Origin of the sequence: Pseudomonas sp. K8 (assembly GCF_014889455.1) — a bacterium.
In the GTDB taxonomy this organism is placed as follows: domain Bacteria; phylum Pseudomonadota; class Gammaproteobacteria; order Pseudomonadales; family Pseudomonadaceae; genus Aquipseudomonas; species Aquipseudomonas veronii.
The window spans coordinates 1-115,343 of record NZ_VJWO01000006.1 but is presented as its reverse complement, the minus strand read 5'-3'; the positions used below and the strand labels follow the sequence as shown (position 1 = coordinate 115,343).

97 protein-coding genes and 3 pseudogenes (1 of these 100 running past the window's edge) are annotated in these 115,343 nt (G+C 62.3%); 54 read left to right on the top strand and 46 right to left on the bottom strand.

Features of this window, described 5'->3' with window-relative positions:
• Positions 1-68 carry the end of a C17 cyclopropane fatty acid synthase CfaB gene (cfaB, locus tag INT12_RS06535; RefSeq protein WP_026140407.1) on the top strand. It extends 1,117 nt beyond the left edge of the window, so only the last 68 of its 1,185 coding nucleotides appear in the window; its start codon lies off the left edge, out of view; it ends in the stop codon at positions 66-68.
• 744 nt (positions 69-812) lie between these two features.
• Here the strand turns inward: cfaB and cls are convergent.
• Complete coding sequence (gene cls / locus INT12_RS06530; protein WP_046484309.1) at positions 813-2,252, bottom strand: cardiolipin synthase; 1,440 nt, start codon at positions 2,250-2,252, stop codon at positions 813-815.
• A 130-nt stretch (positions 2,253-2,382) separates the two neighbouring features.
• Between cls and INT12_RS06525 the strand changes: the two genes are divergently transcribed.
• Positions 2,383-2,904 carry a DUF3617 domain-containing protein gene (locus INT12_RS06525; protein WP_017850052.1) on the top strand — a complete coding sequence of 174 codons (522 nt, stop codon included), beginning with the start codon at positions 2,383-2,385 and terminating at the stop codon, positions 2,902-2,904.
• On the opposite strand, the gene INT12_RS06520 is transcribed toward INT12_RS06525, so the two are convergent.
• The 6 genes from INT12_RS06520 to folE2 are packed head-to-tail and all read right to left on the bottom strand — an operon-like array spanning position 2,901 to position 8,110.
• Positions 2,901-4,238, bottom strand: coding sequence for a dihydroorotase (locus tag INT12_RS06520; protein ID WP_079444962.1), 1,338 nt, complete (start codon positions 4,236-4,238; stop codon positions 2,901-2,903). The genes INT12_RS06525 and INT12_RS06520 overlap by 4 nt on opposite strands.
• Before the next feature lie 3 nt (positions 4,239-4,241).
• Positions 4,242-4,802, bottom strand: a complete 561-nt coding sequence (locus INT12_RS06515) for a DapH/DapD/GlmU-related protein (protein WP_017850050.1) — start codon at positions 4,800-4,802, stop codon at positions 4,242-4,244.
• Positions 4,799-5,677, bottom strand: a complete 879-nt coding sequence (locus tag INT12_RS06510; RefSeq protein WP_046381599.1) for a metal ABC transporter substrate-binding protein — start codon at positions 5,675-5,677, stop codon at positions 4,799-4,801. Before INT12_RS06510 ends, INT12_RS06515 begins: the two co-directional genes overlap by 4 nt.
• 11 nt (positions 5,678-5,688) lie before the next feature.
• Positions 5,689-6,555 (bottom strand): metal ABC transporter permease, encoded by an 867-nt coding sequence (locus INT12_RS06505; RefSeq protein ID WP_017850048.1) that lies wholly within the window; start codon positions 6,553-6,555, stop codon positions 5,689-5,691.
• Positions 6,555-7,223 (bottom strand): metal ABC transporter ATP-binding protein, encoded by a 669-nt coding sequence (locus INT12_RS06500; RefSeq protein ID WP_017850047.1) that lies wholly within the window; start codon positions 7,221-7,223, stop codon positions 6,555-6,557. The genes INT12_RS06505 and INT12_RS06500 overlap by 1 nt, the downstream gene beginning before the upstream one ends.
• Positions 7,220-8,110 carry a GTP cyclohydrolase FolE2 gene (gene folE2 / locus INT12_RS06495; protein ID WP_126586301.1) on the bottom strand — a complete coding sequence of 297 codons (891 nt, stop codon included), beginning with the start codon at positions 8,108-8,110 and terminating at the stop codon, positions 7,220-7,222. Before folE2 ends, INT12_RS06500 begins: the two co-directional genes overlap by 4 nt.
• 129 nt (positions 8,111-8,239) lie before the next feature.
• Between folE2 and INT12_RS06490 the strand changes: the two genes are divergently transcribed.
• Complete coding sequence (locus INT12_RS06490; protein ID WP_017850045.1) at positions 8,240-9,442, top strand: N-acetylmuramoyl-L-alanine amidase; 1,203 nt, start codon at positions 8,240-8,242, stop codon at positions 9,440-9,442.
• On the opposite strand, the gene INT12_RS06485 is transcribed toward INT12_RS06490, so the two are convergent.
• Entirely contained in the window at positions 9,439-9,807 is a 369-nt protein-coding gene (locus INT12_RS06485; protein ID WP_017850044.1) for a hypothetical protein, read from the bottom strand. The genes INT12_RS06490 and INT12_RS06485 overlap by 4 nt on opposite strands.
• Before the next feature lie 139 nt (positions 9,808-9,946).
• On the opposite strand from INT12_RS06485, the gene zigA reads away from it, so the two are divergent.
• From zigA to INT12_RS06470, 3 genes are read left to right on the top strand one after another with little or no spacing between them, the layout of a single operon-like run.
• Entirely contained in the window at positions 9,947-11,155 is a 1,209-nt protein-coding gene (gene zigA / locus INT12_RS06480) for a zinc metallochaperone GTPase ZigA (RefSeq protein ID WP_017850043.1), read from the top strand.
• On the top strand, positions 11,155-11,799 hold the full coding sequence (locus tag INT12_RS06475) for a DUF1826 domain-containing protein (protein ID WP_057005203.1): 645 nt from the start codon (positions 11,155-11,157) through the stop codon (positions 11,797-11,799). Before zigA ends, INT12_RS06475 begins: the two co-directional genes overlap by 1 nt.
• A 44-nt stretch (positions 11,800-11,843) precedes the next feature.
• Entirely contained in the window at positions 11,844-12,806 is a 963-nt protein-coding gene (locus tag INT12_RS06470) for a CobW-like GTP-binding protein (RefSeq protein WP_193040757.1), read from the top strand.
• On the opposite strand, the gene INT12_RS06465 is transcribed toward INT12_RS06470, so the two are convergent.
• Positions 12,800-13,192, bottom strand: coding sequence for a DUF3301 domain-containing protein (locus INT12_RS06465; RefSeq protein WP_017850040.1), 393 nt, complete (start codon positions 13,190-13,192; stop codon positions 12,800-12,802). The genes INT12_RS06470 and INT12_RS06465 overlap by 7 nt on opposite strands.
• Positions 13,193-13,311: 119 nt before the next feature.
• Between INT12_RS06465 and pdxY the strand changes: the two genes are divergently transcribed.
• Positions 13,312-14,184 carry a pyridoxal kinase PdxY gene (pdxY, locus tag INT12_RS06460; RefSeq protein WP_017850039.1) on the top strand — a complete coding sequence of 291 codons (873 nt, stop codon included), beginning with the start codon at positions 13,312-13,314 and terminating at the stop codon, positions 14,182-14,184.
• A gap of 69 nt (positions 14,185-14,253) precedes the next feature.
• Here pdxY and INT12_RS06455 read toward each other — a convergent pair whose 3' ends face one another.
• Positions 14,254-14,739: an acyl-CoA thioesterase gene (locus INT12_RS06455; protein WP_017850038.1), complete on the bottom strand. Its 486-nt coding sequence runs from the start codon at positions 14,737-14,739 to the stop codon at positions 14,254-14,256.
• Positions 14,740-15,027: 288 nt separating this feature from the next.
• On the opposite strand from INT12_RS06455, the gene INT12_RS06450 reads away from it, so the two are divergent.
• On the top strand, positions 15,028-16,791 hold the full coding sequence (locus INT12_RS06450) for a cation:proton antiporter (protein ID WP_017850037.1): 1,764 nt from the start codon (positions 15,028-15,030) through the stop codon (positions 16,789-16,791).
• A gap of 35 nt (positions 16,792-16,826) precedes the next feature.
• On the opposite strand, the gene INT12_RS06445 is transcribed toward INT12_RS06450, so the two are convergent.
• From INT12_RS06445 to uvrD, 3 genes and pseudogenes are all read right to left on the bottom strand, one after another.
• Positions 16,827-17,234: an SMI1/KNR4 family protein gene (locus INT12_RS06445; RefSeq protein WP_017850036.1), complete on the bottom strand. Its 408-nt coding sequence runs from the start codon at positions 17,232-17,234 to the stop codon at positions 16,827-16,829.
• 135 nt (positions 17,235-17,369) lie between these two features.
• Entirely contained in the window at positions 17,370-18,239 is an 870-nt protein-coding gene (locus INT12_RS06440; protein WP_017850035.1) for a Tim44 domain-containing protein, read from the bottom strand.
• 315 nt (positions 18,240-18,554) lie between these two features.
• Positions 18,555-20,738, bottom strand: a pseudogene (gene uvrD, locus INT12_RS06435) (DNA helicase II).
• 279 nt (positions 20,739-21,017) lie between these two features.
• On the opposite strand from uvrD, the gene INT12_RS06430 reads away from it, so the two are divergent.
• The 3 genes from INT12_RS06430 (at position 21,018) to INT12_RS31150 (ending at position 25,339) form a co-directional block, all read left to right on the top strand.
• The gene (locus tag INT12_RS06430; protein WP_193040756.1) at positions 21,018-23,891 is read left to right on the top strand and encodes an EAL domain-containing protein; all 2,874 of its coding nucleotides are present in this window, start codon (positions 21,018-21,020) and stop codon (positions 23,889-23,891) included.
• 162 nt (positions 23,892-24,053) lie between these two features.
• Positions 24,054-24,920, top strand: a complete 867-nt coding sequence (gene hexR / locus INT12_RS06425) for a transcriptional regulator HexR (protein ID WP_017850032.1) — start codon at positions 24,054-24,056, stop codon at positions 24,918-24,920.
• Positions 24,921-25,141: 221 nt separating this feature from the next.
• On the top strand, positions 25,142-25,339 hold the full coding sequence (locus INT12_RS31150; protein WP_079444958.1) for a PA3496 family putative envelope integrity protein: 198 nt from the start codon (positions 25,142-25,144) through the stop codon (positions 25,337-25,339).
• Here the strand turns inward: INT12_RS31150 and INT12_RS06420 are convergent.
• On the bottom strand, positions 25,269-26,243 hold the full coding sequence (locus INT12_RS06420) for a LysR family transcriptional regulator (protein WP_193058792.1): 975 nt from the start codon (positions 26,241-26,243) through the stop codon (positions 25,269-25,271). The genes INT12_RS31150 and INT12_RS06420 overlap by 71 nt on opposite strands.
• A 196-nt stretch (positions 26,244-26,439) precedes the next feature.
• Here INT12_RS06420 and INT12_RS06415 point away from each other — a divergent pair, with 196 nt between their 5' ends.
• Positions 26,440-27,855 carry an acetyl-CoA carboxylase biotin carboxylase subunit gene (locus INT12_RS06415; RefSeq protein ID WP_003213442.1) on the top strand — a complete coding sequence of 472 codons (1,416 nt, stop codon included), beginning with the start codon at positions 26,440-26,442 and terminating at the stop codon, positions 27,853-27,855.
• Positions 27,856-27,866: 11 nt separating this feature from the next.
• On the top strand, positions 27,867-29,675 hold the full coding sequence (gene oadA, locus INT12_RS06410) for a sodium-extruding oxaloacetate decarboxylase subunit alpha (protein WP_017850030.1): 1,809 nt from the start codon (positions 27,867-27,869) through the stop codon (positions 29,673-29,675).
• An 89-nt stretch (positions 29,676-29,764) separates the two neighbouring features.
• On the opposite strand, the gene INT12_RS06405 is transcribed toward oadA, so the two are convergent.
• Positions 29,765-31,057, bottom strand: a complete 1,293-nt coding sequence (locus INT12_RS06405; RefSeq protein ID WP_193040236.1) for an autotransporter domain-containing protein — start codon at positions 31,055-31,057, stop codon at positions 29,765-29,767.
• A 410-nt stretch (positions 31,058-31,467) separates the two neighbouring features.
• On the opposite strand from INT12_RS06405, the pseudogene INT12_RS06400 reads away from it, so the two are divergent.
• Positions 31,468-31,680: pseudogene (locus INT12_RS06400) on the top strand (type II toxin-antitoxin system HipA family toxin); the annotation flags it as partial.
• Positions 31,677-31,958 carry a helix-turn-helix domain-containing protein gene (locus INT12_RS06395; protein ID WP_017850027.1) on the top strand — a complete coding sequence of 94 codons (282 nt, stop codon included), beginning with the start codon at positions 31,677-31,679 and terminating at the stop codon, positions 31,956-31,958. The pseudogene INT12_RS06400 and the gene INT12_RS06395, both read left to right, overlap by 4 nt.
• 4 nt (positions 31,959-31,962) lie before the next feature.
• Here INT12_RS06395 and INT12_RS06390 read toward each other — a convergent pair whose 3' ends face one another.
• Entirely contained in the window at positions 31,963-32,793 is an 831-nt protein-coding gene (locus INT12_RS06390) for an amino acid ABC transporter permease (RefSeq protein WP_017850026.1), read from the bottom strand.
• Positions 32,790-33,611, bottom strand: coding sequence for an ABC transporter substrate-binding protein (locus INT12_RS06385; RefSeq protein ID WP_017850025.1), 822 nt, complete (start codon positions 33,609-33,611; stop codon positions 32,790-32,792). Before INT12_RS06385 ends, INT12_RS06390 begins: the two co-directional genes overlap by 4 nt.
• A 113-nt stretch (positions 33,612-33,724) precedes the next feature.
• Here INT12_RS06385 and INT12_RS06380 point away from each other — a divergent pair, with 113 nt between their 5' ends.
• On the top strand, positions 33,725-34,627 hold the full coding sequence (locus INT12_RS06380; RefSeq protein WP_193058791.1) for a homocysteine S-methyltransferase family protein: 903 nt from the start codon (positions 33,725-33,727) through the stop codon (positions 34,625-34,627).
• 215 nt (positions 34,628-34,842) lie between these two features.
• Here INT12_RS06380 and INT12_RS06375 read toward each other — a convergent pair whose 3' ends face one another.
• From INT12_RS06375 to INT12_RS06365, 3 genes are read right to left on the bottom strand one after another with little or no spacing between them, the layout of a single operon-like run.
• A complete protein-coding gene (locus INT12_RS06375) occupies positions 34,843-35,514 on the bottom strand; it encodes a GNAT family N-acetyltransferase (RefSeq protein WP_017850023.1) in 672 nt (223 codons plus the stop codon).
• A gap of 10 nt (positions 35,515-35,524) precedes the next feature.
• Entirely contained in the window at positions 35,525-35,971 is a 447-nt protein-coding gene (locus INT12_RS06370; RefSeq protein WP_017850022.1) for a GNAT family N-acetyltransferase, read from the bottom strand.
• Positions 35,968-36,606 (bottom strand): FMN-binding negative transcriptional regulator, encoded by a 639-nt coding sequence (locus INT12_RS06365; RefSeq protein WP_193040238.1) that lies wholly within the window; start codon positions 36,604-36,606, stop codon positions 35,968-35,970. The genes INT12_RS06370 and INT12_RS06365 overlap by 4 nt, the downstream gene beginning before the upstream one ends.
• A 102-nt stretch (positions 36,607-36,708) precedes the next feature.
• Here INT12_RS06365 and INT12_RS06360 point away from each other — a divergent pair, with 102 nt between their 5' ends.
• Complete coding sequence (locus INT12_RS06360) at positions 36,709-38,259, top strand: PLP-dependent aminotransferase family protein (protein ID WP_193040239.1); 1,551 nt, start codon at positions 36,709-36,711, stop codon at positions 38,257-38,259.
• Here the strand turns inward: INT12_RS06360 and INT12_RS06355 are convergent.
• From INT12_RS06355 to aspA, 8 genes are all read right to left on the bottom strand, one after another.
• Complete coding sequence (locus INT12_RS06355; RefSeq protein WP_193040240.1) at positions 38,244-42,812, bottom strand: dermonecrotic toxin domain-containing protein; 4,569 nt, start codon at positions 42,810-42,812, stop codon at positions 38,244-38,246. The two genes, INT12_RS06360 and INT12_RS06355, sit on opposite strands and share 16 nt — an antisense overlap.
• A 111-nt stretch (positions 42,813-42,923) precedes the next feature.
• A complete protein-coding gene (locus tag INT12_RS06350; protein WP_017850018.1) occupies positions 42,924-44,015 on the bottom strand; it encodes a polyamine ABC transporter substrate-binding protein in 1,092 nt (363 codons plus the stop codon).
• The gene (locus INT12_RS06345) at positions 44,012-45,046 is read right to left on the bottom strand and encodes a histone deacetylase family protein (protein ID WP_046485934.1); all 1,035 of its coding nucleotides are present in this window, start codon (positions 45,044-45,046) and stop codon (positions 44,012-44,014) included. The genes INT12_RS06350 and INT12_RS06345 overlap by 4 nt, the downstream gene beginning before the upstream one ends.
• A 133-nt stretch (positions 45,047-45,179) precedes the next feature.
• A complete protein-coding gene (locus INT12_RS06340; protein ID WP_104904227.1) occupies positions 45,180-46,172 on the bottom strand; it encodes an AraC family transcriptional regulator in 993 nt (330 codons plus the stop codon).
• Positions 46,173-46,231: 59 nt separating this feature from the next.
• Entirely contained in the window at positions 46,232-50,827 is a 4,596-nt protein-coding gene (locus INT12_RS06335) for a dermonecrotic toxin domain-containing protein (protein ID WP_193040242.1), read from the bottom strand.
• A 129-nt stretch (positions 50,828-50,956) separates the two neighbouring features.
• Positions 50,957-51,934, bottom strand: coding sequence for an asparaginase (locus INT12_RS06330; protein WP_193040243.1), 978 nt, complete (start codon positions 51,932-51,934; stop codon positions 50,957-50,959).
• Between the two features lie 72 nt (positions 51,935-52,006).
• Positions 52,007-53,458 carry an alanine/glycine:cation symporter family protein gene (locus tag INT12_RS06325; RefSeq protein WP_193040244.1) on the bottom strand — a complete coding sequence of 484 codons (1,452 nt, stop codon included), beginning with the start codon at positions 53,456-53,458 and terminating at the stop codon, positions 52,007-52,009.
• Positions 53,459-53,838: 380 nt separating this feature from the next.
• Positions 53,839-55,263, bottom strand: a complete 1,425-nt coding sequence (aspA, locus tag INT12_RS06320; protein ID WP_017850012.1) for an aspartate ammonia-lyase — start codon at positions 55,261-55,263, stop codon at positions 53,839-53,841.
• Positions 55,264-55,445: 182 nt separating this feature from the next.
• Here aspA and INT12_RS06315 point away from each other — a divergent pair, with 182 nt between their 5' ends.
• The 5 genes from INT12_RS06315 (at position 55,446) to INT12_RS06295 (ending at position 59,161) form a co-directional block, all read left to right on the top strand.
• Positions 55,446-56,354, top strand: coding sequence for a LysR substrate-binding domain-containing protein (locus INT12_RS06315; RefSeq protein ID WP_017850011.1), 909 nt, complete (start codon positions 55,446-55,448; stop codon positions 56,352-56,354).
• A 251-nt stretch (positions 56,355-56,605) separates the two neighbouring features.
• A complete protein-coding gene (purE, locus tag INT12_RS06310; protein WP_017850010.1) occupies positions 56,606-57,097 on the top strand; it encodes a 5-(carboxyamino)imidazole ribonucleotide mutase in 492 nt (163 codons plus the stop codon).
• Between the two features lie 11 nt (positions 57,098-57,108).
• On the top strand, positions 57,109-58,194 hold the full coding sequence (locus tag INT12_RS06305) for a 5-(carboxyamino)imidazole ribonucleotide synthase (protein ID WP_046381615.1): 1,086 nt from the start codon (positions 57,109-57,111) through the stop codon (positions 58,192-58,194).
• 106 nt (positions 58,195-58,300) lie between these two features.
• Positions 58,301-58,546: a GlsB/YeaQ/YmgE family stress response membrane protein gene (locus INT12_RS06300; protein ID WP_017850008.1), complete on the top strand. Its 246-nt coding sequence runs from the start codon at positions 58,301-58,303 to the stop codon at positions 58,544-58,546.
• Positions 58,547-58,624: 78 nt separating this feature from the next.
• Positions 58,625-59,161: a DUF3299 domain-containing protein gene (locus INT12_RS06295; RefSeq protein ID WP_126589093.1), complete on the top strand. Its 537-nt coding sequence runs from the start codon at positions 58,625-58,627 to the stop codon at positions 59,159-59,161.
• 58 nt (positions 59,162-59,219) lie between these two features.
• Here the strand turns inward: INT12_RS06295 and INT12_RS06290 are convergent, their stop codons facing one another.
• Both INT12_RS06290 and INT12_RS06285 read right to left on the bottom strand, forming a co-directional pair.
• Positions 59,220-60,119, bottom strand: coding sequence for a D-hexose-6-phosphate mutarotase (locus tag INT12_RS06290; RefSeq protein WP_046381618.1), 900 nt, complete (start codon positions 60,117-60,119; stop codon positions 59,220-59,222).
• 58 nt (positions 60,120-60,177) lie between these two features.
• Positions 60,178-60,582: an acyl-CoA thioesterase gene (locus INT12_RS06285; RefSeq protein ID WP_010566936.1), complete on the bottom strand. Its 405-nt coding sequence runs from the start codon at positions 60,580-60,582 to the stop codon at positions 60,178-60,180.
• Between the two features lie 468 nt (positions 60,583-61,050).
• On the opposite strand from INT12_RS06285, the gene INT12_RS06280 reads away from it, so the two are divergent.
• Positions 61,051-62,340: an MFS transporter gene (locus INT12_RS06280; RefSeq protein WP_017850005.1), complete on the top strand. Its 1,290-nt coding sequence runs from the start codon at positions 61,051-61,053 to the stop codon at positions 62,338-62,340.
• A 59-nt stretch (positions 62,341-62,399) separates the two neighbouring features.
• Here INT12_RS06280 and INT12_RS06275 read toward each other — a convergent pair whose 3' ends face one another.
• Both INT12_RS06275 and INT12_RS06270 read right to left on the bottom strand, forming a co-directional pair.
• Positions 62,400-62,891 carry a type II toxin-antitoxin system VapC family toxin gene (locus INT12_RS06275; RefSeq protein ID WP_193040730.1) on the bottom strand — a complete coding sequence of 164 codons (492 nt, stop codon included), beginning with the start codon at positions 62,889-62,891 and terminating at the stop codon, positions 62,400-62,402.
• Positions 62,888-63,946: a helix-turn-helix domain-containing protein gene (locus tag INT12_RS06270; protein WP_046485942.1), complete on the bottom strand. Its 1,059-nt coding sequence runs from the start codon at positions 63,944-63,946 to the stop codon at positions 62,888-62,890. The genes INT12_RS06275 and INT12_RS06270 overlap by 4 nt, the downstream gene beginning before the upstream one ends.
• A 305-nt stretch (positions 63,947-64,251) precedes the next feature.
• On the opposite strand from INT12_RS06270, the gene INT12_RS06265 reads away from it, so the two are divergent.
• From INT12_RS06265 to INT12_RS06235, 7 genes and pseudogenes are all read left to right on the top strand, one after another.
• The gene (locus tag INT12_RS06265; protein ID WP_017850004.1) at positions 64,252-65,238 is read left to right on the top strand and encodes a phosphate ABC transporter substrate-binding protein PstS; all 987 of its coding nucleotides are present in this window, start codon (positions 64,252-64,254) and stop codon (positions 65,236-65,238) included.
• A 484-nt stretch (positions 65,239-65,722) separates the two neighbouring features.
• Positions 65,723-67,756 (top strand): ABC transporter permease subunit, encoded by a 2,034-nt coding sequence (locus INT12_RS06260; RefSeq protein WP_169884756.1) that lies wholly within the window; start codon positions 65,723-65,725, stop codon positions 67,754-67,756.
• A 15-nt stretch (positions 67,757-67,771) separates the two neighbouring features.
• Positions 67,772-69,442 carry a phosphate ABC transporter permease PstA gene (pstA, locus tag INT12_RS06255; RefSeq protein ID WP_046485946.1) on the top strand — a complete coding sequence of 557 codons (1,671 nt, stop codon included), beginning with the start codon at positions 67,772-67,774 and terminating at the stop codon, positions 69,440-69,442.
• A gap of 191 nt (positions 69,443-69,633) precedes the next feature.
• Complete coding sequence (pstB, locus tag INT12_RS06250; RefSeq protein ID WP_017850001.1) at positions 69,634-70,467, top strand: phosphate ABC transporter ATP-binding protein PstB; 834 nt, start codon at positions 69,634-69,636, stop codon at positions 70,465-70,467.
• A 70-nt stretch (positions 70,468-70,537) separates the two neighbouring features.
• The gene (phoU, locus tag INT12_RS06245) at positions 70,538-71,299 is read left to right on the top strand and encodes a phosphate signaling complex protein PhoU (protein WP_017850000.1); all 762 of its coding nucleotides are present in this window, start codon (positions 70,538-70,540) and stop codon (positions 71,297-71,299) included.
• Between the two features lie 167 nt (positions 71,300-71,466).
• Positions 71,467-72,372, top strand: a complete 906-nt coding sequence (locus INT12_RS06240; RefSeq protein ID WP_046485961.1) for a response regulator — start codon at positions 71,467-71,469, stop codon at positions 72,370-72,372.
• A 207-nt stretch (positions 72,373-72,579) separates the two neighbouring features.
• A pseudogene (locus INT12_RS06235) lies at positions 72,580-73,248 on the top strand (M23 family metallopeptidase); the annotation flags it as partial.
• Between the two features lie 6 nt (positions 73,249-73,254).
• On the opposite strand, the gene INT12_RS06230 reads toward INT12_RS06235, so the two are convergent.
• The 3 genes from INT12_RS06230 to phoB form a co-directional block, all read right to left on the bottom strand.
• Positions 73,255-74,595: a hemolysin family protein gene (locus INT12_RS06230; RefSeq protein WP_017849997.1), complete on the bottom strand. Its 1,341-nt coding sequence runs from the start codon at positions 74,593-74,595 to the stop codon at positions 73,255-73,257.
• 204 nt (positions 74,596-74,799) lie between these two features.
• Positions 74,800-76,122 carry a phosphate regulon sensor histidine kinase PhoR gene (gene phoR / locus INT12_RS06225; protein ID WP_017849996.1) on the bottom strand — a complete coding sequence of 441 codons (1,323 nt, stop codon included), beginning with the start codon at positions 76,120-76,122 and terminating at the stop codon, positions 74,800-74,802.
• 59 nt (positions 76,123-76,181) lie between these two features.
• Positions 76,182-76,871, bottom strand: a complete 690-nt coding sequence (gene phoB, locus INT12_RS06220) for a phosphate regulon transcriptional regulator PhoB (RefSeq protein WP_003176964.1) — start codon at positions 76,869-76,871, stop codon at positions 76,182-76,184.
• A gap of 154 nt (positions 76,872-77,025) precedes the next feature.
• On the opposite strand from phoB, the gene INT12_RS06215 reads away from it, so the two are divergent.
• Positions 77,026-77,406: a hypothetical protein gene (locus INT12_RS06215; protein WP_126589091.1), complete on the top strand. Its 381-nt coding sequence runs from the start codon at positions 77,026-77,028 to the stop codon at positions 77,404-77,406.
• Between the two features lie 30 nt (positions 77,407-77,436).
• Here INT12_RS06215 and ubiA read toward each other — a convergent pair whose 3' ends face one another.
• Positions 77,437-78,327, bottom strand: a complete 891-nt coding sequence (gene ubiA, locus INT12_RS06210) for a 4-hydroxybenzoate octaprenyltransferase (RefSeq protein ID WP_017849994.1) — start codon at positions 78,325-78,327, stop codon at positions 77,437-77,439.
• A complete protein-coding gene (locus tag INT12_RS06205) occupies positions 78,327-78,890 on the bottom strand; it encodes a chorismate lyase (protein WP_193040731.1) in 564 nt (187 codons plus the stop codon). The genes ubiA and INT12_RS06205 overlap by 1 nt, the downstream gene beginning before the upstream one ends.
• Positions 78,891-79,087: 197 nt before the next feature.
• On the opposite strand from INT12_RS06205, the gene INT12_RS06200 reads away from it, so the two are divergent.
• The 10 genes from INT12_RS06200 to INT12_RS06155 all read left to right on the top strand — a co-directional run bounded on the left by INT12_RS06200 (position 79,088) and on the right by INT12_RS06155 (position 85,492).
• Positions 79,088-79,255 carry a rubredoxin gene (locus tag INT12_RS06200; protein ID WP_046381624.1) on the top strand — a complete coding sequence of 56 codons (168 nt, stop codon included), beginning with the start codon at positions 79,088-79,090 and terminating at the stop codon, positions 79,253-79,255.
• A 36-nt stretch (positions 79,256-79,291) separates the two neighbouring features.
• Complete coding sequence (locus tag INT12_RS06195; protein WP_017849991.1) at positions 79,292-80,440, top strand: NAD(P)/FAD-dependent oxidoreductase; 1,149 nt, start codon at positions 79,292-79,294, stop codon at positions 80,438-80,440.
• A 191-nt stretch (positions 80,441-80,631) separates the two neighbouring features.
• The gene (locus INT12_RS06190; RefSeq protein WP_003213368.1) at positions 80,632-80,907 is read left to right on the top strand and encodes an HU family DNA-binding protein; all 276 of its coding nucleotides are present in this window, start codon (positions 80,632-80,634) and stop codon (positions 80,905-80,907) included.
• A 975-nt stretch (positions 80,908-81,882) separates the two neighbouring features.
• Positions 81,883-82,347, top strand: a complete 465-nt coding sequence (locus INT12_RS06185) for a hypothetical protein (protein WP_017849989.1) — start codon at positions 81,883-81,885, stop codon at positions 82,345-82,347.
• A 254-nt stretch (positions 82,348-82,601) separates the two neighbouring features.
• Positions 82,602-83,036 (top strand): DUF1795 domain-containing protein, encoded by a 435-nt coding sequence (locus INT12_RS06180; protein ID WP_017849988.1) that lies wholly within the window; start codon positions 82,602-82,604, stop codon positions 83,034-83,036.
• Positions 83,037-83,079: 43 nt separating this feature from the next.
• Positions 83,080-84,333: a PAAR domain-containing protein gene (locus INT12_RS06175; protein WP_017849987.1), complete on the top strand. Its 1,254-nt coding sequence runs from the start codon at positions 83,080-83,082 to the stop codon at positions 84,331-84,333.
• A gap of 8 nt (positions 84,334-84,341) precedes the next feature.
• Positions 84,342-84,605 (top strand): hypothetical protein, encoded by a 264-nt coding sequence (locus INT12_RS06170; protein WP_046385147.1) that lies wholly within the window; start codon positions 84,342-84,344, stop codon positions 84,603-84,605.
• A gap of 38 nt (positions 84,606-84,643) precedes the next feature.
• Positions 84,644-84,850, top strand: coding sequence for a hypothetical protein (locus INT12_RS06165; RefSeq protein WP_017849985.1), 207 nt, complete (start codon positions 84,644-84,646; stop codon positions 84,848-84,850).
• Positions 84,840-85,070, top strand: a complete 231-nt coding sequence (locus INT12_RS06160) for a hypothetical protein (protein WP_193041135.1) — start codon at positions 84,840-84,842, stop codon at positions 85,068-85,070. The genes INT12_RS06165 and INT12_RS06160 overlap by 11 nt, the downstream gene beginning before the upstream one ends.
• Positions 85,067-85,492, top strand: a complete 426-nt coding sequence (locus INT12_RS06155; RefSeq protein ID WP_017849984.1) for a guanosine-3',5'-bis(diphosphate) 3'-pyrophosphohydrolase — start codon at positions 85,067-85,069, stop codon at positions 85,490-85,492. The genes INT12_RS06160 and INT12_RS06155 overlap by 4 nt, the downstream gene beginning before the upstream one ends.
• A 29-nt stretch (positions 85,493-85,521) precedes the next feature.
• Here the strand turns inward: INT12_RS06155 and INT12_RS06150 are convergent, their stop codons facing one another.
• From INT12_RS06150 to tssA, 9 genes are all read right to left on the bottom strand, one after another.
• Positions 85,522-87,453 carry a type VI secretion system Vgr family protein gene (locus INT12_RS06150; RefSeq protein ID WP_193058790.1) on the bottom strand — a complete coding sequence of 644 codons (1,932 nt, stop codon included), beginning with the start codon at positions 87,451-87,453 and terminating at the stop codon, positions 85,522-85,524.
• 159 nt (positions 87,454-87,612) lie between these two features.
• Complete coding sequence (tssH, locus tag INT12_RS06145) at positions 87,613-90,276, bottom strand: type VI secretion system ATPase TssH (RefSeq protein ID WP_193040520.1); 2,664 nt, start codon at positions 90,274-90,276, stop codon at positions 87,613-87,615.
• On the bottom strand, positions 90,269-91,312 hold the full coding sequence (tssG, locus tag INT12_RS06140; protein WP_046381629.1) for a type VI secretion system baseplate subunit TssG: 1,044 nt from the start codon (positions 91,310-91,312) through the stop codon (positions 90,269-90,271). The genes tssH and tssG overlap by 8 nt, the downstream gene beginning before the upstream one ends.
• Positions 91,276-93,135 carry a type VI secretion system baseplate subunit TssF gene (gene tssF, locus INT12_RS06135; RefSeq protein WP_046381630.1) on the bottom strand — a complete coding sequence of 620 codons (1,860 nt, stop codon included), beginning with the start codon at positions 93,133-93,135 and terminating at the stop codon, positions 91,276-91,278. Before tssF ends, tssG begins: the two co-directional genes overlap by 37 nt.
• Positions 93,132-93,647: a type VI secretion system baseplate subunit TssE gene (gene tssE, locus INT12_RS06130; RefSeq protein WP_005792513.1), complete on the bottom strand. Its 516-nt coding sequence runs from the start codon at positions 93,645-93,647 to the stop codon at positions 93,132-93,134. Before tssE ends, tssF begins: the two co-directional genes overlap by 4 nt.
• Before the next feature lie 78 nt (positions 93,648-93,725).
• Entirely contained in the window at positions 93,726-94,214 is a 489-nt protein-coding gene (locus INT12_RS06125) for an Hcp family type VI secretion system effector (protein ID WP_003195562.1), read from the bottom strand.
• A 175-nt stretch (positions 94,215-94,389) separates the two neighbouring features.
• On the bottom strand, positions 94,390-95,886 hold the full coding sequence (tssC, locus tag INT12_RS06120; protein ID WP_193058789.1) for a type VI secretion system contractile sheath large subunit: 1,497 nt from the start codon (positions 95,884-95,886) through the stop codon (positions 94,390-94,392).
• A gap of 2 nt (positions 95,887-95,888) precedes the next feature.
• Entirely contained in the window at positions 95,889-96,395 is a 507-nt protein-coding gene (gene tssB, locus INT12_RS06115; protein WP_017849978.1) for a type VI secretion system contractile sheath small subunit, read from the bottom strand.
• Between the two features lie 54 nt (positions 96,396-96,449).
• Positions 96,450-97,472, bottom strand: coding sequence for a type VI secretion system protein TssA (gene tssA, locus INT12_RS06110; protein ID WP_046488989.1), 1,023 nt, complete (start codon positions 97,470-97,472; stop codon positions 96,450-96,452).
• A gap of 394 nt (positions 97,473-97,866) precedes the next feature.
• Here tssA and tagH point away from each other — a divergent pair, with 394 nt between their 5' ends.
• The 13 genes from tagH (at position 97,867) to INT12_RS06045 (ending at position 115,330) form a co-directional block, all read left to right on the top strand.
• The gene (tagH, locus tag INT12_RS06105; protein WP_193040519.1) at positions 97,867-99,177 is read left to right on the top strand and encodes a type VI secretion system-associated FHA domain protein TagH; all 1,311 of its coding nucleotides are present in this window, start codon (positions 97,867-97,869) and stop codon (positions 99,175-99,177) included.
• A gap of 52 nt (positions 99,178-99,229) precedes the next feature.
• On the top strand, positions 99,230-99,742 hold the full coding sequence (gene tssJ / locus INT12_RS06100; RefSeq protein WP_193040518.1) for a type VI secretion system lipoprotein TssJ: 513 nt from the start codon (positions 99,230-99,232) through the stop codon (positions 99,740-99,742).
• 18 nt (positions 99,743-99,760) lie between these two features.
• Positions 99,761-101,095: a type VI secretion system baseplate subunit TssK gene (gene tssK, locus INT12_RS06095; protein WP_193040517.1), complete on the top strand. Its 1,335-nt coding sequence runs from the start codon at positions 99,761-99,763 to the stop codon at positions 101,093-101,095.
• A gap of 6 nt (positions 101,096-101,101) precedes the next feature.
• Positions 101,102-102,391 (top strand): DotU family type VI secretion system protein, encoded by a 1,290-nt coding sequence (locus INT12_RS06090; protein WP_017849973.1) that lies wholly within the window; start codon positions 101,102-101,104, stop codon positions 102,389-102,391.
• Positions 102,388-105,888: a type VI secretion system membrane subunit TssM gene (gene tssM, locus INT12_RS06085; protein ID WP_104904238.1), complete on the top strand. Its 3,501-nt coding sequence runs from the start codon at positions 102,388-102,390 to the stop codon at positions 105,886-105,888. The genes INT12_RS06090 and tssM overlap by 4 nt, the downstream gene beginning before the upstream one ends.
• The gene (gene tagF / locus INT12_RS06080; RefSeq protein ID WP_046488982.1) at positions 105,885-106,538 is read left to right on the top strand and encodes a type VI secretion system-associated protein TagF; all 654 of its coding nucleotides are present in this window, start codon (positions 105,885-105,887) and stop codon (positions 106,536-106,538) included. The genes tssM and tagF overlap by 4 nt, the downstream gene beginning before the upstream one ends.
• Positions 106,539-107,258, top strand: coding sequence for a PP2C family protein-serine/threonine phosphatase (locus INT12_RS06075; protein WP_017849970.1), 720 nt, complete (start codon positions 106,539-106,541; stop codon positions 107,256-107,258).
• Positions 107,255-110,224 (top strand): serine/threonine-protein kinase, encoded by a 2,970-nt coding sequence (locus INT12_RS06070; RefSeq protein WP_193040515.1) that lies wholly within the window; start codon positions 107,255-107,257, stop codon positions 110,222-110,224. The genes INT12_RS06075 and INT12_RS06070 overlap by 4 nt, the downstream gene beginning before the upstream one ends.
• Positions 110,224-110,928: an ABC transporter ATP-binding protein gene (locus INT12_RS06065; protein ID WP_104904241.1), complete on the top strand. Its 705-nt coding sequence runs from the start codon at positions 110,224-110,226 to the stop codon at positions 110,926-110,928. Before INT12_RS06070 ends, INT12_RS06065 begins: the two co-directional genes overlap by 1 nt.
• Positions 110,928-112,112, top strand: a complete 1,185-nt coding sequence (locus INT12_RS06060; protein WP_193040514.1) for an ABC transporter permease — start codon at positions 110,928-110,930, stop codon at positions 112,110-112,112. Before INT12_RS06065 ends, INT12_RS06060 begins: the two co-directional genes overlap by 1 nt.
• The gene (locus INT12_RS06055) at positions 112,105-113,817 is read left to right on the top strand and encodes a formylglycine-generating enzyme family protein (protein ID WP_017849966.1); all 1,713 of its coding nucleotides are present in this window, start codon (positions 112,105-112,107) and stop codon (positions 113,815-113,817) included. Before INT12_RS06060 ends, INT12_RS06055 begins: the two co-directional genes overlap by 8 nt.
• A gap of 84 nt (positions 113,818-113,901) precedes the next feature.
• Positions 113,902-114,831, top strand: a complete 930-nt coding sequence (gene tagQ, locus INT12_RS06050) for a type VI secretion system-associated lipoprotein TagQ (protein ID WP_193041215.1) — start codon at positions 113,902-113,904, stop codon at positions 114,829-114,831.
• 124 nt (positions 114,832-114,955) lie between these two features.
• Positions 114,956-115,330 carry a hypothetical protein gene (locus tag INT12_RS06045; protein ID WP_046385148.1) on the top strand — a complete coding sequence of 125 codons (375 nt, stop codon included), beginning with the start codon at positions 114,956-114,958 and terminating at the stop codon, positions 115,328-115,330.
• Positions 115,331-115,343 lie beyond the last annotated feature (13 nt).

The window sequence follows — 115,343 nt, the reverse complement described above, 5'->3', positions numbered from 1 at the left end:
TGGCGGTAAAACCCCACGCCGATGGCAGCCACGAACTGCCGTGGACGCGGGAAGATATCTACCGCTGAAGCATTTTCCCACAGCCCCGCAGATGTAAATGTGGGAGGGGGCAAGCCCCCTCCCACATTTTTACCGCAGCGTCTGTTAGTGAAGCGGTGAAACACGCCGTGCGATCCGCATACTGGCGGTAAAACCCTTCGCCGATGGCAGCCACGAACTGCCGTGGACGCGGGAAAATATCTACCGCTGAAGCATTTTCCCACAGCCCCGCAGATCCAAATGTGGGAGGGGGCTTGCCCCCTCCCACATTTTTACCGCAGCGTCTGTTAGTGAAGCGGTGAAACACGCCGTGCGATCCGCATACTGGCGGTAAAACCCTTCGCCGATGGCAGCCACGAACTGCCGTGGACGCGGGAAAATATCTACCGCTGAAGCATTTTCCCACAGCCCCGCAGATGCAAATGTGGGAGGGGGCTTGCCCCCGATTGCGGTGTGTCAGCTAGCGGATTGGGCACTGATTCACCGCTATCGGGGGCAAGCCCCCTCCCACATTTTTACCGCAGCGTCTGTTAGTGAAGCGGTGAAACACGCCGTGCGATCCGCATACTGGCGGTAAAACCCTTCGCCGATGGCAGCCACGAACTGCCGTGGACGCGGGAAGATATCTACCGCTGAAGCATTTCCCCACAGCCCCGCAGATGCAAATGTGGGAGGGGGCTTGCCCCCGATGGCGGTGTGTCAGCTAGCGGATTGGCCACTGATTCACCACTATCGGGGGCAAGCCCCCTCCCACATTTTTACCGCAGTGTCTGTTAGAGAATCGGTGAGATAAGCCGCGCGACCCGCATGCCCAGTTGTTGCAGGCGGCGGGTTTCGCGGCTTTCTTCCTGGCTGACTTCATGGGCCAGGGCGAAGTCATCGAGCAGCATGTGTTCCACTTGCTGGGCGAAGGCTTCATCGACGGTCAGCAACATCACCTCGAAATTCAGGCGGAACGAACGGTTGTCCATGTTCGCACTGCCGATGGCGCTGATTTCGCTGTCGACCAACACCACTTTCTGGTGCAGAAACCCCGGCGTATAGCGGAACACCCGCACCCCGGCGCGCACCGCTTCGATCGCGTAAAGGCTGGAGGCCGCATACACGATGCGGTGGTCGGGCCGCGACGGCAGCAGCAGGCGCACGTCGACCCCGCGCAGCACCGCCAGGCGCAGGGCGGCAAACACCGCTTCATCCGGGATGAAATACGGGCTGGTGATCCACACCCGCTCGGTCGCGGCGTGGATCGCTTCGACAAAAAACAGCGAGCAGGTTTCATAAGGGTCGGCCGGGCCGCTGGCGAGCAATTGGCAGAGCACGCCGTTTTCGGGGTAGGTGTCCGGCAGGATCAGCGGCGGCAGTTCCCGCGCCGCCCAGAACCAGTCTTCGGCAAACGATTCCTGCAGGCACGCCACCACCGGGCCGGTGACCTGCACATGGGTATCGCGCCACGGCGCCAGCGGCGGTTTTTTGCCCAAATACTCATCGCCGACGTTATGCCCGCCGACAAACCCGGTGATGCCATCCACCACCACGATCTTGCGGTGGTTGCGGAAGTTGACCTGGAAGCGATTGAGCCAGCCGCTGCGGGTGGCGAACGCCTTGACCTGCACCCCGGCGTCGCGCAGCGTTTGTGCATAGTGAGAGGGCAGGGCGTGGCTGCCGATGCGGTCGTAGAGCACGTAGACGGCGACGCCCTGGGCGGCTTTTTCCTTCAGCAAGGCATGCAACTGCCGACCGAGTTCGTCGTCATGAATGATGAAGAACTGGAACAGCACGGCGGTTTTGGCGCGGCGAATCGCCTCGAAGATCGCACTGAAGGTGGCGTCACCATTGATCAGCAAACGCACTTCATTATTCGCCAGGCACGGCATGCGGCCCAGCTTCGGCATCGCTCGCAGGGAGGCGTAGGCGCTGGAGTTGCGGGCGGCCAGGGCTTCCTCGACCCACGGGCGCCAGTTCAGCTCGTTGATCGCAGTGTGCATTTCCTGGTTGGCCTGGCGCCGCGCCTGGATGTACGCATCGAAGGTGCTGCGGCCGAAGATCAGGTACGGGATCAGCGTGAGGTAGGGTATGAACATCAGCGACAACGCCCAGGCAATCGAGCCTTGGGCGGTCCTGACGGTCAGCACTGCATGGATCGCGGCGAGCGTCCCGAGAAAATGCAGCGTGGCGATGAAGTAGGCGAGCAGGTGCGGGCCAAAAAAATCCATGGACGATGGTACTCCAGGCAATCCAGTGCCTAACAGACCATGTTCGGTCAGGAATGTCGCTATTTTATTTGCCGTGCAACACTGGCGCTTTTGTGGCGTCTAATGCCCACAATTATCCAGGAGTTACCCGATGAATGCTCGTCTGCTAGGTTTGGCCATGGTTATTGGTTTGTCGCTGCCCGTGGCGGCCCAGGCGCAGATGCTGGCGCCTGGTTTGTGGGAATTGACCACGAGCAACATGAAAGTGGATAACCAGGACCTGCCGGATTTGTCATTGATCCTCGGTCAGCTCAAGCAACAAATGACCCCCGAACAGCGCGCCATGCTGGAAAAACAAGGCATCACCATGGCCGGTAAAGGCGTGCAGGTGTGCCTCACCCCCGCCCAGGTCGCCTCCGACGCGATCCCGCTGACCGATCCGCAGTCGGGCTGCAAACAGCAAGTGACCGACAAGAGCGGCAACCAGTGGAAATTCCGTTTCAGCTGCCCGAAAGCCCAGGGCACCGGCGTGGCCACCTTCCAGAGCCAGAAGGAATTCACCACCACGGTCAACGGCACCTTCAATGCCACCGGCATTCAGCAGAAGGGCAGCCTGGACAGTCACGCCCAGTGGCTGGGGGAAAACTGCGGCAGCGTCAAACCGCGCGCTTAACGCTGAAAGTGCAGGGGCAGGCCCTGGCAGCTGTCGACCACCTGGCCGGTGTGCCAGGCCAACTGGCCCGACACCAGAGTGGTGCTGACGCTGTGGCGAAAGCGGCGCTCGGCGAACGGTGTCCAGCCGCAGCGCGCCAGGATCGGCTGGCTGCGGACCGGCTTGCCTTCGGGTTCGGGTTTGATCAGCACCAGGTCGGCCCAATAGCCTTCGCGCAGGTAGCCACGGTCCGGGATCGCGAACAGGTCGGCGACGCGATGACTGGTTTTCGCCACCAGGGTGGTCAGCGGCAGCAGCCCATCGGCCACCAACTCCAGTAACGCCGGCAACGCATGTTGCACCAGGGGCAAACCCGACGGCGCCTCACCATACGCCAACTGCTTTTGCGCCCAGGTATGCGGCGCATGGTCGGTGCCGATCACATCCAGCCGCTCGCCGAGCAGGGCCAGGCGCAAGGCGTCGCGGTCGGCGCGGGTCTTGATCGCCGGGTTGCATTTGATCTGGTGGCCCAGGCGGTGATAGTCGCGGTCGTCGAACAACAGGTGATGGACGCAGACCTCGGCGGTGATGCGTTTCTGCGCCAGCGGCTGGTCTTCGAACAACGCCAACTCGCGGGCGCTGCTCAGGTGCAACACATGCAGGCGCGTGCCGTGGCGCTTGGCCAGTTCTACCGCCAGTGAAGACGAGCGATAACAGGCTTCGGCATCGCGGATCAGCGGGTGGGCGGCGGCGGGGAGGTTGTCGCCGAAACGCTCGCGCAAGCGCTGTTCGTTGGCCTGGATACTCGGCGTATGTTCGCAGTGGGCCAGCAGGATCGTCGGCACATCGGCGAACAGGCGCTCCAGAATCCGTGGATCGTCCACCAGCATGTTGCCGGTGGACGCGCCCATGAACACTTTGACCCCGGCCACTTGCCGCGGGTCGAGCGCGGCGACGGTGTCGAGGTTGTCGTTGCTGACGCCGAAGTGAAAACCGTAGTTGGCCACCGAGTGCTGGACGGCGCGGCGTTTTTTGTCGGCTAGCGCTTCCAGGGTGAGGGTGGCCGGCCGGGTGTTGGGCATGTCCATGAAACTGGTGATGCCGCCGGCCACCGCTGCGCGGGATTCGCTGTAGAAACCACCTTTGTCCGGCGCGCCGGGTTCGCGAAAGTGAACCTGGTCATCGATCATCCCCGGCAGCAGCCATTGACCGTGGGCGTCGATTTCCACAGGCGCCGTGTGCCCCGTGATGCTGCTGGCGATCTTCTCGATACGGCCGTGGGCGACCAGCATATCGGCGTCGAATACCTGGCCTTCATTCACCAGTCGAGCGTTGCGGATCAACAGGCGGCTCATGGTTCAGAACTCGTTTTGCAGGGCTTTGTAACCCTGCACCAGATCGACGTTGGTACGCGCTACGTCCTCGGAAAACTCCGACGCGCTGACGCTCACCGGCGGGAATTGCGACAGGTCGGTGTTGGGTCCGATGCGGGTGGTCGAAGGCACGTAGAACGCGGCGGGCAAGTCGCGGCCGTCGACCACCGAGTTGTGGCGCACCACGCAGCCGTCGCCGACGGCGCAGTTGAACAACACGCTGTTGAAGCCGATGAACACGCGGTCGCCGACGCTGCAGGGTCCGTGGACGATGGAGCGGTGGGCGATGGAGGTGAACTCGCCGATGGTCACCGCCGCGCCGGATTTGGAGTGGATCACCACGCCGTCCTGGATATTGGAGTTGGCGCCGATGGTGATCGGGTCCATGTCGCCGCTGGCGTCGACTTCGTCCGCGCGGATCACGGCGTAGGGGCCGACGAATACGTTCTCACCGATGATGACCTTGCCGCAGATGATCGCGGTTTTATCGACGTAGGCCGATTCGGCAATCACCGGCAGATCACCGGATGGGTTCTTGCGGATCATGGTTTGCCCAACGCGGCGCACAGGGTGTTGAGGTTGTATTCGAACAGCCCGAGAAAGGTGCTGGCCGGGCCTTCTGCGGCGAGGGCGTCGGAATACAGCGTGCCGCCGATCTGCGCGCCGCTTTCGCTGGCGATCTGTTTGAGCAGGCGCGAGTCCTTGATGTTTTCAATGAACACGGCTTTGACCTTGTCCTTGCGGATCTGAGTGATCAGCGCGGCGACTTCGGCGGCGGAAGGCTCACGCTCGGTGGACAAACCCTGAGGCGCGAGGAACTGGATGCCATAGGCCTGGCCCAGGTAGCCGAACGCGTCATGGGAGGTGACGATGCGGCGGTTGCCCGCTGGCAGTGCGCCGAACTTGGCCTTGGCCTCGGCGAGCAAACGGTAGATGTCTTTCAGGTACGCCTGGCTGTTGCGCAGGTAGTCGGCCTGGTTGGCCGGGTCGGCGGCCACCAGCGCCTTGGTGATGTTGTTCACATAGATTTCGGCATTGGCCAGGTTATGCCAGGCGTGCGGGTCCGGGATGGTTTCGCCGTCTTCTTCCATGGTGTGGGAGATCACGCCTTTACTGGCGGTAACCACGGTGGCGCGGGTTTCGGTGCTGGTCACCAGGCGGTCCAGCCACGGCTCGAAGCCAAGGCCATTTTTGATGATCAGCTTGGCCTTGAGCAGCGCCTTGGCATCGTCCGGGGTCGGCTCGTAGGTATGAGCGTCGGCGTCGGGGCCGACCATGTTGCTGATCTGGATGTGTTCGCCACCGATCTGGTGGGTAATGTCATCGAGAATACTGAAGCTGGTCACCACTTGGAGTTTGTCGGCGGCCTGGGCCATGGACAACGGCAGTAGCAGACTGAACAACACGAGTAGAGCACGCATCGGGAGACACCTCATTGGGATGACAGCAAGGGCGGGCGGCGCAGCAAGCCATGCACCGGACCGAAGATCACGGACAGCAGGTACCCACCGCCAGCCACCAGCACAATCGCCGGGCCGCTGGGCAGTGAGTAGTAGAACGACAGCAACAAGCCAAGCCACACCGACAGGCATCCCAGCACTGCCGATACCGCAATCAGCACCGGCAAGCGCCGGCTCCAGAAGCGGGACGCGATGGCCGGCAACATCATCAAGCCCACCACCATCAGCGCGCCGATGGCCTGGAAACCGATCACCAGGTTCAGCACCACCAGGGTCAAAAACAGCCCGTGGGCCAATGGGCCGAGGCGGCTGACGGTTTGCAGGAACAGCGGGTCGAGGGTGTCCAGCAGCAGCGGTTTGTAGATCAGCACCATGGCGACCAGGCTGAAACCAGAGACCCAGAGCATGCCGGTCAAGGTGGTTTCGTCGACGGCCAGGGCCGAGCCGAATAGCAGGTGCAGCAGGTCCAGGCGCTTGCCGGCAAGGCCGAGGATCAGCACACCGGCGGCGAGGGAGATGGGGTAGATGGCGGCCAGGCTGGCGTCTTCGCGCAGGCCGGTGCGACGGGTGATCCACGCGGCCAACCCCGCCATGCTCAGGCCGGCGCCGAGGCCGCCGATGGTCAGCGCGGGCAGGCTCAGGCCGGCGAACCAGAAACCCAGGGCGGCACCGGGCAGGATGCCGTGGGCGACGGCGTCACCGATCAGGCTCATGCGCCGCAGGATCAGGAACACCCCCAGCGGCGCGGTGCTGCAAGCGAGTACCAGGCCGCCGATCAAGGCGCGGCGCATGAACACGAAGTCGAGAAACGGCATCCACAGGTGGGCGGTGAAGTGCATCAGGCCACCTGCATGTGCGGTTGCGGGCGGATCAGTTCTTTGCTCGGCCCGAACCGGCAGCCCGTGCTTTTGATCTGCACCACTTGCTGGGTGTGTTGACGCACGGAGGCCAAGTCATGACAGACCACGACCACCGTGCGGCCCTCGTCATGCCAGGCGTGGATATGTTTCCAGCACAGGGCCTGGCCGTCTTCGTCGAGGGCGGCGTGGGGTTCGTCGAGCAGCAACACCGGCGCTTCGGCCAGGCTCATGCGGGCGAGCAGGGCGCGTTGCAGTTCGCCGCCGGACAAGGCCATCAACGGGCGCTGTTCCAGGCCGCTGAGGCACCAGTCTTCCAACACGGCGTGCAGGCGTTCGCTGCGTTGTTGCGGGGTGAGTCGGGTGCCCCAGAAACCGGCGGCGACCAGCTCTTGCAAGCTGATGGGGAACTGCCGATCGAGGTGTTGTTGCTGGGGCAGGAAGGACACGCCGCCGCGACGCGGCACATCCACGCGAATTTTGCCCGCCAGCGGCTTTTGCAGGCCGGCGATGACTTTGAGCAGGCTGCTTTTACCGCAGCCGTTGGGGCCGATCACGCCGGTAAGGCTGCCGGTTTCCAGGGTGAAGTCCACGGCGGGTGTCAGGGGTTGGCCGGGGGCACCCCAGCGCAAAGCGGTGCAGGTGATCATGCTGAGTGTCTCGTCCAACGGCTTTCAGCCACGGCATCGTGCGCGTGCAGGCTTTCGGCGTGGATCACTTTGAGGTGGAAGGCTTGGACGGCATCCGAGCGTTTCAAGGCGAGGTTCAAGCGGCGGGCGGCGTCTTCGCAGAACATCAGGTTCTGCCCGTTGGCCAGGGCGAAGGCTTGTTCGTCCGCACGTTTCACCGCGGTTTGCACGGCGGTGCCGAGGGCGGCTTCGGCGGTGTTGATCAACTCGGTCAGCGCCAGCTGCTCGCCGCGCAACTGGACGCGCAGTTGCGCGCTGCTGCGCTGGCTGTGGGGCGTGGCGACGATGCCGTTGGCGCTACCGAGCCAGCTCAGCACATCGGCGTGCTGCAACGGCGTGTTGCCGAAATCTTCGAGAAATTGCTGCTGAATCAACTGCCTGGCGAGGGCCGCCGAGCACGGGCAGGTTGAGGAATAAGTCACCTCGATGTTTAGTTCCACGTGGAACATCTGGTTTTCCACGCGCGCTTCGATACTCACCGGGTAGCCCTTCCAGCCAGCCAGTGGGCTGACCAATGCCGGGCGCTTGAGCAGCAGATCGGTGTGGATACGCAGGTAGGCGTTATTAGATAAACCTTCATGACTGTCGAGAAAACGCTGCAGTACCTTACGCAGAAGTGCCGGAGTCAGTGGCTGCTGGTCGAGCATCTCCAGCGCCAGGTACAGGCGCGACATATGAATGCCACGGGCGGCACCGTCGTCCAGGCTGACGCCGGCATCGGCCGTGGCGGCGAGGCGTTGGTCGTCGATCAAAATAGGCAAGGCGATGCCGCACATGCCCACCCAGTCGAGCGGCAAGGCTTGGCGTGAAGCCTGCGCGGCGATATCCGGCAGAGTCAGCGCATTCATGAGCAGGTCCATCGTTGGCGATAAAAAAGACATGTTATATTATAACGATTGAGTCGACGATGAATTTTCTGCTCCGGCCTTTTTTCAGTCATGTCGAGTAAGGACGCTCCTTTATTTGCGGTATTTGTCATGCACAGACGTCAGCTCCTCAACCTGCTCCTGGTCAGCCCGCTGTTCACCTTGCCCTTCACCGCGTCGGCCACGCAGATTCGCAACGCCCGCCTGTGGCGCTCGGACGACAAGCTGCGGCTGGTGTTCGACCTCAGTGGCCCGGTGAACTACAAGACTTTTTCCCTGACCGCGCCGGAACGCCTGATCATCGACCTGAGCGGCGCCGGGCTCAGTGGCGACTTCTCTCAGTTGGTCTTGAAGAACAGCGGGATCACCTCGATTCGCTCCGGGCACTTCGGCAAGGCGGATACGCGCATCGTGCTGGACCTCGCCACGCCGATGCAGCTCACCAGCTTTTTGTTGCCGCCCCAGGATGGGCAAGGGCACCGCCTGGTGCTTGATCTCACCAGCGCCACCCAGGTGCCTCACCCGATAGCGGCCGCACCCAGACCGCTGGTCGACAGGGCGCACCCCAAGCGCGACATCATCGTGGTGGTCGACCCCGGCCACGGCGGCAAGGACCCCGGCGCCATTGGTTCCAAGGGCCAGCGCGAAAAAGACGTGGTGCTGTCCATTGCGCAATTGCTGGCCAAACGCTTGAAGCGCGAGAAAGGGTTCGATGTGAAGCTGGTGCGCAACGATGACTTCTTCGTGCCGCTGCGCAAGCGCGTGGAGATCGCCCACAAACACAACGCCGACATGTTTATCTCGGTGCATGCGGATGCGGCGCCACGGATCACCGCGTCGGGGGCTTCGGTGTATGCCTTGTCCGAAGGCGGTGCCACCTCGGCCACGGCGCGGTTCATGGCACAACGGGAAAACGGCGCCGACCTGCTGGGCGCCACCAGTCTGCTGAACCTCAAGGACAAGGACCCGATGCTGGCCGGGGTGATTCTCGACATGTCGATGAACGCCACCATCGCCTCCAGCCTGCAACTGGGCAGCTCGATCCTGGGCAGCCTGGAAGGCATCACCTCGTTGCATCAGAAGCGTGTGGAACAGGCCGGATTCGCGGTGCTCAAGTCACCGGATGTACCGTCGATCCTGGTGGAGACCGGGTTTATCTCCAATGCGCGGGACAGTGCGCGGCTGGTCACGGCGCGGCATCAACAGGCGGTGGCGGAGGGTTTGTTCCTCGGCCTGCAGCGCTATTTCCAGAAGAACCCGCCGGTGAACAGCTACATGGCTTGGGTCCAGGAACAGAAACACAACCAGGCCTAACAGCCGGTCACACGGCTGCAGGTGAACGTGGCGCTGGCGCCACCGGAGCTGGAAAACCGGTTGATTGTGGTCCAGCCCACACGCCGCGTGTAGCCGACCCACGCTTCACCGTCCGAGGCCAAGCCGGTGAAGAACGTCAGTTGCCCGTAGCGGCTGTTGGTTTGCGCCCAATAGCGCCTGCCGATCGCCTCGAAACCGCGCAGATACGTGGTGCTGCCAACCGTCGCCACGCTGTAGGCATTGCCCAGCGGATCGACGCAGGCCAGCAGGTTGGCGCTGCGCGTGCAATTGGCCGACAGGCGCGGCACTTGGGCGCAGGCCTGGGTCGTGATAAGCAACAGCAGGCTACAGAGTAGATATTTCATAGGGTTTCTCGACGTAGACAGGCGCCAGCATTGCTCCGTTGGTCATGATGAGCAAGCGGGGGATTGGCTTATTTGTGTTGTTATAATATAACATTAAGTACAGCCCGGCTTGAACGGGCGGCCTGATGAGAATGACCTGATGCCCAATCGTCTCCCCGTTACCGTGTTGTCCGGCTTTCTCGGCGCCGGTAAAAGTACGCTGCTCAACTATGTTCTGCGCAACCGCGATAACCTGCGGGTGGCGGTGATCGTCAACGACATGAGCGAAATCAACATCGACGGCGGCGAGGTGCAGCGCGACGTCACCCTCAACCGCGCCGAAGAAAAACTGGTAGAGATGAGCAACGGCTGCATCTGCTGCACCTTGCGTGAAGACCTGCTCGAAGAGGTCGGAAAACTCGCCAGGGACGGTCGCTTCGATTACCTGTTGATCGAATCCACCGGCATCTCCGAGCCGTTGCCTGTGGCCGAAACCTTCACCTTTCGCGATGAAAACGAGCAGAGCCTGGCCGATATCGCGCGCCTGGACACCATGGTCACCGTGGTCGACGGCATGAACTTCCTGCTCGACTACCAGGCCGCCGAAAGCCTCGCGTCGCGGGGCGAAACCCTTGGCGAAGAAGACGAACGCTCGATCACTGATCTGTTGATCGAACAGATCGAATTTGCCGACGTCATCCTGATCAGCAAAATCGACCTGATCGGCCGCCACGAGCGTGAGGAACTGATGGCCATCCTCGAACGCCTGAATGCCCAGGCCGAGATCATTCCGATGGTCATGGGCGAAGTGCCGCTGAACAAAATCCTCAACACCGGCCGCTTCGACTTCGAACGCGCCGCCCAGGCCCCCGGCTGGCTACAGGAATTGCGCGGCGAGCATGTGCCGGAAACCGAAGAGTACGGCATCGCCTCCACGGCTTACCGTGCGCGCCGTCCGTTCCATCCGCAGCGCTTTTTCGAGTTTATCGACCGCCCTTGGGTGAACGGCAAACTCCTGCGTTCCAAGGGCTTTTTCTGGCTGGCCAGCAAGCCGCAGGACGCCGGCAGTTGGTCCCAGGCCGGTGGCCTGATGCGCCATGGCTTTGCCGGACGTTGGTGGCGTTTTGTGCCGAAAAGCCAGTGGCCGCAGGACGAAGAAAGCGTCGCCGCGATCATGGGCCACTGGCAAGCAAGCACCGGCGATTGCCGTCAGGAACTGGTGTTCATCGGGCAGAACATCGACTTCGCGCAGATGCGTGCCGAACTGGACGCCTGCCTGCTGACCGATGAAGAAATGGCCCTGGGCGTCGACGCATGGCGCTTGCTGGCCGATCCTTTTGGCCCTTGGTATGAAGAGGCGGCCGCCTGATGCTGGCACCGCTCATCCCCCTGCGCCCGGTGATCCGCCAGACCTGCGGCGACACCCCGCTGGCGCTGTCCGAGATTCTCGAAGACGGCGTCAACCTGGCGCTGTGGCAGCGCCAATTGCCGTTGCACATCGCCGAGTTCGGCGCCTTGCTGGTGGCGCTCGACGAGCCGTTGGCCGAGTCGTTGGTCATCGAATTGGCCAGCGACGACGCGGTGCCGAACGTGCAGGGATTAGCCGCCTGCTGCCGCGATCTTGAGGGTTACGAAGGGTTTATCGCCGATGTGTCGTGGCTGATCGGCGCGTTTGCCTGCCTGCTCGGCGCCCGTCGGATCGGCGTGCGTTTGCGCCTGTTGGACAAAGCCATGTGCCCGCGCTTTCACGTCGACCATGTGCCCGTGCGCCTGATTACCACCTACGCCGGCATCGGCAGCCAATGGTTGCGCGAAGGCGTGATGGACCGCCGCCAGTTGGGCCAGGCGGATGCCGAGCCCAGCGAGCGTATCGAGCAGATTCACTGCGGCGAAGTGGCGTTGCTCAAAGGGACGAAGTGGCATGGCAACGAAGCTCACGGCCTGATTCACCGCTCGCCGCAGCTTAAAGCCGATGAGCGACGGTTAATTCTGACGCTGGATTGGCTGGCATAACCGCGTAGGATCAAACGCTCTACACGGCTTGAATGATGCCCTCTATGCTGCAGAACATTCCTACTCATGTGATTGCCGGGCCCCTGGGCGCCGGCAAGACCAGCCTGATCAAACACCTGCTCGCCCAACGCCCGGCCAACGAGCGCTGGGCGGTGTTGATCAACGAATTCGGGCAGATCGGTCTGGATGCGGCCTTGCTGACCCAGGCTGACGACGGCATTGCCCTGGGCGAAGTGGCGGGTGGCTGCTTGTGCTGTGTGAATGGTGCGCCGTTCCAGGTCGGACTGGGCCGCTTGCTGCGTAAGGCCAAGCCGGACCGCCTGTTTATCGAGCCTTCGGGGCTCGGGCACCCGGCGCAGGTGCTCAAGCAATTGCGCGAGGCGCCATGGCAGGATGTGCTCGCGGTTCAGCCTTGCGTGCTGGTGCTGGATGCGCAAGCCCTGGCGGCGGGCAAACCATTGCCGGAGGCGCAGCGCGAAGCACTCGCCAGCGCCGGCCTGTTGGTCCTGAACAAGGATGAGGCGCTGGACGCCGCACAGCGCGAGGCGATCGAACGGCAGTTAGCCAAGGTTCCGTTTTACTGGACGCGTCAGGCGCAATTGCCACTGCAGCTTTTGCCAGGCCTGAACGCACAGGCTGCAGCGGCTGTGGATAACTTCGTGGCGCCCAAAGGCGTGGCGCAAATGCCGGCGGTGTGGAGCGATCCTGCGTTGCCGATTTGCTTGAGCCAGGCCCAGGAGGGCGGCTGGAGCATCGGTTGGCGCTGGCATCCGAGCCAGTCATTCGATCACCAGCGCCTGGCGCAATGGCTGACACGCCTGGATTGGCGCCGCGCCAAACTGGTTATCCACAGCACCGACGGCTGGATCTCCGGCAACGCTGTGGATAACAGCCCACTCGTCTGGCAACCCAGCGAATGGCGGCGTGATTCGCGTATCGAACTGATTTTCAGCGCGCCACAGGACGTGGCCGCGCTACAGCAGGCGCTGGCGGCCTGCCGTCATTGACGGTGCTTGGCGTGGTCCTGGCGCCACTGGCTGAGTTCGATCACGTCGGCGCTGGGTAGCGGCGTCTTGATTTCGAACGGGTAGGGCGCCAGTTCGATCTGCGCGCTGTGGGCGCCGAACTGGGTGATGGTCCCGGGGTGGCGGGTTTCGCCGGTCACGGTGAATTCGAAATTGTAGATGCGCGCCAGGCGTCGCCGTCCTTTGGCATCCTTCACAAAACCGATGCGCTTCAAGGCCACGGCACCGTCGAGCAACTCGATATCGAGCTTGGCGCAATGCTGCTTGACCCGCTCCAACGCGCGCTCGCGCAGGCCGTGGTTGTGCCATACCCAGGCGGCGCCGGTCGCCAGCAGCATCAACACGAAGATGTTTCCCAGGGTCAGCATGCGAAAAAAACTCCAACGAAGTGAGAGCAGCTTAACTGTGTCGTCGGCCTGTCGTACAGGCTGTGTTTGGTCGCATACTGCGCGACCAGAATTTCAATGGTTTTACGGAAATCCCCTGCATGAAACGCACACCTCATCTGCTTGCGATCCAGTCTCATGTGGTCTTTGGCCACGCCGGAAACAGCGCCGCCGTGTTCCCCATGCAGCGGGTCGGGGTGAACGTGTGGCCGCTCAACACGGTGCAATTCTCCAACCACACCCAGTATGGCCAGTGGACGGGCGAAGTGTTAGCGCCGCAGCAGATTCCAGCGCTGGTGGAAGGCATTGCGGCCATCGGTGAATTGGGCAACTGCGACGCCATACTCTCCGGCTACCTGGGCAGCGCGGCCCAGGGCCGGGCGATCCTCACCGGCGTGGCGCGGATCAAGGCGATCAACCCCAAGGCCCTGTACCTGTGCGACCCGGTGATGGGCCACCCGGAAAAGGGCTGCATCGTGCCGCAGGAAGTCAGTGATTTTCTGTTGGACGAAGCCGCTGCCATGGCCGACTTCCTGTGCCCCAACCAGCTGGAACTGGACAGCTTTTCCGGGCGCAAGCCGCAATCGCTGTTCGACTGCCTGGGCATGGCCAAAGCCCTGCTGGCACGCGGGCCCAAGGCCGTGCTGGTCAAGCACCTGGATTACCCGGGCAAATTGCCGGAAGGCTTTGAGATGCTGCTGGTGACAGCCGAAGGCAGCTGGCACCTGCGTCGGCCGCTGCTGGCGTTTCCCCGCCAGCCGGTGGGCGTGGGCGACCTGACCTCGGGGTTGTTCCTGGCGCGGGTATTGTTGGGCGACAGCCTGGTGGCCGCTTTCGAGTTCACCGCGGCGGCGGTGCATGAAGTGCTGTTGGAAACCCAGGCCTGCGCCAGTTATGAACTGGAGCTGGTGCGTGCCCAGGATCGCATCGCCCATCCTCGCGTGCGTTTCGAGGCCACGCCGATTGGCCTGTAACTACACAAAACCCAATGTGGGAGGGAGCAAGCCCCCTCCCACATTTTGCTTGGGTATACAGCCTGGAGCTTACAGCGCGTCGGCTTTGATTTCCTGGTAGCGCTTTTCCAGCTCCTGGCGGATCTGCCGGCGTTGCTGCGCCTGCGCAAACCGGCGGCGGTCTTCGCTGTTGTGCGGTTGCAGTTGCGGCACGGCGGCGGGTTTGCGCTGGTCGTCCACGGCGACCATGGTGAAGAAGCAACTGTTGGTATGGCGCACAGAGCGCTCGCGGATGTTTTCGGTCACCACCTTGATGCCCACCTCCATCGAGGTGTGGCCGGTGTAGTTGACCGATGCGAGGAAGGTCACCAACTCGCCGACGTGGATCGGTTCACGAAAAATCACTTGGTCCACCGACAAGGTCACGACATAACGTCCGGCATAACGGCTCGCGCAGGCGTAGGCCACTTCGTCGAGGTACTTGAGCAGGGTGCCGCCATGGACATTGCCTGAGAAGTTGGCCATATCAGGGGTCATCAGTACCGTCATCGACAGCTGGGCGTTTCCGGGTTCCATAGCACACTCACGGGTTAGGCATTGGTGGGGAGGCACCTCTGTGGATGCTCGAGTCATTGCAGCGCCATCTCTTACGGGACGCCGGTAGGCGGCTTGCCGTCACGCCTGCAGCGATCTGTTTCCATATATTGCACCGGCTTTTCGGCGGAAGTCGCGGTGTTAACCTTCAAAAGCCTTTCTAAGGGCATTTCTTACGATCAAGGCAGACTTTTCCTTCCGCTCTTTACGAAGTTTCAAAGGTGCGGTGGACGTGGGAAAAGCGCCAGTACCCTCAAGGAGCCCCTCGCCATGCACGCCATCAGCTTTATCCAGGATCTGGCCGTGATCATGTTGGTGGCTGGGGTCGTGACTATCCTGTTTCATCGCCTCAAGCAGCCGGTGGTGCTCGGTTACATCGTCGCCGGGTTCATCATTGGCCCCCACACGCCGCCGTTCGGCCTGATCCACGATGAAGACACCATCAAGACCCTCGCCGAACTGGGGGTGATCTTCCTGATGTTCTGCCTGGGCCTGGAGTTCAGCCTGCGCAAGCTGTTCAAGGTGGGAGCCACGGCGTTTATCGCGGCCTTCCTGGAAATCGTGCTGATGATCTGGATCGGCTACGAGATCGGCCGCTGGTTCGACTGGAACACCATGGACTCGCTGTTCCTCGGCGCGATCCTGGCGATTTCCTCGACCACCATCATCGTCAAGGCGCTCAACGACCTGAAGATGAAAGACCAGCGCTTCGCCCAACTGATTTTTGGCGTGCTGATCGTCGAGGACATCCTCGGCATCGGCATCATCGCCTTGCTGTCGAGCATCGCCGTCAGTGGCACGGTCAGCTCCGGTGAAGTGTTTTCCACGGTCGGCAAGCTCTCGCTGTTCATGATCGTCGCGCTAGTCATCGGGATTTTGCTGGTGCCACGCTTGCTGGCCTACGTGGCCAGGTTCGACAGCAATGAAATGCTGCTGATCACCGTGCTGGGCCTGTGTTTCGGTTTTTGCCTGCTGGTGGTCAAGCTGGAATACAGCATGGTGCTGGGGGCGTTCCTGATCGGCGCGATCATGGCCGAATCCCGTCAGTTGATTAAGATCGAGCGCCTGATCGAGCCGGTTCGCGACATGTTCAGCGCAATCTTCTTTGTCGCCATTGGCTTGATGATCGACCCGCAGATCCTGCTGCAATATGCCTGGCCGATTGCCGTGATCAGCGTGGCCGTGGTGCTGGGCAAGATGTTGTCCTGCGGCATGGGCGCATTTATCGCCGGCAATGACGGCCGCACCTCGTTGCGCGTTGGGATGGGTCTGTCACAAATTGGTGAGTTTTCCTTCATCATCGCGGCGCTCGGCATGACCTTGCAGGTGACCAGTGACTTCCTCTACCCGGTGGCGGTCGCGGTGTCGGCGATCACCACATTGCTCACCCCGTACCTGATTCGCGGCGCCGACCCATTGTCGCTGAAGATTGCCGCCGTGATGCCCAAGCGCATGAGCCGGGTATTTGGCCTCTATGGCGAATGGCTGCGCAGCATTCAGCCCCACGGCGAGGGGGCGCTGCTGGCGTCGATGATCCGCAAAATCGTGCTGCAAGTGGGGGTGAACCTGGCGCTGGTGGTGGCGATCTTCTTTACCGGCAGTTATTTCGCGTTGCGTATCGGCGGGTATCTGGAGGGCTGGATCAGTGATCCAAGCTGGCAGAAGGCGTTGATCTGGGGCGCGGCGTTGCTGTTGTCGCTGCCGTTCCTGATTGCGGCGTACCGCAAGCTCAAGGCGCTGTCGATGCTGCTGGCGGAGATGAGCGTCAAGCCGGAAATGGCCGGGCGGCATACCCAGCGCGTGCGTCGGGTGATCGCCGAGGTGATCCCGATTTTGTCGTTGCTGGTGATCTTCCTGCTATTGGCGGCGTTGTCGGCGAGTATTCTGCCGACCAACAAGTTGCTGGTGCTGATCGCCGTGGTCGCGGCGGCGGTGGCGGCCGTGCTCTGGCGGTGGTTCATCCGCGTGCATACGCGGATGCAGGTCGCTTTGCTGGAGACTCTGGATAACCACAAGGATACGCCGGAACACTGAGGAGGCTGGGCCGCCCCGCGCGCGAGCCGCAGGTGTCAGCTTTCCAGCCAGACGTCCCGTGCCCAGTGCCACACCGACTCCCAGGTTTCTTCGGTGACGAGTTCTTCTTCGCCGCACCACAGCACCACGGTGCCGTCTTCTTCGACGCAGTAGTAGTCGTCGCCGTCCTGGCAGATCGGGATCATGCTGCGGTCAACACCGGCATCCCAGGCGTTGGCCGCCACATCCGGCAGGTAGGTGTGGGACTGCGGGTCGGTGACGGTCACCGGTTCCAGGCTGCCGTACACCACGTCGCTGACAGTTAGCAGGAATTCGCGGAAGACAAACGGGATGTCGATGAACAGCTGTTCCTCGATTTCCACCAGTTGGTCTTCATCAGGCAGTTCCAGAGGAACCGGAACCGGTTCGTTGGCTTCACGCAATTGTTCGATGACTTCTTCCACGGCCGGGATCCTCTTGCTAGATGGCGCGGTTTACAGGGGCGTTTTATACAGTAGCTCGCTATAAGTGCAACCGTGAAATAGAAAACCCCGGAACATGTCCGGGGTTTTGCTTACGGCTTGTTCAGCGTGTGGCTATCAGCCGTTCTGGCGGATACCGGCGACCAGCCAAGGCTGGTTGTCGCCTTGGGCGCGTTCCATGTTCCAGCTTTCGCTGAACACTTCGCCCTGGTCGAAACGCGAGGTCTTCGACACACCGCTGAACGTCAGGGTGGCGATGGTCTTGTCGGCGCGATCGTCCACACCTTCGAGCTGCACGCGCAGGTCGTCGATGTAGGTCGACTGGAAGCCGTCGCCCAGGTCGGCGCGTTCGCGCTTGAGGAACTCGAGCAGTTGCGGGGTCACGAACTCGGAGATTTTATCCATTTCGTTGGCGTCCCAGTGCTGCTGCAGGGACTGGAAGTGGCTGCGGGCCGCTTCGACGAAACGCTCTTCGTTGAACCAGGCTGGCGCATTGATCACCGGGCGGGCAGCAGCAGGCGCGGCCGAACCACCGAAGATCGAACCCATGGCTGGCTTCTGCTCGAACACTTCACGCTGCATCGGCGCGCCGGCTGGAGCCATGTGCTCCTGCTGCTTGCGACGACGGGCGGCGATGAAGCGGAAGATCAGGAAGGCGATGACCGCCATGATCAGGATGTCGAAGATCTGCATGCCCTGGAAGCCGCCGCCCATGAACATGGATGCGAGCAGGCCACCGGCGGCGATACCGGCCAGAGGGCCCAACCAGCGCGAAGCACCGCCGGCCTTGGCGGCTGCGCCTGCAGCACCGGCCGCGCCGGCAGTGGCGGCTGCACCGCCGACGCCGGCGGACGGAGCCATTTGGCTGGTCTGGTGAGTCGGTGCCGAGCCTATGCTTTTGCCGCCACCGAAGCGTTTGGCGTTGGCATCGAGGCTCATCGTCAGGCCAATGCACAGCGCCATGGCGATGCTAAGAAAACGTTTCATAAAGGGAATTCCCATTTGTGGATTGCACGCGCGCCATGTTGCACAGGTGTCGTGACAGTGGCTAGCGACATAATGTTTCGGGCTTTTGCGTAAGACAGAATCCGAAGGGTCTGTAGGACTAGTTACAGATATTGGCCCGCACGCATCAAAAACAAGGGTGGACGCGAAACCTTCATGTTGAACCGTCCTTCTGTCTGTAGGAGCGAGCTTGCTCGCGAAGATCGCCAACGATAACGCGGGCATCCTGGATGAGACGCGTTGTCTGAGGGTTTTTCGCGAGCAAGCTCGCTCCTACAGGGGGAAGGGGTCAGCGTGTCAGACCGCTTCGAGCTTCGCGTAACCCATCATCAGCCACTTGCTGCCCTCGGCGAAGTTCACCTGCACCCGTGCCTGGGCGCCGGCGCCTTCGAAGTTGAGGATCACCCCTTCGCCGAAGATCGCATGCTTGACCTGCTGGCCAAGGCTGAACGGGGTTTCCGGGATCTCGGAACCGGCAAACAGGCTACTGGAGTTCTGCTGCTGGCCGCCGCCGAACGGGCGACTGACGCTGTTGGACAGGCGCACTTCCTGGATCAGCCCCTTCGGCACTTCACGCACGAAGCGCGACACCTTGTTGTAGGTCTCGCTGCCATACAAGCGACGGGTCTCGGCGTAGGTCATCACCAGGTTCTGCATCGCCCGGGTAATGCCCACATAGGCCAGGCGGCGTTCTTCCTCAAGGCGGCCGGGCTCTTCCAGGCTCATCTTGTGGGGGAACAGGCCTTCTTCCATGCCCACCAGGAACACATATGGGAACTCCAGGCCCTTGGCGCTGTGCAAGGTCATCAGTTGGATGCTGTCTTCATGCTCATCGGCCTGGGTATCACCGGCTTCCAGCGACGCATGGCCGAGGAACGCGGCGAGCGGGGTCAGTTCTTCATCGGCCTCGGTGTTTTCAAACGCGCGGGCGGCGCTGACCAGTTCCTCAAGGTTTTCCACCCGGGCCTGGCCTTTCTCGCCTTTTTCCGCTTCGTGATAGGCAATCAGCCCGGACTGCTCGATCACGGTCTGGGTCATCAAATGCAGGGGCATGTCCGCGCACTTGGCCGTCAGGTTCTCGATCAGCTCGACAAACACACCCAACGCCCCGGCAGCACGGCCGGTCAGGCCTTTATTGGCGATCAGCAAGCGCATGGCTTCCCACATCGACACATCGGCGTGGCGCGCATGGTCGCGAATCGCTTCAACGGTTTTTTCGCCGATGCCGCGGGCCGGGATATTGATCACCCGCTCCAGCGCCGCGTCGTTGCCGCGACCTTCCAGCTAACGCAGGTAGGCCATGGCGTTCTTGATTTCGGCGCGCTCGAAGAAACGCTGGCCGCCGTAAATGCGGTACGGGATGCGCTCGCGCAGCACGGCTTCTTCCAGCACCCGCGATTGGGCGTTGGAGCGGTACAGAATCGCGATGTCGCTGCGCGCCAGGCCGGTTTTCAATGCGCTTTCGATGGTTTCCACCACGTAGCGCGCTTCGTCGTGCTCGTTGAACGCCGCGTACAGGTTGATCGCTTCGCCTTCGCCGCCGTCGGTCCACAGCTCTTTGCCCAGGCGCCCGGTGTTATTGGCGATCAAGGCGTTGGCGGCCTTGAGGATCCCGGCGGTGGAGCGGTAGTTCTGCTCCAGGCGGATGGTGACCGCGTCCGGGAAGTCTTCGGAATACTGGTAGATGTTCTCGATTTTCGCGCCGCGCCAGCCGTAGATCGACTGGTCGTCGTCGCCCACCACCATCAGGCTGTCGCCGCCCTTGGCCAGCAGGCGCAACCAGGCGTACTGCACGGCGTTGGTGTCCTGGAACTCGTCGACCAGGATGTGCCGGAAGCGTTTCTGGTAATGGGCCAGCAGGCCGGGGTTATCGCGCCACAGGTCGAGGGCGCGCAGCAGCAGCTCGGAGAAGTCGATCACGCCGGCGCGCACGCAGGCCGCCTCGTAGGCTTCATAAATGCTGCGCATGGTGGCCAGGAACAAATCGCCGCTGGCCTGGATATGTTGCGGGCGCAGGCCTTCGTCTTTCTGGCCGTTGATGAACCATTGGGCCTGGCGCGCCGGCCAACGCTGTTCGTCGAGGCCCAGCTCGCGGATCACGCGTTTGACCAGGCGTTGCTGGTCATCGCTGTCGAGGATCTGGAAGGTCTGGGCCAGGCCCGCCTCCTGCCAATGCGCCCGCAGCAGGCGGTGCGCCAGGCCGTGGAAGGTGCCCACCCACATGCCGGCCGGGCTGATGCCCATCAACTGCTCGATGCGGTGACGCATCTCGGCAGCGGCCTTGTTGGTGAAGGTCACCGACAGGATCGAATGCGGGGACGCGTTCTCGACCTGGATCAACCAGGCGATACGGTGTACCAGTACTCGGGTTTTACCGGAGCCAGCACCGGCCAGGACCAACTGACGGCCAACGGGGGCCGCTACGGCCTGGCGTTGGGCATCGTTGAGGGAATTCAGCAAAAGGGAGAGATCATCGCGCATCGGCGCATTCTATGGCCCGCGGGGGAGTGGGGCAAATCCCATTGGCGGGTGGCCGACGGAAAACCTGCGGCGCGTGCCGGGGCGAGCACGCGTTCCGACGGGGCTGATGACTGGTTGGTCATGGGCCACAGGCCGCGGCGCGTCTCGCTCAAGCCGTCTGGCCCCGAGGTTTGCGCGGCACGCCCCGCTGGTTTTTATGACGCGCAGCAGTTTGGCCCGAGCGCTTGCTTGTGTATGCTCCGTCGACGTTTCGGGCTCACCATTATAAGAACACTGCCTATGACCCTCAGCACCGACCTGTTTAGCCCCATGGCGGCGCCCGCGCAGGTTATCCGAAAACACTACGCTACGGAGATGGCGGTCGAACGCACGCGCCTGCTCTACCAGGGTTCGCTGCTGCCGACCTTATTGATGCTGGTCAACGGCCTGGTGTGCGCCTGGTTGATCTGGAACCCCAAACATTACCTGCTCGACAGCATCTGGCTGGTCTGGCTGCTGGCGCTGGTCGCGCTGCGCGTGATCCAGGTGGCCGCCTTCGACTCGGCGATGCCCAGCCGCCAGGCCCAACCGATCTGGCGGCGCATGTTCATGCTCGGCTCGGCGGTCAGCGGCCTGACCCTGGCCATCGCCGCCATCGCCCTGGTGCCGGCAGACAGCTTTACGCAGCAAGCCTGGGTGTTCGGCCTGATCGGTGCGGCGACGTTGTCCGCCAGCGTTGCCTATGCGGTGAGCCTGCCGGCGTTCCTGTCATTCGCGCTGCCGTGCCTGGTGCCGGCCATTGTCTATCTCTTCTGGAACGGCGCCGCGCAGCAACAGGGTTGGGGTGTACTCGGCCTGATTCTGCTGGCGTCCTTGAGTGTGGTGGCGTGGCAGGTCAACCGCCTGATCCAGCACGGGCTGTTGCGGCGCTTTCAGAACCAGGCGCTGATCGAGCATCTGCAACAGGCACAGCGGCGCAGTGAACAGTTGAATCAGGAGCTGGTGCGCGAAGTCGAGCAACGCCGCCAGGTCGAGCAGGAACTGCGCGAAGCGCAAATCGGCCTGCAGGACCGCGTGGCGCAACGCAGCCAGGAACTGGACGCCGCCAGCCTGGCCCTGAATAAAAGCGAAGCGCGCCTGGCGATGGCTCTGCAAGCCAGCGAACTGGGCCTGTGGGACTGGAATCTGCAAACCGACGAGGTCCACCACACCCAGCTCAAGGAACTGTTCGGCCTGGAGCCCGAGTTCGTCACGGCGATGCTCAGCCACCTCAAGCCGCGCCTGCACCCCGACGACTTGCCGCTGCTCAAGCGTGCCCTGGTGGAGCATCTCAAGGGCCGCAGCGAGGACTATCTGGTGGAATACCGGGTGCGCCATGGCGATGGCCACTGGGTGTGGATCGAAGACCGCGGCCGCGCCGTGGAGCGTGCGCCCAGCGGTCGCGTGACGCGCATGCTCGGCACGCGCCGCGACATCAGCGCAAGCAAGGCGCTGGAGGAACAGCAACGCCTGGCCTCGACCGTATTCGAAGCGGCCAGCGAAGGCATTGTGATCCTCGACCCGGACTACGCGCTGCTCGCCGTCAACCAGGCCTTCAGTCGCGTCACCGGCTTTGATATCGACGACATGCTCGGGCGCAATGTGGTGGAGTTGCCGTGCAGCCGCGACGCCCGGCGGCACTTTCCGCTGATCCGCCAGGCGCTGCTCAGTCACGGTACCTGGCAGGGCGAGCTGGTGGAAACGCGCAAGAACGGCGAACTGTACCCGCAGTGGCTGCAACTGAACGTGGTGCGCGATATTCGAGGAAACGTCAGCCATATCGTAGGCTTCTTCGCCGATCTCTCGGCGCGGCGTGAATCCGAGGAGCGCATGCGCTACCTCACGCACTATGACGAATTGACCGGCCTGGCCAACCGCTCGCTGTTTCGCGAGCGGCTGCGCGAAGCGCATCAGCGGGTGCGCCAGGGCGGGCGCAGCCTGGCGTTGCTGCATATCAACCTGGACCGTTTCAAGTTGCTCAACGACAGCCTGGGCCATGACGTTGCCGACCAATTGCTGCAAAAAATGGCGCGACGTTTGATCAATGCCCTGCCCGAGGCCGACACCATCGCGCGTTTGTCCGGGGATGAGTTCGCCGTGCTTTTCGATGCCTACGGCAACCTCTCAAGCCTGGCGCGGGTGGCCACGCGCCTGCTGGCCAAGTTGCGCGTGCCGGTGACGGTGGAAGGGCATGAATTGGTGGTCAGCGCCTCGATGGGCGTCAGCCTGCTTCCGGATAATGCGCGGGAAATTTCGGCGTTGGTCAGCCAGGCGAACATGGCCATGCAACACGCCAAACACCTGGGCGGGAATAATTTCCAGTTCTACACCGACAGCCTGCAAGCCAGCACCCTGGAGCGTTTGCAGCTGGAAAACCAGCTGCGCAAGGCCATCGACGAGCGCCAGCTGTCGGTGTTCTACCAACCGAAATTGTGCCTGGCCAGCGGCAAACTGAACGCCGCCGAGGCGTTGATTCGTTGGGAGCATCCGCAGTGGGGCACGGTGCCGCCAAGCGACTTCATCGGCCTGGCCGAAGAAACCGGCCTGATCGTACCGTTGGGCGAATTCGTCCTGCGCCAGGCCTGCTGGCAGGCCTGTGAGTGGCAGCGTCAGGGGCTGGCGGCGATACGCGTGTCGGTGAACCTGTCGGTGCATCAACTGCGTCAAGGCAAGCTGGTCAGCCTGGTGCGCCAGGTGCTGGAAGAAACCGGCCTGGACCCGCAATACCTGGAGCTGGAGCTGACCGAAAGCCAGCTGCTCGACAGTGTCGAGCACATCATCGCCACCTTCCAGCAACTGCGCGACTTGGGGGTGAAGTTGGCCATCGACGATTTCGGCACCGGCTATTCGTCCCTCAGTTACCTCAAGCGCATTCCCGTGGACTACGTGAAGATCGACCAGACCTTCATCCGCGGCCTCGGCCAGGGGCGGGAAGACGCGGCCATTACCCGTGCGATCATCGCCATGGCCCACGGTTTGGCGCTCAAGGTGGTGGCCGAAGGTGTGGAAGATCAGCAGCAGCTGGATTTCCTGCGCCGGGAGCGTTGCGATGAGGTGCAGGGCTACTTGATCAGCCGGCCGATGAAGGCCGAAGGGCTGGCAGATTTGTTACGGAAAAATGCAGATTTTTCCTAGGGACGTGCCTTCAGCCTTTGTGGCTACAACTTGGCTGCCCTTAGATTCAAAGGGCAGCAGGGCGATTTAGTGATGCATCGGACGGGCAAAACGGCAATTCTTGTAGTATAACTACAAGCTTGCTACATCCCTGGCGTCTGCCAATAACAAGAGTCCTGTCCTTTGAACCTGTTGCAACATATCGCCCAGTCGCGCCACCTGTTACGCAAATCGGAACTCAAGGTTGCCGACCACGTGCTGCTTGACCCTGCGGCCGTAATGCACAGTTCCATGGCCGACCTGGCCCACAGCGTGGGCATCAGTGAGCCGACCATCGTGCGCTTCTGCCGTGCCATCGGTTGTTCCGGCTTCCAGGACCTGAAACTCAAGCTGGCCCAAAGCCTGGCCGCCGGCGCGAGCTTCGGGCAGTTTGCGATTCACGAAGACGATTCCGTCGCCGACTACAGCCTCAAGATCTTCGACACCACGCTGCACACCCTGATGGAAGTGCGCGAGAAGCTCGACCCGGTGGCGCTGCAAAAGGCCGTGACGGCGATGTCCCAGGCCCAGCGTGTCGAGTTCTACGGGTTTGGCGCGTCGGGTGCGGTGGCGGCCGATGCCCAGCACAAATTCTTCAGACTGCTGCTTACGGCGGCGGCCTACAGCGACCCGCACATGCAGGCGATGTCGGCCGTGACGTTGAAGCCGACCGACGTGGCCATCTGTATTTCCCAGTCCGGCCGCTCCAAGGACTTGCTGATCACCGCCAACCTGGTGCGTGAAAGCGGCGCCACGCTGATCACCCTGTGCCCGAGCCAGACGCCGTTGGCGGAGCTGTCCACGGTCAACCTGGCGATCGATGTCCACGAAGACACCGAAATCTACACCCCGTTGACCTCGCGCATCGCCCACCTGGTGGTGATCGACGTGCTGGCGATGGGCGTGGCCATGGCGCGCGGGCCGAGCCTGGTCAACCACCTCAAGAGTGTCAAGCGCAGCCTGCGCAGCCTTCGTCTGTCGCCCAAGTCCGTCAAAGCCCTCGACGACTGAGCGCGATACAGCGATCCAAATGTGGGAGGGGGCTTGCTCCCGATGGCAGAGTGTCAGTCGATGCATGGGTGACTGACACTCTGCCATCGGGAGCAAGCCCCCTCTCATATGTGCATGTCTCACCTGTCCAGAAGATTCATCGTCCTGTCATCCCCGCGCCGCCAAACCGTCATCCCTCGCGCCCATCCTGAACTCCCCGCACTCGCATTGGGAGACTCCAAATGGCCCGGCCCTACGAAGATAGCAACAGCTCCGTCAAGACCCGTCGTCAGCAGGAAGACCAGCGCCGCATGGCGTTCCGTCGCGCAATCGAAGACCGCTGTGATCAACGCCAATTGCTGCAAAGCATCACGGACTACCCGGAACTGCACTGGCAGGCACCCGCGGCTGCCCAGCGAAGCGCTCAGCCAGCGCGCTGATTTGCACCCGCTCGCTGCGGATAAAGCCCAGGAACGCATGGGCCACCGGTGACAGGCGCTTGGCCTTGGCCTGCACCAGGCACCAACTGCGGTACAGCGGCAGTTCTTCCACCGGCAGCTCCTTGAGCCCGCCGGTGGCCAGTTCCAGGTTCAGGGCGTGGCGTGTCAACAAGGCCACGCCCAACCCGGCCAACACGCATTCACGCTGCGCCTCGGCCGAGGCGACTTCCACTGTCTGGCTGAAGTGAACGCGTTTTTCCTTGAAGTACTCCTCGCAAGCCAGCCGCGTGCCGGAACCCGGTTCGCGCAGTAACAGCGTGTAAGGCTCCAAGTCGCGCAGGCGCAGCACTCCTTGCTGGCTCAAGGGGTGGTCGGGCAGCGCCACGGCGACAATCGGGTTGTTGAGGAACGGCAGGAATTCGAGGCCCATGTCCTGGGGCACCATGGACATGATCACCAAGTCATCACGGTTGTCCGACAGTCGACGGATCACCTGGGCGCGGTTGACCACCGTCAGATGCAATTGCACCTCCGGATGCTGGCGCTTGAACGCGGCAAACAGGTGCGGCACGAAGTACTTGGCGCTGGACTCCACCGCCAGTTTCAGTTGGCCTTGAAGCGAGCCCTGCATGTCCGACAGCTGCATATCGAGGTTTTCCAGGCGTCCGAAAATATCGCGACTGGCCCGTTGCAGCGCTTCGGCCGCCTCGGTCATGTAAAGTTTCTTACCGACATAGTCGAACAACGGCTGGCCGATCAGCTCTTCCAGCTGACGAATTTGCAGGCTGACGGCCGGCTGGGTGAGGGACATTTCCTCGGCCGCCCGGCTGTAGGAGCGCAAATCACACACCTCATTGAAGATCTGCAGTTGACGTAATGTCAGCCTCATCAATGACTTACGCATTTTTTCAAGCCTCTTGGCGGCGTCCGGTCCGCCAACTATAAGTCTTTACTTATGCATGACCCAATAATTATTGATTTTTGTTAATCCCTCAGCAGGCTTAGTGTGTGCCTCGCGACTGGCTTGAAACATTTAGTCACGCGCCGACCCGAGTCTAGCGGGTCGAAGAACGCAGCAATCGGCTCAAGGGAATTTCCAAGTGATAAAAAAGATCCTGATCGCCAACCGTGGTGAAATTGCCGTGCGAATCGTGCGTGCCTGCGCCGAGATGGGCATTCGCTCGGTCGCGGTCTATTCCGACGCCGACCGCCACGCGTTGCACGTCAAACGTGCCGACGAGGCCCACAGCATCGGCGCCGAACCCCTGGCCGGTTACCTGAACCCGCGCAAGCTGGTGAACCTGGCCGTGGAAACCGGTTGCGATGCGTTGCATCCCGGTTACGGTTTCCTCTCGGAAAACGCGGAACTGGCGGACATTTGCGCCGAACGTGGGATTAAATTCATCGGTCCATCCGCGGAAGTGATCCGCCGCATGGGCGACAAGACCGAAGCGCGCCGCAGCATGATCAAGGCCGGCGTACCGGTCACCCCCGGCACCGAAGGCAACGTCGCCGACATCGCCGAAGCCCTCACCGAAGGCGACCGCATCGGTTACCCGGTGATGCTCAAGGCCACCTCCGGTGGCGGCGGTCGCGGCATTCGTCGTTGCAACAGCCGTGAAGAACTCGAACAAGCCTTCCCCCGCGTGATCTCCGAAGCCACCAAGGCCTTCGGTTCGGCGGAAGTGTTCCTGGAAAAATGCATCGTCAACCCCAAGCACATCGAAGCGCAGATCCTCGGTGACAGCTTCGGCAACGTGGTGCATCTGTTCGAGCGCGATTGCTCGATCCAGCGCCGTAACCAGAAGCTCATCGAAATCGCCCCGAGCCCGCAACTGACCCCTGAACAGCGCGCCTACATCGGCGACCTGTCGGTGCGCGCAGCCAAGGCCGTGGGTTACGAAAACGCCGGCACCGTGGAGTTCCTGCTCGCCGAGGGCGAGGTGTACTTCATGGAGATGAACACCCGGGTGCAGGTGGAACACACGATCACCGAAGAAATCACCGGGATCGACATCGTTCGCGAGCAGATCCGCATCGCCTCGGGCCTGCCGCTCTCGGTGAAGCAGGAAGACATCCAGCACCGTGGTTTTGCGTTGCAGTTCCGGATCAACGCCGAAGACCCGAAGAACAACTTCCTGCCCAGCTTCGGCAAGATCACCCGCTATTACGCACCCGGCGGCCCCGGCGTGCGTACCGACACGGCGATCTACACCGGCTACACCATCCCGCCGTTCTACGACTCCATGTGCCTGAAACTGGTGGTGTGGGCATTGACCTGGGAAGAAGCCATGGACCGCGGCCTGCGTGCCCTGGATGACATGCGCCTGCAAGGCGTGAAGACCACCGCCGCCTACTACCAGGAAATCCTGCGCAACCCGGAATTCCGCAGCGGCCAGTTCAACACCAGTTTTGTGGAAAGCCACCCTGAGCTGACCAACTACTCGATCAAGCGCAAACCCGAAGAGCTGGCCCTGGCCATCGCCGCCGCCATCGCCGCCCACGCAGGCCTGTGAGGAATATAACAATGAGCAAGAAGATCTTTGTCACCGACACCATCCTGCGCGACGCTCACCAATCGTTGCTGGCCACCCGCATGCGTACCGACGACATGCTGCCGATCTGCGACAAGCTCGACAAAGTCGGCTACTGGTCCCTGGAAGTCTGGGGCGGCGCGACCTTCGACGCCTGCGTGCGCTTTTTGAAAGAAGACCCGTGGGAGCGTCTGCGCAAATTGCGCGCCGCGTTGCCTAACACCCGCCTGCAAATGCTGCTGCGCGGCCAGAACCTGTTGGGCTATCGCCACTACAGCGACGACGTGGTCAAAGCCTTCGTCGCCAAGGCCGCCGTCAACGGTATCGACGTGTTCCGCATCTTCGACGCGATGAACGACGTGCGTAACCTGCGCGTGGCCATCGAAGCGGTCAAGGCCGCCGGCAAACACGCCCAGGGCACCATCGCCTACACCACCAGCCCGGTACACACCATCGACGCGTTTGTGGCCCAGGCCAAGCAAATGGAGTCCATGGGCTGCGACTCGGTGGCGATCAAGGACATGGCCGGCCTGCTCACGCCATACGCCACCGGCGAGCTGGTCAAGGCACTGAAAGCCGAGCAGAGCCTGCCGGTGTTCATCCACTCGCATGACACGGCGGGTTTGGCTGCGATGTGCCAGCTCAAGGCTATCGAAAACGGTGCCGAGCACATCGATACCGCGATCTCCAGCTTCGCCTGGGGCACCAGCCACCCGGGCACCGAGTCGATGGTCGCCGCCCTTAAAGGCAGCGAATTCGACACCGGCCTCGACCTGGAACTGCTGCAGGAAATCGGCCTGTACTTCTACGCCGTGCGTAAGAAGTATCACCAGTTCGAAAGCGAATTCACCGCGGTCGACACGCGCGTGCAAGTCAACCAAGTGCCGGGCGGGATGATTTCCAACCTGGCCAACCAGCTCAAAGAGCAGGGCGCACTCAACCGCATGGGCGAAGTGCTGGCTGAAATTCCGCGGGTGCGTGAAGACTTGGGCTTCCCGCCGCTGGTCACCCCGACCTCGCAGATCGTCGGCACCCAGGCGTTCTTCAACGTGCTGGCCGGCGAGCGCTACAAGACCATCACCAACGAAGTGAAGCTCTACCTGCAAGGCGGCTACGGCAAAGCGCCGGGCACGGTGAACGGGCAACTGCGTCGCCAGGCCATCGGCAGCGAAGACGTGATCGACGTGCGCCCGGCCGACCTGCTCAAGCCGGAAATGAACAAGCTGCGCGGCGAAATCGGTGCGTTGGCCAAATCTGAAGAAGACGTGCTGACCTACGCCATGTTCCCGGACATTGGCCGCAAGTTCCTCGAAGAACGCGACGCCGGCACCCTGACTCCGGAAGTGTTGCTGCCGATCCCGGAAGCCGGCGGCGTGGCGCGTGCGGGTGGCGAAGGCGTACCGACCGAGTTCGTCATCGACGTCCACGGCGAAAGCTACCGCGTTGACATCACCGGTGTTGGCGTGAAAGCTGAAGGCAAGCGTCACTTCTACCTGTCCATCGACGGCATGCCCGAAGAAGTGGTGTTCGAAGCGCTCAACGAGTTCGTCGGCGGGGGCGGCAGCAAGCGCAAGCAAGCCACCGAGCCAGGCCATGTGAGCACCACGATGCCGGGCAATATCGTCGACGTGCTGGTCAAGCCAGGCGACGTCGTCAAGGCCGGCCAGGCGGTGCTGATCACCGAAGCGATGAAGATGGAAACCGAAGTGCAGGCCGCGATTGCCGGCAAGGTGACCGCCGTTCATGTAGCCAAGGGCGACCGGGTGAACCCTGGCGAAATCCTGATTGAAATCGAAGGCTGATCCAGCCTTCGACACTACCGTTTAATCCTCGGGGGAGCAGGTGCTCCCCTTTTTTTTCGCCTGTAATTTGGCCGGCGCGCAGCGTGGGCTCAGAACCGCATTTGCCATTGGCCCATCAGGCCCTGGTTGCGGCTATGGTTGCCTGTTTCGCTGGCGTAGGTCAGGCCCACGGTGTGTTGCGGCGAGAGTGCGAGGTCCAGGCCGGCTCGGACGTTCAGGCTGTCGCGGTCCAGCGACGTGCCCTGGACAGTGAAGCTGTCAATCAGCCCCGGCGCAGCGCGAAAGGATTGGCTGACCCGGCTGTCGACGTCGCCGTACAGGTGTTTCCAACTGGCGCTGAGGTGAGGGGCCAGGCTCATCTGGTTATCGAACCGATACAGCGACGCCAGGCGAAGACCGAAGGTGCTGCTCAGGTTCTGTTGGTTTTGCGAGCCGACGTTCAGCGCGGTCAGGCCACCCCGCTCCTTGAAACCGTCGCGGTGATAGCGCTGGTAACCGAGGCCGGCGAAGGGTTCCACGCTCAAATCCGCAGTGCCCAATTGGTAGCCCATTTCGGAGAAGACGGTTTGGCTGTTGGCGTTGTAATTGGCCCTGAGCTGCTCGGTGTAATCGAGCAACTTGACGCTGCGCTTGTTCTGCCCGTCATGGCTGCTGTAGATCGCTCCCAGGCGCAGGGCCAACGGGCCGTCCTGCCGCACGGCATAGCTGCCCAGGTGCCAGCTGTCGAGGTCGGCGGAAAAACGCGCGGCGTCGAGGTGGCTGCTGGACTTGGCGCCCATCACGCCGACACGCCAGGCGTGGTCCAGCGCCCAGTCGGCCCCCAGCAACAGGCCTTGGGTGCCATGTTTCAGACCGGCGCTGCCGCCTTTTTTGTCGAGCGTGCCGTCGTTGCCCAGGCTTTGCACCCAGAAGTGGCCAGCGTCGTCGGCGGGCAGGGTGCGCAGGATCGACAACAGTTGGCTGCTCAGTTGCTGCGTGGTGTTCTGGGTCGCGGCGGCGAGGTTGGCGTTCTGGCTGGCGGCCAATTGCTCAAGGGCCGCGCCGATGCCGCCGGGCTGCTTGTCCAGCGCGTCGGCGAATTTTTCCAGGGCTTTGATCTGTTCGGAGGTCAGTTCGCCGGACTCCAGCAACTGAACCAGCGCAGGTTCCAGGGCCTTGGCGAGCTGCAGGCCATTGTGCGTGGTGGCGCGCTGAGTGAGGTAACCGTCGATGGGCTCGGCTTTTTCAGACGCTGCGTCGGCCCACTCATTATCAAGCGCCTCATAGGGTTGGAAATGGTACGGCCGGTATTCGATATCGCCCCGCGCCTGGGCGTATTGAAGGCTGGCGGCGCTGATCGCAAGCGCCATGACAAGTGCAAATCGTGGGGGTGTAAAGGGCATGTGATCCCAACCTCTGATGAATGAGGCCGGAAATTTAGCGAGATGGCGGGGCGATAACTGTCAGGCTATCGACCCCTGGTTTGCGGGAGTTGTCTGTAGTGCGGTGCGATTAAAAACGCATCGGGCTTTGTCCGCGACAGGATAAATCGCCATCTCATTTGCATTAAAATGCATTTTTAGAATAATTCTGGCGATACAAATGCATTTTAATGCGTAAATCTGGTCATCTGCTGAGCGGGAAATGCACTATATTGCAGTACGCGTCCCGAACATTGCTTGCCAGGTGCACTTAAATGCAGATGGAAACGACCTACTCTTTGATACTGCAGATTTTCACCGCTGGTCATTGGCGTGACGCTATGCGGTTGGAGTTCTCGGAGCCTGAAAAGGGTTTTGATGGACGTTGCAGGGCAGGTGATATCAATTGGCGAGGGGTCTGCGATGCACTGGCCGAGATTATTGACCCTGAGCAAAGTTTTGAGCGGCTGCGACAAGACGCCGAACACCTGCGAGCTCTGCCGGACATCTTGGCTGCAGGCGGTTTGCCAGCGGTCACCTTGAACCACCCCAGCGTCCCGTTGGGGAAACTGGACATGCGTCTGAAGCAATGGGGGCTGAAATGACCATTACCCTGGATGCCCGCGCCCTGTTAATCGAACGTGTCGAACAGGGGCTGGCTGATGGTTCCCTTGCAATTGGCGAAGCCGTGCGCCGCCTGCGCACCGAAGTCACTGGCCTGCACCAAAGCCAGTTCGCCAAAATGTGCAAGATTTCCGTGCGTACCCTGGTGCATATCGAACACGGCGAGGGCAATCAAACCCTGAAATCGCTGAACGCCGTGTTCCGCCCCTTTGGCTTACAGATGGGCGTGGTCAAGGTGCGTCGCGAGTGGGATGACTGAGTCCTCACCCCCGTCGCACATACCCCTTGCCGTAATGCCGCTCCATACGCGCCTGGATCAGTTCCAGGCCGAGGGACATTACCCAGTAGATGATCGCCGCCGTGGTGAGCATTTCGATATAGCGATAGCTGGAGCGGCCGTAGGATTGCGCGAGGAACATCACTTCCCACACGCCCATCACCGAGATCAGGGAGGAGTCCTTGAGCATCGAGATGAACTGGTTGGTGGCGGGCGGGACGATGGTACGCATGGCCTGGGGCAGGGTGACGTGCCAGAAGATCGCACTGTCGCGCATGCCCAGGGCCAGGGCGGCTTCCCGTTGGCCGTGGGGCACGCCGAGGATGCCGGCGCGGAAGATTTCGCTCAGGTAGGCGCCGTAGTTCAGCGACAGCGCGATGATCCCGGCGACGATGGCCCCCGGCACCAGGCCCAGTTGCGGCAGACCCAGGTAGATCAGCAGGATCTGGATCAGCAGCGGTGTGCCACGGAAGAATGAGGCATAGAAACTCGCGACGCCAAAGGCCACCGCGCTTTTCGACAGGCGCCCCAGGGCGGTGATAAAGCCCAGTATCGATGACGCCACGATCGAGCACAGGCACAGGAACACTGTCAGCGCCGCGCCTTGCAGAAACCCGTTGGGCGCCAGATGCACGCCGACCAGATTGGGCAGCTTGTCGAGGATGATCGAGAACTTCAGGTCAAAGCTCAGGAAGAAGCTGGCGAACAGGCAGAACAGCGCGGCCCAGGTCAGGTACAGGCGCGTGCGAAAACCGAAGAATCGTTGTAGCCGCGACGCGCTGACCGGTGGTTTGGGTGGGGTGGGGAACGCGGTCATTGGCTGATGTCGGCGCCGATCCATTTTTGCGACAGCTTGCTCAAGGTGCCGTCCTGCTTCAACTGCGCGAAGACTTCACGCACTTTGCTGTCCCACTGCGGGTCGCCTTTTTCGATGGCCACCGAGTTGGGCTCGGCGTACAGCGCTTCGCCGGCCAGCTTGAAGCGCTTGTCCTGGCTCAGGCGCGGTTGGGCGGTGACCAGGTTGGTGAGGATCGCATCCAGGCGCACGCCGGCGCCCAGGCCCAGGTCCTGGAAGGCCACGTTGTCGGTGTCGTAGGGGGCAATCTGCACGTTCTCGAACGGGTACTGCAGTTGGGTGTCTTCGGCGCCTTCGATCACCAGGTTTTTGTTCAGGTAGCTCTCATAGCTGGAGGCGCTGGTGAGGCCGACTTTCTTGCCGCTCAGGTCCTTGGCGCCGTGGATGCGCTCATCCTTGGCATTGACCACGATCACCGCGGGCGAAGCGTAGTACTCCACGGGGAAGTCGAACACTTCAGCGCGGGCCTTGCTTGGGGTCATCGAGCAGATGCAGATGTCGTAGCGCCCGCTCCAGCGGCCGGCGGCGATCACGTCCCAGGACGGGGTTTCCAGGCGCAGTTTGACCCCGAGTTTTTGCGCGACGGCCTTGGCCACGTCGACGTCGAAACCGTCGAGCTGGTTCTGCTCGTTGAGGAACGAGAAAGGCGGATAGCTTTCCATCAGCACGCCGACCAATTCGTGGTTTTGCTCAACCCGGTCCAGGGTTGCACCGCCGAAGGCTTGGGTGGAGGCAGCCAGCATGGTCAGGCCCAGGGCCAGTAGCGGTTTGAGTTTCAAGAGAGGCACCCGAATAAAAAAGAAGTTGTTATGAAGCGAATTTACCGTATTAAATAGTTATAAGAGCGACTCTCATAGTGAGTTATTTTCATAAGCTTATGAGTAAAAAGCATATGGCCGCAGTACGCACAGTAATTCTCGATGGTGGCATGGGCCGCGAACTGCAACGCCGCGGCGCGCCGTTCCGACAGCCGGAGTGGTCGGCGCTGGCGTTGAGCGAAGCGCCGCAGGAGGTGGAAGCGGTACACGCGGCTTACATCCAGGCCGGTGCCGACGTGATCACCAGTAACAGCTATGCTGTCGTACCGTTTCATATCGGCGAAGCGCGGTTTGCCGCCGAGGGCCAGGCCCTGGCGGCGTTGGCCGGTGAATTGGCGCGGCGCGCGGTGGTGGCGTCCGGCCAAGCAGTGCGCGTGGCCGGTTCCCTGCCGCCGCTGTTCGGCTCGTATCGGCCTGACCTGTTCGAGGCCGACCGGGTCAGCGAACTGCTGACGCCCCTGGTGAACGGCCTGGCGCCTTATGTCGACCTGTGGCTGGCGGAAACCCAGAGTTCGATCGTCGAGGCGCGGGCCATTCATGCCGGTCTGCCGGCGGACGGCAAACCGTTCTGGCTGTCGTTTACCTTGAAGGACGAGGACACCGACGAGGTGCCGCGCCTGCGTTCCGGCGAGCCGGTGGCCGAGGCGGCCGAAGCGGCTGCGCAACTGGGTGTGCAGGTGTTGTTGTTCAACTGCAGCCAGCCGGAGGTGATCGGCGCGGCGATTGATGCGGCCCGTCAGACCTTCGAGCGCCTGGGGGTGGCGATCCAGATCGGCGCCTATGCCAACGCCTTCCCGCCACAGCCCAAGGAGGCCACGGCCAACGACGGCCTCGACCCGTTGCGCGACGACCTTGACCCGCCGGGCTACCTGCAATGGGCTGCCGATTGGCAGAAGCGCGGCGCCAGCCATTTGGGCGGTTGCTGCGGGATCGGACCGGAGCATATTGCGGTGTTGGCCGAGCAGCTTGCCGACTGACACCCAGCGTGGTTAACGGGGCGCCTAAGATCAAAATCAAAAACAGAGCAACAGCAAAGCAACAGCTCGCGATACGACCGGGGTTTTCAGCGTCATCGGATGTGTAGATACCTACGCCGCGATAGCGGTAGACCAGTCGAAAATCAATCTCGACTGACCCACCGCTTCGCGGGCAAGCCCGCTCTCATATTCTGGTGCTGCGCTGTCTGTGGGATTTAGGCGCGGCACTCCGCCAGGCTTTTCAATTGGCCTGAACCTGCCTGATTGGCTTCCGACAGCCAGTGCTCAAACCCTGCCCCGATCGGCGGCCATTCCGAGTCCAGAATCGAATACCACGCCGTGTCCCGGTTCTGCCCCTTGACCACCATGTGCTGGCGGAACACCCCTTCAAAACTGAACCCCAGGCGCTCGGCGGCGTATTTGGAGCGGGCATTGCCGTTATTGCATTTCCACTCCAGGCGGCGGTAGCCCAGTTCGAAAGCATGCTTGGCCAACAGATACACGGCCTCGGTGCTTTTCGGCGAGCGCTGCATCGGCGCGCCGAAGGTGACGTGACCGATTTCGATGCGCCCGTGGGCCGGGACGATGGACATCAGGCTGAGGATGCCCTGCACATCGCCGCTGGCGCGGTCGATCACGCTGAAGAAATACGGCTCGTTGTGCTGGGCATGGTTATTCAGCCAGGCATCGAACGCGGTGCGGTCGCTGAACGGGCCATATGGCAAATAGTCCCACAGCTTGGGGTCGGCGCCGGGGCCTTCGAGGGCTTGCCACAGACCGTCGGCGTGGCGCGCCGGGTCGAGTTTTTCCAGGCGGATGAAACGCCCTTCGAGCAGTTGGACCGTGGGCGCCGGGGCACCTTGCCAGTCGGCGAGAGAGGTGGACATGCTGCGCTCCTTAAAGACCTTTGCGAAATTGGATGAAGCCAGGGCGTTCGGCGATGCGTTCGTACAGTTGGATCGCGGTGGCATTGGTCTCGTGGGTCAGCCAATGGACCTTGCAGCAGCCGTCGGCTTTGGCCGTGGCATAGACGTGTTCGATCAATTTGCGGCCCACGCCGCCGCCACGCTGGGCCGGCGCCACCAGCAGGTCTTGCAGGTAGCAGGAGTTTTCAATGCTCCAGTTGGAGCGATGGTAGATGAAGTTGACCATGCCCACCGCTTTGCCGTCCTGCCAGGCGAGCGCGGAGTGGGTCGGCTCACGGGCGTCGATCAGGCGTTGCCAGGTGCTCTGGCTGACGGCGTCTGGCAGTTCGGTGTTGTAGAACTGCAAGTACGCGTGCCACAGCGCCAGCCAGGCGGCGTGGTCGGCGGCGGTGACGGGGCGGATGTCGATCGGGCTCATTCTGGGGCTCCTTGGGGAATGAAACGGGCGAGGGTCTGGTCGCGCATGTCGAGGCTGGCGGCCAGCCCCTCGCGCACGCCCTGGATGTCGGCGGCACTGCGGTTCTGGCTGAGTTTGCGTTTGCCGATCAGACGTTCGATGGGCAAGGCGAAACCGACGATGGCCTTGAGCATGCCTTCAATGTAGTCGGCCGGGGCGTCGCTGACCTTCCAGGGCTGGGCGCGGCGGCCTTCGTGGCGGTCGGTGAGGGCGCTGACCACGCCGAGCAGGCGCTCGGCGTCGGTAAACACGTCGGCCGTGCCGTAGGCATGCACGGCCAGGTAATTCCAGGTGGGTACCACTTTGCCGTGCTCGGCCTTGCTCGGGTAAAACGCCGGGCTGACATAGGCGTCGGCCCCGGCAAAGATCACCAGCGCTTCGCCGCCGTTCTGCAGGTCGTGCCACTGCGGGTTGGCCTTGGCCATGTGGCCGTAGAGCGTACCGTTCGGGCCTTCGTTGGGGTTGAGCAGCAGTGGCAGGTGGCTGGCTAGCAGGCCGTGTTCACCCACGGTCACCACCTGCGCCAGGCGCGTGTGCTGGATCAGTTGCTGCAGTTCGGGCAAATCGTCGAGGGCAAAGGCGCGTGGTGTGTACATAAAAGTATTCCTTGGCGAATGCCTGCATCCTAGGCAGGCTAATGGTTCGTTGTAAGAGCCATCTATGACCCATTTCATGGGTCCAATTCCGGAGCCTGCCCAATGTCGTCCCTTGCGCCGCCGTTGTCGTTCAACCCTGCGGGAATCGAGCTGGATCGTCGTCAGGGGCTGACCCGCCAGCTGTACGAAGCCCTGCGCCAACGCGTGCTGGACGGGCGACTGGCCGGCGGCACGCGTTTGCCCGCCACGCGCGACCTAGCGGCGGCGTTGTCGATTTCGCGCAACAGCGTGGTGCGTGCCTACGATCAGCTGTATGCCGAGGGCTTTACGCAAAGCCGGGTCGGCGACGGGACGTATGTCGCCCAACTGCCCAGTTCAAAAAAACTATCCACAAAACTGTCCACAGGGTTTTCAACAGGCTTATCCCCAGCCTTATCCACAATCAAGCTGAAAAACGCCGATATTTCGAGCGAAAAAGTTATCCACAGCGCGGCGCTGGAGCGCCTCGAAAACAACCATTTGCCCTTGCCGCCCACGGGGCCTCCACGGGCATTTCGGGTGGGGGTTCCGGCCTTCGACCTGTTCCCTTTTGACGTCTGGGCCAAGCTGAATGCGGCTTTTTGGCGCAAGCCGGACCTCGATCAACTGTGCTATGGCAACCCGGCCGGGGACGAGCGCTTGCGCGGCCTGATCGCCGCCTACCTGCGCAGCTCGCGGGGCATGCAGTGTACGGCTGAGCAAATTGTGATCACCAGTGGCGCGCAGCAGGCAATCAGCCTTTGTGCACAGTTGCTGGTGAGCCCAGGTGATGGCGTGGCGATTGAAAATCCCGGCTACCGCGCCGCCGGTCATGCCTTCGCCCTGGCCGGTGCGCAGCTGCAAGGTGTGGCGGTGGACAGCGAGGGGATCGACTGCAGCGTGTTGAACGGCCTCGACAACTGCCGCCTGGCCTATGTCACGCCGTCCCATCAGTACCCATTGGGCGTGGTCATGAGCCTGGCCCGGCGCCTGGAGTTGCTGGCCTGGGCCGAACGCAGCGGTGGCTGGGTCGTCGAGGATGACTACGACGGCGAGTACCGTTACAGCGGCGCGCCGCTGGCCCCGCTGGCGGCCCTGGATCGCAGCGGGCGGGTGCTGTATGTGGGGACGTTCGGCAAAGTCGCGTTCCCGGCGCTGCGCCTGGGTTACCTGGTGTTGCCGCCGACGCTGGTCGACGCATTCGCCCAGCGCCGCGCCGTGGATGTGCGGCACTCGGAGGTCAGCACCCAGGCGGTGATGGCGGAGTTCATGGCGGCGGGGCACTTTCAGCGGCATATCCGGCGCATGCGCCGCGCTGCGCTCAGTCGGCGCAACGTCCTGTTGAACGGCTGGCCGGACGAGCTGCCGGGGGTCGGCAGCCTGCCGAACAGTGCGGCGGGCCTGCATCTTACCGTGCGGGTGGACAGCCTCGCCCGCGAACAACAACTGGTGGCGCAGGCCCGCGCGGTGGGCGTGGAGGTCAATGGCCTGAGCAGCTATTGGCTGGCGCAGGCCGGGCCACCGGACGATCAACGCGCCGGCCTGGTGCTGGGCTTTGCCGCAGTGCCCGAGGCGGCGATCCGTCAGGCGCTCGCGCGGTTGCGCCAGGCCTGGACCGGTCAGGCTGAGGGCTGAGGCTTGGCTTTCAGGAACAGCGAGCGGGCCAGATGCAGACCGATTTCACTGCGGTACACGGCGATGTCGCTCAAGGGTTCGAACCGGCCGCCCATCAGGCGCTGTTGGCGGTTTTTCAGGTGGGCGGCGGTGTAGGCTTCCTCCGGCCCGGTGAGGGTGGGGTAGTGAAAGTGTGCGTACCACAACGGACGGTTCGTGTTGACGTCCACCACCGCATACTCCTGCAGGAAACCCTTGTCGCGCCCCCTGAGTCGGGTGCGGGCGCCGACAGGCGGGTCTACCGTGACGGCGCCCTCGCGCAACAGCAATTCGACGTGCGCCGCCTCCGGTGGTCGGCGCTTGAGCACCTCGAGCTTGATCCGTTTGCCTTCCCGGTAAAGCTGGGTGATCGCCTCATCAAGGCGGCGGTTAGTCAACGCAGCTGACGGCGAGGCGCTTTCGGTCTGGTTGCTGGAGGTCAACGCCTCTTCGATATCCTGGTTGGCCCGTTGCAGTTTTTTGGCGTGCTGGTGGAAGCGCTCTTCGATTTCCACCGGCAGTTGCCGGGTTTCCTTCGCCCAGGCTTCCTTGTTGGCGATAAAGGCTTCGACCCCATCGACCAGCGCCTGACCGTCGCTGATGCTGTTTGCCAGGTTACGCGCCTGGCTGCGGGAAGCGGGCTTGGGCGTCAGCTCGCGTTCGACCCAAACCCCCGGCTCCTTCTCATGGAAGGTTGCAATCACTTTGCCGGTCAGGGGTTCCTTTACGTCGACCAGCGTCTTGCCGTCTTCGTCGGGGCTTTCACGCTCTTCGCCGACCACCATCCCCTTGAAACGCGTCTTGATGTATTTTTTCTTCGCCCTGGGGACGGTGCGCGACGGGCCCGCGGTGGGCTCCATGGCTCTGCGTTCGCGAAGCAGGGTTGTCAGTTGTTTCTCTGCGAGCCGAGCGAACTCGTCCACTTGCTTGCGCAGGTTTTCCAGGTCGGGCTTGTTGAGGTCATTGGGAAACTCGGCCGGCAGATCCACCAGGTTCTGGTCAACCCTGGAAAACTGATCCATCAGGCTGTCCAGGGTTTCGATCAACTGCTCCGGCGGCACCATGTTGCGCGGTTGTGCGGCCTCTCTGAAACTTTGGACCGCCAGCTCCGCCACATCGACGATACGGCGCAAGGCTTCCCTGGCGTCGGCGCGTGTGGCCGATGCGCCTTCGGCCACGCACAGGAAGTGGCCCAGGGTAATCTTGAACGCCTTGAGATCATCAAGGGCATAAGCGGGCAGGTGCGGCTCATGCTGCTGGATCAGCCTGACCCCGCGCGCACCCAGGGCACGAGCCTCCTTGAAGCGTGCCTGAAGGTAGCCCAGGCGCTCCGCCATGGCGTGTGTCGCGGTATACATGTTGCGGTAGTGAACGGTGGGCAAGGCTTCTTCTTCAACGCCCTCGATGTCGAGGTGGCCCTGTATGGCTTCCAGTCGTTCGCGAAACGGGATCTGTTGTTCGCTGATGGCGGAGCGCGCCAGAAACAGCTGATGTTCCAGGTAGCCGACCATGGCGTCCTGATAGTTGGGCACCGTGTCGAGAATATTCAGGGATTTGAGCTGGGAAATCGGTACGTCGAATTCTTTGAGACGCGTATCCACCTGTTCGAGAAAGGTGGTTCTGGCCGCGGCTTTGGCGTCACCCGCCGTGCGGTCGATGGCGCCTTGCAAGGCTTCAAGACCGTGCTGGCGCTGGGCTTGCTCGCTGTCGAAGGTTGCCAGTTGCCGGCGTAAATCGGTGATTTTCGGCGGCCTGAGGGCTTCGCCTTTTTTGCGCCGGCTGCGCAGGCCGCCTGCTCGTAGGCGCAAGCGCGTGTCGACGAACCATTGCCCCAGGCGATTGGCGATCAGCGGCGGGCCGCGCCGGCCTGGTTGGCGCGGATCGATGATCAACACGGTGTCGTTTTCGTCGACCATCACTTCAAACCATCGTGTACCCACCGGGGCGTACCAGTGTGAGGCTTTGGCATAGAGATGCTGATGGGGGCCTTCCACGGTCTGTTGCGTACCCAATTGATCGGGCTTGGCCTGCGCAAAACTGTCGAGGAACGTGCCCAGGTTCTGCGCGCTGCGGTTCAGGGCGCCACTGATGTGCAGGGTGTGTTCGTGGTCGACGGGCAGCTCTGCCGTCGTGATATCCGGCTTTTGGACGACCTCTACCTTGACCTCCGGCGGCGGCAATGCGCGCGGCTTGGCGGGCTTCCCGATGGACGACTCGGGCCGATGCGCCGTGGCGACATGCGTCGTTAACACCATGCCGAGCGTCAGCAAGATATCCACCAGCGCCGAGAGCCCGGCGGAACGGTCACCGACCTCATTGGCGTCGACCATCTGTTGCAGGTCGTCCATCAATTGCCAGATCCAGGTCGCGGCGCCCGCGGCGCGGCCCATGAACGGCAGCACGGTATTGAACATCAGCCACCCGGCGTGCTTGAAACTCTCCCAGCGCGCCTCGGCATTGGATACCGATTGGCGGTCGGCCAGGGTGACCAGCGCGTCGGCGTTGGCTCGGAACAGTGTGGCGAAGTCGTCGTTTGGCAGCACTTCCCGCCCCAGTTCGACGGGGCCGGTCATCACCAGTGCATTCAGCGGGTCGTTCAGCACACTGGTAAATACCCACGGCGAGGGCAGGCTGCCGGGAAACACAAATTGCGCGTAAGCCGTTCGCACCTTATCGGGCAGCCAAGCCAGGACCGATTGGCGCAATGGCGTGTCTTGTTTGATCGCGTACAGCAGGTTGGTCGGTGACGGGAACTGCATCAACGGTTGGTTGGACAGCGGGCGATAGAGCAGGCAAGGACCTTTTTTCGGGTCTTGAGGGCCAATGACGAACATGTTGCCGACGAGGTCGACGGCCGAGCCCAGACGGCGTTTGGGGAGCAGGGACAAGCGGCGGATGACCACCGCCGCGCCGTCGACCACACGGGCTGCGCTGTCTGGATGCATCGCCGCGCAGACATAGCGATAGCCCTGTTCGCTCAGGTCGTGGACACCTCGTACTTTGTACTGCAACGCCAGTAGCGGCAGTTGCAGGCGTAATTGAGCGGTGTAGAGACGTTGCCTTCGCAGGGACTCGGCAGCGTCGTCAAGCAGCGTGCGTTTGACCAGGGCCGGGTAGTGCATGCCGACGTTCGCCTGGGTAATCAAGTGCTCCAGGTAGGCTGCCGTCATCCAGGCGGGCGCCGCGCTGCCGTTTTCATAACCGACGGTTTTGTTGCCCAAGGGCAGGGCTATCAGGTTTTCCAGGGCCAACTCGGCCAGGGTAAAGGTTTGGGTCTGGGTGTTTCCCGGCACGATCAGGGTGCCCCAGGCTTGCACGCTGGTGACGCTGATCCGCACGCTGTCGAGCGTCGTGCGGGCCACGCCGGGGTGGTCCTTGACCATCAGGGTGTGGATCGCATCCAGGGCAAAATCGCCGATGTGCTTGATCCCGTCATCAAAGGCTTTACCCGCGTGCCGCAGGTGCAGGGCCGCGAGGTCCATCATGTAGCGCCCGTAGGTGGCCTGATCCGACGAGGACGCGGTGAGTATCCAGTCGGGCAAGGCACGATGTACCCAGCCGATTCGGTCTTGATTCAGCGGGGCGCGGGGGGCGATTTCGCTGCCTGGCTTGTCGTGCGCCATGGTCGGGATCAGCTCACCGCTGTTGAACGCGATTGCGCCGATTGCCTGAATCTGCAGGGAAATAAACGCACAGGCCTGCTGCTCGAAAAAGTCCCCTGAGGGTTGGAAGAGTCGCCAGTGGAGCTTGGTCGCCTGTGGAGTGGCCACTTGAATGCTCAGGGCGTCGCCAAGCGCTTGCAGGCTCTTGAAGGCGGCGTAACCGTCGGCGATCGAATAGCTGAGGATGATGTCGCGCTCGCCGAGGCGCCCGACCAGTACCGCCAATGCCGACAGGTTGAGGTGTTTGACCTGTGTGGCGTATTCCAGGTCGACGTCGATCAGATAAGCCTTGGTCGCGTATTTGTCCTGGGGCAAGCGCTGGGCGTAATCCGGCGTGTGAAAAACCGCCCTGGCAACGTTGCATTCATCCTCGTCCCAACCCTCCACGCTGTCGACATTCCAGATCGCGCGCAAGGCGTTGGCAAAGGTGCGCCAGCGTGGGCCGTTCGGGTGGTTGCCGGCATTCCAGAACGCGAGTTGCTGCTCTTGGTACGCGACGCACAGCAACGGTGCCAGCTCATTGATCAGGCGGCCGACGGAGTCCACCTTGACCGGCAGATGCACGTTCGGCCCGGTGGCGGATTGATAGATCAGGTAGTGCTCGCTGTCGAGCCAGGTGACAGGTGCGCCGGATGTTGCGCTGCGGCACAACGCGCCGGTCAGTGTTTGAAATCGCGGGGCTCCGGGCAGGATCGCCTCGGCGGTGATCTGCCAGTGCGGCGTCACCAGAAGGGTCAGATCGGGGTCGATGTCGAGATCCGGGTACAGCTCGCGCAAGCTCGAGCGCAGGGTGACGGCCGCGACTTCGCGCAAGGAGGGGCCGGTGGTCAGTTGAGTCAACAGGTCGTTGGCACTGGGAGGCGATGAGGGCAAGGGCGGGCTCCTGACGGGCGAGGTGAGGCGGGTTGCCGACGGCAACCCAGGACCTCGACCACGTTAGGGCGCGTGCCCGTCCGGAGGTGGTAGTTAGATAGCGGGCGGCCTCTATGTCCCCGACTTGATCTTGGTCCACGCCCGCGTCCGGGCGCGCTCGGCGTCGCGGCCCAGGGGTTTGAGGGTATACAGCGTGGCCATCGCCGCCTCGGTGGGGTACAGGTTGGGGTTGTGGCGGATCGCTGGGTCAACCAGTTCCGTCGCGTCTTTGTTCGGGTTGGGGTAACCGACGAAGTCGCTGATCGGCGCGATCACCTGCGGTTGCAGCAGGTAGTTGATGAAGGTGTAGGCGTCCTGCGGGTTTTTCGCGCCTTTGGGCAGGGCGAGCATGTCGAACCAGATCGGCGCGCCTTCCTTGGGCAGGCGCATGTCCACGATCACGCCGTTCTTGGCTTCCTTGGCGCGGTTGGCGGCCTGGGAGAAGCTGCCGGAATAACCGACGGCCACGCAGATGTCACCGTTGGCGATATCGGCCATGTACTTGGAGGAGTGGAAGTAGGTGATGTACGGGCGGACTTTCATCAGCAGCGCTTCGGCTTTTTCATAGTCCTTGGGGTTGCTGCTGTTGGGGTCCAGGCCCAGGTGCTGCAGGGCCAGCGGCAGGATCTCGGACGGCGAATCGAGCAGCGCGACGCCACACTGCTTGAGCTTGCTGATGTTTTCTTCCTTGAAGATCAGGTCCCAACTGTCCACCGGCGCATCGGCACCCAGCGCGGCCTTGACCTTGTCGGGGTTGAAGCCGATCAGGATGGTGCCGTACATGTAGGGCACGGCGAACTTGTTGCCGGGGTCGTTGGCCTCGAGCAGCTTCATCAGCTTGGGATCGAGGTGGTTCCAGTTCGGCAGTCGGCTGCGGTCCAGGGGCTGAAATACCCCGGCTTCGATCTGCTTGGCGAGGAACACGTTGGACGGCACCACCACGTCATACCCGGAGTTGCCGGTGAGCAGCTTGGCTTCCAGGGCTTCGTTGGTGTCGAAGATGTCGTACACCAGTTTGACGTCGGGGTTCTGCGCCTTGAAGTCTTCCAGCGCCTTGGGCGTGATGTAGTCGAACCAGTTGTAGACCCGCAGGGTTTTCTCTTCGGCATGGGCCGCGCCACCGAGAACGGCGGCGCAGAGGACGAGCGACTTGAGCATGTTCATTGGATGGACCCCTCAAAACCTTCTAGAACGTTGACGGCGTTGATGCCGATTTCTGCCACGGCGTAGCCGCCTTCCATCACAAACAGCGTGGGTTTGCCCAGGCGCGCGATGCGTGCGCCCATGGCCAGGTAGTCCGGGCTGTCGAGCTTGAACTGCGAGATCGGGTCGTCCTTGAACGTGTCCACACCCAGCGACACGACGATGATGTCGGCGTCATAGCGCTCGATCTCCCTGCACGCCTCGTCAAGCGCCGCGCTCCAGCGCGCCCACCCGGAACCGGCCGGCAACGGGTAGTTGAAGTTGAAGCCTTCCCCGGCGCCTTCTCCCTGCTCATCGGCGTAGCCCAGGAAAAACGGGAACTCCGCCTCCGGATGTCCATGGATCGAGGTAAAGAGCACGTCGTTGCGTGCGTAGAAGATCGATTGAGTGCCATTGCCGTGGTGGTAGTCCACGTCGAGGATCGCCACCTTGCGGTGGCCCTGGTCAAGAAACGCCTGGGCGGCGATGGCGGCGTTGTTGAGGTAGCAATAACCGCCCATCAAGTCGCTGGCGGCGTGGTGCCCCGGCGGGCGACACAGCGCGAACGCACAGTGGGCGCCGCGCTGGATCGCTTGCTGTGCGGTCAACGCGACCTGGGCGGCGCTGTAGGCCGCTTGCCAGGTGCCGGCGGTAATCGGCGCGCCGCCGTCGAAGCTGTAGTAACCGAGCTGGCCGTGCAGGCTGGTGGGCAGCACGCGGCGCAAGGTGCGGGCGGGCCAGGTGTAGGGCAACAGGTCGCCGTCCTCGCCGAATGCGGTCCAGCGTTGCCAGGCACCTTTGAAGAAGTCCAGGTAGTCGCGGCTATGGACACGTTGCAGCGGCGCCAGGCCAAAGTCCTGCGGGGCAAGGACCGGGCCCAGCCCACGGGCTTTGACCCGTTGCAGTACGTGGTCGGCGCGCGAGGGCATTTCGAAGCAGGGCATCAGTTGCCCGTCCATCAGTTCACAGCGGCCGTGGTGCAGGTGGTGATCGTCCGAGTAGATCGTCAGCATTTTGTTGTTCTCCGCAGGCGGTATCGGTGTCTGCAGTCTTGCGGGCGGGGCGCTTTATGAGAACGGCAGGAGCGGCCAAAAGGGGATAAATCGGGCCAAATTATGTGTCCGCAATTCGCCCATCAATGGGGCGTCATGCACGAAATTGGCTCGGCGCCACGCCGCTCCAGCGCACAAAGGCATGCCGGAAGCTGGCGGTTTCGCTGAAACCCAGTTGCTCGGCGATGCGGTAGATCGGCAGTTCATCCGCCGCCAGCCATTGCTTGGCGCGCTCGAAGCGCAGTTCGTCGAGCAGTTCCTGATAACTGCACCCCAGGTCGTGCAAGTGGCGGCGCAGGGTGCGCGGCGAGCAGTTCATCTGTGCGGCCAGGCCTTCGATCCCCGGCGCGGCGCCGAGTTGGCTGGTGAGCAACTGGCGGATTCTGCCCAGCCACGCCTGGCGGCCGGTGAACTCCAGGTTCTGTTTGCGGCACCGCTCGGCCATGGCCTGATGCGTGACGGCGTCGGCCAGGGGCAGGGGCTGGTCCAGCCAGCGCTTGTCGAAGGCGAAGGCGTTGGTGCCGGCGTCGAACTGCAGCGGGCAGGCGAAACACTCGCTGTAGCGCGCGCGATAATCCGGCGCGCTGTATTCAAAGCGTGCGCCAAGCAGCGCCAGCGGCTGGCCGAGCAGGTCGTCGCAGATCACCTTCAGCGAGGCCAGGCACAGTTCGACGTTGAACATCTGCATGGCCGGGGTTTCGCGATAGTCAGCGGCGGTAAACCAGATGCGCTCGCCGTCCGCCTCCAGGCTCAGCTTGAAAAGTGTTCCCAGCAGCGCCGGATAACGCAGCGCCAGGCGCAAAGCGTCACCGAAGGTGGCACTCGTCAGCAGCGCGTAACCGAGCATGCCGTAGGCCGACACATGCATCTGGCGGCCCAGCACCAGGCCGACATCCCGGCGCAGGGCCACGGCATTGGCGCATACGCGCATTTCCTGATTGGTGGTAATGCGCGTGTCGGCGCGGCTCAAGTCCGCCGCGCAGATGCCGCTGCCCGCGAGCAAGGCCTCGCTGGGCAGCCCTTGGGCCTTGAAGGTGTCGAGCACCAGCGACACCGCGTTGAGGGTAGTGAGATGAGCGTGCAGCATCGACGGCTCCAACGTGTCAGGTACGGTGAAAGAGCAAGTTGTGTGCCGTCGGCCGTGTGTCAGGCCAGGTTGAAAAACAGCGTACTGGCCTGACTCTCGTTGATCTCGCTGCGGTGGAATGCCACGCGTTGTGCGCTGCTCAGGTCTTTGGTGGTGTCGGCTGCCGCGCCCAGGCTGTGTTCCTGCGGTGTCTTGAGGCGCGCGTTGATAAACGCCCTGGGCGTGGTCCAGTCGGTCGAGTAGTGGAAGTGTGCATACCACAGCACCTTATGGGTGCTGCGGTCGGTGATGGTGTATTCGTCCAGGTAATCCGGCCGGGCGGATTTGATGCGTCGGCGGCTGATGGTTTTTTTGATGCTTATCGCGTTGCGGGCCTTCAACCATTGCACGCCGGAGGGTGTCGGCGGGTGCTGTTGGGTCATCCTCAGCACATTGTCTACGGATTGTTGATAGAGGGCTGTGGTGGCGTCGCTGAGGGTCTTTTTGACGGTGCTGGCCAGGGCCACGTCGCCTTGCGCGAGGTTCTTCTGGCTCAGGGCTTGCTCGATACTGCGCGTGGCTTGCTCCAGACGCTGGGCGTGTTGATGGTACAAGTATTCGATGCCGATGGGCGTGCGTTGGGCTTGGCTGGCCAGGCCGGTGATCCGTTGTTTGAAGTCCGGTAGGCCGTCGAGCAGGTTCTGGCCGGCGTCCACGCTGGTTTGCAGGTCGATGGGCGTGTTCACCGTTTGTTCGCTCCTGGCCCGTTGCACCCAAAAGCCGTCCGGTTTCTCGTGAAATGTGGCCACCACGGTGTTGGACAGGGGCGAGCGAACATCCACCAGCCCGGTGTCCAGGCCTGTGGCGGACACCTGCGGCTCACCGACGACCATGCCGTGGTAACGGGTGCGGATGAATTTTTTCTGCGGGTGTGGCGGGACGGGCGGCGGGCTGGGGGTGGCTCTCAGCGCGGTGCGTCGGTCGGCCATTTGCGCAAGATGGGTGCTGGCGCGTTTGGTGTACTCGCCGAGTTGGTCGCGCAGGCGGGTCAACGGTTCCGTCAGGGAGACGCTGGGGAATTCCGTGGGAAAGTCCTGCAGGCGCTCGCCCAGCACCGTGAACTGTTCGATCAGGCTGCTCAGGGTCTCGATCTGTTCGTCGATGCGCTTGTCACTGCGCTCGCGCAGGGTGTCGCGCAGGGCCTGGATGGCGATGTCGCAGGCGTCGACAATATGGTCGATGGCCGCCCATGCCAGTGGTGCGCTGAGGGTGGTGGTTTCGCGCAGGCACAGGTTGCGGGCCAAGGTGACTTGCAACGCCTTGAGGTCGCTGCTGCTGTAGGCAGGCAGCAGGCTTTTGGTGTTCTTGATCAGGCGCAGGCCTTCGCCGGGCAGGTCACGCAGTTCGTTGAACCGCGTTTCGAAGTAGTCCAGGCGCTCGATCATGCCGTGCAGTATTGCGTTCATTTGCAGTGCGTCGGGGATGTTGCGCACGCGTGCGTCGGCGGCCTGCTTCGCGATGTGGTCGAGGATTGTACGGAGTTTGGGTGTAAAGGCCTTGAGCACTTCGTTGAGCCCGGCCCAGCTCAGGCTCAACTGAGCCTTGAGATACCCCACGGCGCTGTGCAGGTAGTCCGGCGTTGGGGCAAGTACATTCAATTCTTTCAGGTTTTTCAGGGCGGTCTCGTAGTCTGTGCGTTGGGCCTCCAGTTGATCGAGGTAAGCCCTTTGCGCGGCCTGGGCCGAGGTGGGCGGTGCGTCAACCAGTGCCTGATAAGTCTTTTCCAGGGTGTCCTGGGCGGTTTTTTTCTGTTGCTCGAAGGCGGTGATCTGCCTGCGCAGTTGGCTGGCCTGACGTTCGGCTTGCGCCCGGGCTTTGCGCTCCCGGCTTCTTGAACCGCCGCCACGCAGGCGCAGCCGGGTGTCGATGAACCACTCGCCCTTGAGATTGCCGATCAGAAAGGGACCGTTGCGCGCGGGTTGTTGGGGATCGGTGATCTGCACTTCGTCATTCTCATCCACCGTCACTTCGAACCAGCGTTCGCCGACCTGTGCGTACCATTTATCGAGCAGCGGATAGAGGTGGCGATGAGGGCCGATGCGCGATGAGGCTTTGTTGCGCACCTTCGGCTTTTCGACCTTGAAACTGTCCAGCAGGCTGCCCAGGTCGCTGGGGCTGCGGTTGATCGCGGCCAGGGTGTGCAGTGCATGCGGGTGATTGCCTGGCAGCTCAACTGCCGAAAGGTTGGCCAATTGTTTGACTGTCACGGGCTTGGCGATCACCTCGGGCCTGGCGGCAGGTTTCGGTGCCGGCTCGTCCTTGCTCAAGGCGGGGGCTGACGGCGCATCGCGGCTGGCGATGTGCAGGGTCAACACCATGCCCAGGTTGAGCAACAGCCCGGCCAGGGCGGACCATTCGGCCGGTTTGTCCTTTTGCTGTTGCGCGTCGACGACCGTTTGCACCTGATCCAGGATCTGCCAGATCCAGGCGGCGGTGTTCACGGTGCGGCCCAGGAACGGCAGGGCCGCGTTGAATATCAGCCAGCCCGCCTGCTTGAGCGAGGCCCAGCGACTTTCGGCATTCGACGCCGACTGACGGTCGGCCAGCGTGATCAGCGCGTTGGCATTGGCCTTGAACAGTTCGTCGGGCAGCTCGCCGCTGAGCGCTTGCATGCCCAGGTCCATGGGCCCGCTCATCATCACGAGTTTGACCGGGTCCACCAGCAGCGTCACGACTGCCCAGGGCGACGGCAGTTCGCCAGGGAATGCGTAGCGTGCGTAGTCGTCGCGCACATTGTCCGGCAGCCAGGCCAGGACCGAGTCGCGCAGGTGGCGTGATTGGCGGATCGCATACAGCAGGTCGGCCGGTGACGGATATTGCAGCAGTGGTAATTCCGCCATCGGGCGATACAACAGGCAGGGCCCGGCGTTCGCGTCCTGGGGGCCAATCACAAACATGTTGCTCACCACGTCTTGCGTGTCGGCGCTGCGGTTTTTCGGCAGGAAGGCCAGGGGACGAAGAACGATGGCTTGCCCGTCGACCTGACGGTCCGCTGCCTCTGGCGCCAGCACGGCAGCGACATAGCGATACCCCAGTTCGTCGATCCCGGCGTGTCGGCTCATCTTGTATTGCAAGGCTTGCAGCGGCAGTTGGATGCGCAAATGGCTGCTGTACAGGGCGCGTCGGCGGCTGGATTCGAGCGGGTTGTCGAGCAACTTGCTTTTGGCCAGGGCCGGGTAGTGTTGGCCGACGTCCACCTTGCGGATCAGCGTTTCGATGTATGCCATGGTCAGCCACGCCGGCACGGTGCTGCTGTTGCGCAAGCGCACGCTTTTGTCGCCGAGGGGCAGGCCGATCAGGTTTTGCAGGGCCAGGTCGGCCAGGCTGAAGGTGGTGGTGTCGACCTTGCCCGGCAGGGTGAAACTGCCCCACACAATCGGGCTGCGTACCTGAATCTCGATGTTCTCCAGGCGCAGGTTCGCCGCGTCGGTGTGGTCCTTGAGCATTTCGGCGCGCAGTCTGTCGAGCGCGTAGGTCTGGATGTGCGGGATGTCATCGTCGTAGGACTTGCCCGCGTTGAGGCTGTGCAGCGCGGCGAGGTCTTTCAGGTAGCGTGCGTAGAGACTCAGGTCGCTGGTGGAGGCGGACGTCAGCCAGGACGGGAGTGCGTCGAGGTAGGGTTTGAGGTCGGGTTGCTTTTCGCCGACCAGCTCTTGGGTGGCCGGTGGTAGGTTGAGTGAGGATTCGCTGGGGGCGGTGCGCCGCAGTTGCTGAGTGTCGAGCTGCCCGATGAACGCAAGCTGTTGGGCAATCAGCGTGCAAGCCTGGTGATCGAAAAAATGCCCGGTGGGTTCGAACAGTCGCCATTGGATGTCAGTGGGTGCATGGCGACCTACGTAGCCGGGCAAGCTCTGGCCCAGTTGCTCCAGCGTGGCGAATTTCTCGTAGCCGTTGAACAGGGAGTACGTGAGGATAAGCGTCTCGCCGTCGTGGTTGCCGATCAGTACGGCAATCGACAGCAGGCCCAGGTGGGTGACGGTCGCGCCGTCGATCTGATCGACGTCCACCAGGTAGGCGCGGCAGGCGAATGCATCGTCGCTCTGGCGGCGTGTCAGTTCAGGCGCGGCGTACAGCGTGCGGGCCATGGCGCAGTCCTGTTCGTCCCAGCCTTCGACGCGGGTCACGTTCCACACCGAGCGCAGCGTGCTGGACAAGGCTTGCCAGTGGGGGCCGGAGGTGCCGTTGCTGGAGTTCCAGAACGCCACTTGTTGTTCCTGGTAGGCGGTGAGCATCACTGGCGCCAGCAGGTTGATCAGGGTGGCGATCTGCGTGATGCGTACCGGCAGGTGCGCGGTGGGTTGCTGGTTTTTTGGCTGGATAAGGTAGTGCGCGCCTTCGATGTAGAGCGCGGGTTCACCTGAGATGGCCTGATTGGTGAGGATGTCAGTGAGGGTTTGGTGCGCGGTGGGGCCGGCGACGATTTCATCGTCGACAATGCCCCATGTCGGCGTGCCGACCATGGCGATGTCCGGGTCGATGCCCAGGTCCGGGTAGAGTTCTTGCAACGAGCGGCGTAACAGCGCGCTGGCGGCTTCCCGGAAGGCGGGGCCGACGCAGAGTTGGGTGACCAGCGTATCGGAGGGGTTGTAACGAAGGGTGGAGGTTTGTTGGCTCATGGGTTCCTGCCTTGCCATTTCATGGACGCTGCCGGAAGAACAGCTTCGGCATGCTAGAAAGCGGCAAGGCAGGGAGGAGACTAACTATATAGTTGGCCGAGGGTTTTTACGCGGGTTCGGCTGTACGATTCAGGCCAGTTCACCGCACAGATCGAGTTCCACCAGGCGCCGGATGGTCTGGGTGTCGAGCCCGGCGCCGAGCAGCGCGTTGAGTTTGCCGAACGCCGCTTCACGGGTCATGCCGCCACCGGACAGCACGCCCACTGCACGCAAACGGCTGCCGGCTTCGTACACGTCCAGTTCCACGCCGCCCTCATGGCATTGGGTGATCGCGACCACGACCACGCCTTGCGCCTGCGCGCGCTGGAGGCTGGCGAGGAACTCGGGGTTATCGCTGGGCCCGGTGCCGCTGCCGAAGCATTCCAGGATCAGCGCCTGCAGGCCGCTGCCGATCAAACCGTCCAGTTGGGGCGCGCCGATACCCGGCACCAACGGCAGCACACCGACATTGGCCAGGGCCTTGGGCTGACGGTAGTCCAGCGCTGCAGGAATCGACGCGGCGCGGGCCACGCCGCCCTGGCGTTGCAACGCGGCGAACGGGTGACGCCCGAAGCTGCGGACTTTCGCGCAGCGTGTCGGCGCCATCAGCGTGCCGTGGAAGTACAACTGCACGCCCGGCGCCAGGCCTTGGCCCAGGGCCAGCAGCGCACCGCTGACGTTTTCCCAGGCATCGCTGTCGGGTACGCCGGCCGGGAGCATGGAGCCGGTGAACAGCACCGGCGCCGGCAGGCCCAACAGTTGGAAGCTCATGGCGGCTGCGCTGTAGGCCAAGGTGTCGGTGCCGTGCAGGATCAGCACCGCGTCGCAACCGTCGTCCACGGCTTCGACCACGGCAGTGCGCAGGCGCTGCCAGTAGGCCGGGGTCATGTTGGCGCTGTCGATCAGCGGCGACATTTCCCGGAAGCGCCATGTAGGCACTGGCTGGCTGGCGAGCTGTTCGCGCATGCGGGCTTCGAAACCGGATGCGGGGGTCAGGCCGTTGGCACTGGCTTGCATGCCGATGGTGCCGCCGGTGTAGAGCACCATGACGTTGTTAGCTGCTTGCATCGAAAATCTCCTGAACGAAAAACGCCGCCAAGCCCAGAGCATGCCCAAGGCCAGGCGGCGTGTCATCTGCGCTTAGCGTTGCGACAGTGCGATCGATTCAGCAGGCGCTTTAGCGGCAGGCTCCGGTTTCACCGGGTTGGCCGGCCAGGCCTTGCGGTCCAGGTCCAGGTCGGGGAACTGGCTGGAGTCGAACACCGGGGTCTTGATCCCCGCTGCACGCTGGTTGTCGTAGTCATTCAGGATACGCATGGCGATCTTGAACAGGAACGCCAGGGCGAACAGGTTGACGAACGCGAGCATCGTCATGGTGATGTCGGCGAAGGCGAACACGGTGCTCAGGTTCTCGATCGAACCCCAGAAAATCAGCACCAGCACCAACGCGCGGTAGCCCATCAGCACCTTGCGGTTGTTGCCGACCAGGAAGCGCAGGTTGCCCTCGCCGAGGTAGTAGTTGTACATGATCGAGGTGAACACGAACAACGCCAGGGCCACCGAGATGAACATCCGGCCCCAGTCGCCGACCACGGCCGCCAGGGAGTTCTGGGTCAGGGCAATGCCGTCGCCTTCAAAGCCCGGGGTGTAGAAACCGGAGAGCAGGATCAGCAAGGCGGTGCAGGTGCAGATCACGAAAGTATCGAGGAACACGCTGAACGCTTGCACCACGCCTTGGGCGATCGGATGTTCCACCGACGCGACCGCCGCCACGTTAGGCGCACTGCCCAAACCGGCTTCGTTGGCGAATACGCCGCGCTTCACACCCATGATGATCGCACTGCCCACCAGGCCGCCGAAGGCCTGGTCGAGGCCGAACGCGCTCTTGACGATGGTCGCGAGCATGGCCGGCACATGGTCGAATTGCAGCACGATCACGTAGAGGGTCACTGCGATGTAGACCAGGGTCTTGACCGGCACCAGCAGGTCGGCGATCGAGGCGATCCGCTTGATCCCGCCGATGAACACCAGGCCCAGCAATGCCGCCAGGGCCAGGCCGGTGTAGGTGGTGTCGAGGCCGAAGGCGTTGTTCAGCGAATGCGTCACGGCATGGGCTTGCAGGCCGTTGAAGGCAAAACCGAAAGTCACCAGCAGCAGGAACGCCATCACCATGCCCAGCCAGCGCTTGTGCAGGCCGTGCTGGATGTAATAAGCCGGGCCGCCGCGGAAGGTGCCTTCGGCGTCGGTGCGCTTGTACAACTGGCCCAGGGAGCACTCGATAAAGCTCGAGGACATGCCCACCAACGCGGTGACCCACATCCAGAACACGGCACCGGGGCCGCCCAGGGTCACGGCAATGCCGACACCGGCGATGTTCCCGGCACCGACGCGGCCGGCCAGGCTGAGCATCAGCGCCTGGAACGAACTGAGCTGGTCGGAGCTGTTTTTCAGGCTGTCGCGAAACACCGAAAACATGTGGAAAAAGTGACGCAACTGAACGAAACGCGAGCGGATCGTGAAATAACCGCCGAGCCCGACAATGAGCACGATCAGTACTTTCCCTGAGAGGAAGTCGTTGATGACTTCGAGCATGGAGTGTTCCTCGCTGATTTTTCTAATGGCAAACGCAGGACGGTTCGACGCTGTCACTTGGCACCAGGCAGTGCGCGACGGTTCGACCGGATCCTTTTGCGGGTGTTGTTATTCATGCGTTTTCGCGTGTGTCCGGGCCATCGTTACCGATGGCCGCTGGCGCGAAGAGGGGCGGCACTATACCTAGGCGAACGTGATCCGTCTGCCTGGGCTGATTAAAGGTTTCAGCCAGGGTGTGGCGGGCAGGGGCGATATTGGAATTTTTATGGGCGTCATTTCACAACCTTGAGACAAAAAAAGGGCCTGAAGAACGAGCCTTCAGGCCCTCAAAAGGTGAGAGGTGTCTAGTCCCTCAACCTGGTGAGCGGTGCAACAAACGCTTAGGCCTTCAGCGGGACCAAACGTGGAGCAATCATGTTTTCGGGGCGCAGGATGTCGTCGAGCATAGCGTCGTCGAGCAAGCCTTCTTCGCGCACCAGTTCCAGCACGCCGCGGCCGCTTTCGAGGGCGATACGCGCGATGCGGGTGGCGTTTTCATAGCCGATGTACGGGTTCAGCGCGGTGACCAGGCCGATGGAGTGCTCCACCAGCTCACGGCAGCGGGCTTCGTTGGCGGTGATGCCGACGATGCAGTGCTCGCGCAGCATGTCCATGGCCCGTTGCAGCAGGCGGATCGAGTCGAAGATCTTGAAGGCGATCAACGGTTCCATCACGTTCAACTGCAGTTGGCCGCCTTCGGCTGCCATGGTCAGGGCCAGGTCGTTGCCGATCACTTGGAAGGCCACTTGGTTGACGGCTTCCGGGATCACCGGGTTGACCTTGCCGGGCATGATCGAGCTGCCAGGCTGGCGGGCCGGCAGGTTGATCTCGTTGATGCCGGTACGTGGGCCGCTGGACAGCAGGCGCAGGTCGTTGCAGATCTTCGACAGCTTCACCGCGGTACGCTTGAGCATGCCGGAGAACAATACGAAGGCGCCCATGTCGGAGGTGGCTTCGATCAAGTCCGCCGCCGGCACCAGCGGCTGGCCGCTGATGGTGGCCAGGCGTTGTACGGCCAGGGCCTGGTAGCGCGGGTCGGCGTTGATGCCGGTGCCGATGGCGGTGCCGCCCAGGTTCACTTCGGTCAACAGCTCCGGCGCCAGGGTTTTCAGGCGGGCCAGGTCTTCGTTGAGGGTGGTGGCAAAGGCGCGGAATTCCTGGCCGAGGGTCATCGGCACGGCGTCTTGCAATTGGGTACGGCCCATTTTCAGTACATGGTTGAACTCGACACCTTTAGCGGCGAACGCCTGGATCAGGCTGTCGAGGCTGGCCAGCAGCGCGTCATGGCCCAACAGCAGACCCAGGCGGATCGCGGTCGGGTAGGCGTCGTTGGTCGACTGCGCCATGTTCACGTCGTTGTTCGGGTGCAGGTACTGGTACTCGCCCTTGTTGTGGCCCATGGCCTCCAACGCGATGTTGGCGATGACTTCGTTGGCATTCATGTTGGTTGAAGTGCCGGCGCCGCCTTGAATCATGTCCACCACGAATTCTTCGTGAAAGTCGCCGCGGATCAGGCGGGCACAGGCTTCGCTGATTGCAGCGTGCTTGGCTTCGCTGAGCTGGCCCAACTCGCGGTTGGCGTCAGCGGCGGCTTGCTTGACCATTGCCAGGCCGACCACCAATTTCGGGTAATGCGAAATCGGAACGCCCGAGAGGCGGAAGTTATTCACCGCTCGCAGGGTCTGGATGCCGTAATACGCTTGAGCAGGTACTTCGAGTACGCCAAGCAGGTCTTTTTCTGTGCGGAATGATGCAGCGGAGGACATGACGGAAATCATCTCGATATGGACCCGGAACTGGCCGGAACGCTGTGAATGCTAGGCTTGTGGAAGTTTTTGGGCCAATGCTGTTAAACACTGGCCTATGCACAAACGGCATAATAGGCGTGTGACCCGGCTATCATGGCGGGCGTGTGTGCCAAAATGGTGCATACCCGTGGGAGGAACTGATGAACCTTGAGAGCAAATGGCTGGAAGACTTCAGCGCCCTGGCGGCGACGCGCAGCTTTTCCCAGGCTGCTGAGCGGCGCTTTGTCACCCAGCCGGCGTTCAGTCGACGTATCCGCAGCCTCGAAGCCGCGCTGGGCCTGACCCTGGTCAACCGCTCGCGCACGCCGGTGGAATTGACGGCGGCGGGGCAGTTATTCCTGGTGACCGCGCGCACGGTGGTCGAGCAGCTCGGTGAAGTACTGCGCCATTTGCACCATCTGGAAGGCGGGCAGGGCGAAGTCATGCAAGTGGCGGCGGCCCACTCCCTGGCGCTGGGCTTCTTCCCGCGCTGGATCGCGCAGTTGCGCAACGAAGGCCTGAACATTGCCACCCGGCTGGTCGCCACCAACGTCGGTGATGCCGTGCATGCCCTGCGCGAAGGCGGCTGCGATTTGATGCTGGCGTTCTACGACCCCGACGCGGCAATGCAGATGGACCCGGAGATCTTCCCGTCACTGCACCTGGGCAATACCGAAATGCTCCCGGTGTGCGCCGCCGATGCCGAGGGCAAGCCACTGTTCGATCTGGAAGGTGAAGGCAGTGTGCCGCTGCTGGCCTACAGCGCCGGGGCATTTCTGGGGCGTTCGGTGAACCTGCTGTTGCGCCAACGTGCCCTGCGCTTCACCACGGTTTACGAAACCGCGATGGCCGACAGCCTCAAAAGCATGGCCCTGGAAGGCCTGGGCATCGCCTGGGTGCCGCAACTGAGCGTGCGTGCCGAGTTGGCCCGAGGTGAGCTGGTGGTCTGCGGCGGTCCGCAGTGGCATGTGCCATTGGAGATTCGTTTGTACCGCTGTGCCTTGGTGCGTAAGGCAAACGTGCGGTTGTTGTGGCGCAAGCTGGAAGGTGGAGCCGCGCAGAATACGTGAGTCCAACACCGCTTAACTGTGGGAGGGGTTTTGTGGGGTTTTCGCTGACTCTTAAGTCAATAAAACCGCCGGTTTGCGCCGCTAGACAGATGGTCATTCCAGGGGCTGTTTATCTGCGTTATTACGGTATACTGCGCGGCCTTCGGCCGGTCCAACCGGCCAAATTTCGTACACCAAGCCACGCCGGATTTCCCGCGTGGCTTGTTGTTTTTTGACGCGCCTGCGGGCGCCCAGAGAGAAGAGGCACGACGATGAGTGCATTGGTTGGCGTGATCATGGGCTCCAAGTCCGATTGGTCCACCCTTAGCCACACCGCCGATATGCTGGAAAAACTCGGCATTCCGTATGAAGTGAAAGTGGTCTCTGCCCACCGCACCCCGGATTTGCTGTTCCAGTATGCCGATGAAGCAGAATCCCGTGGCATCGAGGTGATCATCGCCGGTGCCGGCGGTGCAGCGCACCTGCCAGGCATGTGTGCGGCCAAGACCCACCTGCCGGTACTCGGCGTGCCGGTGCAGTCGTCGATGCTCTCGGGCGTGGATTCGCTGTTGTCCATCGTGCAGATGCCGGCCGGTATCCCGGTGGCGACCCTGGCGATCGGCAAGGCCGGCGCGATCAACGCCGCCTTGCTGTCCGCCAGCATCCTGGGCGCCAAGCACCCGCAGTTCCACGCGATGCTGAAAAAATTCCGTGCTGAGCAGACAGACAGCGTGCTGGACAATCCAGACCCACGTATCGCCTGAGGTTGTTGACGATGAAAATCGGTGTAATCGGTGGCGGCCAACTGGGTCGCATGCTGGCCCTGGCGGGAACGCCGCTGGGGATGAACTTCGCTTTCCTGGACCCGGCGCCGGATGCCTGTGCGGCCGCGTTGGGTGAACACCTGCGCGCTGACTACAGCGACCCGGACCACCTGCGCCAACTGGCCGAAGAAGTCGACCTGGTGACCTTCGAGTTCGAAAGCGTCCCGGCCGAAACCGTGGCCTTCCTCTCGCAGTTCGTGCCGGTCTACCCGAGCGCCGAAGCCTTGCGCATCGCCCGTGACCGCTGGTTCGAGAAGAGCATGTTCAAGGACCTGGGCATTCCGACCCCGGCCTTCGCCGATATCCAGTCCCAGGCGGACCTGGACGCCGCCGTCGCCAGCATCGGCCTGCCGGCCGTGCTGAAAACCCGTACCCTGGGTTACGACGGCAAGGGCCAGAAAGTCCTGCGCACCGCCGCCGATGTGGTCGGCACCTTCGCCGAACTGGGCAGCGTGGCCTGCCTGTTGGAAGGCTTCGTGCCGTTCACCGGCGAAGTTTCGCTGATCGCCGTGCGTGCCCGCGATGGCGAGACCCGCTTCTACCCGTTGGTCCACAACACCCACGACAACGGCATTCTCAAACTGTCCGTGGCCAGCACCGACCATCCATTGCAGGCCCTGGCCGAAGACTATTCCAGCCGTGTGCTCAAGCAGCTGGAATATGTCGGCGTGATGGCGTTCGAGTTCTTTGAAGTCGACGGTGGCCTGAAGGCCAACGAAATCGCCCCGCGCGTCCACAACTCCGGGCACTGGACCACCGAAGGCGCCGAGTGCAGCCAGTTCGAGAACCACCTGCGCGCGGTGGCGGGCTTACCGCTGGGCTCCACAGCCAAGGTGGGCGAGAGCGCCATGCTCAACTTCATCGGCGTGGTCCCGCCGGTTGAAAAAGTCATCGCCATCGACGACTGCCACCTGCATCACTACGGCAAGGCTTTCAAGACCGGGCGCAAGGTCGGCCACGCCAACCTGCGTTGCCAGGACCGCGCGACGCTGCAAGCGCAGATCCTCAAGGTCGAAGCGTTGATCGCCGAGCAATAATCCCGGGAACGGCGGGAACCATTGGCGGCCGCCGTCTCTCTGATTGCAGGATGATAAAGCCTGGCTAGGCTTTTTCATGACTCACATTCAATCAGAGGGAAATGCCATGGGTATCATCGGAACCATCTTTATCGGCCTGATCGTCGGCCTGCTGGCGCGTTTCCTCAAGCCCGGCGACGACAGCATGGGCTGGATCATGACCATCCTGCTGGGTATCGCTGGCTCCCTTGCCGCCACCTACGGCGGTCAGGCACTGGGTATCTACCAGGCAGGCCAGGGCGCTGGCTTCATCGGCGCATTGTTGGGCGCCATTGTGCTGCTGGTGATCTACGGCCTGATCAAAAAGAACTAATCGAGCGACAAAGTCCTCTGCGCTGCGCAGGCGCAGAGGGCTAGAATGCCGGCACTGTTTACCTTGTCGAGCTCCTCCATGCGCCGTCTCCTCTTGATGTTTCTCCTGCTGGGCCCAGGCCTGGCTCATGCTGGCGAACTGCCGGAAACCGACTGGCTCGACCTGATGCCGCTGTCGGACCAGAAAGCCCTCGAACAAATGCCGGAAATCGACCACAACTCTCCCGAAGCCCAGGGCACCTTTACCGACAAAGGTGGCTTGAAGCAGAGCAAAGGGTTGCCGGCGGTGATGTATTCCACCAAGACCGTGGCCGCCATGAACGGCAAGAACATCCGCATCGGCGGTTACCCGGTGCCTTTGGAAACCGACGCCAAGGGCCGCAGCACCCTGTTTTTCCTGGTGCCGTACCCAGGCGCGTGCATCCACGTGCCGCCACCGCCGCCGAACCAATTGGTGCTGGTGCGTTACCCCAAGGGGTTGAAGCTGGATGATATCTACACGCCGCTGTGGGTTACGGGCACGTTGAAGGTGGAGACGGTCAATAACGACCTGGCCAACGCGGCGTATGCGCTGGATGCGGGCAAGGTGCGGGTGGTGAAGGAGTCGGATCTCTAAACCACAACACCGACCAATGTGGGAGGGAGCAACACCCCCTCCCACATTTTGATTGGGTTTACAAAGCGCTACTGGTGATGCTCACGCCCAAGGTGTGGCTTTCGCCCGGCGCCAGCGTCACCACGTCATCCAGCACATTCGCCGTCTCGATGCACAGCATGCCCTGCCAGCCGTCGTCGGCCATGTCGTCGAAGGCTTTGGCACGTTCGGTCCAGGGGTTCCAGATCACGGTCGAGTGGGAGCCTTCGCTGCTGAGCCGGACGCGCCGCTGCCAGTCGTTATCGACGATGTGCAACTGCGCGGGGGTGTCGAGGTAGATGCGATCGGTCTCGGCGCCGAAGTGCAGCGGCCCAGCCTGTTGCCGGGTGGCCCAGCCGTCAGCGGTATCGATATACGCAAGCCCGTCCAGGCCCTCGACCTGCACGTTGCGCACATCGCTCACGGCGAAGTAGGTGTGCAGCGCCTGGCTGAGGGTCACGGTGTCGGTGCCACGGTTATGACTGGTCAGGCCGATGTGCAGGTGATCGTCCAGGCGCAGGCTCAGCTTCAGGTCGACCTGATGCGGCCAGCCGGGGAAGCCGCCCGCGGGCACGGGGAGCACCAGGTCGACGCGCAGGGTGTCACCTTCGAGTTCGGTGGCGGCCAATTCCCAGAGTGCAGTACGCACGAAACCGTGGGCGCCCGCGGGCTGGTCGCTCTGGCGCATGGCCTGCACGCTGTGCGGGTTTCGATCGAACACGCCGAACCACGGCCAGCACACCGGTACGCCGGTGCGGATGCCTTTGCCGGCCTTGAAGACGGCTGCCTTGTTCGGCCAGATCAGCGGCTGTTCGCCTGCGCGTTGGTAACTGAAGAGGTGCGCGCCCTGTTGGGCCACCATCAGCTCGGCGCCGTTGTGGCGGATGCGCCAGCAGTCCAGCTCGTCGATTTTCACGGATTCAACGTGGGGCGTCGGCATAACAAAGCACTCTTAATAGCAGGCAATGGGGCAATTGACCGTCAAAACCCGGCGAGGTTTAACGCGCTCGCGACGGTACCGAACGGGTGCGGCCGCTGCCATCGATGGCGACGAACACGAACACCGCCTCGGTGACCTTGCGCCATTCGCTGGACAGCGGGTCGTCGCTCCACACTTCGACCATCATCTGGATCGAGCTGCGGCCGATTTCCAGGGCCTGGGTATAGAAGGACAATTGCGCGCCCACGGCCACCGGCACCAGGAACGCCATGCGATCAATGGCCACGGTGGCGACACGCCCGCCTGCGACCTTGCTGGCCATGGCCGTACCGGCCAGGTCCATCTGCGAGACCAGCCAGCCGCCGAAGATATCGCCGAAACCGTTGGTTTCACGCGGAAGCGCGGTGATTTGCAGGGCGAGATCGCCTTGTGGGATGGGATCTTCTTGTTCGAGTTCGATCATGCCGAGGGTGCCTCTGAGCCGTGACGCTTCATGGGTGTTTCAAATGGATAGCCGTCTTGTAGAAAAACATTTCAGCACCAACGCACGACGCGAGCTGTGTTTCTCGTAAGGCGTACTAAAGGGAAACTCTGCCAAACCGGCTGGATGGCACCCAACGGCGTTTTGGCACAGCAGCCCCTCAAGACTGCGGGTCTGGCGCTTGCAAGGGCCGAGTATATCGAGACGCTGGCGTCGCGACGACCTCTCGGCGCTCATTTGGTCGGTAAATAGACGCTGTAACGGAGCTTTTTCCGGCAACTGTTCTCCTGCCCTGGTTGACCGACTCCCTGCGCCGTGAATAGTTCACCGCGCTGCGCTATCAACCGTTCGACGCTGTGCTTTTTCCGGCGATTTGCTATCTTGCCAGACCGCCGCAAGTCCAGGGCGTGCCGTCTTTATTACGCTGATTACTATAAGAGAAGCCTTGCCATGTCCTCCGTGCCCGCAAGCAGTGCGCAACCGTCGCGCCCGCTGACCCGCAACGACTACAAAACCCTGTCGCTGTCTGCCTTGGGCGGGGCGCTGGAGTTCTACGACTTCATCATCTTCGTGTTTTTCGCCACCGTGGTCGGAAAACTGTTCTTCCCCGCCGACATGCCCGAGTGGCTGCGCATGATGCAGACCTTCGGCATCTTCGCCGCCGGTTACCTGGCGCGGCCCCTGGGCGGCATCATCATGGCGCACTTCGGTGACCTGCTGGGGCGCAAGAAAATGTTCACCCTGAGCATCTTCATGATGGCCGTGCCGACCCTGATCATGGGCCTGCTGCCGACCTACGCGCAGATCGGCCTGTGGGCGCCGATCCTGTTGCTGTTGATGCGCGTGATCCAGGGCGCGGCGATCGGCGGCGAAGTCCCGGGCGCCTGGGTGTTCGTCTCCGAACACGTGCCGCCACGCCACATCGGCTACGCCTGCGGCACCCTGACCAGCGGCCTCACCGCCGGCATCCTGTTGGGTTCGCTGGTGGCCACCGCCATCAACACGCTCTACAGCCCGGAGCAGGTCTCCGATTACGCCTGGCGTATCCCGTTCCTGCTCGGCGGTGTGTTCGGCCTGCTGTCGGTGTACTTGCGCCGTTGGCTGCATGAAACGCCGATCTTCGCCGAGATGCAGCAACGCAAGGCTCTGGCCGCCGAACTGCCGCTGCGCGCGGTGCTGCGCGACCACCGTGGCGCCATCGTGCTGTCGATGCTGCTGACCTGGCTGCTGTCGGCCGGCGTGGTAGTCGTCATCCTGATGACCCCGACCGTGCTGCAGACCCTCTACCACTTCAGCCCGACCGTTGCGCTGCAAGCCAACAGCCTGGCCATCGTGACCCTGAGCCTGGGCTGCATTGCCTCCGGCGCCCTGGCCGACCGCTTCGGTGCCGGCCGCATACTGGTGGTCGGTTGCGCACTGTTGCTGGCGACCTCCTGGACGCTGTATCACAGCCTGCTGGACCACCCTGACTGGCTGTTCCCGCTGTACGCCCTGACCGGCCTGTTTGTCGGCACCATCGGCGTGGTGCCCTACGTGATGGTGAAAGCCTTCCCACCGGTGGTGCGCTTCAGCGGGTTGTCGTTCTCCTACAACGTGGCCTACGCCGTGTTCGGCGGGCTGACGCCGTTGGCGGTGTCGCTGCTGATGAAAGAAAGCCCGATGGGCCCGGCCTACTACGTTGCCGTCCTGTGCGTGATGGGGATGGGGGTGGGTGGGTATCTGTGGAAGCGCGGGCGGTAGATAGCTTTAGTCATGATGGGGTGTCGTTTCATTGGTTATCCAATGTCCATGCTGACTTTCTATATCACGCGCCAAGTCGAGAGTCTGGTTTGGCATTCTGATACGGGTAAGCGCGCGCCCCCGGTCAGCATATTTTCTAGTGCCGTTGCTGCAACGGCATTATTGATGACCTGATATTCGACCGTTAGGTCGAGTAACCAAAGCGCACCATGCACTTGCAGTCCGTCCCGAATGGCCTGGCGACGGAGCTTTCCATCTCCAGTGAGTAGCGGTCTTCCGGTTGCTTGTGCGAGCAAGTAGCAGGAAACGTCAGCCAAGGAACTGTTGTTGTGTTCGACTTTAAGCGTTAAGAGCTTCTGCACACCGCCTTCGTCAAATGCCTCGACAACCAGCCCCCGAGCGAGCAGTTCATCGTGGGGGAAGTCCTCAAGTTCGTGCATCACGAAATCGGTACAGCACAGAGTGAATGGCAGCCTGAACATATGCTCCAGCAATCCCGCATTTCTGAAGTCAATCCAGATATTGGTGTCGCTGATATAGATCAGGCTCATGCACTCTCCAGTGAGCCCAAAAAATTGGGGTCTAGAGCCTTTATTGGGCGCCGCAGTAACTCTGCCGCTCTTGATTTGGTGATAAGGCCCTCCGCCAATCCCCAGAACACCAGTGATTCGAAACGCTGGGGCGGCTTGCAAGGTAGCGGTTCGGGTTCCGCCTTGCGCCAACCGTTGCTACTGAATTGGATGGTTAGGGATTTGTAACCACCTTCCCCCAGTAGATTGAGGTCCTTCAATCGACGGAGTGCTGCATGCATTGAGAGCCCATATTGGCGTTTGGCTATCAAGAGTTCACGGGGGTGGACGCGTGAACGTTGATGGCTCCCAAAATCGCCGGTGACGCTTTTAGCTGGATATAGAAAAGCCCCCGCAAAGCGGTGACAGCAGTTTTCTTTATCTCGCTCGGGCATATCGTCGGGCAGTTTCATTACCCAGTGCCCCAATTCATGGGCTGCGGTGAAGCGGATACGCTCACCTGGCCGCTGGGCATTCAATGCGATCAGTACATGTTCTCCCTCATTAGTGGCTGCGCAGGCACCATCGAAATCATCGGGCCCCGCCAGCATTACTACCTTGATGCCATGCTCTTCCAATTGCTCAGTCAGATGGGCGATAGGATCTTCACCGATGCCCCAATATTTGCGGAGCTGATCTGCGGCTCGTTCAGCGTCGTCAATTGAGGACACCGACAGCATTTGTGCGGGAGTTTTGGCAGTCTGGATATCCAACGGATCGAAGCACTCTTCAAGGGCGATGTACCGCTCTAGATGCTCGCGGATCTGTTCCTCAACCTGTACTTGGCGGTATTTGGGCATTTTCGCCAGTTTGCGGAACTCCAGCGGCGCGAGTGGCAGTGCTTGGGGGCGGAAAAAATACTCAGGGCTCACCTCCAGCGCCTTTGCCAATTGTAGAAGGCGCCGCGAGTTCGGGGTACTCAACCCTTTTTCATATTTGCTCAGGCCTTGCTTGGTTATATCGCCGAGACTGAGCGCCAGTGCTTCCAGCGACATGCCACGCAATAGCCTTGCGCGGCGAATCCGGTCATTGATCATGTGCGATCTCCTTAGGTTGACAAGACTATGCTTTGGTTTTGTTTTGTCAACCTGGGACTCGCCGTTCGCTGGTCAGGCTGCAGGCAGCGTTGATGAAGCAACGATTACAAAGTGTTTCTAAATTCAAGCAACATGAGCGTTGCCGCCCCGCACACTCCAGTTGTTCCGCATATTTCTCGCGCTTAGCCTGGTTCCTTTCCAATACTGGCCTTTCATCTAATTGTCATATTCCAGACATAGAGTGTTCACACGGCCTATCAATACTTGGCCCCGATCCAACTATCCCTATCTGCTAGGAGTAAGGCATGAAACTGAAGCGTTTGATGGCGGCAATGACTTTTGTCGCTGCTGGCGTTGCGACTGCCCACGCGGTGGCCGCTGGTGTTGACCCGGCTATTCCGGCTTACACGAAGACCACTGGTGTGTCGGGCAACTTGTCCAGCGTCGGTTCCGATACCCTGGCTAACCTGATGACCCTGTGGGCCGAGGGTTACAAAAAGGAATACCCGAACGTCAACATCCAGATTCAAGCTGCTGGTTCTGCCACTGCGCCACCTGCGCTGACTGAAGGCACCTCCAACCTGGGCCCGATGAGCCGCAAGATGAAGGACACCGAACTGGCGGCCTTCGAGCAGAAGTACGGCTACAAGCCAACTGCTATCCCGGTTGCCGTGGATGCCCTGGCCGTGTTCGTGCACAAGGACAACCCGATCAAGCACCTGACCATGGAACAAGTCGACGCGATCTTCTCCTCGACTCGCCTGTGCGGTGCCAAAGCCGACGTCAAAACCTGGGGCGACCTGGGTGTGACCGGCGACCTGGCCAACAAGCCAGTGCAACTGTTCGGTCGTAACTCGGTATCCGGCACCTACGGCTACTTCAAGGAAGAAGCCCTGTGCAAAGGCGACTACAAGCCTAACGTGAACGAACAACCAGGCTCGGCTTCGGTCGTGCAGTCGATCAGCTCCTCGCTGAACGGCATCGGTTACTCGGGCATCGGCTACAAGACCGCCAGCGTGAAGACCGTGGCCCTGGCCAAGAAAGGCAGCACTGACTTCATCGAAGACAGCGAAGAAAACGCCCTGAACGGCAAATACCCGCTGTCGCGTTTCCTCTACGTTTACGTCAACAAAGCCCCGAACAAGCCGCTGGCGCCGCTGGAAGCCGAGTTCGTGAAGCTGGTTCTGTCCAAGCAGGGCCAGGAAGTTGTGGTCAAGGACGGCTACATCCCACTGCCAGCCAAAGTTGCCGCCAAGGCACTGGCTGACCTGGGTCTGAAAGAAGGCAACTAAGTTGCTGGGCCGGGTAAAACCGGCCGTTCTGTAGGAGCGGGCTTGCTCGCGAAAGATGATAGAGCACCGCGTTTATTCAGAAGCGGCGCGTTATCGTTAACGCTCTTCGCGAGCAAGCTCGCTCCTACAGAAACTCCTAATTTTTAGTCCGCTGCCGGCTCTGCCATGCGGCGGATTTCTTGCGTCACTGCATTGTCATCTTTCTGTCATACAGGACCGCTAGGGTGTGCGCATGAATGATCTGGCCAATTCCACTATGACGACGACTTCTCCCCCCAAGCGTATTGACTTCAATACGCCTGAGTTGCAACGCAAGCGCCGCATTCGCGCGCTCAAGGATCGCCTGACCCGTTGGTACGTGTTGATCGGCGGCCTCGCCGTCCTCGGCGCTATCACCCTGATCTTCTTCTTCCTGGCCTACGTGGTCGCGCCCTTGTTCCAGGGCGCCTCGCTGACCAAGGAAGCCGCGCTGACACCGGCGTGGATGCAAGACGCGGGCAAGCCGTTGATGATCTCGCTGGAAGAACAGAACCAAGTCGCCATGCGGGTTTCCGACAAAGGCCAGGCGCTGTTCTTCGACGTGAGCACCGGCGCCGAACTCAAGCGCATCGACCTGCCGCTGGCGGCCGGCGTCAGCGTCGTGTCGATTGGTAAAGACCAGCCGGGCAGCCCGCTGGTGATCCTCGGTTTGTCCAATGGCCAGTCCCTGGTGTTCCGCCACACCTACAAGGTGTCCTACCCGGACGGCAAGAAGACCATCAGCCCGGCCATCGAATACCCTTACGGCGAAACGCCGATCGTGCTGGATGACGCCGGTCGCCCGCTGGAACACGTCGCGCTGAACGTCACCGACACCTCGCTGGTGGTGGCCGGTTCGGCCGGTTCGCACTTGAACGTGCTGTCCCTGAGCCGTGAAGAAAACATGATGACCGGCGAAGTCACCAGCGAGCAGAAGCGTATCGAGCTGCCGCAGATGACCGAGCCGGTGAAGGCGATCTTCATCGACCCACGCCAGCAATGGCTGTACGTGATCAACGGCCGTGCCCTGGCGGATGTGTTCAGCCTGCGCGACAAGAGCCTCAACGGTCGCTATAAACTGCTGGAAGACGGCGACGCCGAAATCACCGCCAGCACCCAACTGGTGGGCGGTATCTCGCTGATCGTCGGTAACTCCAAGGGCGGCCTGGCCCAGTGGTTCATGGCCCGTGACCCGGATGGCGAACAGCGCCTGAAGCAGATCCGCACCTTCGAGATGGGCACTGCGCCCATCGTTGAAATCACCGCCGAAGAACGTCGCAAAGGCTTCACCGCCCTCGACGCTTCCGGCAAGTTCGGCGTGTTCCACAGCACCGCCCACCGCACCCTGCTGGTGGACCCGGTGGTCGATGGCCCGGGCGTGTTCGGCCTGTCGCCACGGGCCAACCGTGTGATCGTCGAAGCCGACGGCAAGCTGCAACCGTTGCTGCTGGACAACCCGCACCCGGAAGTGTCGTGGAGCGCGCTGTGGAGCAAGGTCTGGTACGAAAACTACGACGAGCCTAAATACGTCTGGCAATCGACCGCCGCCAACACCGATTTCGAACCCAAGATGAGCCTCGCGCCGCTGACCTTCGGTACGCTGAAGGCCGCGTTCTACGCCATGTTGCTGGCCGCGCCGCTGGCTGTTGCCGCAGCGATCTACACTGCGTACTTCATGGCGCCGGGCCTGCGCCGCAAGGTCAAGCCGGTGATCGAGCTGATGGAAGCGATGCCGACGGTGATCCTCGGCTTCTTCGCCGGCCTGTTCCTCGCGCCGTATGTCGAAGGGCATCTACCGGGGATTTTCAGCCTGCTGATGCTGGTGCCGATTGGCATCCTGGTGGCCGGTTTTATCTTCAGCCGCCTGCCTGAGTCCATTCGCCTGCGGGTTCCCGATGGCTGGGAAAGCGCGATCCTGATCCCGGTGATCCTGTTTGTGGGCTGGCTCTCGCTGTACATGAGCCCGTACCTGGAAACCTGGTTCTTCGGCGGCGACATGCGGATGTGGATCTCCCATGACCTGGGCATCACCTATGACCAGCGCAACGCCCTGGTCGTCGGCCTGGCGATGGGGTTCGCGGTGATCCCGAACATCTACTCCATCGCCGAAGACGCCGTGTTCAGCGTGCCGCGCGGCCTGACCCTGGGCTCTTTGGCCCTGGGCGCCACGCCGTGGCAGACCATGACCCGCGTGGTCATCCTGACCGCCAGCCCGGGGATTTTCTCGGCGCTGATGATCGGCATGGGCCGCGCCGTGGGCGAGACCATGATCGTGCTGATGGCCACCGGTAACACTCCGGTGATGGAGATGAACCTGTTCGAAGGCCTGCGCACCCTGGCGGCCAACGTCGCGGTGGAAATGCCCGAGTCGGAAGTGGGCGGCAGTCACTACCGCGTGCTGTTCCTCTCGGCGCTGGTGCTGCTGTTGTTCACCTTCATCATGAACACCCTCGCCGAGCTGATTCGTCAGCGTCTGCGCAAGAAATACTCGTCGCTTTAAGAAAGGTAGAAGTCTGTGAAACAGAACTCCCTGAATGGATGGTTCAAGAGCGGCGCCCCCGGCGTCTGGATCAGCGGTGGCGCGGTGTCCATCGCGGTCATCATGACCCTTGGTTTGCTGGCTGTGATTGCGGTGCGTGGTTTGGGCCACTTCTGGCCGGCTGACCTGATCCAGGCCAACTACGATGTCCCGGGCCAGGCCAACCATATCGTCATCGGCGAAGTGGTACAGAAAGAAGAAGTGCCGCGCGAGCGCCTGAAAAGCGCTGGCCTGCCCGTGCCCGACGTGGGCCCGGAATTCATGACCCGCGAGCTGATCAAAGTCGGTAACCGCGATCTGAATGGCAACGACTTCACATGGATCGTCGGCGAATGGCTGAAGAACCAGACCAAACCGCTGGAATTGATGACCATCGAGCGCCGTGAGTGGGGCAACTTCTACGGCACCCTGGTCAACGTCAAGCAGGATGGCAAGGTCATCGCCGAAGGCCAGGCTGCGTGGCCGGAGCTGCAGGCTCGGGTCGACCGCGTGAACAAGCTGGCGGCCCAGCTCAAGACCCTTGAGAAGTCCGACATCGGCGCGATCAACGCCGGTCTTGAACGTATCCGTCTGCACGGTCGCAAGCTGGAACTGGAAGGCAAGCTCGACGCCGCCGCCCAGGCCGACATGGACTCGGGCCGCGCCGAACTGAATGCCCGTTACCAGGACATCGAAGCGCGCCTGGCCGACCTGCACGCCCAATTCAACCGCGACGCCTTGACTGCCCGCGATGCGAACGGCAAGGAAGTCGAAATCGGCATCGGCAAAGTGGTCCACGCCTATCAGCCGAACGCCATGGGCACGATGACCAAGATCGGCTTCTACTTCAGTAAGGTCTGGGAGTTCCTCAGCGACGACCCACGGGAAGCCAACACCGAAGGCGGGATCTTCCCGGCGATCTTCGGCACCGTGATGATGACCCTGATCATGGCGATGATCGTGACCCCATTCGGCGTGCTGGCGGCGGTGTACCTGCGTGAATACGCCAAGCAGAACGCCCTGACGCGGATCATCCGCATCGCCGTGAACAACCTGGCGGGCGTACCGGCCATCGTTTACGGCGTGTTCGGCCTGGGCTTCTTCGTGTATGTATTGGGTGGCTCGGTTGACCGCCTGTTCTTCGCCGAAGCCCTGCCGGCCCCGACCTTCGGCACGCCGGGCCTGTTGTGGGCGTCGCTGACCCTGGCGCTGCTGGCGGTGCCGGTGGTGATCGTGGCTACCGAAGAAGGCCTGGCGCGGATTCCTCGCACTGTGCGCGAAGGCTCGCTGGCACTCGGCGCGACCAAGGCGGAAACGCTGTGGAAGATCGTGCTGCCGATGGCCAGCCCGGCGATGATGACCGGCATGATCCTCGCCGTGGCCCGTGCCGCCGGTGAAGTAGCGCCGCTGATGCTGGTGGGCGTGGTCAAGCTGGCCCCGTCGCTGCCGCTGGACGGCAACTACCCTTACTTGCACCTTGACCAGAAGATCATGCACCTGGGCTTCCATATTTATGACGTCGGCTTCCAGAGCCCCAACGTCGAGGCCGCAAGGCCGCTGGTATATGCCACCGCACTGTTGCTGGTGCTGGTGATCGCCACGCTCAACTTGTCGGCGGTGTGGATCCGTAACCACCTGCGCGAGAAGTACAAGGCGTTGGACAGTTAATTGAAGTAAACGCGGACTCAATGTGGGAGGGGGCTTGCCCCCGATAGCGGCGTATCAGAAACACATATGCTGGCTGACACACTGCTATCGGGGGCAAGCCCCCTCCCACACTAGACCACGATATACGCAGAATTTGAGTAAACCGTCCCCGGCGGTTCAACAACACGAATTGGTAGCACAGGGAGCATCCCATGCAACAAGAAACCCATTCCCATGGCATCAACATGTCTGCCCTGGGTCGTGACAAGCAGAGCCTGAGCCTGGCCCAGGAAACCGTGGCCATCGAAGTGCCGGGCCTGAGCCTGTACTACGGCGACAAACAGGCGCTGTTCGACGTCAGCATGAACATCCCCAAGCAGCGCGTGACCGCCTTCATCGGCCCGTCGGGCTGCGGCAAGTCCACGCTGCTGCGCACCTTCAACCGCATGAACGACCTGGTCGACGGTTGCCGCGTGGACGGTGCGATCAACCTCTACGGCAGCAACATCTACCGCAAGGGTGAAGACGTGGCCGAGCTGCGTCGCCGGGTGGGCATGGTGTTCCAGAAGCCCAACCCGTTCCCCAAGACCATCTACGAAAACGTGGTCTACGGCTTGCGCATCCAGGGCATCAACAAGAAGCGCATCCTCGATGAAGCGGTCGAATGGGCGCTTAAAGGCGCGGCGCTGTGGGACGAGGTCAAGGACCGCCTGCACGACTCCGCACTCGGCCTGTCCGGCGGCCAGCAACAACGCCTGGTGATCGCGCGTACCATCGCCGTGGAACCGGAAGTGCTGCTGCTCGACGAACCTTGCTCGGCACTCGACCCGATCTCGACGTTGAAAGTCGAAGAACTGATCTACGAGCTCAAGTCCAAGTTCACCATCGTCATCGTGACTCACAACATGCAACAGGCGGCGCGGGTTTCCGACTACACCGCGTTCATGTACATGGGCAAGCTGGTGGAGTTCGGCGATACCGATACCCTGTTCACCAATCCGGCGAAGAAACAGACCGAAGACTACATCACCGGTCGCTACGGCTAGGAAGCTGTGGTTCAGATTGCATTGACGCTGCGGTTCTCCGCACCTTTCCGGACGCTCCAAGGACGCCAACATGATTAGCAAAGAAGGCCTTACCCACCACATCTCCGCGCAGTTCAACGCCGAGCTTGAGGAAGTGCGCAGCCACCTCCTGGCGATGGGCGGGCTGGTGGAGAAGCAAGTCAACGATGCGGTCACCGCGCTGATCGAGGCCGACTCGGGCCTGGCCCAGCAAGTGCGCGAGATCGATGACCAGATCAACCAGATGGAACGCAATATCGACGAAGAATGCCTGCGCATTCTCGCCCGTCGCCAGCCGGCGGCTTCCGACCTGCGCTTGATCATCAGTATTTCCAAGTCGGTGATCGACCTTGAGCGTATCGGCGATGAATCCACCAAGATCGCCCGCCGCGCCATCCAACTGTGCGAAGAAGGTGAAGCGCCGCGCGGTTATGTGGAAGTGCGGCATATCGGTGACCAGGTGCGCAACATGGTGCGCGATGCCCTGGACGCGTTTGCCCGTTTCGACGCCGAACTGGCGTTGTCGGTGGCCCAGTACGACAAGATCATCGACCGTGAGTACAAGACCGCCCTGCGCGAGCTGGCCACCTACATGATGGAAGACCCGCGCTCTATCACACGGGTCTTGAGCATTATCTGGGTGCTGCGTTCGCTGGAGCGGATCGGCGACCACGCGCGCAATATCTCGGAGTTGGTGATCTATCTGGTGCGTGGCACCGACGTGCGGCACATGGGCCTCAAGCGCATGAAAGCCGAAGTTGAAGGATCTACCGATCAAATCCCTAATGTTCCGGGCGAATCTGACGATAAGTAAGGTTGCCCGAGATATTAACGCCCGGCCTTTGGTCGGGCGTTTTCGTTTGTGGGCGCTGATTTTTTTGTGCGTGGGGTGAAAGAAAGTCCCAACACGACTACAGAGTTTTGGCAAAATGCCACCAGTCAGGCGTTCTGCGTGCCGCGTTTTTATAGGATAAAGGGTCGATGAGTAAAGTCAGTGTATTGGTGGTGGATGACGCCTCGTTTATTCGCGACCTGGTGAAGAAGTGCCTGCGCAATTACTTCCCCGGGATCAAGATTGAAGATGCGGTGAACGGCAAAAAGGCCCAGGCCATCCTGATGCGCGAAACCTTCGATCTGGTGTTGTGCGACTGGGAAATGCCCGAGATGTCCGGCCTGGAGCTGTTGACCTGGTGCCGTGAGCAACCGCAGCTCAAAGCCATGCCGTTCGTGATGGTGACCAGCCGCGGCGACAAGGAGAACGTGGTGCAGGCGATCCAGGCCGGGGTTTCCGGCTACGTCAGCAAACCGTTCACCAACGAACAGCTGTTGACCAAGGTCAAGCACGCCCTGCACAAGGTCGGGCGCCTCGACGCCCTGGTCGCCAGCGCACCGACCAAGATGAACTCAGCGTTCGGCAACGACTCCCTGAGCGCCCTGACCGGTGGCAAGCCCGAAGCGGTCAAGGTCGCTCCTATCGCGGCGGCTGCACCGAGCAAAGGCCTGCTCAACAGCCCGCCCGTGAAGGCGGCTGCCGCCGCTGCGCCCGCCAGTGGTCGCGGGCAGGGTCAGTTGCGCCTGTCCAGCGGCACCCAGCAATGCGTGATCAAGGGCCTGAGCATCAAGGAAGCGCTGCTGGTGGTCCGTCGCAGTGAGGTCCTGCCTCAGGTACTGGAAAGCGCGGTGCTCGACCTTGAGCAAGGCGACAACGCCGAAGTCGCACGCCTCAACGGCTACCTGCACGCCGTCGTCGCCTTCGAGCCCAAGCCCGACAGCGACTGGCTGCAACTGACCTTCCGCTTTATCGACCAGGATGCGCAGAAACTGGACTACATCTCGCGGTTGATCGCGCGGGGTACGGCGCAGAAGCATTTTGTGCCGGGTGCCTGATTCACAGAACGCCACCTGTCCCCTGTGGAAGGGGGCGTGCTCCCGATGGTCTTTCATTCAACATCTTCGTTGGCTGAACTACCGCAATCGCGAGCAAGCCCGCTCCTACATGTGAAGTTCGTTGTTTTCAGTATCGGGTAAATCTCACACGGTCTTGTCATCAAGCCTTGCTAGCCTGCCATTCAGTCTCCCCGGCAGGTTCGCGCCATGCTCATTCGCCTACTGCTGCTCTGCGTATTGGCCACGGTTGCCACGTCGACCCCGGCCATGACCCTCTACAAATCCACCGACGCCAATGGCGAGGTGTTTTTCAGCGACCGGCAAACCCCCGGCGCCCAGGCGTTTGTGATCCGGGAGCGGGGGGCCGTGCGCGTGCAACGGCCGGTGCTCGACCGGCCAAGGCCCGGTTATCCCCAGCAGGCCTACCGCTACCCCTTGCCCTGGCGCGGCGGGCCGTTTCGCCTGAGCCAAGGCCCCAACGGCAGCTTCAGTCATACCGACGCCAAAAGCCGCTACGCCATGGACATTGCCATGCCCGAAGGCACGCCGATCATTGCGGCGCGCAGCGGCAGGGTGGTGAAGATCGAGAATGACCAGGCCGGGCGCGGCAACGATGCGTCAGGGAATTTCGTGCGGGTGCTGCACGATGACGGCACCCAGGGCGTGTACCTGCACCTCAAGCAAGGGTCGGTCAGCGTCAGGCCGGGGCAGCGGGTGGCGGTGGGCAGTGCGCTGGGGTTGTCGGGCAACACCGGCAACAGCAGCGGGCCGCACCTGCACTTTGTGGTGCAGCAGCGGACCGAGGCGGGGCTGGTATCGATCCCGTATGAGTTCAACCAGCCCGTGGGGGTATTGCCCAATTTTGCCTTGGGCAATTTACGGTCAGTCCAGCAGCAGGACCTTGGCCAGCACGATTTTCGGCCCTTTCATCTTCTTGATGATGATCCGCAGGCCTTCAACCTCGAGAACTTCTTCCTCTTCCGGCACCCGCTTGAGGGTGTCGTAGACCAGCCCGGCCAGGGTTTCCGCTTCGATGTGGTCGAGGTCGACGCCGAGCAGGCGTTCCACCTTGAACAGCGGCGTATCGCCGCGTACCAGCAGTTTGCCCGGCTGGTAGGCGAGGATGCCGCGCTCGGCCTTGCGGTGTTCGTCCTGGATATCGCCCACCAGCACTTCGAGCACGTCTTCCATGGTCAGGTAGCCGATGACCTTGCCGTCGGCTTCTTCCACCAGGGCGAAGTGCGCGCCGCCTTTGCGGAACTGCTCCAGCAACTGCGACAGCGGCATGTGCCGCGACACGCGCTCCAGCGGGCGGGTCAGTTCGGCCAGGTTGAACGACTCGGGGAGATGGTCCAGGTTCGCCAGTTCCAGCAGCAGGTCCTTGATGTGCAGCAGGCCGACAAACTCGTTGCGCTGGGCGTCATACACCGGGTAACGGCTGAATTTGTGGCGACGGAACAGCGCGAGGATTTCCTTGAGCGGAGCGTTGAAGTCCAGGGTCACCAGGTCTTCCCGCGAGTTGGCCCAGTCGACCACTTCCAGTTCGCCCATTTCCACGGCCGAGGCCAAGACGCGCATGCCTTGGTCGCTGGGGTCCTGGCCACGGCTGGAGTGCAGGATCAGCTTGAGTTCTTCGCGGCTGTACTGGTGCTCATGGTGCGGGCCGGGTTCGCCTTGCCCGGCGATCCGCAGGATGGCATTGGCGCTGGCGTTGAGCAGGTAGATTGCCGGGTACATGGCCCAGTAGAACAGGTACAGCGGCACCGCCGTCCACAGCGACAGCAGTTCCGGCTTGCGAATGGCCCAGGACTTGGGCGCCAGTTCACCGACCACGATGTGCAGGTAGGAAATCAGGAAGAAGGCGGAAAAGAACGACACGCCTTTGATCACTTCCGGCGACTCGACGCCAGCGGCGCCCAGCAGCGGCTCGAGGATATGCGCAAACGCCGGCTCGCCGACCCAGCCCAGGCCCAGGGAGGCGAGGGTGATACCCAACTGGCAGGCCGACAGGTAGGCGTCGAGCTGGCGGTGGACGGTGCGCAGGATCTGCCCGCGCCAACCGTTGGTGTGGGCGATGGCCTCGACCCGCGTGGAGCGCAGTTTGACCATGGCAAACTCCGCCGCAACGAAGAACGCGTTGAGCAGTACCAGGATCAGTGCAAAAAGAATCATGCCGAAATCGGCGAAGAGTGTGGCGAGGGTGATACTTGGGGAAGGGTCCATGATGGGGTTTTGCGGGTTCCGTATGTTCAATAGGGGTGACAGGAGCGCCTGAAAGGCGGACACAAGTCGGCCAATGTAGCGGCTGGCGCAGCGCTTGCCTAGTGGTTGCTGCCTGATGGAGCCAGGAATACCTGCGTCGCAACAATGCAATTCCAAATGTGGGAGGGGGCTTGCTCGCACATTTAGTGTTGTATTGTGCCCGGGTTATTCATCATTCACGACCATCCGCGAACGGGTTACCTGGGGCGGCGGAAAATGGCAGGTAAAGGTGCTGCCGTGGCCGAGCACACTGCTGATTTCCAGGCGTGCGCGGTGGCGCAGCAGCACGTGCTTGACGATCGCCAGGCCCAGCCCGGTGCCGCCGGTGTTGGAGTTGCGGCTGGAGTCGACGCGGTAGAAGCGCTCGGTCAGGCGCGGCAGGTGCTTGGCGTCGATGCCGATGCCGGAGTCTTGCACGCTCAGGTGCGCGCCCTGGGCGTCGGCCCACCAGCGGATGCGGATATTGCCCTTGTCCGGGGTGTACTTCACGGCGTTGAACACCAGGTTGGAAAACGCGCTGCGCAATTCGCCTTCGCTGCCTTTGAGCAGTACCGACGGGTCGGCTTCCAGGGTGATCTGTTGCCCGCGTTGGCCGGAGAGGGCCTGGGCGTCGTTCTTGATGGTCTGCAACAGGCTTTGCACCGCCACCGGGTGGTTATCCGACGGGTAATCGGTCGCCTCCAGCTTGGCCAGCAACAGCAGGTCATTGAGCAGGGTTTGCATGCGCGAGCCTTGCTGCTGCATCTGCTGCAGGGCGCGGCTCCAGCGCGGGTTGATCTCGTCGACGTTGTCCAGCAGCGTCTCCAGGTAGCCGCAGATCACCGTCAACGGGGTGCGCAGCTCGTGGGAGACGTTGGCAACGAAGTCCTTGCGCATCTGTTCCAGCTGGTGGATGCGGGTTACGTCGCGCACCAGCATCAAGTGTTCGTTGTTGCCGTAGCGCGTCAGGTACAGCTGGATGCGTACGCGGTCGTTGGTGGGCGAGGGAATTTCCAGGGCTTCTTCGTAGTTTTCCTGCTCGAAGTATTCCTTGAAGCGCGGGTGGCGGACCAGGTTGGTCACCGGTTGGCCGCTGTCCTGGGGCGTCTTGAGGCCCAGCAGGGTCTCGGCGGCGCGGTTCCACCATTCGAGGTTGCCGTCGCTGTCGAGCATGATCACTGCGTCTTTCAGCGCGGCGGTGGACTCCTGCACCCGGTCGATCACCGCTTGCAGGCGCCCGCGTACCCGTTGGTCGCGGCGTTGCAGGTGGTAGATGCTGTCGAACACCTCGCCCCACAGGCCGTAGCCGTCGGGTGGTGCTTCATCGGGTTTGTGTTGGCGCAGCCATTCATGCAGGCGCAGCAATTGCTTGAGGGTCCAGCCCAGGTACAGACCAATGCCGACGGCCAGGCTCCAGCCGTATTGGCCGCTGATCAGGCCTACCAGCAAGCAGCCGGTGATCAACAGCAGCAGGTGGCGGATCAGCGTGCCATGCCAGTTTTGGTTCACTTGAACATGCGTCCTTGTCAGCTGTTAAGTCAGGCTCTTGCGTTCAGAAACCGGCTGGCTCAGCCCTTGGTGGAAAACCGATAGCCGGTGCCGCGCACGGTTTGTACCAGATTCTCGTAGGCATCGCCCAGGGCTTTGCGCAGGCGACGGATATGCACGTCCACGGTGCGCTCTTCCACGTACACATTGCCGCCCCACACTTGGTCCAGCAACTGGCCGCGGGTGTAGGCGCGTTCCTGGTGGGTCATGAAGAACTGCAGCAGACGGTATTCGGTCGGGCCCATCTCGGCGGGCTTGCCGTCGATGGTCACGCGGTGGCTGATCGGGTCCAGCAACAGGCCGCCGACTTCGATCGGTGCTTCGCCATCGGTCGGGCCGGCGCGGCGCAGTACGGCTTTCAGGCGTGCGACCAGTTCCCGTGGGGAAAACGGCTTGGTGATGTAGTCATCGGCGCCGACTTCCAGGCCCTGGATCTTGTTGTCTTCTTCGCCCTTGGCCGTGAGCATGATGATCGGGATATCGCCGGTCAGCTCGTCACGCTTGAGGCGCCGCGCCAGTTCGATGCCGGAGGTGCCGGGCAGCATCCAGTCGAGCAGGATCAGGTCCGGTTTGCGGTCGACGATAATGGCATGGGCCTGCTGCGAGTTCTCCGCCTCCAGGCAGTCATAGCCGGCCATTTCCAACGCGACGGCGATCATCTCGCGAATGGGCGCTTCGTCGTCGACGATCAGAATGCTCCTGCCAACCATGCCTAAAGTCCTCTTGTCATTTAACTGTCTTGCGCCGCATTAGATAACGGAATTATTGCAGTCGTGTGACAGTAATTTAGCTGCTCGCGCAATTCCCGCCTGCGTGGACTACGCTTTGGGTCCGAATCCTGACAACCACAAAAGGAAGGTTCCGATGACTTACAGTACTTTTTCTTGGAAGGCCTTGCTGGTCACGGCGGCGTTGACGCTGCCGACCCTGGCATTCGCGGCGGACCCCGCGACGACCAAAGACGGGATACTGGTCGATCACAACGGCATGACGCTCTACACCTTTGCCAAGGACGCCGATGGCAAATCCCTGTGCAACGATAAGTGCGCCGCCAACTGGCCGCCATTGATGGCGGCGTCCACCGACAAGCCCATGGGCAAGTGGACCGTGATCACCCGTGACGACCAGAAGAGTCAGTGGGCCTACAGCGGCAAGCCGCTCTACACCTTCGTCATGGACAAGAAGGCCGGCGACATGACCGGTGACGGCAAGATGGACGGGGCCTGGAAAGTCGCCAAGCCTTAGTTGGGCCCTCGCGATGAGGGGCCTGGCCCCTCATCGAAAGCCGTAATCCGCGACAATCCCGACAAAGATCGCCAACCCGGCCCAGTGGTTGTGCAAAAACGCCTTGAAGCACTTCATCCGGTCCCTGTCCCGGGTGTACCAGAATTCCCAGGCAAAACAGCCCGCCGCCGCCAGCAACCCCAGGTGGAACCAGCCGCCCAGCTCGAACCGCGCGCCGGCCAGCAACAGGCACGCCAGCGCCAGGCCTTGCAGGGTCAGAATGATCGCCCGGTCGGCGTCGCCAAACAGGATGGCGGTGGATTTCACGCCGATCTTCAAATCGTCGTCGCGGTCGGTCATGGCGTAATAGGTGTCGTAGCCCACCGTCCACAGCACATTGGCGATGTACAGCAGCCACGCGGCGGCAGGCAGGTTGCCGGTTTCGGCGGTGAACGCCATCGGCATGCCCCAGGAAAACGCCGCGCCCAGCACCACTTGCGGGTAATAGGTGTAGCGCTTCATGAACGGATAGCTCGCCGCCAGCGCCAGGCCGCCGAGGGACAGCAGGATGGTCGTCGCGTTGGTCAGCAGCACCAGCAGGAAACTGACGCCCATCAGCAGCGCGAAAAACACCAGCGCCTCTTTCGAGCTGATCTTGCCGCTGACCAGTGGGCGTTGCTCGGTGCGCTTCACGTGGCCGTCGACCTTGCGGTCGGCCCAGTCGTTGATCACGCAGCCGCCGGCGCGAGTGAGCACCACGCCGAGCACGAAAATCAGGATATTGATCAAGGACGGCGAGCCCTTGCCGGCGATCCACAGCGCCCACAGCGTCGGCCACAGCAGCAGGTAGATGCCGATGGGTTTGTCCATGCGCGTCAACTGAATGAAATCCCAGGCCCTGGGGTTCAGACGGTTCAAGGATTTGAGCAGGCGTTGATACATCAGCGGTTCTCCGGGTGGTCATGCACCGCGTGCCACAGGCTCGGCAGGAAAATTTCGGCGACCAGCACGCTCAGCGCCCCGCGATCGAACCGCGAGCGGCGCGCCCACAGCCCGTCGAGCTGATCCGCGGGGGGCAGCCATGGGCGCGGGTAATGGCAGACCTCGATCGCCCGGCGCGTGAAGGCGCGGTCGCAGAACAGCAGCTCGCCCAGGGAGCGGCTCCCCAGCTCGTCCATATGCAACCCGTCGCCTTGCAACGCACTGCGCGACGCCACGCTGCGGGCAAACACCCACGGCTGGCCATGCCCGCGCAAATACACCTCGCGCACCCAACCGATGCTGGCCTGGGGCAGGTCCAGTGCCGCGCACTCATCGTTGCGCAACGGTTGCCAGCCTTCGCACAGCGGCGTCACGCTGAAACTGTCGCTGGACAGCCCCGTCAGGCGCCGCGTCAGCGAGCCCTCGTCGAACAGCCAGTCAAGGGTCAACGGCGCGGGCAGGGGGCTCAGAAGGCTCTGGGTCAGCCATTGGCAAGCATCGGGAAGGGCGATTGAGTGCGGCACGGTGCGTCAATATTGGCAGCAAAAGAGGCGGCGAGCTTACCATGGCGTCCGGCTCTTTTGCCGGGCTGAACCGGTGCCTTGTGTCGATCGTACTTGCATCTGCAGGTCCCGATCAGTACAAAACGCGCTGAGCCGCGCGGCAACGCGGGATCTATCGACCGTCGGCCAACCTGCCTGGACCCTGAGGAAGCAAGTAAATGAAGAAGTGGCAATGCATAGTCTGCGGCCTGATCTATGACGAGAAAGACGGCTGGCCGGACGACGGAATCGCTCCGGGTACCCTGTGGGAGGACGTTCCGGAAGACTGGCTGTGCCCGGACTGCGGCGTGGGCAAAGTGGATTTCGAAATGATTGAAATCGCGTAATCGCGAATTTAAGAAACGTACTACAAGGAGAAAGGAATGAACGCACCTGTCGTGATCATCGGCACAGGGCTCGCCGGTTACAACGTGGCCCGCGAGTTTCGCAAGCTCGACAGCGATACCCCGTTGTTGCTGATCACCGCGGATGATGGGCGCTCCTACTCCAAGCCCATGCTCTCCACCGGCTTTGCCAAGAACAAGGAAGCCGATGGCCTGAGCATGGCTGAACCCGGCGCCATGGCCGAGCAACTCAAGGCCGAGGTACGCACTCATACCCGTATCACCGGTATTGACCCGGGCCACAAGCGCTTGTGGATCGGCGAAGAAGCGGTGACTTACCGCGACCTGGTCCTGGCCTGGGGCGCGGAAACCGTGCGCGTGCCGGTCGAAGGCGACGCCGCGGAGCTGATTTTCCCGATCAACGATCTTGAAGACTACGCCCGCTTTCGCGCGGCAGCCGTCGGTAAACGCCGCGTGCTGCTGCTTGGCGCCGGCCTGATCGGCTGCGAATTCGCCAACGACCTGATCCTCGGCGGCTACGAAATCGACCTGGTGGCACCGTGCGAGCAAGTCATGCCGACCCTGCTGCACCCAGCGGCGGCCGCAGCGGTACAAGCCGGGCTGGAAGGCCTTGGGGCGCGCTTCCACCTGGGCCCGGTGCTCAACCGCCTGCAACGCAGCGCCGAAGGTCTGGAAGCGCACCTGTCGGACGGTGAAGTGATCCAGTGCGACCTGGTGGTCTCGGCCATCGGCCTGCGCCCGCGTGTCGACCTGGCCGCGGCTGCCGGCTTGCAGGTCAACCGTGGGATCGTGGTCGACCGCCACCTCAAGACCTCCCACGCCAACATCTATGCCCTGGGCGACTGCGCCGAGGTCGATGGCCTGAACCTGCTGTACGTCATGCCGCTGATGAGCTGCGCCCGCGCCTTGGCCCAGACGCTGGCGGGCAACGCCACGGCCGTCAGCTACGGGCCGATGCCGGTCACCGTGAAAACCCCGGTCTGCCCGCTGGTGGTTTCGCCACCGCCACGGGGCACCGAAGGCGTGTGGAGCGTCGAAGGGCAGGGCGCCGACATCAAGGCCCTGTGCCGCGATGCCAGCGGCCGCCTGCTGGGCTACGCGCTGACCGGCAGCGCCGTGATGGAAAAACTGGCGTTGAACAAAGAACTTCCGCCGCTGCTGGCGTAAATACCGGTCGTTCTGTCGGAATAACCCTATTTTTCACCCTAGAAAGGTCGCCACGAGACTGGCGCGGCGTCCGAGGGCATGCCATCCTCACTCCCGTCTGCCGCAGAGTAGAGCCTGCGGCGCCTTGGGCGCTGCTCCATTAGAGAGCAGCACGGACATAACAACAAAAAACCGTCAAAGAGGCTTCACTTATGCGTAAACCAGAACTCGCAGCCGCCATCGCTGAAAAAGCGGACCTCACCAAAGAACAGGCGAATCGCGTCCTCAACGCCGTTCTCGAAGAAATCACCGGCGCCCTGCACCGCAAGGACAGCGTCACCCTGGTTGGCTTCGGCACCTTCCTGCAACGCCACCGCGGCGCCCGCACCGGCAAAAACCCGCAAACCGGTGAGCCTGTGAAAATCAAGGCCAGCAATACCGTTGCGTTCAAGCCGGGCAAGTCGCTCAAAGACAGCGTCAACCCGTAATAGCGGTATCGTCTCGAAGGGGGCGGGGAGGTAGAAAAAGTGGGCACGCCGACTGGGTCGGGTGCCCATTTTTTGTGCGCGTGGAAAAGCAATCGAGGCGCAAGGAGGGGGCTCACGGCTTATACAGTTATTAGTATTAGCGGGGCAGAGTTTTTTATTGTTTGTAAAGGACGATTACTTACGCATTGGAACTTAATGGGTACGAGGCGCCACCTATTAGTCGAGATTGCAGGGACGCGCTCAAGACTATTTTAAAGAGGTGTCTCAATGAAACTCACTGATCTAACTTATATTCCTCCAAATACTCCATCACCTCAGCCAACTGTGCCAGGAAACTCAGTTCCGTTGACGTCGGGTAATGGGCAGCAAACGGCTGACTCCTCGAAGATTGTATATGGTTCGAATGCGGGTAACGGAGGGGGTATTGAATATCCCACGGCGAGTAATGAGAAAATAGGTGCTTCTGAGTTAAGTGGCGCTACTAAGGCTGGCGGAGGACGCAGGGGGGGAGGGTCAAGTGGACGTGGAGGTTCCGGAAGTGGATCGAATCCAGGTTCGAATCCAGGATCGAATCCAGGTTCGAATCCAGGTTCGAATCCAGGATCGAATCCAGGATCGAATCCAGGTTCGAATCCAGGATCGAATCCAGGATCGAATCCAGGATCGAATCCAGGATCGAATCCAGGTTCGAATCCTCTGCCAAATGGGCAAGGAGGTCCGAATCCTCAGGCAAATGGATCAGGGGGCTCCAATCCTCGGTCAAATAAACAAAGAGGCTCCCATCCTCTGCCAAACCCCAAAGCCGCGTCACCTGGTATTAAGGATTCTTTAAAGACCACGCAAAATATTAACGATCTACACGATAAAAATGGGTTCCCGCCGCTCTCTTCTGAACTGGCGTCCAGCGCGCGCAACTCACTTATCAGTGGGGGGGTAAATTCACTGGTGAATATCCCGTTGAGTGTGGGGGAACATATGGCTTCCAAAGCCATCATCGATAGAATCGAAGCGCAAGCTGCAATGCCAGGCGCGGCAAAAAAGAACGCGGACGGCACGACCACGACCGTAGACCCGGCTGCAACAGAAAAGCAAAAAATAGACGCGCGCCTCGAAGACAGTGAAATAAAAACAGAGTTGATGGTCAACCAGATCCTTTCCATTAACGAAGGATCTGAGGCTAATGCGGTTAGTAAAAAATCGGAGGCACCAAAAGACACAGCCGGGCGCTTGACCAATCAAGAAAAAACCATGGATGGCATAGAAGCCCAGTTGCAAGACCTGGGTACACGATACGACCTTGTTTATAAACCGTATGAAGCGCCGAAGTCGTCGGATGCACCGACTGACAAGTCTCGTATGGATGCGATTGAACTGCGCCACAAGCACATGAACAGAATGATTAAAAGATTGATAACGCTTGTAGAATCGGATGTAACGTAGTCTTGATAAACTCTTGATTCAAGAGTGGAGAGTGGCGGATTTGTTTAGGCAAGTCCGCCCTGTCCGTAAAATTTTAATAGCGGTGCGGTCTCGAAGGGCTGCGGGACGGTAGGAAAAATGGGCATGCCGACTGGGTTGGGTGCCCATTTTTGGTGGGACGGGACCAGGGAATCTCCCTCGGCTTGATTGTTGTGGCGCATTACCCGAGTATTTGCGCTTTCCCGAGTCACTCACATCCATGGAAAGCGATCACTGTGACCCTCTACAGAATTCAAGAAGCGGACCTCGACATCCCTGATGCCTGGCAGGACCAGAGTATCAATATCTTCAAGCTGCCGGCCGTTGGCGGCGCCAAGGAAGCCAGTTTTGTCATCAGTCGTGATGCCTCCCAAGGCGACGCGATCTTCGCGGATTACATCGACAAGCAAGTGAAGAGCGCAGAGCAGCAATTGCCTGAGTTCAAGTTGGTCCAACGATGGGACACGGTGCTGCATGAACATGCCGCCACATTGCTGGATTACACCTGGAAGCGTGAAGGGCGCGAACTGATGTTGCGCCAGATGTTTATCGAACGAAAACCGGCCGTGCTGATCACCACATTGACGACCACGCCGAGTGATCTGGCTCATCACGAGACTGCCTGGAAAATTGCCATGAGCAGCCTCAAACCCCTTGTGTCAGGCATCTGATTCATACACGGCAGCGGTTTAACCAATACGGCAGATAGACGCAATGGATGCGCAAGCAGCAGCACGCTTGGGTGATGAAATAGCCCACGGTTTTGGGGTCATGTCGATGATCGCCGGCGCTGTGGCGGGCGCATTGATTGGAGCTGCAGTCATCGCTGCCACCGTTGCCACAGGTGGAGTGGCGGTGGCGATCATGGCAGGCTCGGTCGCTGCGGGCGGTTTGTCGATGTTCCAAATCGTCAAAGGTCTAAATACGCTTTTCAACCTACCCGAACCTACCACGGGGAAGTTGTTGAAGGGCAGTTTCAATGTCTATATCAATGGCCTCAATGCGATGCGAGCGGGAGAGGACATCGCCTCGTCCTGTACCGGTTTTCCGATGAGTCACCCAATGTGGCCGTTTCCGGTATTGATCGCCGAAGGCAGTGCCACGGTCTTTATCAACGGCAAGCCGGCGGCCCGCTTGCATAGCAAAATGGTCTGCGGTGCACATATCAAGAGTGGCAGCCCCAATACGTTTATCGGTGGGCCGACAGTTTCGGTTGCGTTTGTTCTTGATATCGAAGGTTGGATGCATTCCGGGCTGGAGCTTATGGGGCTGCTGGCAGCCGGCGCTGCACTGGTAATGGCCGCCATGGTGGGTCTTGCGGTACTTGTCGAGTTTGTCGTGATCGGCGGCCTGGTTTTAGGCGGCATGACCCTACTGGGTGAATTGGGTGACCGGCTTGGGCCGGGCTATCGAGATCTGCTCCAAGGCGTGGCAGGTATGGCGATGCTAGGGCTGAGTCCGAAGATGGCAAGGTTGGCGACGCCTAAGTACAAACTTGGCGTGACTGAGGCTGATATCCTGGCAATGCCGAAGGGAAGCCGACCCAATGCCGATACCTACCTCTCACCTAAGTACGTAAGCGAACATCTAGCCCAGTTCGATAAAGGCGCCTCGCGCTTCATGACAAAGTCCAACCTCGACAAGTACGGAATTGCTCAGCGTGATGGCACCTCCTTCATTATGCCCAAGCACGAGGCGGATCAATTGCTGGCCAACGCCAAGGGTGACCCGAGAGCGTTGGAGCAGGCGCTTGGATTACCGAAAAACACGCTGGATAACAGCACTCTGGTTCGCATCGATATCCCCGCCCCGAAAGACTTGAATCTACGGATTCCCTCCGGGAATGAGGCCGGGGCGAATGAGTTATGGATTCCTGGCGGTAAACTGCCTACGGGCAGCAGTGAGGCAGTCATTGACGCAGGCAGTATTGCGCCCACTGACTTCAGTTGGACGCCATTAGGATTTTAGAGGTGATCATGAAATTTCAGGATGTTTTTGTAAGTCGGGAGCACATGTTTTCCGTTGGCATCGAAAAGGAGTCGGGTCGTTTTTACGTATCCATACCGGTCAGCAACGGTATGGTCGATTACGAGGAATATTATGAAATTGATCGGGCAACTTTTGAACTGTTCAAGCGTGACCCGAACGCTGCTCTACCGTTCGTCATGCGTTGTCGCAAGCGCGAGTTGGACGAGCTGTTGCTGATTCAGCCGGGAACGAACCGAGGCACGGCGATCTGACGTTTCAACATCGTCTACCCACACTTCTGAAAGGATCTATGGAAAGGAGTGCTGACGCGCTCGGTAGGTTGTTGGGTGATGGCACCTACAATGCGGTAGCGGCGAAAGCCAACGTCGAAGATGGGCTGGGCCACAAGTACTATGAGGCGTGGCGAGTGCTGGACCCGAACAGTGCCGAAGCAAAAGCCATTGCCAATAAGAGCAAAGCCTATTACGACGCGATAAGGGGGAGCAGTGGCAATTGATTTTGAAGCGCTTTTGCCCCGGGATGTGTTCATCGACTACAACTTCGAAGAAGTCATGTATCGCTGGGATCATCGAGAGAAAAAAATATACGTCAAGTTCTATGGCGCACAAGAGCGTACTGAGCCGGTTGCTCCTGACCATCGTCTGTATCGGGAAGCGTTGTGCTCGGGCCGGGAAATCACTCGTGAGCAATATGAAAAAGGATTTACACGTCAATGAGTATTCTCGACACCGTCATTGCGCTGGCCTGTCGTGTTCATGCTGGGCAGCTGGATAAGTCTGGCAAGCCTTACATTCTGCATCCGCTGCGCTTGATGTTGAAATTCGAGACATTGGATGAGCAGGTTGTCAGCGTTCTGCACGATGTTGTCGAAGACAGTGATGTCACCCTGGATGAATTAAGACAATTAGGCCTCAGCGAGCACGTGATACGTGCCATCGACTGTCTCTCAAAGCGTCCTGGCGAAGTCTACGAAGACTTTATCGCGCGGATTCGGCCTGACGAGTTGGCGCGCAAGGTGAAAATCGAAGATATCCGGGACAACCTCAACCTCACGCGATTGCCCACCCTAGAGGCCAAGGACCTGGAACGGATCGCCAAATATCACAAAGCGCTGCGCTATCTTTTGCTGTCGACCTGATCGACTCGGCAGGCGCTCTGTCTGCCTTGTCAGCGCTTGGGAAAGAAGGCTTTCACCGCTGCATCAATAACGCTTTTGATGCCTTTACCCTTGTTATCCACGGCACAAGCATTGCCCGCATTGAGGTCCAGCCGGCCGCCTGTATCGATATTGCCGTTACCACTGGCGTAAATATTGAACGCGGTACCCGAGATGTTGATCTCGCCATTGGCATTGAACTCCAGCACGCTCTTTCCACAGACCAGTCGAATTTGCGATCCTGCCTCGATCAGGTATTGGGTGTTGATACTGTCGCTCTTGGCCCCGCCGACATGCAAAGCATCGTTAGCCAACACCGCGCGCAGGCGGTCATTACCGATTCTGACCGTCTCGTTGTGATCCACAGTGCTGTGGCGGTCATGCCCCACCCAATGGCCTTCGTCATTTTCTACGGCAATATCCTGATTACGCTCCGCGTGGATATAGAGTTGCTCGGCGCCTTTTTTGTCCTCCATGCGGATTTCGTTGAAATTGGCGGGTGAGCCACCCTTGCTGGAGCGGCTTTTCATACCACTTTGTGTGGCATTCTCGGGCAGTTTGTACGGCACCGTCTGCTCCGCGTTGTACACCCGCCCAGTAATAATCGGCCGGTCCGGGTCGCCTTCCAGAAAGCTCACAATCACCTCCTGGCCGATTCGTGGGATCTGCATCGAGCCCCAGTTCTTGCCGGCCCAGGATTGCGATACGCGTATCCAGCACGAGCTGTTTTCGTTGGACTGGTCGTGGCGGTCCCAGTAGAAATGCACCTTCACGCGGCCGTACTGGTCGGTCCAGATTTCCTCGCCTTTGGGGCCGACCACCAGCGCGGTCTGCGGGCCTTTGACGATGGGGCGATAAGTGTTGGCCAGCGGGCGGAAGCTTTGTTGGGCGTCGATGCAGGTCAGGCTGCTGTCGAACTGCGCCGAGCTGGAGCCGCCGCCGCTTTCCAGGCTTTCCTGAACGATGTAATAGCGGCAGCCGACGATCAGGTATTCGCGGTTCTGGTCCTGGCGACTGAAGCCGGTGAGGCTGAACAGGTGCCCGGAACCGAGGCCGCGGGCGTTGCCGTTGAATTCGATTTGCTCATGCAGGGTTTGCAGGGCTTCGATGCGGGTGCGCGCGTAGTGTTCGCCGTCCGCGCTTTGCACGTAGGTGCCGGGGTAGTCGTACAGCGGGTAGTCGCCGGCGGCGTGCGGGCGCGGCATCGCCGAGCGCACGTCGATGCTCGCGCTGGGGCGCTGGAAGTCGTAGTCGTTGAGCTCCAGCGAGCCCGGCTGCACTTGCTGGGCCAGGTGCCAGTTGTACAGGTGGTCGCGTTCGCGTTGCTGCTCGTCCTTGGGGTAGTACGGAATCGACGCGTAGCCCGGCACCGTGGCGTGGGCGCCGTAGGCATCGGCCAGCACCAGCACGTGGCGGTCCTGTTCATGGCGGAAGAAGTAGTAGATGCCTTCCTGTTCCATCAAGCGGCTGACGAAATCGAAGCTGGTCTCGCGGTACTGCACGCAGTATTCCCACTCGCGGTACGGCCGGCTCAGGGCGTCTTCGAAGTCGGAAAAGCCGAGGTCGCGGAACACCTGCTTGATGATCTGCGGGATGCTCAGGTTCTGGAAAATCCGGCAGTCCGACGTGCGGCTCAGCAGCCACAGCCACGGGCGCAGCGTCACCTGGTAGCTGGCGAACTGGCCCTGGTCGATGTTCTGGCTGCACTGCGCGACGATGCCGTGAAAGTGCCGCTCGCCGCCGTCCGCCAATTGCACGCCGACGCTCATCGGCTTGCCCAGCAACTGGTTGAGGTCGATGTTGGCGTCCAGGGAGGTCAGTTGCAGCTCATAGGCGAACAGCCGGCCCAACTCTTCGCCGCCACCCATTTGATTGAGCAACAGCACGTCCGGCCCGAGGGGGCTGGTGATTTTGGCCAGGCGTGAGGTTTGGTTGAATAGCATCGGTTAACCCGTAAATTGCGTAATAGCTGAAGAAACCGGCTGCAAATGTGGGAGGGGGCTTGCCCCCGATAGCAGTGTGTCAGTTGATGTATCAGGTGACTGATTCACCGCCATCGGGGGCAAGCCCCCTCCCACATTTAAACCGCATTCCAACAGTCGTTATTCGGCGTCGCTGAAGTCGTAGTGCAATTCGTTATCCCGGCTACTAATCCGCACACCCGCCAGCGCCTTGCCTTCGAGCATGCGCGTGAGAAATTCACGGCTCATGTCCGGCAGCAGGCTGTTGGTGAGGATCGTGTCGATCATGCGCCCGCCGCTTTCGGTCTCGGTGCAGCGCGAGACGATCAAATCGACCACCGCGTCGTCGTAATCGAAGGCGACTTTGTGGGTGTTCCGCACACGCTTCTTGATGCGCTCGAGTTGCAGGCGGGTGATCGCCTTGAGCATCTCGTCGCTCAGCGGGTAATACGGGATGGTCACCAGTCGGCCGAGCAGTGCGGGCGGGAAAATTTCCAGCAGCGGCTGGCGCAGGGCTTTGGCAATGTCTTCCGGCGCGGGGATGTTCGCCGGGTCTTTGCAGACCTGGGAAATCAACTCGGTACCGGCGTTGGTGGTCAGCAGGATCAGCGTGTTCTTGAAGTCGATGACCCGGCCTTCGCCGTCTTCCATCACGCCCTTGTCGAACACCTGGAAGAAGATCTCGTGTACGTCCGGGTGGGCTTTTTCCACCTCGTCCAGCAGCACCACGCTGTAGGGTTTGCGCCGTACCGCTTCGGTCAGCACGCCGCCTTCGCCGTAGCCGATGTAGCCCGGTGGCGCGCCCTTGAGGGTCGACACGGTGTGGGCTTCCTGGAACTCGCTCATGTTGATGGTGATGACGTTCTGCTCGCCGCCGTACATGGCTTCGGCCAGGGCCAGGGCGGTTTCGGTCTTGCCCACGCCGGAGGTGCCGGCCAGCATGAACACGCCGATCGGCTTGCTCGGGTTGTCGAGGCCGGCGCGGGAGGTCTGGATGCGCTTGGCGATCATCTGCAAGGCGTGGTCCTGGCCGATGATGCGTTTCTTCAGGTGCTGGTCGAGGTTGAGCACGGTTTCCAGTTCGTTGCGCGCCATGCGGCCGACCGGGATGCCGGTCCAGTCGGCGACCACCGAGGCCACGGCCTGGTAATCCACGGTCGGCAGGATCAGCGGGGTTTCGCCTTGCAGCGCGGTGAGGCGCTGCTGCAGGTCGACCAATTGCGCACGCAACTCATCGTTGCCGCTGTCGACCACGCCGACTTTTTCACGCAACGTCGCGCGGGTGGCGAGCAACTCATCGACCAGGGTTTTCTCTTCGGCCCAGCGGCTTTCCAGGCTGGCCAGGCGCTCGCGCTCGGCACTCAGCAGGGCTTCGCTGTTGCTCTGGCGCGCCCCGATGGCGATGCCGATCGCATGCTCGCGGGCGATGATCTGCAGCTCGGTTTCCAGGGCTTCGATGCGGCGACGGCTGTCGTCGACTTCGGCCGGCACCGCGTGCAGGCTGATGGCGACGCGGGCGCAGGCGGTGTCCAGCAGGCTGACGGATTTATCCGGCAACTGGCGCGCCGGGATGTAGCGGTGGGACAGCTTCACCGAGGCTTCCAGTGCTTCGTCGAGGATCTGCACCTGATGGTGTTTCTCCATGGTCGAGGCCATGCCGCGCATCATCAGCAGCGCCTTGTCTTCCGACGGTTCGGCCACCTGCACTACCTGGAAACGGCGGGTCAGGGCCGGGTCTTTTTCGATGTGTTTCTTGTACTCGGCCCAGGTGGTCGCGGCCACGGTACGCAAGGTGCCGCGGGCCAGGGCCGGTTTGAGCAGGTTGGCTGCGTCACCGGTGCCGGCGGCACCACCGGCACCCACCAGGGTGTGGGCTTCGTCGATGAACAGGATGATCGGCTTCGGCGAGGCCTGGACGTCTTCGATGACCTGGCGCAGGCGCTGTTCGAACTCGCCTTTCATGCTGGCGCCGGCTTGCAGCAGGCCGACGTCGAGGCTGCGCAGTTCCACGTCTTTCAGCGCGGGCGGCACGTCGCCGGCGACGATGCGCAGGGCGAAGCCTTCGACCACGGCCGTCTTGCCCACGCCGGCTTCACCGGTGAGGATCGGGTTGTTCTGGCGTCGACGCATGAGGATATCCACCAACTGGCGGATCTCTTCGTCGCGGCCGACGATCGGGTCGAGCTTGCCGCTGCGTGCCTGTTCGGTCAGGTCGACCGTGAAACGCTTGAGCGCTTCCTGCTTGCCCATCGCACTCGGCGCCATCGCACCGCTGGCTTCGCCCGGAACGGCGCCGGCGTTGAAACCGTCGCTGGCCGTCAACGCATTCTCCGGCGAGTCGCCGACGTACTCGTCAAAGCGTTCGCTCAGGGCTTCGGCCTTGATCTTGTCGAACTCCGCCGACAAACCCAACAGCGCATGGCGCAGGCTCGGCGTCTTCAGAATGCCCAGCAGCAGATAACCGGTACGCACCTGGCTTTCGCCGAACATCAGGCTGCCGTAGACCCAGCCGCGCTCTACGGCTTCTTCCACATGGGAGGACAGGTCGGTGATCGAAGTCGAGCCCCGCGGCAGGCGGTCGAGGGCTTCGGTCAGGTCGCGGGCCAGGCGCGCCGGTTCCACGTTGAACTGACGGATGATGCGGTGCAGGTCCGAGTCCTGCAGTTGCAGCAACTGGTGAAACCAGTGGGCCAGTTCCACATACGGATTGCCCCGCAGCTTGCAGAACACCGTGGCGGCTTCGATGGCTTTGTAGGCCACGCTGTTGAGTTTGCCGAACAGTGCGGCGCGACTGATTTCACCCATGCTCTGGATTCCTTGAGGTGGTGGCGTGATCGGCGTAATGCCGGGCCAGGATTAGGTCGTTGGCATCAACCGCAGGGCGGCCGAGCCAGGTGTTGAAGCCCAGGCGGAACCGGCCGTTGAGTTGCAGCGCCGGGACTTCGGGTTGTTGCAGAACCAGGTTCAAGTCCCAGTCCAATTCATGGCCCAGGTACTCGGCCACCCAGGCCACCAGCTCGTTGAACGGCTGGCTGCCGGGCAGCATGCCCATGTAGTCGTCCAGCGCGAGCGGGCCCAGGCGGATGCGGAATTTGTGCTGGCGGTCCCACACATGGCTGCCCAGGCAGAAGTCCACGCCGAGCCGGTTGGCGCTGACCCCGACGCGACTGCGCTCGGGCAATTCGAGCCATTGGCCGATGTATTCTTCGATCTCTACCGGCAAGCCGAAGTACTCGCCAAGGATCGCCTTCAAGCCATCCGGGTAGCGGGTCTGCGCCGACAGGTGGCCGCTGTAATGCAGCTTTGCCGTGTCGGGGATCAGCCCCTGGTTGAGCAGGCTCGGCATGCCCCGACCGCTCAAGGCGGCGAGGCGCGCCGACCAGTAATCATCGTCCGGGCGGTCGTGGCTGACGGTCGGCCGCGCCTCGGCCCAGGCCCGGTAGAACAGGCTCAACAGGCGATGGTGGAAGATATCCAGGAACTGTTTGCTGGTGCTGTCGGCATTGTTGCGCTGGCGTTCGCGCACGTACTCGGTGATGTGCAGCGGCAGCGGGCCGTTGGGTCCGCCGAGGCCGAAAAAGTACTGCTGCAGCCGCGCTGGCTTGCCGTCGCCAGCGGGGTCGACCGAGGCCAGGGTGGCCGGGGCGAAGGTGCAGTCGGCCTGTTGCCCGAGGCGCAGCGGGTCGTCCGCCAGGCGCAGGGACTGGCCCAGGCGCGGCAGGTCCGGCGATTCGCACTCGATACGCCGCAGCGCCTGGAAGAAATCGTATTCCCAGGGCTCCTGGTGCATCGCATCCAGGGTACTCACAGGGTCGGACGACGTCCGGGCTTGGCTTTCCATCGCATGATCTCGCCGCGTTCGGTGGTACGGATCACCGTCTCGGTAAAACTGTTGATCGACACGTAGCGTGCCAGGAAACGTTCCAGTACCGCACCGAGCAGGAACACGCCGGTGCCGCGAAACGCGTTTTCATCGAATTCCAAGGTGATTTCCAGGCCGCGTCCAAACACGATCGGGCCGGGCATCGGCAGGCGCCGGGTCACCGCTTTGCTGCTGACTTCGCGCAGGCCTTCGATCTGCAATTGCAGGGCGGCGTCGTTGCTGTCGCCATACAGGCGCAGCAGTTCGCGCAAGGCGCCCGCGCCCTGGCCCTGTTCGCTCAGGGACAAGTAATTGAGCGACAGCTGGCTGATCAGGCGCCAGGCCTTGGCGTCATGGGCGTGGCTGGCACGCGGGCGGCTGGGCCCGGCGACGCAGCGCACGGCCAGCACCGGGGCGCTGTCGGCGAGGGTGAAGTCGGTCTTGCCATTGCCCACGCTCATGAACAGCGGCAAATCGCGGTTGGTACACAGCGCGCTTACGCCGAGTTGGCGCAGGTCGTGGCGATAGGGCGCTTGCTGGCTGTCCACCAGGCTGACGAAGGTTTCGCTGCCCACGTAGGTGGAGCGCGGGCCGTTGCGCCGCTGGTCGCTGGACAGCACCCGCGGCTCACGGCGCACGGTGTAGTACGCCTGGTCGCGACCATAACGCGAGGGGTCGCGCACCGCATAGAACGGCAGGAACGGCTGCTCCGGCCCGGTGCCGTGGCCGGTGATGCCGTCGAGGGAGTGAATCTCGAAATCCATCGGCCGCGTGCGGTCGGCGATCACATGGTGTTCGTTGACCCGGTCGGACAAGTGGATACGGTCCACGCGTTTCGGGAACAGGTTGATCGCCGGGGTGCAGAACGGCAGGAACTGCGCGGCACCGACGCTGCCTTCCAGGCTCGGTTCGTGGCGGTCGAACAGCACGATCAGTTCCAGTTCCTGGCCGTCGCAACGCTTGACCGCACGGCCCAGTTCGGCGAACTCGACGAACAGGAAGCGGTGGGGCAGGGCGAAGTATTCCTGCAGCAACCGATAGCCCTGGAACGCCCGCGCCACCACGGGCATGGCCGCGTCGGCGTCGTCGAAACCGCGCGAGCGCAGCGCGTCTGGTGGCAGGCGCTCGACCCAATCGCCCCCCGGCTTGCGCGCAAACACCGCGCAGGCATTGCCCAGCAATTGTTCGTAGAGGCGGAACGGTTGCTCATCGGCACCGCTGAGGTACAGCGGCAGGTTGTCCAGCGCGAGGCTGTTGAACGGCAACTCGGCGCCGGTGCGCAGGGTCAGGCGCAAACCGGCCTTGGCTTTCGGTTCGCTGGCCGCCAGGCGCCCGAGCACGGCGGCGGGGTTGCCGAAGTACTCGGCGTGGCTGACCTGCAACGGCCACAGCGTCACCGGGTGAGCGGTGCGGTACTCGCAGCAGGTCTGGGTTTCGCGGCCCAACGCGGCGCGCAATACGCTGTCGCGCGGCAACGGGAAACCGCTGGCCAGGGAGCCTTCATCCGGGTCGGTCTGCAGTTGCACCACGGTCATCGACGGGGTCGGCGCCAGGTAGTGCGGGTAGGCGATTTCCAGCAGGTTGTGGGTGAAGGTCGGGTACTCGGCGTCGAGCTTGAGCTGCACGCGGGCCGTGAGGTAGGCAAAGCCTTCGAGCAGACGTTCGACGTAGGGGTCGGCGCAGTCCATGCCGGACAGACTCAGCCGACTGGCGATCTTCGGGTATTCCTTGGCGAACTCGGCGGCGCTTTCGCGCACGTGGTGCAGTTCCTGGTTGTACAGCTCCAGCAGGCGCGGGTTCATGGGCGTCTCCGCTGGTCGGCGTTGACCACGCGTACATGGCCCGACTCCAGGTCCAAGTCGGTTTGCAGCAGCAGGCGCAACGGCACCGGCTGCGCCCACAGGTCGCCTTCGATCTCGAAGCTCAGGGCGTTGTGGTTCATCTCGCCATGGCCGACACGGGCTTTGACGCGCAGGGTGTGGCGCAGAATACGTGGCTCAAAGGTGGCGATCGCCTGGTAGATCAGGGCTTCCAGGGCCTTGATGTCGACGCTGGAAACACTGTTGCCCGCCAGCGCCGGCAGGCCGTAATTGACCACCGAGGTGCCGGCCGGGGTGTGCAGGGTGGCATCGGCGTCGAGCAACGACGTGGTGTTGAGCAGCCACGCCAGGTCACGCAGCACCGAGGCCTTCAATTGGGTAAGGGACAGCACGCGCTTGTCGGCGCTTTCCTTCGGGTTGGTTGGGTCGTCGTCGGTCAACCGGTCCAACAGGGACGGTTGCAGACGGTCGCGGGAAGCGATTTCAGTTACCACCAAAGCAGCTCCACGGACGGGTTGCGAGAGGGACAAAGTGCCTGGGGCCGTGGCGCTGGTCCACGGCCGCCAGGGCTATCAGCGCTTGGTGTTGGAACGGATGTTCCAGCCAAACTTGATCGCGCCGCCGTCTTTGGTGCCGTCGGCTTTCTGCGGTTGGTAGTCGACCATCACCTGGGCGAAGTTCAGGGTGACGTTTTCGGTCAGGCGATCATCGGAGCCCGAACCGCCGGTGCTCAGGGACGTGACCAGCACTTCTTCCAGGTTGATCACCATGTATTCGACCTGGCTTTCACCACCGGCCTTGCGCACGGTCAGCTTGACCTTGTCGATGTGCTTGCCGCTGGCGCAGTGCATCATCAGGTTCGGCGAGGCCTTGTCGACGTACTTGGTCAGCGACAGGTCCTGGATGTTCACCTTGCCCGCGCCGCCGCCACCGCCTACGTGCATGTTGCCGGACTGGGACATGCCCCAGCTCCAGTTCAGCACGTCGATTTCGTCCTTGTGGGCTTTGTCCATGGACTCGCCCTTGATGTCGCCGATCTTGATGAAAATATCAACAGCCATGTTTTCTCCCTGTGTGGACTCAGCCACTGTATTTGTTAACGCCGCCGACCCCTGTAGGAGCGAGCTTGCTCGCGAAGGTCGTCAACGGTGACGCGGGCATCCTGGATGAACGCAGCGCCTTCAAGTTTTTCGCGAGCAAGCTCGCTCCTACAGGGAGCGAGCCAGTCCCGATTTTTTATGCGCTTTTCGCCGAAGGCAGTTTCGATACCAGGCGCAGCGACACGGTCATCCCTTCGAGCTGGTAGTGCGGGCGCAGGTAGAACTTGGAGTTGTAGTAACCCGGGTTGCCCTCGACGTCTTCCACGATCACTTCGGCTGCCGCCAGTGGGTGCTGGGCCTTGGTGGTTTCGGTGGAGTGCGCCGGGTCGCCGTCGACGTAGTTGAGGATCCAGTCCTGCAACCAGCGCTGCATTTCGTCCTTCTCTTTGAAGGAACCGATCTTGTCGCGCACGATGCACTTCAAGTAGTGCGCGAAACGGCAGGTGGCGAACAGGTACGGCAGGCGTGCGGCCAGGTTGGCGTTGGCGGTGGCGTCCGGATCGTCGTACTCGGCCGGCTTCTGCAGCGACTGCGCGCCGATGAACGCGGCGAAGTCGGTGTTCTTCTTGTGCAGCAGCGGCATGAAACCGTTCTTCGCCAGCTCCGCTTCACGACGGTCGCTGATGGCGATTTCGGTCGGGCACTTCATGTCCACGCCACCGTCATCGGTAGGGAACGTGTGGGCCGGCAGGTTTTCCACTTCACCGCCGGACTCCACGCCACGGATGCGCGAGCACCAGCCGTAGTGTTTGAACGAACGGTTGATGTTCACCGCCATCGCGTAAGCGGCGTTGGCCCAGGTGTACTTGGAGCTGTCGGCGCCGTCGGTGTTTTCTTCGAAGGCGAAGGCTTCCACCGGGTCGGTCTTGGCGCCATACGGCAGGCGTGCGAGGAAGCGCGGCATGGTCAGGCCGATGTAGCGCGAGTCTTCCGATTCACGCAGCGAGCGCCAGCCGGCGTATTCCGGGGTGGTGAAGATCTTGGTCAGGTCGCGCGGGTTCGACAGTTCCTGCCACGAACCCATGCCCATCACGGTCGGCGAAGCGGCCGCGATGAACGGGGCGTGCATGGCGGCGCAGACTTTGGACAATTCGCCCAACAGCTCGACATCCGGTGGCGACTGGTCGAAGTAGTAGTCGCCGACCAGGCATCCGTAAGGTTCGCCGCCGAACTGGCCGTATTCTTCTTCGTACATCTTCTTGAAGATCGGGCTCTGGTCCCAGGCGGTGCCCTTGAATTTCTTCAGGGTCTTGTGCAGGTCCGGCTTGGAGATGTTGAGCACGCGGATCTTCAGTTGCTCATCGCTCTCGGTGTTGTTGACCAGGTAGTGCAGGCCACGCCAGGCGCTTTCCAGCTGCTGGAAATCCGGGTGGTGGATGACCTGGTTGACCTGGGCGGTGAGCTTGGCGTCGATGGCGGCGATGATCGATTCGATCGACTTGATCGCGTCGTTGGACACCAGGTCAGTCTGTGCCAGCGCCTGCTCGGCGAGTGTCCGCACGGCGGTTTCCACGGCTTCGCGGGCACGCTCGGTCTTCGGTTTGAACTCTTGCAGCAACAGCGAGGCGAACTCGCTGGTTTCTTCGGTGGCGCCCAGGTTCTGAGCGCTTTCGCGCACGGTATTCTCGGTCATGATTACTGCTCCCCTGCCGGCTTCGGCGCGCTCGCAAGGGCCTGCAGCAATGCCGGGTCCTTGATCGCTTTCATGATGATTTCTTCAGCGCCGGTCTTGCCGTCCATGTAGGTCAGCAGGTTGGCCAACTGGGTACGGGCTTCGAGCAGCTTGTTCAGCGCATCGACCTTGCGGGCCACGGCGGCCGGGCTGAAGTCGTCCATGCTTTCGAAAGTGATGTCCAGGCTCAGGTTGCCTTCGCCGGTCAGCTCGTTGGGTACGTGGAACGCTACGCGCGGTTGCATGGCCTTGAGGCGCGAGTCGAAGTTGTCGACGTCCACTTCAAGGAACTTGCGGTCGGCCACGGGCGCGAGGGGCTCGGCGGGTTTGCCGGCGAGGTCGGCCATCACACCCATCACGAAGGGCAGCTGGACCTTTTTCTCGGCGCCGTAGAGCTCGACGTCGTACTCGATCTGCACTCGAGGCGCGCGGTTGCGCGCGATGAATTTCTGAGAACTTTGCTTCGCCACGTTGCTGCTCCTGGTCGCTTGAGCGACGGTGTTGTTACTGCGCAGTCGGGCGGCTTACTCGCCGTCCGGGCCACGCAGGTTTTCAAATTGGGACATGCCGTCGGGAATCAGATTGCGCACGATGGCCGCGAAGTCGGCGTGCACCAGATGCTTTGCGCGGTTCAACAACACCGGCAGCGGGCTCGAAGGCTCGTGACGGGTGTAGTACGCAAGGATCTTGTCGAGGCTGCGCAGCACGTCATCGCGGTTGGCGATGTCGCCGCTGGGGCGCGGTGCGGTGGGGGCGGCGGCGAAGTCGGCCGAGGGGGCATTGTCGTCACTGACGGCCTCGGGTTCGCGGCTGCCGGTCTCACCGTTCGGTACAAATTGGCTGAGGATCTGCAGCGCCTGCTTGAGCGGTTGCTTCAACAGGCTGAGGTCGACGCCCTGGGCCGAGCCGACCTGGTCGCTGACCTGTTGTTCGATGGCTTCGCAGGCGGCACGCGCGGTGCTCAAGGCGTCGCGGGTGGCTTGCAGTTGCTCGGGGTCGCTGTCGAGGAACGCGGCGTTGAGCTGCTGGGCGCCGAGTTGTTCATCGGGAAAACTCATCAGGCCGCTGGCGTTCAGCGCGGCGCGCAGGCTCACGGCGCCGAAGGTGCGCGAGCGCGTGAGGATGCTTTCGCGCAGCAGGCGGATCGTCGCGTCGCCGGTCAAGCCGGACAGGGCGTTGATACGCACGGTGGGGTCGTTATCGTCGTCGGCATCCAGGCGCGGGTGCAGGTCGGCCCAGTATTCGCGCAGCAGCGCGTTGATCAGCGTGAGCGCGTCGGCCAACCCGGCCACACCCTGGAGGGCGAGGGCGCTTTGCAGCAGGAAATGGGTGATGCGCAGGTCTTTGCTGCGTTGCAACAGGTCGAGGCTTTGCTGCTGGATGCTGCGCCAGTCCGGCGGTTCGGCAGGCAGGATGGCGTCGCCCATGCTGCGCTCGGGCTGCCCCTTGGCATCACGCTCCAGTTGTAGAAATTGCGCGTCATATTCCATGTCTTCGCCACATGGCGAAGTCGCGGAAACGGCGGCGAGCAGCAACGGCACATCCACTGAAATCGATCTCCCTATCGGCCCGTTAGATGACGGGCAATTCATGCATTAGTTGCGTGATGAACTTTGCATGTTTTCTTGGTCATATACATGTGGCGCCACTAATGTGCCATCACTGGTATTCAAGAAGTTGTGCATTTTTGGTGTAGTAGTTGTGGCTTGTCAAGGTAAGCTATTCGCCCTCTGTGACAGATGTGCGGTACTTAACAACCTGCGCGACTGGTGAGTCGAGAGGTGTTCCGCGACAGGGTTTTTGTCATTGAGGCCAGTTAAGATCTGCGATCATGCTGGCAAAAAGCAGATTATGACCGTGGTTCGCGTCGCCTGGCGCGATCTCTCGGGAAAGGCGCTCGCCGGGAATCGATTGCGCGCGAAGTATCAGCAAGGAGGCAAGATGTCGCTGTGTTTGACTATCACTAGTTATCACAAGATTACCCCTGGGCAGTGTGCCGAAAAGTCCTTGAACCAGGGCTCGATAGCTATCGGCCGCAGCTCGGATAATGACTGGGTATTGCCTGATCCCGAGCGTCTGGTGTCCTCGAAACATTGCGTAATTCAATACAAAGATGGTCGTTATTATTTAACCGATAACAGTACAAACGGTGTGGAGTTGGTTAACGCCGGCATCCGTCTGCGCCGGGGTAATAGCGAGCCGTTGCAGGATGGCGAGCTGATCCGCATCGGTGATTACGAAATCCAGGCGCGCATCGATTTCAACGTACAGGCTGCGGATAGCCAGGCGTTTGCCGGGGATTCCCCGAACAGTTTTGAAGCGCTGATGGGCGCCGTCGCCAGCAAGCCGGTAGCCACGCCGGTGATCGCGCCGCAGTTCCAGGGCGCGTCGTCGATGGACACCTTGCCGGACCTCTTCGATTTTCTCAGCCCGACCGCCGTGCCGCCGCCGACCGTGGCCGATCATGTGCCGTCCGAGCAACACGACTTCCGCCCACCGACCCCGGTGGCCGTGCCGCCGGCCGCGTCGGGTTCGGTCATCCCCGAGGATTGGGACCTGTTTGGTGACACACCGGCGCCGGTGGTCAGCGCACCGCCACCGCCTGCGCCGGTGATCGCGCCGCCACCTGTGGTTGAGCCTGTGCTCCCGGTGGCCGCCGCCCAGCAACCCGATCTTTTGCACGCCTTCCTGCGCGGCGCCGGCCTGGACCCATTGCGCCTGGACAAGGCCCAGGCCGAAGCCCAGATGGAAAGCATCGGCCGCAGCTACCGGCTGATGGTCGAAGGCCTGATCGACGTGTTGCGTGCCCGCGCCAGCCTCAAGGGCGAATTCCGCATGCAGCAGACGATGATCCAGCCCGCGGAAAACAATCCGTTGAAATTCGCCCCGAATGCCGACGAAGCGCTACAGCTGCTGCTGCGTCATGGCAACCAAGCGTTTATGGCACCGGACATCGCAGTGCGCGACAGTTTCGACGACCTGCGCGCTCACCAATTGGCGGTGATGGCCGGTGTGGAAGCGGCGATCAAACACCTGCTCAGCCGCTTCGAACCGGCGCAGCTGGAAGAACGCATGGGCAAGCCCGGCGGGCTGTCGAGCCTGTTCAGCGGCTCGCGCCAGGCCCAGTACTGGCAGCAGTTCACCGAGCTTTACAGCAATATTTCCCGCGAGGCCCAGGACGATTTCCAGGACCTGTTCGGCCGCGAATTCAGCCGAGCCTACGAAGAGCACAGCGCACGCCAGCGTCGCTGAGCCGCAACACATGGATAAAACGGAAAGCTAAGTACGTCATTGAGGACGAAGGATGATTCCCAGGTTTTTACTCGCAGTGGCCAGCCTGCTGATGCTGGCGGCATGTACCAAGGATGTCGCCGAACCCCAGGCCAGCGCCGCCGAGGTTGAAGCGAACAGCGCTGCCGTCGAGTTGCACTTTCACGCGATTGCCGGGCTCAACCCCGGCGCCAACGGCCAGGCCGCCCCGGTGCGCGTGCGGATTTTCGAACTGAAAAACGCCGCCACCTTCGGCCGTTCGGATTACTTCGCCCTGGCTGACCATGCGCAATCCACCCTCGGCCTCGACCTGCTGGACCAGGACGAAGTGATGGTGCAGCCCGGCCAGCAGTTGAGCATCCAGCGCGACCTCGACCCGTCCACCCGCCAGATCGGCCTGTTGGTGGGCTACCGCGAGCTGGACCGCGCGCAATGGCGCACGGTGCTCAACGTGCCGTCGCGCCAATACACCGAATACCAGATCAGCCTCGATGTGCGCGCCGTGCGTGCGGACGTCGTGGTTTCCCCATCCAGCCCAGCCCAATAACAAGCAATCGGAGCCCCCATGTCCTGGAACAATCGCGTGGTCTGGTCGGAAGGCATGTTCATCGGAACGCAGCACTTCCAGCAGCATGACCGTTACCTGGAAAACCTGATCGACGCCCGCAGTCGCCCGTTGTCGGCCGGGGCCTGGGGGTTTTCCGAGCTGCTGATCGATCAGGGCCTGCTGGCCCAGGGCAAGCTGGCGATTGTGTCGGCACGCGGTCTGCTGCCCGACGGCACGCCGTTCAATATCCCCCAGGATGACTTGGCGCCCAGCCCGCTGAATATCGACGACAGCCTGCGCGACGGTCTCGTCTACCTGGCCTTGCCGCTCAAGCGCGCAGGGGCCCGCGACACCGTCGACGACGGCGAAGCGCTTGGCGCCGCCCGCTACGTGAGCCAGGTGCGCGAAGTGCGTGACGACAACGCACCGTTCGAGAACCGCGCCCCGGTGGCCGTCGGCTCCCGTGCGCTGCGCCTGTTGACCGCGCAGGACGGCATCAGCGATTACGCGGCCATCGGCCTGGTGCGTATCAAGGAAAAACGCGCCGACCGTGCGCTGGTCCTCGACGACAGCTACATCCCGCCAGCCCTCGATGTGGCCGCGAGCAAACCGCTGACCGCGTTTCGCAGCGAACTGCTCGGCCTGCTGCACCAGCGCGGCGAAGCCCTGGCCGGGCGCGTGGTCGCTTCGGGCGCGGGCGGCGCGTCGGAGATTGCCGACTTCATGCTGTTGCAACTGGTCAACCGTGCCCAGCCGCTGATCCAGCACCTCAGCCAACTGAGCCCGCTGCACCCGGAGCGGTTGTTCAGCGAACTGGTCAGCCTGGCCGGTGAGTTCGCTACCTTCTCCACCACCGGCCGGCGCCCCCAGGAATACCCGCAGTACCAGCACGACGACCTGGCCTTGAGTTTTGCCCCGGTGATGCAGGCCCTGCGTGAAGCGCTGTCGATGTTGATCGACAGCAAGGCCACGCCGATCCCGATCGTCGAGAAAGCCTACGGCATCCACGTGGCAATGCTCGCCGACAAAACCCTGATCGACAGCGCCAGTTTCATCCTCGTGGTACGCGCCGATGTGCCCGGCGAGACCCTGCGCGCGCGCTTCGGCCAGCAGAGCAAAGTCGGCTCGGTGGAGCACATTCGCGACCTGGTCAACCTGCAACTGCCCGGCATTGGCCTGCTGCCGTTGCCGGTGGCGCCGCGCCAACTGCCGTACCACGCAGGCTCGACCTATTACGAGCTGGACCGGGGCAGCGAGCACTGGCAGCAGTTGAGCAATTCCGGCGGCTTTGCCTTCCATATCGCCGGGCAGTTCCCGGGCTTGAACCTGGCCTTCTGGGCGATCCGAGGATAATCCGCGATGCACCCCAATGATGATGATCGCACCCAGTTCATGCCGCGCCCGGGTGGCCGAGCGCCCGAACCCGCGCGTGCAGAACCGGCGCCGCTGTCGATGCCGGCCGCGCCGATCCTGACCGGCAAAAGCCACGGCCTGAACCCGCTGGAAAGCGCCGCCGGCCCGCTGCTGGCCTTGCTGACACGCCTGCGCAACACCATCGCCCACCCGGCGCCGGCCAGTTTGCGTGCGCAGTTGCTGGCCTATCTGCGCCAGTTCGAAGAGCGCGCCGAAGCTGCTGGCGTGGCGCGCAACGAAGTGCTGCTGGCGCGTTACGCCCTGTGTACCGCACTGGATGAGGCAGTGTTGAGCACGCCGTGGGGCAGCACCAGCGATTGGGGCAAGCAGAGCCTGCTGATCACCGTTCACAACGAAGCCTGGGGCGGCGAAAAGGTCTTCCAGCTACTCGACCATTGCCTGCAAAGCCCACGCGAGCGCTTGTACCTGCTGGAACTGTTGTACCTGTGCATGTGCCTGGGTTTCGAAGGCCGCTACCGCGTGATGAACGATGGTCGCAGCCAGTTGGAAGCCCTGCGTGAACGTACCGCCGCGGCGATTCGCAGCGCCCGGGGCGACCACGAGCGCGAGCTGTCGCCGCACTGGCGCGGCGTGACCGTGGCGCGCGATCGCCTGGCGCAGTTCATGCCGCCGTGGATCGCCGTGGCCATCGGCCTGGCGCTGCTGCTGGCGTTGCTGTTCGGCCTGCGCCTGAAGCTGGCCGCAGACGCCGAGCCGGTGTTCAAGAATATCCATGCCCTGGGCGAGATCCCGGTGCAGGCCATCGACCGCCCCGTGGCGCAGCCGAAAGTGATCGAGCGCCCGCGCCTGGCCGGTTTTCTGGTGGAAGACATCAAGGCCGGTCGCGTCGCGGTGGAAGACAAGGTCGACCGTTCCGTCGTGACGATCCGCGGTGATGAGCTCTTTGCGTCGGCCAGCTCCAGCATCGTCGACGACTACCAGCCGCTGATGCTGCGCATCGCCGACGCAATCCGCAAGGTCAAGGGCCAGGTGCGCGTCACCGGGCACAGCGACAACCGCCCGATTGCCACGCTGCGCTTCCCGTCCAACTGGGCCTTGTCCGAAGCGCGGGCCAAGTCGGTGCTGGAGATCCTCGCGGCCAAGACCGGCCAGGGCGATCGCTTCAGTGCCGAGGGCAGAAGCGACACCGAGCCGGTGGCGACCAACGCCACCGCCGAAGGCCGTGCCCGCAATCGTCGGGTTGAAATCACCGTACTCGCGGAGGGCGTCGAGTGAAGGCGTTTTTCAGTTTCATGATTCGCTGGGTGATCCCGTTGCTGGGCCTGATCGCCCTGAGCCTGATCATCTGGTTTGTCGGGCCCCTGCTCGACGTGCTGGTGCCCGAAGGGCGGCGCTGGGCGCTGATCGTCCTGCTGTTTGCGGCCTGGCTCGCCTACCGTGTGTTCCGCATCCTCCAGGCCCGTCGCCAGGCCGCCGAAGTGATGCGCAGCCTGGCCGCGCAAACCCCGGCCGACCCCAACAGCGTCGCCACCGCCGAAGAACTCACCAGCCTGCGCCAGCGCATGGACGAAGCCCTGGCCCTGCTGAAAAAAGCCAAGCTCGGCGGGGATGAGCGGCGCAACCTCTACGAGCTGCCGTGGTACGTGATCATCGGCCCGCCGGGTTCGGGCAAGACCACCGCGCTGGTCAATTCCGGGCTGCATTTCCCGCTGGCTGCCCAATTGGGCGCCGGGGCGGTGCGGGGCGTCGGCGGCACGCGCAACTGCGACTGGTGGTTTACCGACCAGGCCGTATTGCTCGATACCGCCGGCCGCTACACCACCCAGGACAGCAACTCCCCGGTGGACAAAGCCGCCTGGCTGGGCTTCCTCGACCTGTTGAAAAAGCAGCGCTCGCGCCGCCCGATCGATGGCGCCTTTATCGCCATCAGCCTGTCGGACCTGCTGCTGGGCAGCGAAGCCGAACGCGCTGCCCACGCGGCGGCGATTCGCCTGCGTATCCAGGAGCTGTACACCCAGCTGGGCGTGCGTTTCCCGATCTACCTGATGCTGACCAAGCTCGACCTGGTGCCGGGTTTCATGGAGTTCTTCGACAACCTGAGCAAGGAAGAACGCGCCCAGGTGTGGGGCATGACCTTTGCCCTGGACGACGGCAAGCACAGCGACAGCCCCCTGGCGCACCTGCAAAGCGAATTCGCCGGCCTCGAGCAGCGCCTCAACGAACGCCTGGTCGAACGCCTGCAACAGGAACGCGACCCGGCGCGGCGCGACCTGATCTACGGCTTCCCGCAGCAGTTCGGCGCATTGAAAGATTGCCTGCAAAGCTTCCTCGAAGGCGTGTTCAAACCCAACGCCTTTGAAGAGCGCGTCTTGCTGCGCGGCGTGTATTTCACCAGCGGCACCCAGGAAGGCAGCCCGATCGATCGCTTGATCGGCACCATGGCCCAGAGCATGAACCTGGACCGCCAGCACTTGGCACGCCAGAGCGGCAGCGGGCGCAGTTACTTCATCGAGAAACTGTTCAGCGCGGTCGCCTTTGCCGAGCGCGGGCTGGTGGGCGTCAACCCGCAGGTCGAGCGGCGGCGCAAATGGATCGCACGCGGCGTGCTCGCGGCCACCGTGGCGCTGGTGATCGTGGTCAGCAGCCTGTGGTGGGTCAGTTATCGCGCCAACCAGGCGTATATCGCCCAGGTCGACCAGAAGGTCGCGCCCCTGGGCCAGGCCGTACAGAACCTCAGCCCGGCACAGCGCGAAGTGCTCGCCGTGTTGCCGTTGCTCAACGCGGTGAAACACCTCGCCGGGGATTCGCCAAGTTGGTCCGAGGGCCTGGGCCTGTATCAGGGCGATATGCTCGAAGCCGAATCCGCCAGCGTCTATCGCAAGCTGTTGATCGCCGTCTTCGCGCCGCGCCTGGTGACGCGCATCGAGGAGCAACTGCACGGCGGCGGTAACTCCGACTTCCTTTACGAAGGCCTCAAGGCCTACCTGATGCTCGCCGACACCGAGCATTACGACGCGGACTTCATCAAGGCCTGGATCGCCCTCGACTGGGACCGCAACCTGCCGCGCGACCTGCCTGCCGATCAGCGCCAGGCGCTGGCCGAACACTTGCAGGCGTTGTTCGAACGTCACCCGCCGAGCGCACGCCTCGATGCGCGCTTGATCGACGACCTGCGTCGGCAGTTGCAACAACTGCCGGTGGCTCAGCGTGTGTATGACCGGGTCAAACGCCAGAAACTGCCCGACGGCATTCCGGACTTCCGCCTCAACGAAGCCGCCGGTCGCGACGCCGCATTGGTGTTCAGCCGCAAAAGCGGCAAGCCGTTGGGCGAGCCGCTGAGTGGTTTCTTCACCGCCAAGGGCTATCGCCAGGCGTTCCTGCTGCGCAGCCTGAACCAGACCGGCACCCTGGCCGAAGAGCAATGGGTGCTCGGCCATGAGCAGGCCGACCAGCAGAACGTGGTCAGCCTGGCCGCCGACGTGCGCCGCCTGTACTTCCAGGACTACCAGCGCCAGTGGGATGCGTTGCTCGCCGACATCGACTTTGTGCCGATCACCAGCGTGGCCCAGGCGGCGGACGTGCTGCGGGTGATTTCCGGGCCGACCTCGCCGCTGAAAAAACTGCTGGTGGCGGTGGCCAGGGAAACCGACTTGCAGGCAGAGGAACGCCAGTTGGCGGCCAAGGGCGTGCCGGTCGAAGGCGGCGTGGACAAGCTCAAGGAACGCCTGGGCAACCTGCTCGGCCAGGCGCAACCGAACGCGGATGCGCCGGCCGCTGCGGACGACCCGGTGACCGCGCACTTCGCCGAGCTCAACAGCATCGTCAGCAAGAACGAAGGCGAACCGGCGGCCATCGACGGCCTGCTGGCGGATATGAACGCGCTGTACGTGCAAGTCAGCGCCATGGTCGGCGCCAGCGGCGATGCCTTGCTCGGTGAGGCCAAGAACCAGGCTGCAGCGGCGGCCACGCGGGTCAGCCTGAACGCCGAGCGCCAGCCGCCGCTGGTGCAGGGCATGGTCAAGTCGGTGGTCAACTCGACCACCAACAGCATGATGGGCGGGGTGCGCAACCAACTGAACGCGGCCTGGGTCAGCGAAGTGGTGAACGTGTATCGCCAGTCCCTGGCCGGGCGTTATCCGATGTCGCCGGGCAGCGCCCGTGACGCCACGCTGGATGATTTCGGCCAGTTCTTCGGCGTGGGCGGGGTGATGGATAACTACTTCCGCAAATACCTGCAACCCTACGTCGATACCTCCGCACAGACCTGGCGCTGGCAGCCGGGCGCGGCGCAGAAACTCGGGATTGCGCCGGGTGTGCTGCAAACCTTCCAGCGCGCGGCGACGATCCGCGATGCGTTCTTTCGCTCAGGCGGTACTCAGCCGATCGTGCGTTTCGAGCTCAAGCCGGTGGCGATGGACGCCAGCATCACCCAGTTCCTGCTCGACCTCGATGGCCAGCAATTGAGCTACGACCACGGCCCGAGCCGCCCGGTGGCGATGCAATGGCCGAACCCCGGCAGCATTGGCGTGGTGCGTATTTCGATCATGCCGCCGTCGGCCAGCGGTCGCTCCGGCGTGACCCTGGACGGCCCGTGGGCCTGGTTCCGCCTGCTGGAACAATCGGACCTCACGCCCGGCAATGCGCCGGACCGCTTCAGCCTGCGCCTGCGGGTCGACGGTGCGAGCATCGCCTACGAATTGCGTGCCAACAGCGCCTTCAACCCGTTCAAGAGCCGCGTGCTCAGTGGCTTCAGCCTGCCGGAGCGGTTATGACGACGTTGGGCTTCTACGGCAAGTTGGCCAGTCGCGGCGATTTTGTCAGTCGCGCCTTGCCGCAGAGCTTTATCGGCCCGTGGGACAGCTGGCTGGCGGCGGGCCTGCTCGCCAGTCAACACAGCCTCGGCGCCGGCTGGCTCAACGTGTATCTGGTCAGCCCGCTGTGGCGCTTTGTGCTGGCGCCCGGCGTGTGCGGGCCGAACGCGGCGGCGGGCGTGGTGATGCCGAGCATCGACCGGGTCGGGCGGTATTTCCCGCTGGCCGTGGTTGCGTTGCTCGATCACGACACCAACCCGGCGTCCCTGGTGGGTGGCCCGGACCGCTGGTTTGAAGAGGCCGAAGAGCTGTTGCTCGGCACCCTGGATGCCGGTGCCACCTTCGAGAATTTCAACGCCGGCCTCGACAGCCTGGGCTTGCCGGCGACGGAACCGCGCGCGGTGGACAGCCGTTTCGCCGGGCTGCAGCGGGTAGCCGCCACGGAACCCCATGCGCGCATGACCGCACTCGCCGAACAGGCCTGCGAAGGCGCCAGCCTGTGGTGGGGGCGGGGTTCGCAGACGATTTCCCCTGGTTTATTGCGGTGTCAGGGCCTGCCCGCCACCAGCGATTTTGCGCAGTTTTTGCTCGGACAAGAAGGTGTGATGTAGATGGGGTCGACGTACAAATCCGCGAGCAAAAGCCATGTGGGCATGGTTCGCCAGGTCAATGAAGACGCGTGCCTGGACCTGCCCGAGAATCGCCTGTGGGTGGTGGCCGACGGCATGGGTGGGCACGCCGCGGGGGATTACGTCAGCAGCCTGATCGTCGACAGCCTGCGCAGTGTGCCGCTGGGGCGTTCCCTCGAGGAATACTCGGCGGCCTTGCGCAACGACCTGATCCGTATCAACGCGGCCGTGCGTGAAGAAACCGCCAACCGTGGCGTGACCATGATGGGCAGCACCGTGGTGGTGTTCGCCGCACGCGGCTTGCGCGGCGTGTGCCTGTGGGCCGGCGACAGTCGCCTGTATCGCCTGCGCGACGGCGTGCTCGACGGCATTTCGCGCGACCACAGCTACGTGCAAGACCTGCAAGACAGCGGCCTGCTCAGCGAGGCCGATGCCCGCGTGCATCCGCGCGCCAACATCGTCACCCGCGCCATCGGTGTGGAAGCCCAACTGGAACTGGCGGTGGTCGACCTGCTGATCGCCCCCGGCGACAGTTACCTGCTGTGCAGCGATGGCCTGAACAAGACCGTCGAGGACCACGAGATCCGTGAAGTGCTCAACCATGACGCCCCGGATGAAATCGTGCGCAGCCTGGTCCACCTGGGGCTGAACCGCGGCGCACCGGACAACATCACCGCCATCGTCGTGAAGGTATCGGCATGAACATCGTGATCCCGGGCTACGACATCGAAGGCGAGATCGGCGAAGGCGCCATGGCCAGCGTATACCTGGCGACCCAGCGCTCGCTGGAGCGCAAGGTCGCGCTCAAGGTGATGGCGGCGGCGCTGGCGGCGGACCCGAGTTTCTGCGAGCGCTTCCTGCGCGAAGGCAAGACCCTGGCGCGGCTGTCGCACCCGCACACGGTGACCATCCATGACATCGGCAATGTCGGCGAGCTGTATTACATGGCCATGGAGTACCTGCCCAACGGCACGCTCAAGGAGCGCATCGCCGCCGGCCTCACTCCGGAGCAGGGCCTCACGCTGATCCGCCAGATCGCTTCGGCGCTGGGTTATGCCCATGCGCAGGGGTTGGTCCACCGCGACGTCAAGCCGGCGAACATTCTGTTCCGCGCCGACGGCACCGCCGTGCTGTCGGACTTCGGCATCGCCAAATCCCTGGACGACCGCACCCAGTTCACCCAGGCCGGTTTCGCCGTGGGCACGCCGAGCTACATGAGCCCGGAACAGGCGCGTGGCCAGGAAATCGATGGCCGCGCAGACCTGTATGCGCTGGGCGTGGTGCTCTATGAAATCCTCGTCGGCAAGCTGCCTTATAACGGCACCGACGCGCTCTCCACGGCCTTGGCCCACCTGACCGAGCCGCTGCCGGAACTGCCGCTGCATCATGGGCGTTATCAGGACGTGCTGCGCAAGCTGTTGGCCAAGGACCCGAATGAGCGCTTCCCGGATGCGGCGGCGTTGCTGCTGGCGCTGGATCAACTGCCGACCGAGTCGCCGGACGCCACGCAGGTGCGGCCGTTGCCGATTCCGCTGAGTTTCGATCTGGCCGGCATCACTCCGCAATCCATCGAGATCCCGACCGACAAGCCGCAACCGGCGCGCCAGCCGGTGGTGCCGCCAACCCCACGGCACACGGTGTCCGAGCAGCGCCGTGGGCCGGTACTGGCGTTGGCCGCCGTGGCGGTGGCGGTTGCCTTGGCCATAGGTGGCGCGGGTTACTGGTGGTTGAGCGGCAGTGATCAGCCTGCCAAGCCACCGGCTGCGACAGTGCCCAAGGTGACGCCACCGGTGGCGGTCGCCGAAGTGGACGGCGGTCAACGGCCCTTGCTGATGGCGGGCAAGAAAACCCTGTTCCAGCGCGTGCTCAGCAAGCCCGGCGCGAAACTCGCCAGCGCTGCCGGCAGCGCGCCAGGCAAAGCCCTGCCGGCGTTTTCCGTGCTCTATGTGTATCAGCGCAAGGACGTCGACGGCAGCCCATGGCTGCGCGTCGGTGCCGCCACCGATGGGCGCAGCGACGGTTGGTTGCCGGCCGCCCAGGTCAGCGACTGGAAGCAAAGCCTGGTGCTCAAGTTCACCGAACGCTCCGGCCGGGCGCCGGTGATGTTCCTGCGCCAATCCGGCGAAGTGGAAAAGCTGCTGGCCGACCCCGCCGCTGCGAAAGACGTGCTGGCCAAGGCGCAGAACAACCGCGACGACAACGGCCAGGTGCTGGCTCTGGAGCCGGCCGCCAGCGCGGTGCCGCAGAACCAGTTCTACCTGCTGCCGATCTTCGATTCCAAAGAGAGCTTCGACGACAACGGCCAGCCGGTGCAGTTGCTCAACGTCGCGTCCATCGACCCTGGCAGCAGCGCGGTCGCCAAGCCCGCGACCGCGCTGATCAACGCCAATGCCGATGCCTTCCGCACGGCGGTGGTGCTGGTGGTCGACACCACCGTGTCGATGCAGCCGTATATCGACCAGGTCCGCGATGTGGTCCACGAGCTGCAAACCCGCATCGCCGAACGCGGCGAGTTGGACAGCGTCAGCTTCGGCCTGGTGGGTTTTCGCAACAGCATCAAGAAAACCCCGGGCCTGGAATACGTGGCCAAGACCCTGATCACCCTCGACCAGGGCCGCGACCCGCAGCGCTTCCTCGACCTGGCGCGCGGGGTCAAGGCGTCGACCGTGTCCAGTCACTCCTTCAACGAGGACGCGTTTGCCGGAGTGATGCAGGCTGTCGAAGGCATGGACTGGTCCGGCTACGGCGGTCGTATCATCCTGCTGGTCACCGACGCTGGCGCGCTGCGCAAGAACGACCCGTTCGCCGCCACCCAGATGAACGAAGCTGAAGTGCGCCAGGCGGCGCTGGGCAAGCAGATCAAGATCTACGCCCTGCACCTGCGCACCGACGCCGGCAAGAAAACCCACGCCGGCGCCGAAAGCCAGTACCGCATCCTCACCGCCGACGCCAACCCGCAGATCGGCGACCTGTATACGAAGGTGCCGGGTGGCGATGTACGCAAGCTGGGCGAGCGCGTCGATGAGATCGGTACGGTGTTCGCCAACCTGGTGCATCAGGTACGCAATGACACGCCACAGCCGCTGCCCTTGCTGAGCGCCGCGCCAAGCCTGGCGGATAAATCCGCCGCCATCGGCTACGCCATGCACATGGACTTCCTCGGGCGCAAAGCTGCGAGCCAGGCGCCGCAACTGGTCAGCGCCTGGACCGCCGACCGCGACCTGACCAACCCGGCGCTGCCGGCGTTCCAGGTGTGCGTGATGTTGACCAAATTGCAGCTCAACGACCTGCAGCAGTCGCTGAAACTGATCGTCGACGCCGCCCGCAAAACCCAGACCTCGCCCAAAGACTTCTTCCAGGAAATCGCCAGCGCCTCGGCCTATATGAGCCGCGACCCGCAGGCCTTGCGCAAGGGCGGCAACCTGGCCGATGGCGGCATTCTCGGCGAATACCTGGAAGGCCTGCCGTACCGCAGCAAGTCGCTGAACATGACCCAGGACCTGTGGCTGTCGTTGAGCGTGGCCGAGCAGGAAGACTTTATCGACGAGCTGGATTCGAAGATCCGCCTCTATGAAACCTTCCACAATGACCTGGCCAACTGGGTCCGTTTCGGCGCTGCCGAGCCGGGCGATGCGTTGTACCGCGTCCCTTTGTCGACGCTGCCGTAATGCTGAACCTGAACGCGGTACACAAGAGCCGGGGCGTCGGTGCCCAGCGCTATAGCCTGGTGATTCCGGCGTTGCACCTGCGCACGGGGGAGCAAGTGGCGATTGTCGGGCCGAGCGGGTGCGGCAAAAGCACCTTGCTCGACCTGCTGGCCCTGGTGCTCGCGCCGGATCAGGTGGACCGCTTCGAATTCAATCAGACCGATATCGGCGGGTTGTGGCGCGCCGATCGGCAGACCGCCCTGGCCGAGCTGCGCAGCCGGCACCTCGGTTATGTCCTGCAAACCGGCGGCTTGCTGGGCTTTCTCGATGTGCGCAGCAATATCGCCTTGTCCCGGCAACTGCTGGGGTTGAAGGACGATGGCAGCGTGGCGCGCCTGGCTGAGCAATTGGAAATCAGCGATCAACTGGCCAAGAAGCCGGCGGCGCTGTCGGTCGGCCAACGGCAGCGCGTGAGCTGCGCCCGCGCCCTGGCCCATGCGCCGCAATTGGTCTTGGCCGATGAGCCGACCGCGTCCCTCGACCCGCTTAACGCCGAACGGGTGATGCAAGCGCTGTTGGCCCGCGCTCGCGAACACCGCGCCGCTTGCGTGATCGCCACCCATGACGAACCCCTGGCTCGCGCCAGCGGCTTGCAGGTGCGCCGTATCGCTTGCCGTCGCGACACTGATGGCGGCATCACCGCCACCCTCGGGGAGGTGTGCTGATGCGCCTCGGCCTGGTGGCTTCCCTGGCTTGGCAGGATTACCGCAACGATGCGTGGCTGTCGGCCTGCGCGGTGCTGGCGCTGGTTGCCGTCGTCGCGCCGTTGCTGGTGTTGTTCGGCCTGAAGTTCGGGCTGGTCAGCAGTCTGACCGAGCGCCTGGAGAACGACCCGGCCACCCGTGAAATTATTCCGTTGGGCGGTGGTCGATTCAGCCGCGCCTTTGTCGAGCAGTTGGGCCAGCGCGACGACGTGGCGTTCGCCATCCCGCGCACGCGGCAGATCGCGGCGACCGCGCAGGTGGGCACATTGACCCTGGAAATGCTGCCGACTGCGCCGGGCGATCCACTGCTCAACGGTTTGCCGATGCCCCAGGGTCTGGCGCAGATCGTGCTGAGCCACACCGCCGCCGAGAAGCTCGCGGCGCGGCCCGGGGATTGGCTGGAGACCGGCTTTGCGCGCCAGGTCGCGGGGCGCGTCGAAACCCGGCGCGCGCGTTTGCAGGTACTCGCGGTACTGCCGCTGGAAGCCTTCCCCCGCGACGGCCTGTTTGCTGAATTGAGCCTGCTGGAAGCGGTGGAAGACTACCGCGATGGCCGTGCCGTGCCAGCGCTGGGCTGGGACGGCGACGCGGTCGGCGCGGGCGAGCAGCGGGTGTATCCGGCGTTTCGCCTGTATGCGCGCAACCTCACCGATGTGGAGCCGCTGCGGGTGTTTTTCGCCGGGCAGAATCTGTTGGTGGCGACCGAGGCATTGAGCATCGCCCAGGTGCAGTCGTTGAGCCGCAACCTGTCGATCGTGTTCTGGATCATCGCCGGGTTGGCCTTGGCGGGGGCGTTCGCGGCGATCTTCGCCGGGGCGCTGGCCGCCGTGGCGCGCAAGCGCAGGGAGTTATCGGTGTTGCGCCTGTTGGGCTTTTCCACCGCCGCGCTGTTGCTGTTTGTGGTGCTGCAGGCGCTCTACAGCGCCGGCTTGGCCGCCGTGTTCAGTGCGGGTCTGTATGGCCTGGCCGAGGCGGGCTTGAATCAATTATTCGTGCAGGTGCCGGGCGAACACGCCAGCCACCTGCTGGCGCGTCATTACGGCCTGGCCCTGGTGGCTGTGCTCGGCGTCAGCGCCGTGGCGGCAGCCTGTGGCGGTTGGCGCGTGGCGCGTATCCAGGCTTCTGAAGGAATCCGAGATGTATAAGTTACTGGGCGCCGCCTTGGCGCTGAGCCTGGCCTCGCTGGCGTGGGCCGATGAGGCAAGCGATAAGCTCGACAACCCCAAGCCGTTGCCGGACGACGTCAGCCTGCCGCTGCCGTGCGAAGGCAACATGGTGTTCCGCTACGTCTATGTGCTGGCCCAAGGCACGTTGGACGACCGCGAGATCAGCCTCGGCTACCCCTTTGCCGAAGGCGAGGCGGGCTATCAGCAGTCGTTCATTTCCGGTTATCGCCGCGACTTCATCAACGGCCAGTTCAGCCTCAAGGACCTGCCGAAAGACTGGAACAACGTCATCACGCCCTTGATGCCGAAGACCGACGCGAAGACCCCGCTCAAGCCGATGCTCTACTTCATCGGCAAGTACGAAGTGACCGCGCGCCAATACGCCCTGGTGATGTCCCAGGCGCAATCGCTGGCCAGTGGCGAACCGGCGCCCGCGTGCGATGCGCCCAGTGGCATGGCCGGGCGTTTGCCCAAGGTCAAGCTGTCGCGCTTTGAAGCCGAACGCTTCTCGGCGGTGTACAGCGCCTGGCTGATGAAATACCACCGCGAGTTGCTGCCGGTGAGCGGGCGTGGTGCTTCGGCGGACGACGGCGGCCTGGGTTTTGTGCGCCTGCCCACCGAAGTGGAATGGGAGTTCGCCGCACGCGGGGCCCAGGCCGTGAGCCGCCAGGACTTGGAAGGGCGCCTGTTCCCGCGGCGCATCGAAGGCAGCGAAAGCGACGGCCCGCTGGCCGATTGGGCGGTGTTCAACCAAGTCGCCGGCGGCACCGGCCAGGCCGCGCGGCTGCTGCCCATCGGCACCAAATTGCCCAACCCGATCGGCCTGTTCGATGTGATCGGCAACGCGGCGGAAATGGTTCAGGAATCCTTCCAGCTGGTACACGCCGGGCGTCGCCAGGGCGCCTATGGCGGCTTTGTGGTCAAGGGCGGCAATTACCTGGAGGGCGAGGGCACGCTGTTCACCGGCATGCGCCGCGAGTACCCGTTGTTCGCCGCCGACGGCACCGAGCAAAGCAACGAGACCACCGGTTTTCGCGTGGCGATCGGCGCGCTGTCGGCACCGCGTTCGCGCTACAAGGAGCTGTTCGCGCAGTGGCAGAAAGAAGGCCGCCTGGCCTCGCTGACCGATGCCATCGATGACGCCCAGGACCCGACCAAGCGCCTGGACAGCATCATCGCCGCCAGCGTCGACCCACGCCTGCAAGCCGAGCTGGGGCTGGTCAACGAAGAGCTCAAGCGCAACGTCTCGCTGATCGCCCAGCAACGCGAAGAAGCGGCGGGCAACCTGATTCAGTCGGCGGCGTTGGTGGCCGAGACCATCAATAACTACAACATCCGCCTGACCAATCTGCAGAAGAGCCGCCAGCAGGCCGTGGACGCCAAGGACGAGGCCAGCGCGCAGCTGTTTGCCGCAGCCATTGCCAACGGGCGCAGCGCCCTCGACGGCGCAGTGGCGATCTATATCGACAACCTGGCCACCGGCACGCGTTACACCGATGCGGTGATCCAGGCGCAGTTTCAACGGATCAAGGAAGAGTTGGATCGCAAGCCAGTGCTCGGCAAAAGCCTGGTGACGCGCGCGACACTGTTCGTTCGCCATGTCGGCAACTACCGCAAGCAACAGCGGGCCGACCCGGCAACGATCTTGAAGGAATTGCTCGCAGCCAGTGGTCAGCGGTCTTGATCGTTGGCTATAGAGCGAGCTTGGAAGGGACTCAGGCGGCGGTGGGCCGTGCTGGGCAAGTCAAACTTAAAAGAGAACACACCTATGCTTTTTCCCCGTAAGGCGGTTTCCAAGCGTCACTTGCTGCTGATCGCAGCCGGTTTCAGCACCGTGTTGACTGGTTGCGCCACGTCGCCGACGTCCAAAGTCGCGTCGAGCACCAAGGTCGAGTATTACCCGAACTGCTACGAGCCGGTGCAGCACCTGCGCGCGACCGATTCGGACATGACCAAGTCGGTCGTCACCGGCGCGGCCATTGGCGCTGCCGGCGGTGCATTGCTCGGCGCCCTGACCGGCGACTCCGAGAAGCGCGGCCGTAACGCCGCAATCGGTGCCGCGGGCGGCGCCCTGGCTGGCGGCGCGGCGGGTTACTACACCGAGCGTCAGAAGCAGATCGCCGATGACAACCAGCGTATTGGCTCCTACGCAGCCGACGTCAATAAAAGCGCCTCCGACATCGACCGCAGCACCGCCTACGCCAAGGCCTCCCAGCAGTGCTACCAGAGCGCGTTCACCAAGCTGGTGGCCGACCGTAAGGCCAAGACCGTCAACGACACCGAAGGCCGCAAGCGCCTGGCGGAAATCGTCTCCGGCCTGAAGGAATCCAATGACCTGATCGTCGCGGTCAACGGCAAGGCCAGCGAAGACCTGAACAACTACACCCAGGCTTACGAGAAAGACCTGCAACAGGTGGGCGTGCAGCGCAACGACGTGGTCACCGTGGCGACAGCGGATGCCACTCCGGCGGTTGTACCGGCCAAGAAAGGTAAGTCGACCAGCAAAGTCGTGACCAAGCGTCCGCCGCTGCCTGTGGTGCCGAAAGAAGCGGTCTCCACCGAAAGAACCTTCCAGACTGCCCAGACCAAGCAAGATGAGAGCAAGAAGGTCGCCAGCGCCGGTAAAGCACAGATCGAAGGCACTTGCCGCGATCCGAACCTGGCCGACTGGGCGCCGGTACCGTGCCCTAACGTATAAGCAAGTTGTTGCTATAAGCGGTAAACGCCAACCGATCTCCGGCTAAAGCGCGAGATCGGTGGCGTTCTTTCGGTAATTCGTTACACTGCTGCGGCCACTCAATAATTACACCGAGGCCGTGTGCATGAAATTTCGTCTTCTCCTCTGGGTACTGGGCCTGATGATGGGCAAAGCCAGCCGCACCAACCCTGCGTTCCAGCAGCAGTTGGGTGACAAAGACCTGGCGTTCCAGTTGCAGACCCTCGACGGCAAGGTTGCCCGTCACTTCATCGTCAAAGACCAGCGCATCACCAGCCGCTCGGGTGTCCACCCTGCGCCGGCCTTCGCCATTGCCTTTAAAGACGCCGCCTATGGCTTCGCCACGATGCAGGCGAAGAACAAGCAACTGGCGTTCATGACGGGGATTCAGGACAAGTCGATCCAGATCAAGGGCAACCCGGCGCTGGTGATCTGGTTCCAGGGCTTGACCAAGTATTTGAAGCCGAAGAAAAAGCAGTAGACCGAGGTGGATT

Coding starts and splice junctions, on each gene's coding strand:
- INT12_RS06090 (WP_017849973.1), top strand. CDS start 101,102: ATGCACCCCAATGATGATGATCGCACCCAGTTCATGCCGCGCCCGGGT.
- INT12_RS06505 (WP_017850048.1), bottom strand. CDS start 6,555: ATGCACTTCACCGCCCACCTGTGGATGCCGTTTCTCGACTTCGTGTTC.
- INT12_RS06340 (WP_104904227.1), bottom strand. CDS start 46,172: ATGCTGCACGCTCATCTCACTACCCTCAACGCGGTGTCGCTGGTGCTC.
- INT12_RS06185 (WP_017849989.1), top strand. CDS start 81,883: ATGGCTTCCAAAGCCATCATCGATAGAATCGAAGCGCAAGCTGCAATG.
- INT12_RS06295 (WP_126589093.1), top strand. CDS start 58,625: ATGCGCCGTCTCCTCTTGATGTTTCTCCTGCTGGGCCCAGGCCTGGCT.
- INT12_RS06465 (WP_017850040.1), bottom strand. CDS start 13,192: ATGCTGACCCTGGGAAACATCTTCGTGTTGATGCTGCTGGCGACCGGC.
- tssK (WP_193040517.1), top strand. CDS start 99,761: ATGTCCTGGAACAATCGCGTGGTCTGGTCGGAAGGCATGTTCATCGGA.
- INT12_RS06380 (WP_193058791.1), top strand. CDS start 33,725: ATGGCCGCAGTACGCACAGTAATTCTCGATGGTGGCATGGGCCGCGAA.
- INT12_RS06485 (WP_017850044.1), bottom strand. CDS start 9,807: ATGAAATATCTACTCTGTAGCCTGCTGTTGCTTATCACGACCCAGGCC.
- INT12_RS06450 (WP_017850037.1), top strand. CDS start 15,028: ATGCACGCCATCAGCTTTATCCAGGATCTGGCCGTGATCATGTTGGTG.
- INT12_RS06300 (WP_017850008.1), top strand. CDS start 58,301: ATGGGTATCATCGGAACCATCTTTATCGGCCTGATCGTCGGCCTGCTG.
- oadA (WP_017850030.1), top strand. CDS start 27,867: ATGAGCAAGAAGATCTTTGTCACCGACACCATCCTGCGCGACGCTCAC.
- zigA (WP_017850043.1), top strand. CDS start 9,947: ATGCCCAATCGTCTCCCCGTTACCGTGTTGTCCGGCTTTCTCGGCGCC.
- INT12_RS06070 (WP_193040515.1), top strand. CDS start 107,255: ATGAACATCGTGATCCCGGGCTACGACATCGAAGGCGAGATCGGCGAA.
- ubiA (WP_017849994.1), bottom strand. CDS start 78,327: ATGTATCAACGCCTGCTCAAATCCTTGAACCGTCTGAACCCCAGGGCC.
- pdxY (WP_017850039.1), top strand. CDS start 13,312: ATGAAACGCACACCTCATCTGCTTGCGATCCAGTCTCATGTGGTCTTT.
- INT12_RS06490 (WP_017850045.1), top strand. CDS start 8,240: ATGCACAGACGTCAGCTCCTCAACCTGCTCCTGGTCAGCCCGCTGTTC.
- INT12_RS06475 (WP_057005203.1), top strand. CDS start 11,155: ATGCTGGCACCGCTCATCCCCCTGCGCCCGGTGATCCGCCAGACCTGC.
- INT12_RS06275 (WP_193040730.1), bottom strand. CDS start 62,891: ATGAGCCTGATCTATATCAGCGACACCAATATCTGGATTGACTTCAGA.
- INT12_RS31150 (WP_079444958.1), top strand. CDS start 25,142: ATGGCCCGGCCCTACGAAGATAGCAACAGCTCCGTCAAGACCCGTCGT.
- INT12_RS06345 (WP_046485934.1), bottom strand. CDS start 45,046: ATGCTGACGATCTACTCGGACGATCACCACCTGCACCACGGCCGCTGT.
- phoU (WP_017850000.1), top strand. CDS start 70,538: ATGATTAGCAAAGAAGGCCTTACCCACCACATCTCCGCGCAGTTCAAC.
- INT12_RS06325 (WP_193040244.1), bottom strand. CDS start 53,458: ATGCTCGAAGTCATCAACGACTTCCTCTCAGGGAAAGTACTGATCGTG.
- INT12_RS06165 (WP_017849985.1), top strand. CDS start 84,644: ATGGAAAGGAGTGCTGACGCGCTCGGTAGGTTGTTGGGTGATGGCACC.
- INT12_RS06150 (WP_193058790.1), bottom strand. CDS start 87,453: ATGCTATTCAACCAAACCTCACGCCTGGCCAAAATCACCAGCCCCCTC.
- purE (WP_017850010.1), top strand. CDS start 56,606: ATGAGTGCATTGGTTGGCGTGATCATGGGCTCCAAGTCCGATTGGTCC.
- INT12_RS06420 (WP_193058792.1), bottom strand. CDS start 26,243: ATGCGTAAGTCATTGATGAGGCTGACATTACGTCAACTGCAGATCTTC.
- INT12_RS06240 (WP_046485961.1), top strand. CDS start 71,467: ATGAGTAAAGTCAGTGTATTGGTGGTGGATGACGCCTCGTTTATTCGC.
- INT12_RS06280 (WP_017850005.1), top strand. CDS start 61,051: ATGTCCTCCGTGCCCGCAAGCAGTGCGCAACCGTCGCGCCCGCTGACC.
- INT12_RS06065 (WP_104904241.1), top strand. CDS start 110,224: ATGCTGAACCTGAACGCGGTACACAAGAGCCGGGGCGTCGGTGCCCAG.
- INT12_RS06370 (WP_017850022.1), bottom strand. CDS start 35,971: ATGAGCCCGATCGACATCCGCCCCGTCACCGCCGCCGACCACGCCGCC.
- tssJ (WP_193040518.1), top strand. CDS start 99,230: ATGATTCCCAGGTTTTTACTCGCAGTGGCCAGCCTGCTGATGCTGGCG.
- INT12_RS06230 (WP_017849997.1), bottom strand. CDS start 74,595: ATGGACCCTTCCCCAAGTATCACCCTCGCCACACTCTTCGCCGATTTC.
- INT12_RS06510 (WP_046381599.1), bottom strand. CDS start 5,677: ATGCGTGCTCTACTCGTGTTGTTCAGTCTGCTACTGCCGTTGTCCATG.
- INT12_RS06500 (WP_017850047.1), bottom strand. CDS start 7,223: ATGATCACCTGCACCGCTTTGCGCTGGGGTGCCCCCGGCCAACCCCTG.
- INT12_RS06200 (WP_046381624.1), top strand. CDS start 79,088: ATGAAGAAGTGGCAATGCATAGTCTGCGGCCTGATCTATGACGAGAAA.
- INT12_RS06285 (WP_010566936.1), bottom strand. CDS start 60,582: ATGATCGAACTCGAACAAGAAGATCCCATCCCACAAGGCGATCTCGCC.
- INT12_RS06315 (WP_017850011.1), top strand. CDS start 55,446: ATGAACCTTGAGAGCAAATGGCTGGAAGACTTCAGCGCCCTGGCGGCG.
- INT12_RS06455 (WP_017850038.1), bottom strand. CDS start 14,739: ATGGAACCCGGAAACGCCCAGCTGTCGATGACGGTACTGATGACCCCT.
- INT12_RS06195 (WP_017849991.1), top strand. CDS start 79,292: ATGAACGCACCTGTCGTGATCATCGGCACAGGGCTCGCCGGTTACAAC.
- INT12_RS06215 (WP_126589091.1), top strand. CDS start 77,026: ATGACTTACAGTACTTTTTCTTGGAAGGCCTTGCTGGTCACGGCGGCG.
- INT12_RS06175 (WP_017849987.1), top strand. CDS start 83,080: ATGGATGCGCAAGCAGCAGCACGCTTGGGTGATGAAATAGCCCACGGT.
- tagH (WP_193040519.1), top strand. CDS start 97,867: ATGTCGCTGTGTTTGACTATCACTAGTTATCACAAGATTACCCCTGGG.
- INT12_RS06125 (WP_003195562.1), bottom strand. CDS start 94,214: ATGGCTGTTGATATTTTCATCAAGATCGGCGACATCAAGGGCGAGTCC.
- INT12_RS06375 (WP_017850023.1), bottom strand. CDS start 35,514: ATGTCCACCTCTCTCGCCGACTGGCAAGGTGCCCCGGCGCCCACGGTC.
- INT12_RS06290 (WP_046381618.1), bottom strand. CDS start 60,119: ATGCCGACGCCCCACGTTGAATCCGTGAAAATCGACGAGCTGGACTGC.
- INT12_RS06045 (WP_046385148.1), top strand. CDS start 114,956: ATGAAATTTCGTCTTCTCCTCTGGGTACTGGGCCTGATGATGGGCAAA.
- cls (WP_046484309.1), bottom strand. CDS start 2,252: ATGGATTTTTTTGGCCCGCACCTGCTCGCCTACTTCATCGCCACGCTG.
- INT12_RS06075 (WP_017849970.1), top strand. CDS start 106,539: ATGGGGTCGACGTACAAATCCGCGAGCAAAAGCCATGTGGGCATGGTT.
- INT12_RS06525 (WP_017850052.1), top strand. CDS start 2,383: ATGAATGCTCGTCTGCTAGGTTTGGCCATGGTTATTGGTTTGTCGCTG.
- INT12_RS06155 (WP_017849984.1), top strand. CDS start 85,067: ATGAGTATTCTCGACACCGTCATTGCGCTGGCCTGTCGTGTTCATGCT.
- INT12_RS06390 (WP_017850026.1), bottom strand. CDS start 32,793: ATGACCGCGTTCCCCACCCCACCCAAACCACCGGTCAGCGCGTCGCGG.
- tssF (WP_046381630.1), bottom strand. CDS start 93,135: ATGAACCCGCGCCTGCTGGAGCTGTACAACCAGGAACTGCACCACGTG.
- INT12_RS06055 (WP_017849966.1), top strand. CDS start 112,105: ATGTATAAGTTACTGGGCGCCGCCTTGGCGCTGAGCCTGGCCTCGCTG.
- INT12_RS06440 (WP_017850035.1), bottom strand. CDS start 18,239: ATGAAACGTTTTCTTAGCATCGCCATGGCGCTGTGCATTGGCCTGACG.
- tagQ (WP_193041215.1), top strand. CDS start 113,902: ATGCTTTTTCCCCGTAAGGCGGTTTCCAAGCGTCACTTGCTGCTGATC.
- INT12_RS06350 (WP_017850018.1), bottom strand. CDS start 44,015: ATGAACATGCTCAAGTCGCTCGTCCTCTGCGCCGCCGTTCTCGGTGGC.
- INT12_RS06060 (WP_193040514.1), top strand. CDS start 110,928: ATGCGCCTCGGCCTGGTGGCTTCCCTGGCTTGGCAGGATTACCGCAAC.
- phoB (WP_003176964.1), bottom strand. CDS start 76,871: ATGGTTGGCAGGAGCATTCTGATCGTCGACGACGAAGCGCCCATTCGC.
- INT12_RS06395 (WP_017850027.1), top strand. CDS start 31,677: ATGACCATTACCCTGGATGCCCGCGCCCTGTTAATCGAACGTGTCGAA.
- folE2 (WP_126586301.1), bottom strand. CDS start 8,110: ATGAATGCGCTGACTCTGCCGGATATCGCCGCGCAGGCTTCACGCCAA.
- INT12_RS06405 (WP_193040236.1), bottom strand. CDS start 31,057: ATGCCCTTTACACCCCCACGATTTGCACTTGTCATGGCGCTTGCGATC.
- INT12_RS06470 (WP_193040757.1), top strand. CDS start 11,844: ATGCTGCAGAACATTCCTACTCATGTGATTGCCGGGCCCCTGGGCGCC.
- INT12_RS06170 (WP_046385147.1), top strand. CDS start 84,342: ATGAAATTTCAGGATGTTTTTGTAAGTCGGGAGCACATGTTTTCCGTT.
- tssC (WP_193058789.1), bottom strand. CDS start 95,886: ATGACCGAGAATACCGTGCGCGAAAGCGCTCAGAACCTGGGCGCCACC.
- INT12_RS06260 (WP_169884756.1), top strand. CDS start 65,723: ATGCAAGACGCGGGCAAGCCGTTGATGATCTCGCTGGAAGAACAGAAC.
- INT12_RS06335 (WP_193040242.1), bottom strand. CDS start 50,827: ATGAGCCAACAAACCTCCACCCTTCGTTACAACCCCTCCGATACGCTG.
- INT12_RS06515 (WP_017850050.1), bottom strand. CDS start 4,802: ATGATCCGCAAGAACCCATCCGGTGATCTGCCGGTGATTGCCGAATCG.
- INT12_RS06305 (WP_046381615.1), top strand. CDS start 57,109: ATGAAAATCGGTGTAATCGGTGGCGGCCAACTGGGTCGCATGCTGGCC.
- pstB (WP_017850001.1), top strand. CDS start 69,634: ATGCAACAAGAAACCCATTCCCATGGCATCAACATGTCTGCCCTGGGT.
- INT12_RS06430 (WP_193040756.1), top strand. CDS start 21,018: ATGACCCTCAGCACCGACCTGTTTAGCCCCATGGCGGCGCCCGCGCAG.
- INT12_RS06360 (WP_193040239.1), top strand. CDS start 36,709: ATGTCGTCCCTTGCGCCGCCGTTGTCGTTCAACCCTGCGGGAATCGAG.
- INT12_RS06270 (WP_046485942.1), bottom strand. CDS start 63,946: ATGATCAATGACCGGATTCGCCGCGCAAGGCTATTGCGTGGCATGTCG.
- INT12_RS06330 (WP_193040243.1), bottom strand. CDS start 51,934: ATGCAAGCAGCTAACAACGTCATGGTGCTCTACACCGGCGGCACCATC.
- tssG (WP_046381629.1), bottom strand. CDS start 91,312: ATGGAAAGCCAAGCCCGGACGTCGTCCGACCCTGTGAGTACCCTGGAT.
- INT12_RS06265 (WP_017850004.1), top strand. CDS start 64,252: ATGAAACTGAAGCGTTTGATGGCGGCAATGACTTTTGTCGCTGCTGGC.
- INT12_RS06365 (WP_193040238.1), bottom strand. CDS start 36,606: ATGTACACACCACGCGCCTTTGCCCTCGACGATTTGCCCGAACTGCAG.
- aspA (WP_017850012.1), bottom strand. CDS start 55,263: ATGTCCTCCGCTGCATCATTCCGCACAGAAAAAGACCTGCTTGGCGTA.
- INT12_RS06520 (WP_079444962.1), bottom strand. CDS start 4,238: ATGAGCCGCCTGTTGATCCGCAACGCTCGACTGGTGAATGAAGGCCAG.
- INT12_RS06190 (WP_003213368.1), top strand. CDS start 80,632: ATGCGTAAACCAGAACTCGCAGCCGCCATCGCTGAAAAAGCGGACCTC.
- tagF (WP_046488982.1), top strand. CDS start 105,885: ATGACGACGTTGGGCTTCTACGGCAAGTTGGCCAGTCGCGGCGATTTT.
- tssH (WP_193040520.1), bottom strand. CDS start 90,276: ATGGGTGAAATCAGTCGCGCCGCACTGTTCGGCAAACTCAACAGCGTG.